At 62.0% G+C, this 81,649-nt stretch carries 78 protein-coding genes, 2 tRNA genes, 1 rRNA gene and 2 pseudogenes (1 of these 83 running past the window's edge); 49 read left to right on the forward strand and 34 right to left on the reverse strand.

What is annotated here, in order from left to right:
- Window positions 1-4,877, forward strand: partial view of a TcdA/TcdB pore-forming domain-containing protein gene (locus tag ACL9RJ_RS10300; protein WP_422765196.1) — the 3' portion only. It extends 1,612 nt beyond the left edge of the window; 4,877 of the gene's 6,489 nt are visible here — the last part of the coding sequence; its start codon lies off the left edge, out of view; its stop codon occupies window positions 4,875-4,877.
- Window positions 4,878-4,897: 20 nt separating this feature from the next.
- On the opposite strand, the gene ACL9RJ_RS10305 is transcribed toward ACL9RJ_RS10300, so the two are convergent.
- From ACL9RJ_RS10305 to hemA, 6 genes are all read right to left on the reverse strand, one after another.
- Window positions 4,898-5,416 carry an acyloxyacyl hydrolase gene (locus tag ACL9RJ_RS10305; RefSeq protein ID WP_017126574.1) on the reverse strand — a complete coding sequence of 173 codons (519 nt, stop codon included), beginning with the start codon at window positions 5,414-5,416 and terminating at the stop codon, window positions 4,898-4,900.
- Between the two features lie 117 nt (window positions 5,417-5,533).
- Window positions 5,534-6,325 (reverse strand): glutamate racemase, encoded by a 792-nt coding sequence (gene murI / locus ACL9RJ_RS10310; RefSeq protein ID WP_017126575.1) that lies wholly within the window; start codon window positions 6,323-6,325, stop codon window positions 5,534-5,536.
- Window positions 6,318-7,073, reverse strand: a complete 756-nt coding sequence (locus ACL9RJ_RS10315) for a molybdopterin-synthase adenylyltransferase MoeB (RefSeq protein WP_178992087.1) — start codon at window positions 7,071-7,073, stop codon at window positions 6,318-6,320. The genes murI and ACL9RJ_RS10315 overlap by 8 nt, the downstream gene beginning before the upstream one ends.
- Complete coding sequence (gene prmC / locus ACL9RJ_RS10320) at window positions 7,067-7,897, reverse strand: peptide chain release factor N(5)-glutamine methyltransferase (RefSeq protein ID WP_177128404.1); 831 nt, start codon at window positions 7,895-7,897, stop codon at window positions 7,067-7,069. Before prmC ends, ACL9RJ_RS10315 begins: the two co-directional genes overlap by 7 nt.
- The gene (prfA, locus tag ACL9RJ_RS10325; protein ID WP_017129004.1) at window positions 7,898-8,980 is read right to left on the reverse strand and encodes a peptide chain release factor 1; all 1,083 of its coding nucleotides are present in this window, start codon (window positions 8,978-8,980) and stop codon (window positions 7,898-7,900) included.
- Complete coding sequence (gene hemA / locus ACL9RJ_RS10330; RefSeq protein ID WP_017129003.1) at window positions 8,977-10,266, reverse strand: glutamyl-tRNA reductase; 1,290 nt, start codon at window positions 10,264-10,266, stop codon at window positions 8,977-8,979. Before hemA ends, prfA begins: the two co-directional genes overlap by 4 nt.
- A gap of 185 nt (window positions 10,267-10,451) precedes the next feature.
- Here hemA and ACL9RJ_RS10335 point away from each other — a divergent pair, with 185 nt between their 5' ends.
- The 8 genes from ACL9RJ_RS10335 (at window position 10,452) to ychF (ending at window position 17,363) form a co-directional block, all read left to right on the forward strand.
- The gene (locus tag ACL9RJ_RS10335; RefSeq protein WP_042936789.1) at window positions 10,452-12,176 is read left to right on the forward strand and encodes a tetratricopeptide repeat protein; all 1,725 of its coding nucleotides are present in this window, start codon (window positions 10,452-10,454) and stop codon (window positions 12,174-12,176) included.
- Between the two features lie 4 nt (window positions 12,177-12,180).
- Entirely contained in the window at window positions 12,181-12,798 is a 618-nt protein-coding gene (gene lolB / locus ACL9RJ_RS10340) for a lipoprotein insertase outer membrane protein LolB (RefSeq protein ID WP_017129001.1), read from the forward strand.
- A 1-nt stretch (window position 12,799) separates the two neighbouring features.
- Window positions 12,800-13,651, forward strand: a complete 852-nt coding sequence (gene ispE / locus ACL9RJ_RS10345; RefSeq protein ID WP_017129000.1) for a 4-(cytidine 5'-diphospho)-2-C-methyl-D-erythritol kinase — start codon at window positions 12,800-12,802, stop codon at window positions 13,649-13,651.
- 35 nt (window positions 13,652-13,686) lie between these two features.
- Window positions 13,687-13,761 (forward strand) — tRNA-Gln (locus ACL9RJ_RS10350).
- A 46-nt stretch (window positions 13,762-13,807) separates the two neighbouring features.
- Window positions 13,808-14,749 (forward strand): ribose-phosphate pyrophosphokinase, encoded by a 942-nt coding sequence (locus ACL9RJ_RS10355; RefSeq protein WP_003171603.1) that lies wholly within the window; start codon window positions 13,808-13,810, stop codon window positions 14,747-14,749.
- Between the two features lie 137 nt (window positions 14,750-14,886).
- Entirely contained in the window at window positions 14,887-15,483 is a 597-nt protein-coding gene (locus tag ACL9RJ_RS10360) for a 50S ribosomal protein L25/general stress protein Ctc (RefSeq protein ID WP_017123775.1), read from the forward strand.
- Between the two features lie 171 nt (window positions 15,484-15,654).
- Entirely contained in the window at window positions 15,655-16,239 is a 585-nt protein-coding gene (gene pth / locus ACL9RJ_RS10365; protein WP_017123776.1) for an aminoacyl-tRNA hydrolase, read from the forward strand.
- A gap of 23 nt (window positions 16,240-16,262) precedes the next feature.
- The gene (gene ychF, locus ACL9RJ_RS10370; RefSeq protein WP_017123777.1) at window positions 16,263-17,363 is read left to right on the forward strand and encodes a redox-regulated ATPase YchF; all 1,101 of its coding nucleotides are present in this window, start codon (window positions 16,263-16,265) and stop codon (window positions 17,361-17,363) included.
- A gap of 76 nt (window positions 17,364-17,439) precedes the next feature.
- On the opposite strand, the gene ACL9RJ_RS10375 is transcribed toward ychF, so the two are convergent.
- The 4 genes and pseudogenes from ACL9RJ_RS10375 to ACL9RJ_RS10390 all read right to left on the reverse strand — a co-directional run.
- On the reverse strand, window positions 17,440-18,027 hold the full coding sequence (locus ACL9RJ_RS10375; RefSeq protein ID WP_017123778.1) for a hypothetical protein: 588 nt from the start codon (window positions 18,025-18,027) through the stop codon (window positions 17,440-17,442).
- 4 nt (window positions 18,028-18,031) lie between these two features.
- A complete protein-coding gene (locus tag ACL9RJ_RS10380) occupies window positions 18,032-18,466 on the reverse strand; it encodes a DUF3592 domain-containing protein (RefSeq protein ID WP_017123779.1) in 435 nt (144 codons plus the stop codon).
- Window positions 18,467-18,618: 152 nt separating this feature from the next.
- Window positions 18,619-19,386, reverse strand: a complete 768-nt coding sequence (locus ACL9RJ_RS10385; protein ID WP_420902238.1) for a methyl-accepting chemotaxis protein — start codon at window positions 19,384-19,386, stop codon at window positions 18,619-18,621.
- Between the two features lie 87 nt (window positions 19,387-19,473).
- A pseudogene (locus ACL9RJ_RS10390) lies at window positions 19,474-20,361 on the reverse strand (cache domain-containing protein); the annotation flags it as partial.
- Here ACL9RJ_RS10390 and ACL9RJ_RS10395 point away from each other — a divergent pair.
- A complete protein-coding gene (locus tag ACL9RJ_RS10395; protein ID WP_245222829.1) occupies window positions 20,362-20,586 on the forward strand; it encodes a hypothetical protein in 225 nt (74 codons plus the stop codon). It abuts the pseudogene before it with no gap.
- A gap of 223 nt (window positions 20,587-20,809) precedes the next feature.
- Here the strand turns inward: ACL9RJ_RS10395 and ACL9RJ_RS10400 are convergent, their stop codons facing one another.
- Window positions 20,810-22,027 (reverse strand): MFS transporter, encoded by a 1,218-nt coding sequence (locus ACL9RJ_RS10400; RefSeq protein WP_017123781.1) that lies wholly within the window; start codon window positions 22,025-22,027, stop codon window positions 20,810-20,812.
- A gap of 1,182 nt (window positions 22,028-23,209) precedes the next feature.
- Between ACL9RJ_RS10400 and ACL9RJ_RS10405 the strand changes: the two genes are divergently transcribed.
- From ACL9RJ_RS10405 to ACL9RJ_RS10495, 19 genes are all read left to right on the forward strand, one after another.
- Window positions 23,210-24,421 carry a methyl-accepting chemotaxis protein gene (locus tag ACL9RJ_RS10405; RefSeq protein WP_422765224.1) on the forward strand — a complete coding sequence of 404 codons (1,212 nt, stop codon included), beginning with the start codon at window positions 23,210-23,212 and terminating at the stop codon, window positions 24,419-24,421.
- Between the two features lie 115 nt (window positions 24,422-24,536).
- Window positions 24,537-24,613 (forward strand) — tRNA-Met (locus tag ACL9RJ_RS10410).
- A gap of 170 nt (window positions 24,614-24,783) precedes the next feature.
- Complete coding sequence (locus tag ACL9RJ_RS10415; RefSeq protein ID WP_422765197.1) at window positions 24,784-26,025, forward strand: tyrosine-type recombinase/integrase; 1,242 nt, start codon at window positions 24,784-24,786, stop codon at window positions 26,023-26,025.
- A gap of 168 nt (window positions 26,026-26,193) precedes the next feature.
- Window positions 26,194-27,138 (forward strand): hypothetical protein, encoded by a 945-nt coding sequence (locus ACL9RJ_RS10420; RefSeq protein WP_422765198.1) that lies wholly within the window; start codon window positions 26,194-26,196, stop codon window positions 27,136-27,138.
- An 84-nt stretch (window positions 27,139-27,222) separates the two neighbouring features.
- The gene (locus ACL9RJ_RS10425; RefSeq protein WP_422765199.1) at window positions 27,223-27,492 is read left to right on the forward strand and encodes a helix-turn-helix transcriptional regulator; all 270 of its coding nucleotides are present in this window, start codon (window positions 27,223-27,225) and stop codon (window positions 27,490-27,492) included.
- Window positions 27,493-27,861 (forward strand): hypothetical protein, encoded by a 369-nt coding sequence (locus ACL9RJ_RS10430; RefSeq protein WP_422765200.1) that lies wholly within the window; start codon window positions 27,493-27,495, stop codon window positions 27,859-27,861.
- Window positions 27,858-28,337: a hypothetical protein gene (locus ACL9RJ_RS10435; RefSeq protein WP_422765201.1), complete on the forward strand. Its 480-nt coding sequence runs from the start codon at window positions 27,858-27,860 to the stop codon at window positions 28,335-28,337. Before ACL9RJ_RS10430 ends, ACL9RJ_RS10435 begins: the two co-directional genes overlap by 4 nt.
- The gene (locus ACL9RJ_RS10440) at window positions 28,334-28,813 is read left to right on the forward strand and encodes a hypothetical protein (RefSeq protein ID WP_422765202.1); all 480 of its coding nucleotides are present in this window, start codon (window positions 28,334-28,336) and stop codon (window positions 28,811-28,813) included. The genes ACL9RJ_RS10435 and ACL9RJ_RS10440 overlap by 4 nt, the downstream gene beginning before the upstream one ends.
- Window positions 28,810-29,169 carry a hypothetical protein gene (locus ACL9RJ_RS10445; protein ID WP_422765203.1) on the forward strand — a complete coding sequence of 120 codons (360 nt, stop codon included), beginning with the start codon at window positions 28,810-28,812 and terminating at the stop codon, window positions 29,167-29,169. Before ACL9RJ_RS10440 ends, ACL9RJ_RS10445 begins: the two co-directional genes overlap by 4 nt.
- Window positions 29,166-29,477, forward strand: a complete 312-nt coding sequence (locus ACL9RJ_RS10450; RefSeq protein ID WP_422765204.1) for a hypothetical protein — start codon at window positions 29,166-29,168, stop codon at window positions 29,475-29,477. The genes ACL9RJ_RS10445 and ACL9RJ_RS10450 overlap by 4 nt, the downstream gene beginning before the upstream one ends.
- On the forward strand, window positions 29,464-29,772 hold the full coding sequence (locus ACL9RJ_RS10455; RefSeq protein ID WP_422765205.1) for a hypothetical protein: 309 nt from the start codon (window positions 29,464-29,466) through the stop codon (window positions 29,770-29,772). Before ACL9RJ_RS10450 ends, ACL9RJ_RS10455 begins: the two co-directional genes overlap by 14 nt.
- A gap of 74 nt (window positions 29,773-29,846) precedes the next feature.
- The gene (locus ACL9RJ_RS10460; RefSeq protein WP_422765206.1) at window positions 29,847-30,134 is read left to right on the forward strand and encodes a hypothetical protein; all 288 of its coding nucleotides are present in this window, start codon (window positions 29,847-29,849) and stop codon (window positions 30,132-30,134) included.
- A complete protein-coding gene (locus tag ACL9RJ_RS10465) occupies window positions 30,127-30,354 on the forward strand; it encodes a hypothetical protein (RefSeq protein ID WP_090292727.1) in 228 nt (75 codons plus the stop codon). Before ACL9RJ_RS10460 ends, ACL9RJ_RS10465 begins: the two co-directional genes overlap by 8 nt.
- Window positions 30,351-31,232, forward strand: a complete 882-nt coding sequence (locus ACL9RJ_RS10470) for a toprim domain-containing protein (RefSeq protein ID WP_422765207.1) — start codon at window positions 30,351-30,353, stop codon at window positions 31,230-31,232. The genes ACL9RJ_RS10465 and ACL9RJ_RS10470 overlap by 4 nt, the downstream gene beginning before the upstream one ends.
- Window positions 31,219-33,021 (forward strand): DUF927 domain-containing protein, encoded by a 1,803-nt coding sequence (locus ACL9RJ_RS10475; protein ID WP_422765208.1) that lies wholly within the window; start codon window positions 31,219-31,221, stop codon window positions 33,019-33,021. Before ACL9RJ_RS10470 ends, ACL9RJ_RS10475 begins: the two co-directional genes overlap by 14 nt.
- A gap of 647 nt (window positions 33,022-33,668) precedes the next feature.
- Window positions 33,669-34,277 (forward strand): hypothetical protein, encoded by a 609-nt coding sequence (locus ACL9RJ_RS10480; RefSeq protein ID WP_422765209.1) that lies wholly within the window; start codon window positions 33,669-33,671, stop codon window positions 34,275-34,277.
- 112 nt (window positions 34,278-34,389) lie between these two features.
- Window positions 34,390-34,728 carry a hypothetical protein gene (locus ACL9RJ_RS10485; RefSeq protein ID WP_422765210.1) on the forward strand — a complete coding sequence of 113 codons (339 nt, stop codon included), beginning with the start codon at window positions 34,390-34,392 and terminating at the stop codon, window positions 34,726-34,728.
- A 13-nt stretch (window positions 34,729-34,741) separates the two neighbouring features.
- Window positions 34,742-35,320, forward strand: a complete 579-nt coding sequence (locus ACL9RJ_RS10490; RefSeq protein WP_422765211.1) for a tail assembly protein — start codon at window positions 34,742-34,744, stop codon at window positions 35,318-35,320.
- A 229-nt stretch (window positions 35,321-35,549) separates the two neighbouring features.
- Window positions 35,550-35,798 carry a hypothetical protein gene (locus ACL9RJ_RS10495; protein ID WP_422765212.1) on the forward strand — a complete coding sequence of 83 codons (249 nt, stop codon included), beginning with the start codon at window positions 35,550-35,552 and terminating at the stop codon, window positions 35,796-35,798.
- Between the two features lie 124 nt (window positions 35,799-35,922).
- Here the strand turns inward: ACL9RJ_RS10495 and ACL9RJ_RS10500 are convergent, their stop codons facing one another.
- On the reverse strand, window positions 35,923-36,924 hold the full coding sequence (locus ACL9RJ_RS10500) for a DUF5677 domain-containing protein (RefSeq protein ID WP_422765213.1): 1,002 nt from the start codon (window positions 36,922-36,924) through the stop codon (window positions 35,923-35,925).
- 848 nt (window positions 36,925-37,772) lie between these two features.
- Here ACL9RJ_RS10500 and ACL9RJ_RS10505 point away from each other — a divergent pair.
- The 3 genes from ACL9RJ_RS10505 (at window position 37,773) to ACL9RJ_RS10515 (ending at window position 40,572) form a co-directional block, all read left to right on the forward strand.
- On the forward strand, window positions 37,773-37,997 hold the full coding sequence (locus ACL9RJ_RS10505) for a hypothetical protein (RefSeq protein WP_422765214.1): 225 nt from the start codon (window positions 37,773-37,775) through the stop codon (window positions 37,995-37,997).
- A 780-nt stretch (window positions 37,998-38,777) separates the two neighbouring features.
- Window positions 38,778-38,978, forward strand: a complete 201-nt coding sequence (locus ACL9RJ_RS10510; protein WP_177038082.1) for a hypothetical protein — start codon at window positions 38,778-38,780, stop codon at window positions 38,976-38,978.
- 154 nt (window positions 38,979-39,132) lie between these two features.
- Complete coding sequence (locus ACL9RJ_RS10515) at window positions 39,133-40,572, forward strand: hypothetical protein (protein ID WP_422765215.1); 1,440 nt, start codon at window positions 39,133-39,135, stop codon at window positions 40,570-40,572.
- A gap of 974 nt (window positions 40,573-41,546) precedes the next feature.
- Here ACL9RJ_RS10515 and ACL9RJ_RS10520 read toward each other — a convergent pair.
- From ACL9RJ_RS10520 to ACL9RJ_RS10535, 4 genes are all read right to left on the reverse strand, one after another.
- Window positions 41,547-42,455 (reverse strand): LysR family transcriptional regulator, encoded by a 909-nt coding sequence (locus ACL9RJ_RS10520; RefSeq protein ID WP_177119246.1) that lies wholly within the window; start codon window positions 42,453-42,455, stop codon window positions 41,547-41,549.
- 33 nt (window positions 42,456-42,488) lie between these two features.
- The gene (locus ACL9RJ_RS10525; RefSeq protein ID WP_177119245.1) at window positions 42,489-43,697 is read right to left on the reverse strand and encodes an MFS transporter; all 1,209 of its coding nucleotides are present in this window, start codon (window positions 43,695-43,697) and stop codon (window positions 42,489-42,491) included.
- A 139-nt stretch (window positions 43,698-43,836) separates the two neighbouring features.
- Entirely contained in the window at window positions 43,837-44,436 is a 600-nt protein-coding gene (locus ACL9RJ_RS10530; RefSeq protein ID WP_212810564.1) for a TetR/AcrR family transcriptional regulator, read from the reverse strand.
- A gap of 77 nt (window positions 44,437-44,513) precedes the next feature.
- On the reverse strand, window positions 44,514-45,509 hold the full coding sequence (locus ACL9RJ_RS10535) for an aldo/keto reductase (protein ID WP_042934433.1): 996 nt from the start codon (window positions 45,507-45,509) through the stop codon (window positions 44,514-44,516).
- A gap of 227 nt (window positions 45,510-45,736) precedes the next feature.
- Here ACL9RJ_RS10535 and ACL9RJ_RS10540 point away from each other — a divergent pair, with 227 nt between their 5' ends.
- The gene (locus ACL9RJ_RS10540; RefSeq protein WP_017123742.1) at window positions 45,737-46,129 is read left to right on the forward strand and encodes a tautomerase family protein; all 393 of its coding nucleotides are present in this window, start codon (window positions 45,737-45,739) and stop codon (window positions 46,127-46,129) included.
- Between the two features lie 32 nt (window positions 46,130-46,161).
- Here ACL9RJ_RS10540 and ACL9RJ_RS10545 read toward each other — a convergent pair whose 3' ends face one another.
- Window positions 46,162-47,202 (reverse strand): EamA family transporter, encoded by a 1,041-nt coding sequence (locus tag ACL9RJ_RS10545; RefSeq protein ID WP_422765216.1) that lies wholly within the window; start codon window positions 47,200-47,202, stop codon window positions 46,162-46,164.
- A 73-nt stretch (window positions 47,203-47,275) separates the two neighbouring features.
- Complete coding sequence (gene ddlA, locus ACL9RJ_RS10550) at window positions 47,276-48,370, reverse strand: D-alanine--D-alanine ligase (RefSeq protein ID WP_042934434.1); 1,095 nt, start codon at window positions 48,368-48,370, stop codon at window positions 47,276-47,278.
- Window positions 48,371-48,513: 143 nt separating this feature from the next.
- Between ddlA and ACL9RJ_RS10555 the strand changes: the two genes are divergently transcribed.
- On the forward strand, window positions 48,514-49,236 hold the full coding sequence (locus ACL9RJ_RS10555) for a polyphenol oxidase family protein (protein ID WP_369684097.1): 723 nt from the start codon (window positions 48,514-48,516) through the stop codon (window positions 49,234-49,236).
- A gap of 36 nt (window positions 49,237-49,272) precedes the next feature.
- Here ACL9RJ_RS10555 and ACL9RJ_RS10560 read toward each other — a convergent pair whose 3' ends face one another.
- Together ACL9RJ_RS10560 and ACL9RJ_RS10565 are read right to left on the reverse strand one after the other, a co-directional pair.
- A complete protein-coding gene (locus ACL9RJ_RS10560; RefSeq protein ID WP_422765217.1) occupies window positions 49,273-49,731 on the reverse strand; it encodes a carboxypeptidase regulatory-like domain-containing protein in 459 nt (152 codons plus the stop codon).
- 251 nt (window positions 49,732-49,982) lie between these two features.
- A complete protein-coding gene (locus tag ACL9RJ_RS10565; protein ID WP_177107341.1) occupies window positions 49,983-50,870 on the reverse strand; it encodes a Dyp-type peroxidase in 888 nt (295 codons plus the stop codon).
- A 168-nt stretch (window positions 50,871-51,038) separates the two neighbouring features.
- Here ACL9RJ_RS10565 and ACL9RJ_RS10570 point away from each other — a divergent pair, with 168 nt between their 5' ends.
- The 3 genes from ACL9RJ_RS10570 (at window position 51,039) to ACL9RJ_RS10580 (ending at window position 52,253) form a co-directional block, all read left to right on the forward strand.
- Complete coding sequence (locus ACL9RJ_RS10570) at window positions 51,039-51,383, forward strand: toxin (RefSeq protein WP_177085445.1); 345 nt, start codon at window positions 51,039-51,041, stop codon at window positions 51,381-51,383.
- Window positions 51,380-51,694, forward strand: coding sequence for a helix-turn-helix domain-containing protein (locus ACL9RJ_RS10575; RefSeq protein WP_017123749.1), 315 nt, complete (start codon window positions 51,380-51,382; stop codon window positions 51,692-51,694). Before ACL9RJ_RS10570 ends, ACL9RJ_RS10575 begins: the two co-directional genes overlap by 4 nt.
- A 76-nt stretch (window positions 51,695-51,770) precedes the next feature.
- Complete coding sequence (locus tag ACL9RJ_RS10580) at window positions 51,771-52,253, forward strand: RidA family protein (protein WP_017123750.1); 483 nt, start codon at window positions 51,771-51,773, stop codon at window positions 52,251-52,253.
- A gap of 88 nt (window positions 52,254-52,341) precedes the next feature.
- Here the strand turns inward: ACL9RJ_RS10580 and ACL9RJ_RS10585 are convergent, their stop codons facing one another.
- Window positions 52,342-52,773, reverse strand: a complete 432-nt coding sequence (locus ACL9RJ_RS10585; protein ID WP_422765225.1) for a methyl-accepting chemotaxis protein — start codon at window positions 52,771-52,773, stop codon at window positions 52,342-52,344.
- Between the two features lie 108 nt (window positions 52,774-52,881).
- A pseudogene (locus ACL9RJ_RS10590) lies at window positions 52,882-53,937 on the reverse strand (PAS domain-containing protein); the annotation flags it as partial.
- Here ACL9RJ_RS10590 and ACL9RJ_RS10595 point away from each other — a divergent pair.
- On the forward strand, window positions 53,836-54,060 hold the full coding sequence (locus ACL9RJ_RS10595; RefSeq protein WP_017123752.1) for a DUF6555 family protein: 225 nt from the start codon (window positions 53,836-53,838) through the stop codon (window positions 54,058-54,060). The pseudogene ACL9RJ_RS10590 and the gene ACL9RJ_RS10595 sit on opposite strands and share 102 nt — an antisense overlap.
- 10 nt (window positions 54,061-54,070) lie before the next feature.
- Here ACL9RJ_RS10595 and ACL9RJ_RS10600 read toward each other — a convergent pair whose 3' ends face one another.
- On the reverse strand, window positions 54,071-54,748 hold the full coding sequence (locus tag ACL9RJ_RS10600) for a metallophosphoesterase (protein WP_177119241.1): 678 nt from the start codon (window positions 54,746-54,748) through the stop codon (window positions 54,071-54,073).
- A gap of 85 nt (window positions 54,749-54,833) precedes the next feature.
- Window positions 54,834-56,036: an ROK family transcriptional regulator gene (locus ACL9RJ_RS10605; protein WP_422765218.1), complete on the reverse strand. Its 1,203-nt coding sequence runs from the start codon at window positions 56,034-56,036 to the stop codon at window positions 54,834-54,836.
- Window positions 56,037-56,243: 207 nt separating this feature from the next.
- On the opposite strand from ACL9RJ_RS10605, the gene ACL9RJ_RS10610 reads away from it, so the two are divergent.
- The 3 genes from ACL9RJ_RS10610 to ACL9RJ_RS10620 are packed head-to-tail and all read left to right on the forward strand — an operon-like array spanning window position 56,244 to window position 59,706.
- Window positions 56,244-57,647 carry an APC family permease gene (locus ACL9RJ_RS10610; RefSeq protein WP_017123755.1) on the forward strand — a complete coding sequence of 468 codons (1,404 nt, stop codon included), beginning with the start codon at window positions 56,244-56,246 and terminating at the stop codon, window positions 57,645-57,647.
- Window positions 57,648-57,655: 8 nt separating this feature from the next.
- Window positions 57,656-58,657, forward strand: coding sequence for an ROK family protein (locus ACL9RJ_RS10615; protein ID WP_017123756.1), 1,002 nt, complete (start codon window positions 57,656-57,658; stop codon window positions 58,655-58,657).
- Window positions 58,658-58,677: 20 nt separating this feature from the next.
- Complete coding sequence (locus ACL9RJ_RS10620; RefSeq protein ID WP_017123757.1) at window positions 58,678-59,706, forward strand: SIS domain-containing protein; 1,029 nt, start codon at window positions 58,678-58,680, stop codon at window positions 59,704-59,706.
- 6 nt (window positions 59,707-59,712) lie between these two features.
- Here the strand turns inward: ACL9RJ_RS10620 and ACL9RJ_RS10625 are convergent, their stop codons facing one another.
- Together ACL9RJ_RS10625 and ACL9RJ_RS10630 are read right to left on the reverse strand one after the other, a co-directional pair.
- Window positions 59,713-60,057, reverse strand: a complete 345-nt coding sequence (locus ACL9RJ_RS10625) for a hypothetical protein (RefSeq protein ID WP_212810558.1) — start codon at window positions 60,055-60,057, stop codon at window positions 59,713-59,715.
- A 117-nt stretch (window positions 60,058-60,174) separates the two neighbouring features.
- The gene (locus tag ACL9RJ_RS10630) at window positions 60,175-61,488 is read right to left on the reverse strand and encodes an MFS transporter (protein WP_212810557.1); all 1,314 of its coding nucleotides are present in this window, start codon (window positions 61,486-61,488) and stop codon (window positions 60,175-60,177) included.
- Between the two features lie 330 nt (window positions 61,489-61,818).
- Between ACL9RJ_RS10630 and ACL9RJ_RS10635 the strand changes: the two genes are divergently transcribed.
- The gene (locus tag ACL9RJ_RS10635; RefSeq protein ID WP_017123760.1) at window positions 61,819-63,237 is read left to right on the forward strand and encodes a short-chain fatty acid transporter; all 1,419 of its coding nucleotides are present in this window, start codon (window positions 61,819-61,821) and stop codon (window positions 63,235-63,237) included.
- A gap of 159 nt (window positions 63,238-63,396) precedes the next feature.
- Here ACL9RJ_RS10635 and ACL9RJ_RS10640 read toward each other — a convergent pair whose 3' ends face one another.
- Complete coding sequence (locus ACL9RJ_RS10640) at window positions 63,397-63,687, reverse strand: nucleotidyltransferase family protein (protein ID WP_212810556.1); 291 nt, start codon at window positions 63,685-63,687, stop codon at window positions 63,397-63,399.
- Between the two features lie 235 nt (window positions 63,688-63,922).
- Between ACL9RJ_RS10640 and ACL9RJ_RS10645 the strand changes: the two genes are divergently transcribed.
- The 4 genes from ACL9RJ_RS10645 (at window position 63,923) to ACL9RJ_RS10660 (ending at window position 70,257) form a co-directional block, all read left to right on the forward strand.
- On the forward strand, window positions 63,923-65,623 hold the full coding sequence (locus ACL9RJ_RS10645) for an acid phosphatase (RefSeq protein ID WP_017123761.1): 1,701 nt from the start codon (window positions 63,923-63,925) through the stop codon (window positions 65,621-65,623).
- Between the two features lie 270 nt (window positions 65,624-65,893).
- On the forward strand, window positions 65,894-67,591 hold the full coding sequence (locus ACL9RJ_RS10650) for a molecular chaperone HscC (RefSeq protein ID WP_017123762.1): 1,698 nt from the start codon (window positions 65,894-65,896) through the stop codon (window positions 67,589-67,591).
- A 12-nt stretch (window positions 67,592-67,603) separates the two neighbouring features.
- Window positions 67,604-68,986, forward strand: coding sequence for a J domain-containing protein (locus ACL9RJ_RS10655; RefSeq protein ID WP_212810554.1), 1,383 nt, complete (start codon window positions 67,604-67,606; stop codon window positions 68,984-68,986).
- 95 nt (window positions 68,987-69,081) lie between these two features.
- Entirely contained in the window at window positions 69,082-70,257 is a 1,176-nt protein-coding gene (locus tag ACL9RJ_RS10660; RefSeq protein ID WP_177085429.1) for a hypothetical protein, read from the forward strand.
- A gap of 261 nt (window positions 70,258-70,518) precedes the next feature.
- On the opposite strand, the gene can is transcribed toward ACL9RJ_RS10660, so the two are convergent.
- From can to ACL9RJ_RS10675, 3 genes are all read right to left on the reverse strand, one after another.
- Complete coding sequence (can, locus tag ACL9RJ_RS10665) at window positions 70,519-71,163, reverse strand: carbonate dehydratase (RefSeq protein WP_017123766.1); 645 nt, start codon at window positions 71,161-71,163, stop codon at window positions 70,519-70,521.
- A 92-nt stretch (window positions 71,164-71,255) separates the two neighbouring features.
- The gene (gene rimI, locus ACL9RJ_RS10670) at window positions 71,256-71,708 is read right to left on the reverse strand and encodes a ribosomal protein S18-alanine N-acetyltransferase (RefSeq protein WP_017123767.1); all 453 of its coding nucleotides are present in this window, start codon (window positions 71,706-71,708) and stop codon (window positions 71,256-71,258) included.
- A complete protein-coding gene (locus ACL9RJ_RS10675) occupies window positions 71,701-72,480 on the reverse strand; it encodes an energy transducer TonB (RefSeq protein WP_422765219.1) in 780 nt (259 codons plus the stop codon). Before ACL9RJ_RS10675 ends, rimI begins: the two co-directional genes overlap by 8 nt.
- Window positions 72,481-72,648: 168 nt before the next feature.
- Here ACL9RJ_RS10675 and mksB point away from each other — a divergent pair, with 168 nt between their 5' ends.
- Genes mksB through mksF form a run of 3 tightly spaced genes read left to right on the forward strand, consistent with a single transcriptional unit; the run spans window position 72,649 to window position 77,469 of the window.
- On the forward strand, window positions 72,649-73,929 hold the full coding sequence (gene mksB / locus ACL9RJ_RS10680; RefSeq protein ID WP_017123769.1) for an Mks condensin complex protein MksB: 1,281 nt from the start codon (window positions 72,649-72,651) through the stop codon (window positions 73,927-73,929).
- Complete coding sequence (gene mksE / locus ACL9RJ_RS10685; RefSeq protein WP_017123770.1) at window positions 73,919-74,632, forward strand: Mks condensin complex protein MksE; 714 nt, start codon at window positions 73,919-73,921, stop codon at window positions 74,630-74,632. The genes mksB and mksE overlap by 11 nt, the downstream gene beginning before the upstream one ends.
- Window positions 74,629-77,469 carry an Mks condensin complex protein MksF gene (gene mksF, locus ACL9RJ_RS10690; protein WP_177119623.1) on the forward strand — a complete coding sequence of 947 codons (2,841 nt, stop codon included), beginning with the start codon at window positions 74,629-74,631 and terminating at the stop codon, window positions 77,467-77,469. Before mksE ends, mksF begins: the two co-directional genes overlap by 4 nt.
- Before the next feature lie 118 nt (window positions 77,470-77,587).
- On the opposite strand, the gene ACL9RJ_RS10695 is transcribed toward mksF, so the two are convergent.
- The 4 genes from ACL9RJ_RS10695 to rrf form a co-directional block, all read right to left on the reverse strand.
- Window positions 77,588-79,891: an MlaD family protein gene (locus ACL9RJ_RS10695; protein WP_422765220.1), complete on the reverse strand. Its 2,304-nt coding sequence runs from the start codon at window positions 79,889-79,891 to the stop codon at window positions 77,588-77,590.
- Window positions 79,884-80,507, reverse strand: a complete 624-nt coding sequence (locus ACL9RJ_RS10700) for a paraquat-inducible protein A (RefSeq protein WP_177119625.1) — start codon at window positions 80,505-80,507, stop codon at window positions 79,884-79,886. The genes ACL9RJ_RS10695 and ACL9RJ_RS10700 overlap by 8 nt, the downstream gene beginning before the upstream one ends.
- A complete protein-coding gene (locus tag ACL9RJ_RS10705; protein ID WP_017123774.1) occupies window positions 80,494-81,153 on the reverse strand; it encodes a paraquat-inducible protein A in 660 nt (219 codons plus the stop codon). The genes ACL9RJ_RS10700 and ACL9RJ_RS10705 overlap by 14 nt, the downstream gene beginning before the upstream one ends.
- 151 nt (window positions 81,154-81,304) lie before the next feature.
- Window positions 81,305-81,420, reverse strand: a 5S ribosomal RNA gene (gene rrf / locus ACL9RJ_RS10710).
- Window positions 81,421-81,649: the final 229 nt, after the last annotated feature.

The following is an 81,649-nucleotide window of genomic DNA, read 5'->3' on the forward strand; positions in this document are numbered from 1 at the left end:
ACGTGCAACTGATCCCGATACCGGGCGATGTGCAGCTGGGCCTCTACACCATACGGCGCGACGCACTGCTGGAGCAGGCGCGCCAGAGTGATCCCGGCGCCACGACCACTGATCGCCGGTCACTCATCGATCAGTGGGCGCTGGGCAATGTGGTCGGCCAGAAGAGCGCCGGCCTGATCGGCACGTTCCTGCCCGGAAAAAACGCCCTGGCACGGATCAGGGCGACCGGCCAACCCGAGCTTGCCGAGCTTGCCGCGCTGCCGGCGACAGAGCGCCAGGGCCCGGCCAGCAGCGGCGCCACGCCACCCGGCACGGTGCGGCTAAGGCTGCTGGGCGGCGCGCCGATCGATCCGCCGCCGGCCCTGCCACCCCGTGTGTCCGCCATAGCCGGTCTGATCCGCCTGGGCTCCTGGAACGCGCGGGTCATGGATATCGTCGCGCCCCTCATGCCCAGCCTGTCGGACTGGCCATCGCACGGCAGCCTGGTGATCATCGACTGCCAGGGCCCCGGACCCGGCTGGTCGGTACGCTACCGGCAGGGACTGCACGAAGACGCCTATGGCTTTCGGGTGAACCCGGATATGTTCGTTGCCCGCCAGGACGTGGTGCTGTACCGGTCCGCTCCCGATCACTACAGCGCCTGGCTCCATGGCAACAGGGTGGATGCCCCCGCCGGTGAAGACAGCTTCTTTCATGCCTTGGCCCTGGCGCTGAACCTGGGTCGCGACAGCGACACGTTCACGGTCGAGAGACTGCGCGATGCCACCGCCGGGCATATCGAACGCCATCCGGAGATCGCCCCCTTCGTGACCGCCGAGCACCTGCCGCTCTATGCCCAGGCACTCGAACATTGCGCGGAACTGAATATCTGGCTGGGCAGCGAGGTCTATCAGGAGCTGACCGCCATCCTCAAGGGTTTCCCCAATCCGTACGGGCTCTTCCAGCCGGTCATCCGTTACCTGGAGACGACCCTGCCGTCGCGCTCACCGAGGCTGAGCCGCGTGGTCGATGCCGCGTTCGATGCCGTGCATCAACGCCATGCCCTGCGTCCGCTGCCCGCGGAAATACGCCAGATCATCGATCGCTATATTGACGCCCCGCCCCGTCCGGTACTGTCCCTGCTGGCCGCCGGGCCCAGTCGCAGGAGGCTGCTGGAAACGCTGTTGCTCGGGCCGTCAGAGGCGGCAGACATCGATTTCCTGGAGCAGCGCATCTTCATTTTTGACGACAGCATTCGCCACATCCTGCTGGAATACGGCGCGACGGCCGCCCAGTTGCGCGGGTATGCACTCCAGTACATAGGCAACCAGATCACCGCCCGGCGCGACTTGCTGCGCGCCACGCTCCAGCGCGTCCCGGCGCTGCTCGAACGGCTCGATATCATTTTCAGCTCGCCCACCCTGACCCCGCCCATGGCCGAGGGGATCAACATCGGTCAGATCGCCCACCTGCTCCACGATCCGCACATCTCCACCACCAGGTTGCGCCTGATCAGCCGCTGCGCGGATGCCGGCATCCTCAATATCAACCTGCTGGAGAACGCCGACGGGATCAGGCCGCTGACGGACGAGGTGCTGTCGCGACTCCTCGAACATCAACAGGAACTGCTGGGGCTGGCCAGGCAAATGGGCTTCCAGGACATCGCCCCACTGCTTTTCCCCTTCAGGGCCGACCCCATCGCCTGGACCCCACATCAATTCCACTCGGCCCCTCTCGCGAATGCCAGGCTCAACCTGCTGCTCGATACGCCCGGACTGTTCAGCATGCTCAGGCAACGATCGAACCGCGTAGTCGAAAAGATGTGGACCCAACTGACCAGCGCCACCCATGACAACGCCAGGGTTCGCCATGCACTGGCCTCTCCACGGGAAACCCTGAGCAGCCTGGCCCAACTGGACAGGGCATTGAACGCGCCACTGCCGAACACACGGCAGGCAGGTCCGTCGACGGGCTCGCAACCGACTTACCTGAGGGGATACGAGGTACACGGCAGATCGACGGCGCAGCTGTCGGGACCGGATGCGCGCGGCCTGTATCACGCGGCAAACGGCAGGACCTACATCCGCCATGACGGCCTGCGCTACGAAGTCCGCGCCTTCGGCAATCGCGTGCGGATCATCCATGCCATCGACGGTTTCCGGCGTCCGACCTATGAGGTGCAACGGCGTCCCGATGGTTCCTGGCAGCTTATCGACACCCCCGGCCTCGGGGGAGACAGGCGCCGGTCCTATCCGGCCATCGCCGAACAATCGCGCACGCAACGCGAGGCATTCGCCACGCTGGGCCAGGCCGCGCAACAGGAGTGGCAACGGCTCGCCGCCGATACGACGGTGTCCGGCCGGGTCCCCGACCTGCACAGCCTGCAATCCACGACCGCTGGCTACACCCTGGAACTGATCGACGCGGACGGCGCCCCACGCCGGCAGTTGGCACTGGCGAAAACCAGCGCACTGGCCACACTCTCGAACCGTATCCGCAGCACCGTGGACACCCTCCACCAGCACTTCCAGTTCCGGGACGGCCAACTGCTGCCGCGCCCGGGCGTCACCCATCATGAGGTGGTCCATGCCCTTGCCCAGCTCGATGGCCTGAACAGCCTGAATACCGGCTTCGCCCTGTTGCTGCTCGGCAGCGGCAAGCCTCATGCCCTGTCGGCGGACCTGACCCGCGCGGTCCAGGTGCAGTTCTACACGCAACTGGCCCTGGTGGTGATGGGCATCGCCAACGAGGGCGCACTGCTCGCCCAGACGCTTTACCTCGGCCTGAAGGACGCCGGACACCTGGGCGCCGAAAGCATCCGCCTGCTGGACAAGGCCGGCCAGGGGATCCGCCTGGCCGGCAAGACCCTGACCCTGGGCGGACTGCTGGCCGCCGGCAATGCCTTGCTGGTCCTCACCAGCCTGGGGGTCGACAGCTACCTGCTGGCCCATGCCGAGAGCGCCGAGGAAACAGCCACCTACGGCACCCATGTCGGGCTCGATAGCCTCGCGTTGGGCACGGTGCTGGCCGGGTTCGCCGAGGGTGCCGAGTTCCTCGGGCCGCTGTCGATACCGCTGGCCGGCCTGGGCCTGGGCGCCAGCAGCCTGGTGGCGGTGTTCTTTGCCAAGGCCCACAAGGTCCTCGCCACGGGCGAGCAATTCAACCGGGAGATCCAGGCCTATCGCAGCGGTTATATCGAGGATCCGCACAGCCACGGGCTGCGCCTGGACGGTCCGGTGGTGGCGAGCCATGTGGATCAGCGCAATGGCCGGGTCCACCTGGGCAGCCCGAAGATCTATGCCGTGGACACTTCGCGTTCGGGCGATCCGCGGGTGATCCTCGACGAGCGCCAGGCCATCGATGTCGGCCTGGTCCTGGGGCTTCCCGGAGAAATGCCGTTGCCGGTTTCAGACAGTGCCCGCTTCCTGCATCTGCCGATCACGCCCGAGCACACCTATCTGCCGCAATACGGCTGGCTGCTGGGCGCCACCCAGCGCAATGACGCCGAGCTGCAGCTGTTCAAGGCCCTCGAACAGAAGACCCGGGGCAAGTTCATCGAGGCCAAGTGGGTCGCGGTGTTCCAGAAGATCGTCGAACAGCTGGAGCCACGCTACCACGCCACGCGTATCCGGGTCAGCCTCGGCCTGGCGGCGCCGATGCTGATCATGGACGATCCCGGCGAAGGCGGTCGTTACCTGAGCCATGCCATCGAAGGCCAGGGCAGCCAATATGACATTTACCTGAGCGACGGCACGACCCTCGATCTGTCCAGTTGCGAAACATCGCGCCCCTCCACCTGGGTGCTGCACACCGATCAGTTGAGTCGCCCGGACGATATCCGCCTCGAGCCCGGCCGGCTGACGGTGGGGGGCGTCGTGGTGCGGGTGCAGGACAAGGAGACCCTGTATCTGGTCAACAAGCTCGACGAGGCCTACCGGCTGGACCTGGCCGGCGGCCGCTACACGCTGGCGACACTGAGCGCGCGCGACCATGAGGATGTGAATGAGCTGGAGCAACGCCTGCAAGCCCTGCAGGGCTTGCAGCGACTGACCGCCCCGGTACCTGTCGAAGACCTGTCGGCACCCGACTGGCCGGGCCGGGGCATCTATTATCGGCCCGCCGACGGCGACTTCGCCGCCATTCCCACGAACGGCGAGGACCACGGCGACGAGCTGTACCAGATCCCCGTGACCGCTGAAATGCTGTTGATCGCCTCCAGCCCCCAGCGCGAGAAAGTCAGGCAGGCGGTCGAGACACTGGCCGCGCTGACGCGCCACCTGGACGAGCAGTACCGCAAGTTCGGCGGGCGTTCGGCGGGTTTCTGGAGCGCCCACCCCGCTGCCGGCCAGCCCCGCAACGAGCAGTGCTATGGCGACTTTCTGCGGGCGCAATATCGCCTGGAGGTACAGCGCGCCCGGCTGCAAGGCCGGTATTCGGACACCGCCGGCCAGATGCTCCTGCAACTGCTGCCACGCCACGAACGCGAGCCGTCGAGCCAGGGGCCGCGCCAGGTGCTGGTGCATCGCTTGAGTATCAACGGCTATCCGGCCGATGACATCCTGGTCATCGGCGATCCGGAGCAGGGCACGCTGCTGTTGTATGTACCGGCGTCAAGCCCGGCATTGAGCGAGTTCTGTGGCGCCAGCGGGCTCAAGGCCCATGTGCAGCAACTGGCCGCCGCCGACGCAACGCTCCGGGAGCTGCAGGAACATTTCCCGCGACGCTATCGCGCCAGCAACTACAGTGCCCTCTGGGGCTACACCGGAACGGACGAGGCGCTGGAAAATCTCGGCGACAACGGCGACTGGAGCCTGATCCAGCTCGACCGTGGCCGCGTCGATGGCGACGATGTATTTGCCGTCCTGGCCAGCCTCAAGCGCCAGGGCGAAGGAGGCTGACCCCGGCAGCGAATGCTCCGCTACAACGGCATCGTGTAGTGCAAGGCGTAACTCTCGATGCCGTCGTTGGGCGTGCGGATCCCCGCGTTGGAATAGTGGGTCGCGCGGATCCCCAGCTCATGCCCGCCGGCAAAGCGCAGGCCGAAGCCGATGCGGTCCTCGAACTGGAAGGCCGAGCCGAGCTTGTTGTCTTCCACTTCGGTATGGGCAAACACCGCGACGCCTATCCCGGCCTCGATGTAGGGTTTGATCGAGGCTCCGGAAAACTCGTACACGAACACCGGCGAGAACGACAGGCTGTGGTTGCTGGCCGCCTTGTCGCCATCCCAGTAGGTGTAGGCGCCGCTCCAGTAGCCGGTCAGGCGACCGACATCGCTTTGCAGCCAGCTCTTGTCCCAATCCAATTGCAGGCCCAGGCGATAGGTCTGGGTCGAATCGCTGGTCTGGCCGACCGCGAACTCAAGACCGGCCGCGTGTGCCGCAAGACCATACCCCAGTGTGGCGGCTGCAAGCGCAGCCAGGCAGAACAGTCGCTTCATGAGAAACATCCTATTTCCAACGTATGTTCGGGATTGTTGTACAGCTCAACAGGCCTTCAATAGAAATCTGGCGTTAAGCAGAAGTTCACGGATTTGCGCGGTTTTTCACAGACTTTCCTACTCTGTGAAGCTTTGCACAACGCCAGACTTATTCCATAGCATCGGAAGGATTTTTCTGAGGTGATGCGGATCAGCACTGGTCCAGAATTGCGCCTCGCGTGCCGTTCCCGCGGACAGCAGGTCGCGGGCTTGCAGCAGGCGCTGGAGTTGCCGGGCCACCGCGGCACCGGTATCGATCAGACTGATGGACGCCGGAATCATCTCCAGCAGCAGCGGCTTGAGGAAGGGATAGTGGGTGCAGCCGAGGATAATGGTGTCGCAGCCCGCGGCCAAAAGCGGCTCGACATAGCTGGCGAGCAACTGGCGCAGGGCCGGGCTGTGCAGATCGCCATCTTCGATCATTTCCACCAGGCCGGGACAGGGCTGGGTGACCACCCGCACATCGCTGGCAAAGCGGTCGAGCAAGGCGGCGAACTTGGCGCTTTGCAAGGTGCCGGTGGTGGCGAGCACGCCGACCACACCACTGCGGGTCGCCGCCGCCGCCGGCTTGACCGCCGGTTCCATGCCCACCAGCGGCCAGTCCGGGTAACGCTGGCGCAGATCGGCGACACCGGCCACCGTCGCGGTATTGCAGGCAATCACCAAGGCCTTGGCGCCCTGCTCGCGAAGAAACCCGGCAATCGCTTCACAGCGCTGGCGGATATAGGCCGGGCTTTTTTCCCCGTAGGGAATATGTCCGCAATCGGCGACATAGAGCAGCGATTCGCCGGGCAACAGCGCGCTGATTTCATTGAGCACCGACAGCCCGCCGATACCGGAGTCGAACACCCCGATCGGCGCCTCACGCATCGCGGCTACCGCAGACGCTGCAGTGCGGATCGCGCTTGACCCGCAACTCACGGAATTTCGTGCCCAGGGCATCGATCAGCAACAGCCGGCCCACCAGCGGCTCGCCGAAACCGGCGAGCAGTTTCAGCGCCTCCAGTGCCTGCAGGCTGCCCACCAGACCGACCAGCGGACCGATCACCCCGGCTTCGCTGCAGGTCAGTTCGGCCTCGCTGCCGTGGCCGTAGAGGCAGTGGTAGCACGGACTCTCGGCACGCCGGGGGTCGAACACCGACAACTGGCCTTCGAGACGGATCGCCGCGCCACTGACCAGCGGCTTGCCGGCGGCCACGCAGGCGACGTTGACCGCCTCGCGGGTGGCAAAGTTGTCACAGCAGTCGAGCACCAGGTCGACGGCGGCCACCACGGCACTCAAGGAATCTTCATCCAGGGCCTGGCGATGGGCAATCAGGCTGACCTGCGGATTGATTGCCGTCAGCCGACGCAGCGCCGAGTCGACCTTGGTCGAACCGACGCTATCGGTGTCGTGGATGATCTGGCGTTGCAGGTTGGTCAGGTCGACGCTGTCGAAATCCGCCAGGTGCAATTCGCCGACACCGGCGGCGGCCAGGTACAAGGCCACCGGCGCGCCCAGGCCACCCAGGCCGACAATCAGTACCCGGCTGTTTTTCAGGCGCAACTGGCCGTCGATATCCACCTGTTGCAACAGGATCTGCCGGCTATAGCGCAACAGCTCCTGGTCGTTCAGCACGATATGCGCCCCAGGCTGATGCGCTGGTGACCGCCCAGGTCGGTGCGACTGTGGACTTCGCCGAAACCCTGTGCCGAGAGCAGTTCGCGGACGGCTTCAGCCTGGTCGTAGCCGTGTTCGAGCATCAACCAGCCACCGGCCTCCAGATGGGCCGGGGCCTGGGCGATGATCAGGCGCAGGTCGTCCAGGCCATCGGCGCCGGCCACCAGCGCACTGGCGGGTTCGAAGCGCACATCGCCCTGGCCCAGGTGCGGGTCGGCGGCGGCAATATAGGGCGGGTTGCTGATGATCAATTGAAAGCGCTGGCCTTCCAGGGCGCTGAACCAATGGCTGCTCAGCACCGTGGCGTTGTCCAGGCCCAGGCGCTGGCGGTTGCGCTCGGCCAGGGCCACGGCCTCCAGCACCCGGTCCACCGCGGTGACCCGCCAGGCCGGACGCTCGCTGGCCAGGGCCAGGGCAATCGCGCCGCTGCCGGTGCCGAGGTCGAGCACAGTGGCCGGGGTCGCCGGCAGCAGCTCGAGGGCGGCTTCCACCAGCAATTCGGTGTCGGGACGCGGGATCAGGGTATGCGGCGCGACTTCCAGGTCGAGCTTCCAGAACCCCTGCTGGCCGAGGATATAGGCCACCGGCTCGCCACCGCGGCGGCGTTGCAGGAAACCGGAAAAGGCCAGCGCGGCTTCGCTGCTGACGATCTTTTCCGGCCAGGTGTGCAGGTAACTGCGGGATTTGCCCAGGGCAGCCGCCAACAGCAACTCGGCGTCCAGGCGCGCGGTCGGTGAGTCGGGCAGTTCGGCGGCGCGCAGCAGGCTGGCGATAATAGTCATTTAATCACCCAAGGCCGCCAGTTGATCGGCCTGGTATTCGGCCAGCAACGGTTCGATCACCGCCTCGACACCACCTGCCAGGACTTCGTCCAGGGAGTACAGGGTCAGGTTGACACGGTGGTCGGTGACCCGGCCTTGTGGAAAGTTGTAGGTACGGATGCGTTCGGAGCGGTCGCCCGAGCCCACCAGCAGCTTGCGCTCGCTGGCGATGGCGCTGGCGGCGGCGCTGGTCTGCTGGTCGTTGAGCTTGGCCGACAGCCACGACATGGCCCGCGCGCGGTTCTTGTGCTGGGAGCGCTCTTCCTGGCACTCGACCACGATCCCGGATGGAATGTGGGTAATGCGGATCGCCGAGTCGGTCTTGTTCACGTGCTGGCCGCCCGCGCCCGAGGAGCGGTAGGTGTCGACGCGCAGGTCGGCCGGGTTGATCTCGATGGCTTCCTGTTCATCCGGCTCGGGCAGCACCGCCACGGTACAGGCCGAGGTGTGGATGCGGCCCTGGGATTCGGTGGCCGGCACCCGCTGCACGCGGTGCGCACCGGATTCGAACTTCAGCTTGCCGTAGACATTGTCGCCCTCGACCCGGGCGATGACTTCCTTGTAGCCGCCGTGCTCACCTTCGTTTTCCGAAAGGATCTCCACCCGCCAGCCGCGTTTCTCGGCATAACGCGAGTACATGCGGAACAGGTCGCCGGAGAAGATCGCCGCCTCGTCGCCGCCGGTGCCGGCACGGATTTCGAGAAAGACGTTGCGCCCGTCGTTGGGGTCCTTGGGCAACAGCATGCGTTGCAGGGAGGACTCCAGCTCGACCAGTTGCTCCCTGGCTTCGCGGACTTCCTCGACCGCCATTTCGCGCATGTCCGGGTCGCTGTCCTTGAGCAGCGCCTGGGCACCGTCCAGGTCCGCCTGCACTTTCAGCACCTGGTTGTAGGCCGCGACGATCGGCTCGACCTCGGCGTACTCCTTGGAGTAGGCGCGAAACTTGTTCTGGTCGGAAATGACTTCGCCATCGCCAAGCAGGGCGGTCAGTTCCTCGAAACGGTCCTGGAGGATGTCCAGCTTATTGAGCAGTGACGCTTTCATTGCGGTTTCTTATCCGAAAAGCTATCCGATGGGCCCTCACCGAGGGCAAAGAGTTCCTGGGCCATGGCCAGCGCGTCGAGGCGGCCTTCGGCGGACAACTTTTTCAGTTGCACGCTGGGCGCATGCATCAACTTGTTGGTCAGGCCCCGCGCCAGTTGCATCAGCACGTCTTCGGCACTGCTGCCATTGGCCAGCAGACGCTGGGCCTTTTGCAATTCTTCGTCACGCAGGCGCTCGCTCTGCTGACGGTAGGCCTTGAGCACATCCACCGCCGCCAGTTCGCGCAGGCGGATCATGAACTCATCGACCCCGCTGCTCACCAGTTCCTCGGCGGCCTGGGCGGCGCCCTGGCGGCTCTTGAGGTTCTCGGCGACCACTTCGTGGAGATCGTCGACGCTATAGAGGTAAACGTCGTCCAACTCGCCGACTTCCGGTTCGATATCCCGGGGAACGGCGATATCCACCATGAAGATCGGCTTGTGCTTGCGCAGCTTCAAGGCACTTTCCACCGCGCCCTTGCCGAGGATCGGCAACTGGCTGGCGGTGGAACTGATGACGATATCGCTGTGCACCAGTTCCTGGGGAATATCGGCCAGCAACACCGCATGGGCACCGAATTCCTCGGCGAGGATCTTGGCCCGCTCCAGGGTGCGGTTGGCGACCACGATACGCTTCACGCCCTGCTCGTGCAGATGGCGGGCGACCAGGGTGATGGTCTCGCCGGCGCCGATCAGCAAGGCGGTACTGCGCTGCAGGTCGCTGAAAATCTGTTTCGCCAGGCTGACGGCGGCGAACGCCACCGACACCGGGTTTTCACCGATGGCCGTGTCGGTACGTACCTGCTTGGCGGCGCTGAACGTGGCCTGGAACAGGCGCCCGAGCAAGGGGCCGATGGTCCCGGCTTCCCGCGCCACCGCGTAGGCGGACTTCATCTGGCCGAGGATCTGCGGCTCGCCGAGCACCAGCGAGTCCAGGCCGGAGGCGACACGCATCATGTGACGAACGGCCGCATCGTCTTCGTGCACATAGGCACTGGCGCGCAGTTCTTCGAGGCTCAGATGGTGATAATCGGCCAGCCAGCGCAGCACCGTGTCCGCCGCCAGGTGATCCTGCTCTATATACAGTTCACTGCGGTTGCAGGTGGAAAGGATCGCGGCTTCCCGGCTTTCGGTCAGGCGGCAGAGCTGCTGCAGGGCCTCTACCAACTGCTCGGGAGTAAATGCCACGCGCTCGCGCACGTCTACGGAGGCCGTCTTGTGGTTGATGCCGAGTGCGAGGAAGGCCATTCAAGGTCGCTGATGATGTCGAGAAGCCGACAATTGTCCTACTTCACCCGGTTCAGAACAACCATTGCCGACTATTGTCCTAATGGAACATCGCTATAAGTGCCCCGGTGAGCGGTCACGGGTATGGTTCTGCCCACCGCTTGTGTCATGATGCCCCGACCGCAGGTAAGTTGCCCTTCTCTTATATGAATAGATCCTCCGCGTTGCTTCTCGCTTTTGTCTTCCTCAGCGGCTGCCAGGCCTTGGCTCCCGTATCGCCGGGCAATACGCCACCGGCCGAGGACACCACTGCGGCCCCGGAAAAGCCCAAGGTCTACAGCTCCTTCAGCGAAGACACGGTCTTCAGCCTGCTGAGTGCGGAACTGGCCGGGCAGCGAAATCGCTTCGATATCGCGCTGGATAACTACGTCACCCAGGCGATCAATACCCAGGACCCCGGTATTTCCGAGCGGGCCTTCCGTATTGCCGAATACCTGGGCGCCGACCAGGCAGCCCTGGATACCTCGCTGATCTGGGCGAAAAACGCCCCGGACGATCTTGAAGCGCAACGCGCGGCAGCGATCCAGCTGGCGCGCAGCGGGCGTTATGACGACTCCATGGTCTATATGGAGAAAGTCCTGCAGGGCAAGGGCGACACCCACTTCGACTTCCTCGCGCTGTCGGCCGCCGACACCGACCAGGACACCCGCAACGGTCTGATGAAGAGTTTCGACCGCCTGCTGGTCAAGCACCCGAAGAACAGCCAGCTGATTTTCGGCAAGGCCCTGTTGCTGCAACAGAATGGCGACAACCAGGGCGCCCTGACGCTGCTGGAGAACAACCCGCCGGAAGACGGCGAAGTCGCCCCGCTGCTGCTGCGCGCGCGCCTGCTGCAAACCATGAATCGCGGCAAGGAAGCGATTCCGCTGCTGGAAAAAAGCATCAAGAAGTACCCGGACGACAAGCGCCTGCGCCTGACCTATGCGCGCATGTTGGTCGAACAGGACCGCATGACCGATGCCAAGGTGCAGTTCTCCAGCCTGGTCCAGCAGTATCCGGAAGATGACGAACTGCGCTTCTCCCTGGCGCTGGTCTGCCTGGAGGCCAAGGCCTGGGACGAGGCCAAGGGCTACCTGGAAGAGCTGATCGCCCGCGACAGTCACGTCGATTCCGCCCATCTGAACCTGGGTCGCATCGCCGAAGAGAAAAACGACCCGCAGGGCGCCCTGGAAGAATACGAACAGGTCGGCCCGGGCAATGACTACCTGCCGGCCCAACTGCGCCAGACCGATATCCTGGTGACCAGCGGGCGTGGCGCAGAGGCCTCGAAGAAGCTCGCCGCCGCCCGTGACGAGCAGCCGGACTACGCGATCCAGCTGTACCTGATCGAGGCCGAGATCCTTTCCGCCAACAATCATGGCGACCAGGCCTGGAAAGTCCTGCAACAGGCCCTGCTGCAGTACCCGGACGATCTGAACCTGCTGTATACCCGCGCCATGCAGGCGGAAAAACGCAACGACCTGGCGCAGATGGAAAAAGACTTGCGGGCGATCCTCAAGCGCGAGCCGGACAACGCCATGGCCCTGAACGCCCTGGGCTACACCCTGTCGGACCGCACCACGCGCTACGCCGAAGCCAAGGAACTGATCGAGAAAGCCCATCAGTTGAATCCGGAAGATCCGGCCGTGCTCGACAGCCTCGGCTGGGTGAACTTCCGCCTGGGCAACCTCGACGAAGCCGAGCGCCTGCTGCGCCAGGCCCTGGAGCGTTTCCCCGACCAGGAAGTCGCCGCCCACCTGGGCGAAGTCCTGTGGGCCAACGGCAAACAGGGCGAAGCCCGGAAAATCTGGGGCAAGTTCCTCAAGGATCAGCCCGACAGCCCAATCCTGCGCAGCACCATCAAGCGCCTGACCGGTTCCGAGACTCTTTAAGCTTATGTTTTTGCGCCACCTCGTTGTTTTCAGCCTGATCGCCCTGCTCGCCGGTTGCGCGGGCTTTGGCGCCCGTGAGTCCGTCGAGGGCCACGGCGACCCGGCCCAGTGGGCCAAGCACAAACAGCAATTGAGCAGCCTCGATGGCTGGCAGATCAATGGCAAGGTCGGAATCCGCGCGCCGAAGGACTCCGGCAGCGGCACCCTGTATTGGCTGCAACGCCAGGACTACTACGATATCCGCCTGTCCGGCCCGCTGGGCCGTGGCGCGGCGCGCCTGACCGGTCGCCCCGGCCAGGTGTCGCTGGAAGTCGCCAACCAGGGCCGCTATGAAGCCGCGACGCCCGAGGCCCTGCTCGAAGAGCAGATGGGCTGGAGCCTGCCGGTGTCACACCTGGTCTGGTGGGTGCGCGGCCTGCCCGCGCCCGACAGCAAGAGCCGCCTGAGCCTGGACAACGACAGCCGCCTCGCCACCCTCGAACAGGACGACTGGCAGGTCGAGTACCTCAGCTACACCGAGCAGAACGGCTACTGGCTGCCCGAGCGCATCAAGCTGCACGGTCGCGACCTCGACGTGACCCTGGTGATCAAGGACTGGCAGCCGCGCCAGCTGGGCCAGTGACATGCCGGCCAGCCGCCTGACCCTGCCCGCCCCCGCCAAGCTGAACCTGATGCTGCACATCATCGGTCGCCGCGCCGACGGTTATCACGAGCTGCAGACGCTGTTCCAGTTTCTCGATTACGGCGACGAACTGAGTTTCGCCGTGCGCGACGACGGCGTGATCCGCCTGCACACCGAATTCGACGATGTGCCCCACGACAGCAACCTGATCGTGCGCGCGGCGAAAAAACTCCAGGAACAATCCGGCTGCGCCCTCGGCATGGACATCTGGATCGACAAGATCCTGCCCATGGGCGGAGGCATCGGTGGCGGCAGCTCGAATGCCGCGACCACCCTGCTCGCCCTGAACCACCTCTGGCAACTGGCCTGGGATGAAGATCGCCTGGCCACCCTGGGCCTGACCCTGGGTGCCGACGTCCCGGTTTTCGTCCGCGGCCACGCGGCTTTTGCCGAAGGCGTGGGGGAAAAACTCACCCCGGTGGACCCCGAAGAACCGTGGTACGTCGTGCTTGTTCCGCAAGTATCTGTAAGTACAGCAGAAATTTTTTCCGATCCGCTGTTGACACGTGACTCCGCGCCCATTAAAGTGCGCCCCGTTCCCAAGGGAAACAGTCGAAATGACTGCTTGCCGGTTGTCGCAAGACGTTATCCAGAAGTACGTAACGCCTTGAATTTGCTAGGTAAATTTACCGAAGCAAAATTAACCGGAACTGGAAGTTGTGTGTTTGGGGCCTTCCCAAGCAAAGCTGAAGCTGATAAAGTCTCGGCCCTTCTTACAGAGACCCACACAGGGTTTGTGGCAAAGGGAAGCAACATCTCGATGTTGCATCGCAAGTTGCAAAGTCTGCTCTAGGAATTCGGGTACTGGGTACTCGTTGCAACAGATACAGGGGCGTCGCCAAGCGGTAAGGCAGCAGGTTTTGATCCTGCCATGCGTTGGTTCGAATCCAGCCGCCCCTGCCATTTTCTAATACTCATCCAGGTTACCCTCAGCCTCTAGGTACTGCGCGTGTCCAAGATGATGGTCTTTACGGGGAACGCTAACCCCGATCTGGCTCGACGTGTCGTACGTCAGCTGCATATCCCTCTCGGTGACATTTCTGTCGGCAAGTTTTCCGACGGCGAGATTACCGCTGAGATCAATGAAAACGTCCGCGGTAAAGACGTCTTCATTATTCAGCCGACCTGCGCTCCGACCAACGATAACCTGATGGAACTCGTCGTGATGGCTGATGCCTTCCGCCGTTCCTCAGCGACTCGAATCACTGCGGTGATCCCTTACTTTGGTTACGCCCGTCAGGATCGCCGTCCGCGTTCCGCACGCGTGGCTATCAGCGCGAAAGTCGTGGCTGACATGCTCACCGTGGTAGGCATCGACCGTGTTCTCACGGTTGACCTGCACGCTGACCAGATCCAGGGTTTCTTCGATATTCCGGTAGATAACATCTACGGCTCCCCCGTCCTGGTGGATGACATCGAAGACCAACGCTTCGAAAACCTGATGATCGTGTCTCCGGACATTGGTGGCGTCGTGCGTGCACGGGCTGTCGCCAAGTCGCTGGGCGTGGATCTTGGCATCATCGACAAACGTCGTGAGAAGGCCAACCACTCCGAAGTGATGCACATCATCGGTGACGTCGAAGGCCGCACCTGCATTCTCGTCGATGACATGGTCGACACCGCCGGCACCCTGTGCCACGCGGCGAAAGCCCTCAAGGAACATGGCGCTGCCAAGGTCTTTGCCTACTGCACACACCCTGTGCTGTCGGGTCGGGCGATCGAGAACATTGAAAATTCCGTGCTGGACGAGCTGGTGGTGACCAACACCATCCCGCTGTCCGCCGCCGCACAAGCCTGTGCGCGTATCCGCCAACTGGATATCGCACCGGTAGTCGCCGAAGCGGTTCGCCGCATCAGCAACGAAGAATCGATCAGCGCGATGTTCCGCTAAGGGCCCTGCCCGGCAGACACCTCGTTGACGTAAAGCGCCCCGCCCCAACACTCATGTTGGGGCGGGGCTTTTTTGCCCATGCCGCTTTGACGTCGGTCGCAGGCGTCACCCGGACATGGCTATTTTGGAGATACAAAATGACTGATTTCATCCTGAACGCCGAAGCGCGTACCGACCTGGGGAAAGGTGCGAGCCGCCGCCTGCGTCGTCTCGCCAGCCAGGTTCCTGCCGTTGTCTACGGTGGCGACAAGGCTCCTGAGTCCATCATGATGCTGGCTAAAGAAGTTGCCAAGCTGTTCGAAGACGAGGCTGCTTTCAGCCACGTCATCCAACTGAACATCGGCGGCGTCAAGCAAGACGTGATCGTTAAAGCGATGCAGCGTCACCCGGCCAAGCAGTTCATCATGCACGCCGACTTCGTTCGCGTTGTCGCTGGCAAGAAACTGACCGCTGTTGTTCCTGTGCACTTCATCAACGAAGCTGCTCCAGTGAAGAAAGGCGGCGAGATCTCCCACGTTGTCAACGAGATCGAAGTTTCCTGCGAAGCCAAGGACCTGCCTGAGTTCATCGAAGTCGACCTGGCTGACGCCGAAGTCGGTTCGATCATTCACCTGTCCGACCTCAAGGCTCCTAAAGGCGTTGAGTTTGTTGCTCTGGCACACGGTGACGACAAGGCTGTTGCCAACGTTCACGCTCCACGTGTTGCTCCAGAAGCAGAAGGCGCTGCAGAGTAATTTCACTCTGACGCCGGAGTGACTGGAAACATCGCGGACTGGAACGTAGCGAGAAAGCGGGCGAGAATGCGAAGTTTACGTCATGGTAAATGAGCGTTTTTCGTCCACTTTTTTCGCCATCCCCAAGCATTGCGGCGATGTTATCCACCACTCCACAGAAGGGCCCCTGTCGTGACTGCCATCAAACTGATCGTTGGCCTGGGAAATCCAGGCACCGAATACGAACAGACCCGGCATAACGCGGGGGCCCTTTTTGTTGAACGCGTAGCCTCGGCACAAGGCATCAATCTCGTCGCCGACCGCAAATATTTCGGCCTGACCGGGCGCTTCAGTCACCAGGGTCAGGATGTTCGCCTGCTGATTCCCACCACCTACATGAACCGTAGCGGCCAGGCCGTCTCGGCATTGGCTGGATTCTTCCGCATCACGCCCGAAGAAATCCTGGTGGCGCATGACGAACTCGACCTGCCACCCGGCGTTGCCAAGCTCAAGCAAGGCGGCGGCCATGGCGGTCACAACGGCCTGCGGGACATCATCGCGCAGCTCGGCAACCAGAATACCTTTCACCGCCTGCGACTCGGCATTGGCCACCCAGGCGTTGCAAGTATGGTTTCAAACTTCGTCCTGGGTCGTGCGCCACGCGCCGAACAGGAAAAACTCGATGCCAGCATCGACTTTGCCCTCGGCGTGCTGCCGGATATCCTCGCCGGTGAATGGAACCGCGCGATGAAAAACCTGCACACCCAGAAGGCCTGACTCTAACTCCTAGGGGAAACACCATGGGATTCAACTGCGGCATCGTCGGCCTTCCCAACGTCGGCAAATCCACCCTGTTCAACGCCCTGACCAAATCCGGCATCGCGGCGGAGAACTTCCCCTTCTGCACCATCGAGCCGAACAGCGGCATCGTGCCGATGCCCGATCCACGCCTGCAGGCCCTGGCCGAGATCGTCAATCCCAAGCGCATCCTGCCGACCACCATGGAATTCGTCGATATCGCGGGCCTGGTGGCCGGTGCGTCGAAAGGTGAAGGCCTGGGCAACAAGTTCCTGGCCAACATCCGTGAAACCGATGCCATCGCCCACGTGGTCCGCTGCTTCGAAGACGAGAACGTGATTCACGTCTCTAACAGCGTCGACCCGAAACGCGATATCGAGATCATCGACCTGGAACTGATCTTCGCCGACCTCGACAGCTGCGAGAAGCAACTGCAGAAAGTCGCGCGCAACGCCAAGGGCGGCGACAAGGACGCGGTGGTGCAGAAGGGCCTGCTGGAACAACTGATCGCCCACTTCACCGAAGGCAAGCCGGCGCGCAGCCTGATGAAGAACATGGGCACCGACGAAAAGGCGGTGATCAAGGGCTTCCACCTGCTGACCACCAAGCCGGTGATGTACATCGCCAACGTGGCTGAAGACGGCTTCGAGAACAACCCGCACCTGGATGTGGTCAAGGCCATCGCCGAGGAAGAAGGCGCGGTCGTGGTCCCGGTGTGCAACAAGATCGAAGCGGAAATCGCCGAACTCGACGACGGTGAAGAGAAAGACATGTTCCTCGAGGCCCTGGGCCTTGAAGAACCTGGCCTGAACCGCGTGATCCGTGCCGGTTACGAAATGCTTCACCTGCAGACCTATTTCACCGCCGGTGTCGAAGAAGTCCGGGCCTGGACCGTCAAGGTCGGCGCCACTGCCCCACAGGCAGCCGGCGTGATCCACACCGACTTCGAAAAAGGCTTTATCCGCGCCGAAGTGATCGCCTACAACGACTTCATCCAGTACAAGGGTGAAGCCGGGACCAAGGAAGCCGGCAAATGGCGCCTGGAAGGCAAGGACTACATCGTCAAGGACGGTGACGTGATGCACTTCCGCTTCAACGTGTAAGCGTTGCCGGAAACAAAAAAGCCGCGTTGATTCGCGGCTTTTTCATGGGTGCGTGGTATCGACCCGTCAGTCGCGACTAGAACAGATAGCCCATGTAGATCGCGGCGGCGCCACCGGCCTGCACACCCGCGTTCATGCCCGCCATGACCACCGCCCCCCGGGCCGACTGCAATAACTGCCGGTTGACCGTGGCAGAGGCAATGACCGAGGTCGCCGGATTGGAGCTGACTGCCGCCGCCAACGCCAGCAGCTTGGGATCAAGGCCGAACAACAGGGCCGTGGCTGAACCGCCGACCACCAGTCCCAGGCCCACTTCGGTATACAGGCAAGGTCCGGTGATGTCGTCGCTGGTCAGGTCACGACTGACCAGGGCGTCGCTGACAAACACCTTGCCGGTACTGGGAAAGGCCTCCGCCGCACCAACCCCGCCCACGCTCTTGCCCTTGACCTGGATATTGATCTTGCCGAAACGCGGCAACCGCGCGCCAAATCCGACACCCACCCCGACGCCGCCGTAGCGGTAGCTGACGTTCTCGCCCTGGGGCGAACGCAAGATGATCGAACCGCCACTGCCCGCCAGCAAAGCCACACTCAAACCGCCTCCGCTGGCAGTCTGATACTGCCAGTGACTTTCATTGACCGGGATAGGGATGTTGTAGCTCATACGTTCATAGTCCTTTGAGTGAATGAACCGCACCGCGACCGATGCCCCTTGCCAGACCGGCAATGAAGAACACCAGACCGATAAGCCCCAGTACGCCGGGAGTGGCCCACAGTGCGGCCAGGTCATCGACGATGGCGCTGACGGCCGGCTGCTCGGGCAGGTAATGGACTCGTACCGGCTGATCCTTCTGATAACCGAAGATAAAGCCGCCCTGGGGGTAGGAAATCTGCTCGCCGCTGCGGGTGGTGAAGGCAATCTCGGGATGCGAACCGCCGGCATTCAAGTGGCTGACGACGCCATCGGCGGTCTGCGCGCGAGCGAGGAATTCGCGTCGATCAAGCGTGAGGTTGACGGCAATGCCCAGCAGGCCGATGCCAATCAGGGCAAAAAGCAGCCCCTGGAGTATCTTCCCGAGGCGTGACGGGGTCTGGTTAGCCATGGCCTGTCTCGATATTCGTCCATGAAAGAGGGCGATCAGGATAGCAAGAAACCTCCGGCAAGTGCTTTGTGCGGCGCAGTGGATGAAACAGACCTGGTTGATTTCCTACAGTGAGTGATTCCCCCCCCCGCGACAACCGACAACCACTCTTCCTACGACCTGAAACGCCCCACCAACCCGCTCAGTTCATCCGAAAGGTGCGAAAGCCGGCCCGAGTCTTCCTGCGCGGAGTTGGCCAGGCTTTCCACCAGCTGCGCCTCATCGTAGATCTGCCGGATATGCCGATTGATCTCTTCGGCCACGCTGTGCTGCTCTTCCGCCGCCGCCGAGATCTGCAGGTTCTGGTCCCTGATTTCATTGACCGACAACTGGATACCTTCAAAGCTGTCCCGTGCACTCTCGATCGAGGACACACTGGCCCGCGACAGGTCCAGGCAGCTTTCCATCTTCTGTGACACTTCCTGGGTCTTGCTGCCGAGGGCGTTGAGCAACTGGTCGATTTCCCCGGTGGAGTCGGACGTGCGCTTGGCCAGGGCCCTCACCTCATCCGCGACCACGGCAAAACCGCGCCCCTGGTCACCCGCCCTGGCCGCTTCGATCGCCGCGTTCAGCGCCAGCAGGTTGGTCTGCTCGGCGATAGCACGGATGGTGCCGAGGATCTGGTTGATGTTGCGACTGCCCTCCTCCAGTTCGACCATGGCCTGGGAAGACTCGGTCAAGCGACGCCCCAGGCGACCGACGTTCTGGGTGGTCAGCTCGATCTGCTGCTTGCCCTCGGCCACCCGGTGGTGCCCGCTCTCGGCGGAGTCGGCGGCCGCGCTACAGGAACGCGCGACCTCGTTGGCGGTCGCGACCATTTCGTTGAAGGCCGTGGACACCAGTTCCACCGCTTCACGCTGGCGACCGGCCGCCTGGTTCATGTTGCTGGCCACCTCGCTGTTGACCCGCGAGGCGTCCTGCAGATTGGTGGATGCCGCGCCAATCCGCTGGATCAGCTGGCGTATCGCCGCGAGAAACTTGTTGAACCAGCCTGCCAACTCAGCGGTTTCATCCCTGCCCTGCACCTCGAGATCACGGCGCAGATCGCCCTCGCCCTCGGCGATCGATTGCAAGCCGGTGCTGACCTGGCCGATCGGCTTGACGATGACCCTGGCGAACGCCGCGGCAAGCAGCGCGAAGAGCAGCACCAGCACGACCACGATCACCCCTGTCACGTAGGTCATGTGCGTGGCCGTGCCCATGACTTCGTCGTACCTGATCAGACCGACATAGCGCCAGCCCAGGCCGGGCGAGGTCCAGATATTGGCCATGTAGCGGACCCCGTCGATTTGCACTTCGGTGGAGCCTTGCGGCGTGGCCGCCAGTTTGGCGTAGGGCTCACCCAGGTCCTTGAGCGGCTTGAAGCTGTGGCCGACGTCACGAGGATCGACCAGCACGGTGCCATCCTCGATCAGCATCACGTAGCCGCTTTCACCGAGCTTGATGCTCTTGACCAGCTCGGTGAGGTTTTTCAGCGAAACACTGACGACGAAGACCCCCTTGGCCTTGCCCGTGTCATCCAGCATTGCCCTGGCACTGCCGACCAGCGCCACGGCGTCCTTGTCATAGTAATAGGCGGGAGTTCGTACCGCCTTGCCGGGGCTGGCCATGGCGGCCTTGTACCAGGGACGCGTACGCGGATCGTAGCTCGACAGTTGCGGGTCATCCGGCCATTTCGCGTAGCTGCCGTCTTCCAGGCCGATGGAGAGGATGGCCGCGGCCGGGTGGGTCGCGCCATAACGGGCGAATCTATCGATGACCTGACGGGCCTCTGCCGGCAACGGCTTGCTGGCCGCATCGGCAGCCTCGTAGTGCTTGAGACTGCTCACCGATGTGTATACAGAATCGGTCGCCATTTGATCGACGTTTTGCTGAGTGCCATCGAAAAACTGTCGAATGTTGCCGTCGATCTGGCGTATTTCGCGGGTACTGCCATCGATGAACTGATCGACCGCCTGAGCTCGTATATTCAGCACCGATATCGCTGCCACAAGGCTTACCGGGATGAAGGCGACCAGGACAAAGGCCAGGACAAGCTTGTTTTTTATTTTCATTGTAGCGATCGCCATTCGAAGAAATGAGCTGCGAATGGCCAGACTACACGGACAAATAGCGATTTGCCACCACGCCCGGATCGATTTGGCAAGAGGCATGTTCGCCATATTTTTGTATACAAAAATATCAACGAGCGTTCGACCTCGCTTCAGCCGCTACCGCTTTGCCGAGCGGCTTCCCGCATCAGCTCGAATCAGCGGGCTACCGCGCTGATCTGAGCCGGGAGGGATCGAACCTGCTCCTGAAGTCTCAGGCCTTTTTCGTCTTCGGCAACAACACCGCCAACACCCCGAACAACGGCAGGAACGAGCACATCGTGTACACGTACTCGATACCGTGGATATCCGCCAGGTGCCCCAGCAGCGCCGCGCCGATACCGCCGAAACCGAACATCAGGCCGAAGAACACCCCGGCGATCATGCCGACATTGCCCGGCACCAGCTCCTGGGCAAACACCACGATGGCCGAGAAGGCCGACGCCAGGATGAAGCCGATCACCACGCTGAGCACCGTGGTCCAGAACAGATCCACATAGGGCAGCATCAGGGTGAAGGGCGCCACACCGAGGATCGAGAACCAGATCACCGCCTTGCGCCCGATCTTGTCGCCGATCGGTCCACCGGCAAAGGTCCCCGCCGCCACCGCGCCGAGAAACAGGAACAGGTGCAGTTGCGAACTGGCCACCGACAGCTGGAATTTCTCGATCAGGTAGAAGGTGAAGTAGCTGGTGAAACTGGCCATGTAGAAGTACTTGGAGAACACCAGCAGGCCGAGCACCACCAACGCCCCCAGCACGCGATTCTTCGACAGCCCGTGGGTGGCCTTCTGGCCCTGCTTGAGCTTGAACAGGTTCAGGTGCGCGCGATACCAGCGGCTGATGCCATAGAGCACGCCCAGGGCGAACAAGGCGAACAGCCCGAACCAGGCGACATGACCCTGGCCGAACGGAATGATGATTGCCGCCGCCAGCAGCGGACCAAAGGCCGAGCCGGCGTTACCGCCCACCTGGAAACTCGACTGCGCCAGACCGTAACGACCACCCGAGGCCAGCCGCGCCACGCGCGAGGCTTCCGGGTGGAACGTCGAGGAGCCCACGCCGATCAGGGCAGAGGCCAGCAGGATCAGCGGGAAACTGCCGACCTGGGACAACATCAGGATACCGATCAGGGTGCAGATCATGCCTGCCGGTAACAGCAGCGGTTTCGGATGGCGGTCGGTGTAGAAACCCACCCATGGCTGCAACAGCGACGCGGTGACCTGGAAGGTCAGGGTGATCAGCCCGACCTGGGTAAAGGTCAGCCCGTAGTTGGCCTTGAGCATCGGGTAGATCGACGGCAGGACCGACTGGATCAGATCGTTGATCAGGTGCGCCAGCGCTACCGCGCCGATGATGCGCATCACCAGGGGGCTGGATTGCGGTGTCGTCGATGCGACGGTCGCGCCAGCGGACGTTTCAGTGAGAGCCATGAGGGAATTCCGTCACACGGATGGGTGCATGATTGCAGGTGCGTCAATGTGCCATTTTTTAGTGCGGCAATACCAGATGCTTGATGAGCTAACGATCCATCCAAGTGCAAAGAAATGCCTGATAGCTCTTTGCTACTGGTCTGAATCTTGCCTACCTTAGCTCCTACAGCGCGGCCCCTTACAAAGGGGCCCGAGAATGGGAAGTTTCGCTACAGCGGCCGGCCAACAACGCCCTCACTGGCGACTCTTCCGAGGTCTTTAACGATGGCATCCGTCATGACCAACCCGTCATGACCGCACTCAAACAGTGCTGGATGCCTTGAGGAGTGGTCAGGCATGCACGCTTTTTTATCACCAGGGATGCGACTGTTGGGGCGATTCGGTTTCGCCCGTAAATTTCAGGTGCTGTTCCTGCTGTTCATCGTGCCGCTGATGGGTAGCCTGTACATGATCGGCCAGGATTACCGCAGCAAACTGGCGCTGATCTCCGAGGAACGTGCCGGTGTCCGCCAATTGCTGGCCCTGGACTCCCTCGACAGCCTGCTGGCCGCCCAACGCGACCGCGCCGCGCGCTGGCGCGCCACGGAAACCAACCGCCAACCGACACCCGCCACCCTCGCCGCCATGGCCGTGCTCGACAAGGCCCAGCCCGAGGTCAAGCAGGCTATCGAGCAACTGGGCCAGGCCCTGCAAAACGAAGGCGCCAACGGCGAGACCATGAAGCGTTACCAGGTCCTGCAAGCCACCCTCGAAGGCCTCGACTCGGGCAGCCTGAGCAAGGTCGGCTGGTGGCCGGACGGCTATGACCGCTTCACCTCCGCCCTCAGTGCCCTGCAAGGCCTGCGGGAACAGATCGCCATGGACAGCCGACTGATCCTCGCGCCCTGGATGGAAACCTACCTGCTGACGCAGATTTCCACCCAGCACGCTCCCGACCTGATCGAACGTGTCGGCCGTCTCGCCAGCGTCGGCCAGGCCTCGGTGGTGTCGGGCCAGTTCAGCCTGCAGAGCCGCCTGCAACTCAAGGACCTGCGCAGCCGCATCGGTGATGCCCGCGACCAGCTGACCAAGACCGGCGCGCAACTGGAAACCCGCCTGCCGGCGGAACTGCAGAACTGGGCCGGACGTTACCGGGAAAGCCTGAATCACCTGGACGAGGGCCTCAAGGCGCTGGACGACGGCATGTTCGGCGGCAGCATCACCCTCAAGCCCGAAGGTTTCGAGAAAGCCCTCGACACCTTACTCGACCAGTTGGCCGGCTTGCGCCAGGACTCCCTGACCACCCTCGACAGCCGCCTGGACTACTACCACGCCCAGGCCATCCGCCAGTTCACCCTGGTCGCGGTGATCTTCGGCTGCCTGCTGCTGGCGGCGCTGTACCTGTTCATCTGCCTGCAGGCCTCGATCCGACGCAGCGCCAGCGGCATCACCCTGCTGGCCGAATCCCTGCGTGACGGCAACCTGTGCCTGCAGGTACCGGTGGAAGGCCGCGACGAACTGGCGGCCATCAGTACCGCGCTGAACGTCGCCGTGGTGCAACTGCGCACCAGCCTGCAGGGCGTGGACCACGAGACCCTGCAGTTGAGCGACGCCGTGCGCACGCTCAACAACCATTCCAGCGGCGCCCTCAACGAGGTCGAGGCGCAGCAGCAACAGATCAGCCAGATCGCCGCGGCGGCCACGCAACTGGCGGCCACGTCCCTGGGGGTCGCGCAGAGCTGCGAACAGGCCTCCGGCAGTGCCCAGAACACCCAGCGCATTGCCTCGGACAGCAGCCGCGACAGCCAGCGCACCACCGCCAGCATCCAGCAGCTCAACCAGCGCCTGAACGAAACCGCTGCCGCGCTGGGCCGGGTCAGCGAGCAGGGTCAGCAGATTCAATCGGTGGTCGACACCATTCGGGGGGTCGCCGAACAGACCAACCTGCTCGCCCTCAACGCCGCCATCGAAGCGGCACGGGCCGGTGAACAGGGCCGTGGCTTTGCCGTGGTGGCGGACGAAGTACGCAGCCTGTCGCAGCGCACCCAGAGTTCCACCGCGCAGATCGCCAGCACCGTCGACAGCCTGCGCGCCACCGTCAGCCAGGCGGTGGCACTGATGGAAGCGGCCTGCGGCCAGGCGGAAACCGACGCGCAATCGGTGACCGGGCTGGGCGAGCGCCTGGTGGAAATCGCCAGCGCGGTGCAGAGCGTGACCGATACCCTGGCGCAGATCGCCACGGCGGTGGATGAACAGGCGAGCACCGCGGACGAGGTCAGCGGCAATATCCAGCAGGTCGACCAGGCGGCGGTCCGGCTGCTCGAAGGGGCTCGCGCGGTGAACCGCGCGGCGGACACCCTGAGCGAAGGCAGCAGGGCCCTGAGCGACAATACCGGGCGATTCCGCCTGAGTTGAAACGGCCAAGGCCCGCGGATTCCGCCGTCGGGCCTTAAGCTTTTGATAGCGTAGAGAAAATTTTCAGATATTTGCTTGACACAACATCGTTCCAAGCGAATAATGCGCGCCACTTGGCTACATAGCTCAGTTGGTTAGAGCATAGCATTCATAATGCTGGGGTCCGGGGTTCAAGTCCCTGTGTAGCCACCAAGTACCTGTTTACAGATGTCTCCATGAGTCTCTAAACAACCTCAAGAAGCCCGCCTAGTGCGGGCTTTCTTGTTTCTGGCTATCTCTCCTTGTATCCCCCTATACCTTCCCTCCGTGTATCCCCCTGTGTATCCTCGACAAATAATTGAACCGAGGGGATACAAGCCCAAATGAAGCGATCCGAGATAAAACGCCGCCCCCTTTCCGATACCGCATTGGCCGGCCTGGAGCCTGATGCCAACGAGTATCGCGAGCTGGACGGGAGCGGCCTTTATTTCCGCGTGAAGCCTGATGGCCAAAAGTCCTGGCAGCTTCGTTACAAGAAGCCCGACGGCAAATGGTCATGGCTTGGGCTTGGCGGTTACCCCGAGGTGAGCGGATCAGTCGCCAGGCAGAAAGCGGGCGAATTGCGCACCGACGCCGCCGACGGCAAAAACCCGATCGTTACCAAGCAAGCCCGCAAGAAAGCAGAAAGGGATGTCGCCGGCGAGACATTCGAGCCACTGGCGCGAGAGTGGTACGCCTCTCGCCTCACCAACTGGGACGCGGGCACCGCCAAGCGAATCATCGGCGCCCTGGAACGTCACGTCTTCCCGGTGTTCGGCAAGCGCCCCTACGCTGACATCACACCGCTTGAGTGGATGGAGTTTTTGCGCGGCATGGAGCAGCAGGGAATCCTTGAGCAAATGAGCCGGGTGCGCTCGTACTGCAGAGACGCCTACGACCTGGCCCGGGTAACTGGCCGGGCGACCCATAACCCGCTTGAGGGGCTGCAAAAATACCTCCAGTCAGGCAAGGCCGAGAACTACGCCCACGTCTCACCCGATGAGCTTCCCGGCCTGATCCGCGCCATCGCTGCCTATCCGCACGCCCACGATGTGCGCCTCGGCCTGCGCCTGCTGAGCCTGTTCGCCGTGCGCCCCAGCGAGCTGCGCGAGGCGCAGTGGTCGGAGTTCGATTTCGCCAAGAAGGTCTGGACGATCCCAGTCGAGCGCAAAGGCCGCAAAAAGGGACTTGAGCACCTGGTGCCGCTTTCGTCTCAGGCGATCGAGGCGCTGGAGGAGCTGCGCCAGTACACCGGCAGCTATCCCCTTCTGTTCCCGGGCCGCAGCGACCACACCAAACCACGCAGTGACACCGTGTTTCTGATGGCGCTGCGCCGTATGGGATATGAGGGCCGACAAACCGGTCACGGATTCCGGCATATCGCGTCGACAGTGCTCAACGAGAACGGGTTCGAAGAGAATCACATCGAGGCCCAGTTATCACACAAAAAGCCTGGCGTTGCCGGCGTCTACAACAAAGCCCAATACCTGCCGCAGCGTAAAACGATGATGCAATGGTATGCGAACTACCTTGATGGCCTCGCCGGTGGCGTTGTTATCCAAGGCGACTTCGGCAAGCGTGCCTGATTGCATCCCTAGCAGGCGTAGACAGATATAGATTTAAGGCATTTACTGTTCAGATAACCAGTATCATAGCGGTATCAGCGTTTTGGCCAGCCTAGCCCGACGGGGCGAAAAGCGGACACTCATCCACCAGGCTGGCCAATCTAATGAGTAATGCCGGAGGGCATTTAAGTGGCAGGAATTCCAACTGCGGACCAATTTTACAAACTGTCCCTTGTAGCAGATCGGTACGAAGACCTCGGTTCGAAGGCGATCTCCTTCGAGCTGGATGCGCTGGCTTTCTACGGTTATCGCGACGAGGATGTCCCGGCGGTCGCCACGACTTGCGCAAAGCTGCTCAAGGAAAAGCATGACGAAGCCCTCGGCGATGACTGCAAAGCAACGCGTGATTGGATCGAGGCCGAACCTGCTTTTGCCATGGCCTTTAAGTCGCTCGGGTACATCACGGTTGGGGACGATCACTGGGACGGTCCTATACAGCGTGAATTGGAGCGATGGGTGCCTAGATTGCGGGATGACAAAGACGCGTCCTCGCGCTACCTCTCTACGACCATAGCCCGCATTCCAAACCATTATCTGAAATACATATCGCGGCTCGCTGGAGCTTGTTACAGATACATAAGCGGGGTCGGTCATCGCACCGTAATCGAAGGGCCTTCGACCATACGCCGCCTAAAAGACCTGATTGCCGAATTTGATGAAGTGCTCAACACAGAGTGGTTACCGGACAGCCTTAGGACAAGTCTCGCTTATAGCCTTAGGACAAAATCGGTGCTGGAAGCGCTCGAACACCACGGAGACATTGCTTCTCCAGCAAGTCGAAGGAATGACGTGGACCTTCCAACGCGGCTTTTCGCCACCGACCTGCTGAGGGTCAATCAAGATATGTTTCGATCCTTCCACAAGAAATCCGTATTCCACTTAATGGGGCTGTCTTTCGTGGATAGACCTCTGGAGATGAGAACTATTGAACGGCTCGCAAAGAGCGAAGTTGATGCTCATCGAGAAATTGCCGCCAAGCGTATCTCCGACAAAAGAGGGCTGGATTACGACTATGTTCTGGCGACACTAAAAGCGAATAAAAGCTTCACCTTCCCGCGCGAGAACACAGGCTGAAATGATGGCGCTTTGTCGTGCCCAAAGCGCCAGCGAATTGCGAATCTGTCTCCCGTCATCTCCAGCTATTACGGGAATCGCATCATGCAAACGGTCCACACGCCCCACCAGCCATCCCCAGCCGCCGCGCAGAACTTCGACCCGGCGATCACCCTAATCCGTATGCCGGATCTCGAAGCCATCACCGGCCTCGCTCGCCCCACCGTCTACAAGCGCCTCAAAGACGACCCGACCTTCCCCCGCCCTGTGCCGCTGAGCAACAGCAAATCGCGTGGTTCGCCAGTTGGCTTTGTGCTGGCCGAGGTCCATGCCTGGGTACGCCAGCGCATCGCCTTGCGAGGGGAGGCGGCATAAATGACCGACCAAAAAAAAGGCCAACCCATAAAGGCCAGCCCAGAAAAAACTCACGCCGATAGTACCACCAGCACAGGGAAAGCGCCGACGAAGATCAGCCGCGTCCTGGCGTATCTGCTCCAGGACCGCAGCCTCAATCGCTTCGAGGCCGAGCGCTTGGGCGATCACTGCCTACACAGCACAATCAGCAGCTTGACCCACGGTTACGGCCTGAAGTTCGCCCGCAAGTCCGAGCGAGTGCCGAACCACTGGGGGCTGCCTTGCCTTGTGACTCGCTACAGCTTGCCGCCCACCGAATACAAGCGCGCCAAGAGCGTGCTGGCTATGCTCAAAGGGACAAATGCCCCTCATCGCCCGGTGGCAGCATGAATGTCGTACTCATGATCGGCGATGAACGGTCGATAACTTTGGTTGCAAGCAATCACGCCCGCCGGTATGGTTCTCCCCGTCACATTGCTGACAACGACCTTGGCGGGTCGAATGATTTCAGGCGCAACAGCGCCCCCATTACGATTGCAGGCGCTTTTTTTGTGCCCGCATTCTCGTTTTATGGCGGGTTGCGCAGGAGCACCCTCGGGTGCGCCGGGTTCCTGAATCACCGGTCCGCCAATCCTGTGCAACTCGCCACCCTTCTCTGCTTGGCGGCAGGCCGTGGTGGTTCCCATGATTCGGGAGCTACATCCATGAAACACACCCTAAATCCGTTCGCGATTCGCGCATTTGCTCACCGCCGCATGGCCCTGAGCGCCCTCCGCGCAAACTCATCACTTTCCGTTCGTCTCACACGCTACAACGCCCACATGGTCATGGCTCGTACCCTGGAGTCTGCCGGGGGTGCTGAATGAATACTCCCGCCCGCACCATCCATCAGATCGCCCACGACGCACTTGAAGATCTAGGCAGCGCACAGGTCGTCCTGGGTAAGCTTGAATCCCTGCTGTATGCCGCACTTGCAGACAAGGGCACGAGCCAGCACATCCGCAACCTGGTGGATATTGCGTGGAACCTGGCCGCTGATGGCGCCAACACTGCCGATTGCGATCACGAGGCGATTACTCACGCATTGAATAGTTGCGAGGCAATTGGTCTCGGTTCACCCATGACCTTTTTCACCTTCGCGGACAACCCGGCAGTGACGCCAGCCTCTTACCAGGACTGCGTCTTGTACAACCCGTGTGAGGGCTACTTCGTTGCTACCTACAAGGAAGTTGATGGTCAGCAGGGTTTTTACAAGTTTGGCGAATATGAAGCTCTGTGCCACACGCTAATTCACCGCTGGGCGCCTCTCCCTGACTTCCAGGCTGCTGGGGGTGACCAGTGAAAACGTCAATCAAAACCCGCGACGACCTCAGCTTCACCAGGCGCGACGATGTGGGCCGACTCATCAACTGGCCCTTGGGCAACCCCGGCGTGGCTGCCGACTGGGAAAAGGGAATGGCTTTCTTCAACGACGAGATCGTCGAGCTTGCCGCGCACGACGAGCATGAGGCGCTTTGGGCCATCAAGTCAGCATTGGGCGCAATGTGTGGCCGCTTTACGTGCCTTGAGATCGGCTTCGTGGATCGCATCGCTATTGCCGCGGTGAATGGTTTGCGCGCAAAACGCAATGGCGTTGCCTGGGTTGAGGATAAAGACCTCGAAGACATCGAGGATGAATCTCGGGGGGGTTCGGCATGAAAACCCTAACCAACGGCGACTCGCCCCGCACCGGCGTGGTGATCAGCACCTCCGCTCTTACCCCAAGCGAACAGCGAGGCATGCGTATCGCTCGTGAATTGTTCGACGAGCTCCGGACGATCTACACCCAGGCGATCGCACCCTCCCTCGGCGGTAGCAGCCGACCGATCAATATCCGCATGCGCGATCTGATGGCCGAGATCCATCTGCATTCGCACGGCTTTATGTCGAACCACTGGAAAACTGATCAAGAGATCGAAGACGCCAAACCGATCAACCACCGGGAGATATTCAATGTCGACCGATAACCACGCCCACGACGTACGCCAAGCCTATTGGTTCGTCTACACGCCCGCCGTTGAGAAGAACGGCCTGCTGTACTCGCGAATGATCGCCCCTTTTGAATCCGAGGAGGAGGCGGTGAACGGAATGGAGCTACTCAATACACGCTTTCCTGGTCCAGCCAAGGCGGCTGTCGGTCAACTCACCTATCAAGGTGTGCGTTCGGTCGAAGACATGGAGCAAGCATTCCGAATTGCCCGCGGCGATCTGGCTGATGAGTTGGCCGGGCCAGATCCACGCCGGCCGGTAGATCGTAAATGACCACCACCCGATTCCAAGGCGGCAATGCCGTCATGTTCAGACTCGATCTAGCGACCTGACCTAAGAGGTTAAGCATGAAAATTCAAAATGGCGCAACTGCGTCGACGGGATCGGCTTGCCTGAAAAAAGCCACCGAGCTGTTTTACGTCACGCACCCGAAGGTGCCCAAGGCATTGCTGGGACCGTTCTTGACCGAGGCCGACGCGGAGTGCGGGCGCGTCGTTATGCGTAGTGCTGGCGCCCAGGTGACGGCCTGTCTGGTTGACTCAATCGACGACATCACCCACTGGCACGGTTTGAACAACGGTCAAGTTTGCCAGGCCTTTGCTGGCGCTGATCGCCGGGAGGTCGGCCATGGGTAACGTGACCCCAATCAAACGCAAGGGCAGTGGCGGCCCACCCGCTGCTGGCGCTCATATCGACAGCGCCAGCTATGTGCTGCTGGTGGAAACCCTGGTCGGCTTCCTGGAGCTGCGTATCTCGGAAGGCGACCAAGGCCGCCATTGTGATGAGCTGGAGCGCCTGACTCAGAAACTGGAGAGCTTGGCCAAGCGGTTTACCCCGCCGAAGGGGGCCGCATGACTGACGCAACGATCCTATTCCGTGATGCGCTCCAGGCCGTCTATGGCCCTCTCGACTGGCTGCCAGAGCCCGACGGCGCAATCCACCGATTCCGTGTGCCGGAGGACAAGCCAGGCTCGCTCAACGGCTGGTATGTGCTGTACCTGGACGGCATCGCGTCCGGCGCTTTCGGCAGTTGGAAAGCCGGTGGCGCCAGCACCTGGTGTAGTCGCGAGCCAGTGGACGCCCGCGAAGCCGCACAAATCCGCGAGCGGGTTGATCTAGCACGGCGCCAGCGCGAAGCCGAGCAACACCAGCGCCAGCAGCAGGCCGCCGAGAAGGCCAACCACTGGTGGCGCAATGCGCGCCGCGCCTCACCCGACCACCCGTATCTGGTAGGCAAGGCGGTTCGCTCCTACGGCCTGCGCCAGCGTGGCGCTGACCTGCTGATCCCGCTGTACCTGGATGGGCGCTTGGTCAACCTGCAAAGGATCGGGCCGGACGGCGACAAGCGCTTCCTGTTCGGCGGCCGGATCAAGGGCACCTATTCGCCGCTGGGCATCATCGAGCCAGGTTCTGTGCTTTGCATCTGCGAAGGGTGGGCGACGGCCGCCAGCCTCCACCAGCACGGCGGCTACGTTGTTGCCGCGGCCATGAACGCGGGCAACTTGATCCCGGCGGCGATGGCCCTTCGCGCTCGATACCCGGGCCAACCAATCGTCATCGCCGGCGACGACGACCGGCTCACCGATGGCAACCCGGGGCGCGCAGCGGCAAACGCCGCGGCGGCAGCCGTGGGTGGTCAAGTGGCATTCCCCGAGTGGCCAGAGGGCGCGCCCGATGACCTCACCGACTTCAACGACCTCGCCAACTGGAAACTCGCCCATGTCCAAGCCTGACACTAACGTCATCAACCTTCGGCCGGACGCCGCGACTATTGCGCCAGATCGCCCCTGCTGGGCGGTATATGAGCATTGGGTGATCAATGAGAAGGGCCGCAAGCTGCGTCCAGGCGTCTACTGGCACAGTTTCAAGCGCGCCGCCGCTGACCAAGACGATGACGAAGGCGATACCGGCGACCGGCCTATCACTGATGAGTGGATCTCCAGCCCCGTCACCGTCGTCGCCCGCACCACCAACAGCGACGATGGCAGCGAAGGTCGGTTGCTGCGCCTGATCACTGAGGGCGGCATCAAAGAATGGATCATGGCCATGGAGGTGTTCGGCGGCAGCGGCGAGGACGCCCGGCGAGCGTTGTTCGGGATGGGCGTAATCATTGCCCTCAAGAAGCGCGGCACGTTCATGGAGTACCTGCTCGACCAGCATCCTGCAGAAGTGTTTGCCACCACCAGCCGGCCGGGTTGGCATGAGTCGGGCGCGTTCGTGCTGCCTGGGCGGACCATTGGCAGCGCCAATGTGCGGTACCAGGCCAGTAACAAAGCTCAGGTACTTTTCAGCCGGCGCGGCGAGCTGGCGCTGTGGCAGTCGGAGGTAGCCGCCAAGTGCGCGGGCAACCCGGTGCTGACACTCGCGATCGGCTGCTCGCTGGCTGGCCCACTGCTGAGTTTGGTCGGCGTGCTAGGTGGCGGTGTTCACCTGGTGGGCGATAGCTCGAGCGGTAAGTCGCTGGCGCAACTGATCGGATCGTCGGTATGGGGCGACCCGGGCGTGTTCGCCGCAAGTTGGGACATGACCAAGGGCGGCCTGGAGATCGAAGCGTCGAGCCGCAATGACACCATCCTGCCCTTGGATGAGATCAAGCGCGCCGACCCCAAGCGCGTACAGGAAATGGCCTACTCCCTCGCCAACGGCCAGGGCAAAGGCACCATGACCCGCGAGCGCGAAGGCCGCGCCAAATTGAGCTGGCGCCTGCTGACACTCTCCAGCGGCGAGCGCTCGCTCTCTGAACACGCGGCCATATCCGGCAATGCCGCCCACGCTGGCGCCGAGTTGCGCATGGTCGACGTGAACGCCGGTACCCGCACACACCGGGCCTTCGACGAATTGCACGGGCTTGAGGGAGCGGACTTTCACCGGCAGCTCACCGTAGCGGTCGGCGCCCACCACGGCCACCTTGGACCAGCGTTTGTGGAGCACCTGGTCGCCGCCGACGATAAGCCCGGGCTGCTCAGTGACTTTGACGGCATCCGCGCCCAATTCGTCGAGGACAACGCCCAGGCCGGCCGCGTGGCTGACCGGTTCGCCGTGATCGCGCTGGCGGGCGAGATGGCCATCGCCTACGGCCTGTTGCCATGGGAGCCGGGCACCGCCCTCTCCGACTGCCGCTTGCTCTACGGGGAATGGCTCTCCCGTGTCGGCGGGGGCAACGCAGAAGACCGCCAGATCCTGGCCGGCATCATCGATTTTATCGACAAGCACGGCAGCAGCCGATTCTCCGATGTCGACGCAGCGGAGGTGGACGCCAAGGTATTCAACCGCGCCGGATACTGGGAGCTGGTGGCCGGCAAGCGGCTCTATCTGTTCAACAAGTCCGCGCTGATCGAGGCCGCCCATGGGTTCGGCCTCACCCGCGTGGTCAAGGCACTGGAGGTTGGCGAGGCCCTGGCCAAACGCGACACCGACCGCGATAGCCGCAAAACCAAAAAGTACCGCATCCCCGCCGGCGGATCGGCGCGGCTGTACGTGATCGACCCAGAAGCCATGGACAGCGAAGGGGCCGGCGCATGACCACCAAATCCACCAAGTACGAATGCCCGAGTTCACAGGAACCTATAAACGTGGGGAACAGGGGGAACGGGGGAACAGCCAGTAAAACCGTGGGCTGTGGCCGTTCCCCCTTATTGAATGTATGGGGAACAGGGGGAACACAAACATGTTTTTGAATATAAGCATGTCTGCGTTTTCCAGAATTTGGTTATCACCGTTCCCCACAAAAAAACGTGGGGAACAGAAACCCCCTCTGAAAGCCCCGGAAACATTGGCTCTTCCCACTGTTCCCCCGTTCCCCCTATTTTTTTCTAGAGACACATATGGGCAATGGAGCAATCAGGCCGAGGTGACGCCATGAGTCTCCTTTCCGGCCTGCTCGATCACATGCCCCCAGCCATTGCCGGTACCGACTCCGCAATTTTGCGGAGTCGCCATGAACCTCGCCCGCGCATGGTGCTGGCCAACCCAGTCGAGCGCACTCCCCGACTCATCACAAGCCCACACGCAAGCGCCGCCACTGCCACGCCCGAATGGCGACAGGCCCGTGACCAGTATCTCAACCACATCATGGTTTGTCGGAGCTGCTACGCGCCCACCGGGCGCCATTGCACGGCTGGCGCCCAACTGCGCACCAGCTACGACACCACACCTATGGAGGCGCACCAATGACGCCCATCCTCATCACCCGCTTGTGCAACATCGCTTTGAAGCCTGGCGTCAGCGCCACCACGCAGCTCATCACCACCCGGCGAATCTGTCGCGCCATTGCTGACCAGCTCGACGTTATCCGCAGTGAACGGCGAGCCCTACGCCGGCAGGCGGGCAAATTGAAAGCATTCCTCCCCTTCACCCGGCAAGCCATTGCTGAATTGGAGGAGCGAGCCCAGGAACACCAAGAGGCTGTCCGCAGTGGAGCGTGGAGCGCACTTGCTGGGTTTGGCCAATCACTGATGTTCGACCGTGAGGGGCTGGCGCAGGCGTTGGGCTTCGACCGGATGTGCGACCTGCTCAGCGTCAACCCAGTACATCGCCATCGGGCCAGCGCAGACGGTGACACCAGCCTTCGCGGAGTGGCCTACCTATCCCAACTGGAGGACAGCGCCGACCACAAGAGCGACGAATGGGGCGCTGGTGGCCCGCTGTATCAAGCCTGCCACGCCGCCATGATCCGGTTCATCAGGGAATGCCCAGAAGATCAACTACCCGACCCATTCGCCCCTGGTGCGCCGTTCGGCCCAAAGCTGCCGCCAGCCCTGAGCATCGTCGGCAACTGACCAATTTCCGCGCCACGTTTTGCGAATCCCGAAAACGTGGCGCGGCACAGAGCAACACCATCGGGCACAAGCCCAAGGCCAGCGCCAGCGCCAGCGGCGCATAGAGGAAAACATGACAGACCAAAACAACAACACAACGGACCAGGTGCCCACGCACCTGGAGCGCTTCGCGGAGGCGTGCAAAAGAGAAAGCCTCGAGAGACATCCGTCAGCAGCAGTCCACACGGCCTACACGGCAAACATCACAAGCGGCGGCCAAAGGCATTGTGTAGATGGCCCCTTCTTCACGCATGAGGAGGCCGCCATCTCGGCGGAGATCCTGCGCAAGTCTTGCAGAAATGCCAGGGCAACCAGCGCCTTCTACCAAGATCACCCGGCCATCACCCCGCAACTAACCAAGGACTGCCAGGCCAACCGTGCCGGTCTGGCCAAACAACTCAACATCGCCTAAGGAGCACCAGTTCATGACGCCTTATACCGAAAAAATGCAGACAGTCATCGTGACCGATCAACTCGCCAAGATCACCGGCAAAGCCAAACACCGATTTACAACCGGCAATGGGCTGAGGGATGTAATGGGTTACTTCAAGCAGTTCCCCGGATTTGAGCGGTTCATGATGGAGGCCGAGAGCAAAGGCTTGCGGTTCGCCGTGTTCATCGGCAAGGACAACATTGGCGAGAATGACCTCGGTAAGCCGACGGGGAAAAAGGTCATTCGGATATCACCAATCATCACAGGATCAAAGCGAGCAGGCTTGCTCCAGACAATTGTTGGTGTAGTGCTAATCGCGCTTTCCCCCTTCACAAACGGCGCAACATTGGCGCCGGGGATAGCTCTCGTTGCTGGCGGTGTAATCCAAATGCTGAGCCCTCAAGCAAAAGGCCTTGGCACCCAGGACAGCCCGAACAACCGAGCCAGCTACAGCTTCAACGGCCCGGTCAACACCAGCGTCCAGGGCAACCCGGTGCCTCTGCTCTACGGCCGGATGATCGTCGGCAGCGCAGTTATCAGCGCCGGAATCTATTCCGAAGATCAGATGTAGCGGACTTGGTGTAAAGTCAGCGACTTAGAAAAGAGGATGAATCATGCACAGGATTTTGCTCGGGACTGTCACCGCAGCCCTTCTCGCAGGTTGCTCAAGTACGCCGGTAGAGTCGGGGTCGGCCACAATAGTGCCTATGAATAGAACGTTCGCCTATCAAGCCGACGTTCCTGGTGGGGCAATACTGGTAGTGAGTCGCGACAATGGCTTTTGGGCATCAGGGGGCTGCTTGGCCACCGTGATGATCGACGGGAAAAAGGTCGCCCGCATCGACACCGGCGAAATTGTGAAATTCAAGGTCAAGCCAGGTCGGCACATCGTCGGAATTGCCGGCGATGACAAAGGTAACGGCCTCTGTGCAATGCAGATCGGTCAGCCCGTGAAGGAAACGGCAACCGAAGTCAGCTCAGGAGAAACCCAAAAATTCAGGATTTCGGGTACTCAGAATGGAACGGACATACGCCCAAGTTCCATTTAGCTGACTGGTCGAAACAGACGATATGGTCTCACTCAGACCAAATCGTCTGTTTCACCGTCCTGCTGGTATCCACTCTGGTATCCACGGTTTGGAAGGTATCAATTAGCGATGAACTGAGGCGCGTTTAATCGCCTTCGGGTTCTCCGTTCTGGGCGGCTGGTCCCGTTGCAGCCAAACCCTCTAATGCCTCCAGCGTCTCCCTATGCAGGCTTTCCAGCCATTTCCAAGCTGTTGCTTGAAATAGATCGCGTTGATTCTGAGGGTATTCATTAGCGATAACAGAAAGAGACCCAACCAAACTGAGCCCGCAGAACATTAGGGGTTGTGCCAGCCCCTCATTAGACGGGCCAGTAAGAAGTATGTTTTTCCGGCTGAGATACAGCCCCATTTTGTTATCCAGGCTATCCGCACCTGTGTGAACGTATTGGCTCGCAAGCTTGTATTGCGGCCTTAGAGACTGATACCCCGAAAGCTCCTCCAATATGGAGAAAGTGATTTTCTTGGTGTCAGGAAGAAGGACTTTTGCCCATCCGTTTTCACGGTCAAAATCGGAGCCATGTTTCTGAATTGCGCGATCAAATGCCTCCTGAAGCTCCGTCATTACCTCGGCTGAGATCGGCGGCTCACCAGTAACCTTGCTGTGTGCATTAAAAAACTCAGCTGCTCGTAAACCTAGAACTGACTGGAAATCTTTAAAACGCTCTGAAAGCGAGTTATCTGCATTACCCAACAGAGAGAGCACTACGCATGTCTCATGCATAGCCCGCCAGCGGCTGAACCCGCCTTCTGAGTATCCGCCTGAAAGAGAGTTATGGATTTCTCCAGATAGCTGAACAGAACGCGAAAATAAACGAGTCAACACATTAAATTTTACGTCGGATGGCAACTGTCCGTTACGTTGCTCCTCTATCAGCTCAGACAGAATTTCTTGGCACATCAACGTGAGACTTCTAAGTCTGCCTAGCGGTTTTCCCCAGGTTATGGACAGTCTTTCGCGGAAACCGGAGAAATCTGAATGGTCTCCGGATAGCGTCTCCTCGAGCCGCCCCTCCAATCTCTGTTTGAGATTTTCCGCTTCGCGCTGGAGAACGGTGTCTGCGTCAGCGGATGATTTCTTTAGCGTCATGTGCCTTCAGCTCTTTAATGAATGGGTTGGCCGCTTTCGACATCCTGAGCGGATGGTCCCATTTTTTAATCGCTGTTAACACCGCCCCATGTCCTGGCGACAACAACTTGCCGCAGCATGAACACACAGTAAGTACGCAGCTCAGTTCGCACGGCTGGTACACATTCGGGTGCGTACGGGCAGCAGGTTCGCACTTCTGGTTCGCACCCTTTTACGCGTACCTGGTGCGAACCAGGCCGCCAGCCAGTTATCAAAATTTATGGTTGCCAGGCGTTGGTTTCCACTGTGGTTTCCAGGGTTTTGCAGTGGTTTCCACTGGCAACCTGGCCAAGCCCAGACCAAACCCGCGCCGCGGGGTCGACTGGCCGGCGCGCACGATCCGCGCCAGCATTGAGTGTTGAATTCAACTCACCGTGTAGATCGCAATACGCTGGCGCCGGCATTTACTTTGACCACACTTTGACGGAATGCGAGACAGGCATCAGACCAAAACCACGCCGGGTGGGCGTCTGAGGCTTATCGCGTGGCCAGCCCGTCAAACAAGCGCACCGCGGCCGCTGATACCCCAGACAGACCCCAGACGAATACGGCGCTTTCGGCCCACCTACTTTTACCTGACCTTTACCGAATCGCTGGCGAATGTGAGACAGGCATGAGACGGATTCGGTGAGCGTGGCTGCCTGAGAACCAGCAGCGGCCCCTGCGGGCGGGGCTCACGCATTAGATGCGGGGAAATCCCGTATCACATCGCCAGGCCACTTTGCCGCCGGCAGACGCAAACCACGTAAAGGTGATTCCAGGCATTCGCGGCGCCGGTGCTACGCTCTCTCGAAACACGGAGAACCACCATGACGGATACCAAGCTAATTGCCAGCCTGTTCGACCGCCTCAATCAAAACCAGCTCGCCCTGGGCGCCGCGGTAGAGGAGCTTTCCAACTGGGTCGAACGGCGCGGATCGGCAGACATTGCCAATAACGTGCGCGGCGCGCTGGAAACGCTGGATGAGAACCTGGTGTTCATTCGTCAGGGCATTGCTGAGCTGGCCGTCGCCGGCAGCCTTGGGCAGTCGTGACACAAGCTAGGATTCTGGACAGGCTCTGGACGGCTGGAGTGGCTGCAGTTCATCCAGGTCGGCCCTCGGGCCAAATTCAGCAAAGGCTGGCGGCAGATCGGGCATGCCGCCGGATAGCTACCTCGTCCAGAAACAGGGGGCAAGCCGCGGCAGTCACTTGCGGGACAAGTAGCACACGATCGAACCCCGGCAAACGCGGCCATAATCCTTGACCAGCCTTGACGAAATTCTTGACAGGTCTTGACGGATTTATCTGGAGCCACCGGCAGCGGGATCGCTTAAAGCCACACAGAGCAAAGCTTTGCGGGCATTCGCGCATCTTGGCCAGCACCAGCCTCGTCAAGAATTTAAGAGGTGGCGGTCAAGGCTGCTGTGCAATGTATATCCAGGCCCACGATGGCCGGATGGGGTGGCGAAATACCGCGCCAGACAAATCCTTAGCGCGCCAGGCAATACTAGACAGGCCCTAGACGGATTTCCGCCGACAGACCACGGCCAAGTTGCCCGCAGCACAAACAATACGACGCTGACAGCCTGATAGGTGGTGTGCTGGCCCTGATGCTCGTCAAGTATTTGCCGGGACTTCCAGCGGCCTGACAGCAGGTCGGAGCAGGTGGTGAACGAGTCATTCACCCTGGAGCGGAAACCGGTCGGCCTGCCAGCTTGGCCAGCCCCCGGAATCCAGGTAGCTGCTCACGTTCCGCTGGTAACATCTGCAGGTCATTTGCTGGCCCCGCCTCATTCCGGCGCCAGCATCAACCGCGCACCGAGGATAGAGCCGTGTCCGTTATTGACTGTGATTATCTATCCGCCGACAAGGTGGTGTTTCCGCCGGAGCTGGCGCTGCTGATCGTCAGGAAGGCCAGCGCAATGGCGGCAGCATTTGAGGAGCAAGCGCTCGACCAGCTCACCAAGGATGCCAGACGAGCACTCTCCCAGGGCGTCGATCCTCGGCGAGTCATCAGGGAAATGCGCTTGTAGGCGAATCGCTCGAACTACCTGAATCTCGTTAATATTCCAGCACCCGCCCTACCGAAATGGGATGTCAGGCCGCGCTGTTAACACAATTGCTCACATCAGAAATTACGGTTGGAGTGAGCTGTTACCCACGATCGCAAGTACAAGGAACGAAGTGATGCTTTTCTGGGAATGGGAACGATTGGAATCATATGTAGAAAACAACCTGTTCAGTGTCTCTGATCCGGGCAAGCTATTGTCCCCAGTGCGCTCGGTGAGGGTCTGGAGAGACCACGATCTGCGCATCCTAATGGAAGCAAGATCCGCCCAGCATTCTGCGGCCCTCATGGAGCAGGGGTACCCTCCTGGCACCATGCGCATGAATGAAGATACTGTTGAACTTGTCAGTCCTGGTGGGGCAACAGCTCGTGCCTTCGGAGTAGATATCAGGAAGGCAAATACCCACTCAAACCATCGGCTCGGTACACGAGAAACCGTTCAGACTTGCTCTCTCCATCATTTTGAGACTACTACTACTCAACAGGGATCAACAACTTATACTTTTGATTGGTTAGCCAATATTGAGCGTGGATACTATATATGGCCGGACGGCATAAAAGACTCCACACAGGAAATATCGAATAGATCATTCGGAGATGGCGCCGACCTTCTAACACTTACAGCGACATCAGCAAATGATAGTGGATCAAGAAACTGCGTAGACATCACTATTGGTGGTTTCCGAGTAATATTGGGCGCTACAAAACTAGAAACAGAAATGAACAATACAAAGCCAGGTTACATTCTTTATATTGGTGATCCAGACGACGATACCCGAAAACGCATAAGGGATAGCTTGTCATTCGCACTTGGGTTTCCTATCGTGTATCTGGGATATGCGCAATACAACGAAAGACAAGAGTTACTCTATTTTAAAGCTGTGAATGGCTACTCAATGAGTGGTAAAGCTTTCAGTGTGCCAGTGATGGCCCCTGCGCCTATCTGCGCTCCACCTGGTAGCAACTTACTGAATAAAGGCATGCTGGCGCAGGTGGCAAACTCCTTTTTCACTAGCTACAACAGCTATAGTCTTAGTTCCCTAAACTGGGTTTACTGGCACGCTGTTACCGCACCAGTACATATGGCGGCCGCCTATTTCGGAGCAGCAATAGAAACAATTCAAAAGAGATACATTGATAGCGAAGGCGAACGCTTCAACAACATCATAATACCGAAAAGCAAATATAAGGCTCTGAGAAAAATCATTCTTGAAGCCCTGAAGGATTTCGATCTCACTCCGGAAGATGAAAGGACGTTCCGAGCGAAACTTGATAACGGAAACGTAATATCCTTGAAGGTTAGATCACAACGGTTTTTTGAGCATTTGAGCCTAGACATGGGTAGCGCGGAAATGAATGCTTGGCAAAGGCGGAACGATGCGGCCCACGGTAATGAGTTGGCCGATGGAGATTACATATCCCTAATTAGAGACACAAAATTACTCAAGCTCATCCTTCACAGAATCGTACTCAAGATCACAGGTGCTAGCGACGAATATAATGATTACTACACCATTAACTTCCCCATAAGAAATATAAAATCCGGCGTGTCCGATTGAAACATCCGGAATGAGGTCAGGGCTGCGATCGCCAAAAACTCATAGCCCTAGAACTCAAGGCCCATCCCTGAGAAATCCGAAGCCGCCGCGAGCTCTAGATCATTGGCCGTGCAACGTAGGTTGCGGAACACCTATCGCGAAGGAAGAGACCGGGCGACGTGAGCCTACAACTCGAGCTAGGTAGTTCGTAGGGCAGAAATTCTTAGCGTACGCTTGCGAAAACGTAACCCCATGAACGACCACTACCCTGATCCGGGGTGGTGCTGGCGCAGGGAAATGGCAAGAACGCGTCAGTGTGGTGGAACTGCCACACGGCGCCAGCACCATCGCCGCAAAAGTGTGGCGATGGCCCCTCAAAAGTGAGGAACGAGATAATCGGCCACTTTGGACTGATCCGCCAAAGGAGTGGTGGTGATGACCATACCTTTGCACTGGCGGCTATCACGATGACGATACCGTTCGTCGGGGGCGGAGCAACGAACCTCGACGGCTTTTTAAGTCAGCGTGAAACGGGCCAGAAACACCCTAGCAGACAGCGCCGTGTATCCCCTGGTGTATCCCTTGAAAAAACGAACTCACAAATAACCAATAAAAACAGCAACTTAAATATCCAGTTCAAATGTCTGTGTACACCAAGTACTAAAAACGGCTTACCGCAAGGTAAGCCGTTTTTTTATGCCTCGAGAAAAGTACCGAAGCGGCCGGCAACAAAGGCTTTCGTTTTCGCCCGTGACTGGCAGCGGCCAGCAAGACGATAGCCATTGACGAATCGCCGGGCAGGCATGAGACAAGGCCGGCGTCCTGATGACGATCAGTTCAGCCTGAAATACAGACCTTGTGGGAGCTGGCTTGCCGGCGATGAGGCCCTTGGGTCTTGTCGCGCCCGTCCAGACGCCTTCGCTAGCCAGCCAGCTCCCACAGGGATGGGGTGTTTTCCGGCCAGGCCGATCGGCATCGGAGCCACTGCCCTCTGCTCAGGACTGCACTGTCGAAGGCAGATCGTTCAGAACACCCTCCATATGCGCGATAAATGCCCGCGCCTTGGCACTGGCCATTCTTCCCGTCGGTGTCACCGCCCATAACTCTCGGGGCGGCAGTTGCCAGTCGTTCAGCACCGCCTTGATCTCGCCCGTGGCCAACTCCGGCATGAACATCCATTCGGCGGTCATCGCCAGGCCGTGATGGGCGAGGACACCGGCGCGTATGCCTTCCGAGGAACTGACCCGCAGGCGCCCGTGGGCGACGATGGGTTGTTGTCGCCCGCCCTGGGTGAAGGTCCATTGCGTGCTTTCCCCCAGGCTATAGATCACGGCCTGGTGGCGCAGGATGTCCAAGGGTGTTTTCGGCTCACCGAAACGCTCGAAATAAGCGGGAGTGCCGAACACCCGGCTGGGGCTTTGGCCGATCCGGCGGGCGGTGAGAGCGGAGTCGCCCAGTTTGCCGTTGCCGATGCGCAGGGCCACGTCGATGCCGGCCTCCATCAGGTTGAGAATGCGGTCGTCGAGTACGACGTCGACATTCAGGCCCGGGTGTCGCTCAAGAAAAGGGCCGAGATGGGGAATGATGTACATCCGGGCAAAGGTCACGCCGGCGCTGACGCGCAGGTTGCCCGACAGGCCCGCGCCGGCACCGCGGGCGGCATCCTCGGCTTCGTTGGCATGGTCGATGGCGTGCCTGGCCTGTTCGTAGAATGCCAGGCCCGCCTCGGTGGGGGTCAGGCCCCGGGTGGAGCGCAATACCAGGCGCACATTCAGGTGAGCCTCCAGTTGCGCAACACTTTTCGATACCGCGGGCTGACCGATGCCCAGGCGTCTGGCAGCCGCCGAGAACGAGCCGGTTTCCACGACGTGGACGAAGGTTTCCATGGCGGTGAGACGGTCCATCGGGAGTCCTTTGGGTTTGCCGGGCGAACGGCCTCAAGGGGCCTGGCTATCGAGTGTAATCCCGGTGGTCTGCCTGGGCACACGCAAGAACCGCAACAATGCCACCAGCGGCAGTGCGCTGCCCACCAGCATCACCCCCAGCCAGCCGCCGCGTTCGTACACGCTGCTGGCGATCGCCGAACCAAAGGCGCCGCCGACGAAAATGCTGGTCATGTACAACGCGTTCAACCGGCCGCGACTGTTGGCGTCGAGGGCGTAGATCGCCCGTTGGCCGAGGACCATGTTCATCTGCACGCAGAAATCCAGGACCACACCGCTCACCGCCAGGCCGATCACACTGTACAACGGGTGTAACAGGGCCGGAAGGAAACTCAACGCGGCAAAAATCATCGCCAGCAGCGAAGCCCTGTGCGTGTGGCCCGCATCCGCCAGGCGTCCGGCGATGGGAGCGGCCACCGCGCCGATGGCGCCGACCAGGGCAAAAATCGCGATCTGGGTCTGGCTCAGGCCATGGTTGCGGATCAGCTCCAGCGGCACGGCGGTCCAGAACAGACTGAAGGTGGCAAACATGCAGCCGTGATAGAACGCGCGCTGGCGCAGCACCGGCTGCCGACGCAGCAGCGTGCCCAGGGAACACAGCAACTGGCCATAGCTGGCCGAGTGATCCGGCTGGCGCCTGGCGATGGTCTGCCACAGCACCAGGCTGATAACGATCATCAGCGCCGCGGCCGCCATGAACATCGCGCGCCAGCCGAAGTGGTCGGCCACCACGCTGGACACCGGCCGCGCCAGCAGGATGCCCAGCAGCAGGCCGCTCATGATGCTGCCGAGCACACGACCGCGGGACTCGGCAGGCGCCAGGTGCGCCGCCAGCGGGATCAGGATCTGCACGGCAACCGAACTGAAACCGATCAGCAACGACATCAGCAGGAACAGGTTTGGCTGCTCGGTGAATGCCGCCCCCAGCAGGCTGAGGATGGCCACCAGGTTGGTAACGATCATCAGGCGGCGGTTTTCCAGCAGGTCGCCCAGCGGCACCAGGAAGAACAGACCCAGGGCGTAGCCGATCTGGGTCAGGGACACGATCAGGCTGGCCAGGGCCGCAGTCAAGCCGACGTCCGGGGCGATCAGGTCGATGATCGGTTGCGTGTAGTAGATGTTGGCGACGATGGCGCCGCAGCAGAACGCGAACAGCATCACCCTGCCCCGGGTCATGCCTGTTGCTTGTGGAATGGCGCTCATGGCTTTCTCACAAAAGCGAAGAAGGGGACGAGCGAGAGTAATGACAAGCCAGGTGTGGGAGTAGAGAGCTGGCGGTGATATCACCCATGCCGAACATGCATGGCGGAGTGCCTCCGGCAGCCAGGTCGACCAGCCGTGCTCAAGACGCCTTGCGCAGAAACGCTCTCACCGCGGCGAGCACTTCCGCCGACAGAGGCGCCTCGCCGGCGGCCCGGGCCATGGTCATCGCTCCGACCATCAGCGCGTACTCCACCAACGCGGTTTGCCGGCCGGCGGCTTCGCTTTCGGCGGAGCCATCACCCTCGACCGCAGTGGCGTAAGTCGAGATCAGCGCCTCCAGCCCGCGCAGAAAGGTCTGGTGAACCGCGGACCGCGAATCTTCATGGGCCATCTCCGCGGAAAACGCGACCACCGGACAAGTGTCCTGATGCTGCTCGAGCTTGCTGTCCGCCAGGTAATGGTCGATCAGGCTCTGGCGGGCCTGGTGCTTTTGCGGGTGCGCGGCCATCTTCTCGCGCCAGCCATTGACCGACTGCTCGAATGCCTGGGCACAGGCCTCATTGGCCAAGGCCTCCTTCGAAGCGAAGTGACCATAGAAGCCGCCATGGGTCAGCCCTGATTCATGCATCACTTCAGACAGGCTGACACTCTGGAAACCACGCTCGCGGAACAACCGCGTCGCCGTCTGCGTGATCTTGATCCGGTTGAGCTCGGACTGGGCACGGGAAACTCTGGGCATGGCGACCTCTCTGAAATCAATGTCCACCTTCATGATTCAGGAAAGAGAGAGGCCGCCGCGACCTCTCCCCTCTCGACTCACTTTTCGGCAGGCGTGGGTGCATTCGCGCAAATAAAGCCTTGTGCCTTCATCGCCTGCCAGAACTGCGGCGCGATCACGGCTTCGATGGCCCGCGCATCCTCGGCAATCCGCGAAGGGCGGCTGGCCCCGGGAATGACCGCGGCCACCAACGGGTTGGCCAATACGAACTGCAACGCCGCCGCCTTGATGTCGACGTCGTACTGTCGGGCGAGCTCATGGATGCGCCGGACCTTCTCCAGCATCTCGGCAGACGCCGGCTGATACTCGAAGTGCGTACCGCCCACCAGCACGCCCGAACTGTAGGGGCCGCCGCTGATGAACTCGGCGCCTTTGGCGCTGGCCTTGGCAAACAGCCGCTGCAGAGGTTGTTCGTGATCGAGCAGGGTATAACGACCGGCCAGCAGGAAACCGTCCGGACGGAACTCGTCGAGATCCAGGGTCAGTTCGCAGGGTTCGACACGGTTCACACCCAGTCCCCAGGCCTTGATGACGCCTTGTTCCTTGAGGCTGGCGAGCACGCGGAATGCCCCCGTGCGGGCAATATTGAAGTGCTCGATCCATTGGTCGCCATGGGCATCCTGCGCGACATCGTGGACAAACACGATATCCAGGCGATCAGTGCCGAGCCGTTGCAGGCTGCCCTCGATCGAACGCAGGGTCGCATCCGCGGAATAGTCCGTGAGCATCTTGTTGGGATTGCCCAGGCTGAACGGCCCCGAACGGGACGCGTCATGGACTTCGTCGGAGATCGGCCGCCCCACCTTTGTGCTCAGGGTGTACTCGTCGCGTGCGTAGTGGGCCAGGGCACTGCCGAGGCGGCTTTCGGACAGGCCGGCGCCGTACAGCGGCGCGGTGTCGAAAAAGCGGATGCCATGGCTCCAGGCGGCTTCGACGGTGGCCGCGGCCTCCTCCTCGCTGATCGCGCGAAACATGTTGCCCAGCGGCGCGGTGCCAAAGCCCAACTGGCCGATGATCTTGTCTTTGAGACTCATGAAAAACTCCGGCTTCACATGGATGGTCAGGATCTGCTGATCAGGTATTCGCCTCGAACAATACATGATGAAAAACATCTATTCAATAAATGTTAATTAACATCTATTATGCAGAAACCGGGTCCGGGGTTTCGCAAGACGCTTGATGAGCAAAACCCCGGCCTGGTTTCCGGGTGCGCGCCCTTGAATGCCGGGCGCTCCCTTACCTACGCGAAAAGGATCGAACCATGCCGTTAGTCAGAATCGATGTTGCTGCCGACACCACCCCTGAGACCGTTGCGGCCATCAGCGATGTGGTCTACCAGGCCATGCTGCAGACCGCCAATGTCCCCGAGCACGACAAATTCCAGATCATCAATCGCCATGCCGGCGATGAACTGGTCTATCCCGCGGCCGGCTATCTCGGCGTGACCTACACGCCGAACATCGTCTTTATCCAGGTGACCTGGAATGCCGGCCGCACGATCGAGGTCAAGAAGGCCTTTTACAAGGCGATCGCCGAGGGCATTCACGCCAGGACCGGACTGCGCAAGGAGGACGTGTGGATCAGCCTGGTCGACGTGAAACGCGAGGACTGGTCGTTTGGCAACGGCGAGATGCAATACGCGCCGACGGAATAAGCTGACGCGCCCGCCACGGGCGCGTGCTTCTCTCAGTGGCTGTGCCGGTGGTGGATATCCGGGAAATGCGCATGGCTGTGGCGGATCGGCGCATGTTCATGGGCATGACTGTGGGGCTCCCCGGCCTCCCACGCAAAGTCATGGGTGTGCTGGTGGTGCTCGTCATGCACATGACGATGGCTGTGCTGGAGCGGATCGTGCTGATGCTCGTGGACATGGTTCTCCATCAGGTGGATCCAGACGCCCACGGCCATCAGCAGCGCCGCAATCCAGAACAGCAGCGACACCGACTCGCCCAGCAGCACGATGGCGATCAGCGCCCCCAGAAACGGCGCCGTGGAAAAGTACGCCCCGGTGCGAGCACTGCCAAGCCCGCGCAATGCCAGCACAAACAGCACCAGACTGACACCATAGCCGAGAAAGCCCAGCAACAAGGTCGGCGCCAGTACCGGCAACGCTGGCAACTGCGCCCCGATGACCAGGGCCAGGGCACAGTTGACGCCGCCCGCCGCCAGGCCCTTGAGCCCGGCGATGAACAGCGCATCCGAGGCCGAGACTTTACGGGTCAGGTTATTGTCGATGGCCCAGCACAGGCAGGCGAACGCCACGGCCAGCGGTCCCGTCCAGTCCTGGACGGTCGCGGCCTGCTGCGGCCATGACAGGACCAGGCTACCCGAGACAATGGCAATCATGCCGATCACGATCCGCCGGTCCGCGTTCTCCCTGAACACGACCCAGGCCAGCACGGCAGTGAGCACCGACTCCAGGTTGAGCATCAGGGAAGCGGTCGCCCCGCTGGTATGGCCCAGGCCGAACATCAACGCCACCGGCCCCAGCACGCCGCCAAAGGCAATGGCGCTGATCAACCATGGCCACTCCCCGCGGGTCAGCCCGCTCTTCTGCCAGCCGCTATCCCGGACAACACGGACAACGGCCAGGCCGAGGCCGCTGCCGAGGTACAAGAGTCCCGCCAGCAGGACGGGTGACATGCCCACTCCCAGCCACTTGGCGAGCGGAGTACTGGCGCCGAACAGGGCGGCGGCGGCCAATGCGTAGAGCATGCTCGGTTTCATCGGAAAGGACCTTTGTCGTAATGGGGATAATCATGGTGCCGGCGGCACCTGATCAATCGAGTCGTCGCACCGTTCAGCGGCTGTTCTTCAATCCGCGCCGTGCCTCGTGGCGCTCCAGCGCCAGCTCGATCAATCGGCTGACCAGCTCGCTGTAGCTCATTCCCGCCGCCTGCCACAACTTGGGGTACATGCTGATGCGGGTGAACCCCGGCAGCGAGTTGACCTCGTTGATCAGCACTTCGCCGCTGTCGGTCAGGAACACGTCGACACGCGCCAGCCCGGAACAGCCGAGCACCTGGAACGCCTCGATCGCCCGCGCGCGGATCCGCTCGCTGGCCTCCTCGCTGATCGCCGCCGGCACCACCACTTCGGCGGCCTGGGCGTCGATGTATTTGCTGTCATAGGAATAGAAACCGCTGCGCACGACGATCTCGCCGCAGCCGCTGGCCACCGGCTGATCGTTGCCCAGGATCGCGCACTCGATTTCCCGGCCGCTGACCGCCGACTCGACCAGGACCTTCTCATCGAAACCCAGGGCCAGTGCCAGCGCCTCCTGGTACTCGCTGGCGGTCTCGACCTTGCTCACACCCACCGAGGACCCCTGGTTCGCCGGCTTGACGAACATCGGCAGGCCCAGCGTCGCCTGCGCCTTCTCGAAGTCCAGCCGCGCGGCCGTGACCCGGTTCACCGTGATAAACGGGGTCACCGCCAGGCCGGCATCGCGCAGCAGGCGCTTGCTGACATCCTTGTCCATGCACACCGCAGAACCGAGTACGTCGGAGCCGACAAAGGGCAGGTCCGCCATGCGCAACAGGCCTTGCAGGCAGCCGTCTTCACCGAGGGTGCCGTGGACAATCGGGAAGATCACATCGACCTGTTCCAGCAGGGCCTGGCTGCCGGTCTCGACCAGTTGTCCGCCGGCCTTGCCCGGCACCACCGCCAGTTCCCGATTGGATTGGTTGAGGGCAATCAGCGCCGGGTTCTGCGCGTTGAGCAGGTAGTTGGAGCTGTCGTTGAGATGCCAGCCGCCCTGCTTGTCGATACCGATCAGGATCGGTTCGAAGCGCTCGCGATCCAGCGCGTCGACCACATTTTTTGCCGATTGCAGCGACACCTCGTGCTCCGCGCCCAGCCCACCGAAAATAATCCCGACTCGCAACTTGCCCATCATCCGGCCTCGTGTCCAAAGTGTGTTTCCGGGAGCCATCTCCCTCTGTGCGCAGCCTATGCGCAAGGCACCGATTACGCATCCCCAAAATCATCAATCCGGGTATGCTGCTGGCGATTCGAGCGACGGATGGAGCAGCCATAGTGAGTGAATACGCCAGCAACCTCAGTCAGATCGCCGGTATCCGCCACGCTTTCCTGACCCTGGGCAACGCCGGCCTGCCCGCCGAGGTGTTCACCTGCAAGCAGATTCACAGCGCGACGCTGATCGAGGCGCCGGACAATCTGCCGGCCGGATCACTGCAAGGCGATGCGGTATACACCGACGGCGAACGACCGATCGCGGTGATCACCGCCGATTGCCTGCCGTTGCTGGTGGCCGCCACGGACGGCTCGCTGGTGGCGGCGCTCCATGGCGGTTGGAAAGGCCTGCAGGGTGGCATCATCGGCAATGCCATCGCGCGCTTCGAGGCGCTGGAGATTCCCCGGCAGACGCTGCGCATCGCCATCGGCCCGTCGATCAAGCCGTGCTGCTATGAAGTCAGCGAGCAGTTCGTGAATGAGTTGCAGGCGGCCCAGGGGCATCTCTGGCAAACCGCTGTCGCCCCCTGGACGCGCGAGCAGCCGACACCGCTTTCATCGCCCGCCATCGCACCTCCCGCGGCGAGACAATCGGGCAGCTACTGGTTCGACCTGCAGGCCTATGCACTGCTGCTCCTGCGCGCAGCAGGCATCACGGACGCACAGGTCGAAGTCAGTCCGGTCTGTACCTATTGCTCGTCACCGGCGTTTGGCAGCTACCGCCGCCGAACCCACGAGGCAGACGAGAAAAAGGCCTTCCAGTACTCCTGGATCCAGCGGATCTGAGCCTGCCCGCGGCAACCCGATTCATGTGCCCTGGAATCAGTAGCCATCATTCCAGTGAACATTCACCGTCTGCGTGCCCTTGCCGTCGACCACGATACTTTGCCGGTTCTCGTGCCCTTCACGGCTGCTGACAATCTGGTATTTGCCCGCCGGCAGCTTGACGTAGACCATCGGCCCGACCTGAATCAGGCTCAACACCGGCTCACCGCCGGCCTTGTTGATGGTGATGTTCACATTGGGCAGGTACTCGTCCTTGGGCCCGGTGGAAGAAACGATATGCAGGTTGTAGCCGCGGGTCTGGATCAACGCCTGGGACTCGTCCTGGCCAATCCCCCCCGTCAGGTACTCCACGCCATTTTGCTGTTGCGGCGCCAGTTGCACCGCCTCCATGTTGATCGGTTCGTTGACGACGGGCGCAGCCAGCACCCTCGCAATGGTCACGGCCAACAGGACACCGGCCAGCACCGTGAGCCGGCAGTAACGAACAGAGATCATGACAGACACTCCCCGGCCCTTTTAGAGCCCGAGTCTCACCCTTGGACAAGGGCAAACCGGCGCCTGGAGGAATACCGCCTGCTTTTGCCGCGGCCGCCTACGCAGCCCTGCCGGCGGGCCAAGGGTGCGAGTGCGCCACCAACGGGATGCAGCTGCGTGAGTGCTACGTCTTGAGTTTAGTTTCTGTCATGAAAAAAACGCCCGATGCAGGACATCGGGCGTTTTTTCCGCAGAACTGGAAATGTTTTCGTTTAGCCGGCCAGTAGCGCACTCAGGTCCAGGTGACCGTCCTTCAATGGCGGGCACCAGTAGTAACCGCCGGTGATCGGCCGGCTGAAGCGATAGAGGGCATCGGCGATGCCGTCATCCAGCCCGCTCATGCGCCGCAGTTGGGCCTCGAAGGCATCGAAGCTGCAACCGAACGCCAGGAACATCAGACCGGCGCCCTGCTCGTTCGACCAGGGCATGGAACGGCGCACGACAAACGCCTCCGGGGCGAAGCTTTCCTGAGCCGTGCGCTTGACGTGGGCCGACTCCGGCGCGTCGTCCAGCTCTTCGTTATCGCTCTTGCGGCGCCCCATGATGTTGTCCTGCTCATGGGACGGCATGGCGGCAAAACCGTCCAGGTCGTGCTGCCATTGCTGGATCGCGGCAAAACTGCCACCGTGCAGGCCGGCGACATCACCCGCGGCGATACCCGCCTCGACGGCAGCCTGGTCCACCGGGTTCTCGGTGCCGTCTTCGTAGCCGGTCAGGTCATGGCCGGTCTTGTAGCGGAAAGCTTCGGTCATCTGCACCAGCCTCAACGCCGGCGCCAGGGCGGCTTCCAGTTCGCGACTGCGGTGCAGCAACTCGCCACGGTCGTCACCATGCAACCAGCACCACAGCGCGTGCTGGGTCGACGGGTTATCCACACCCGCGCCACTGATGGCCGGGAATACCCGCAGGCCTTCCACCCGAGCACCCAGCGCCTGCACCAGCGACTCGCCGAAGCCGACCACGGCGTTTTTCCCATCCACCAGCCGGGAAAGATTGTCGAGCGCTGCCGGCAATGCTTCGGCCGATTCCAGGGCGAAAAACAGGTGGCGTGCCTGCAAGGGCACAGGCTTGGCGAGGATGCCGGGCTGGTAGTGACTCATGGGAACTCCTTTGTGAAAGGCGGGAGTTTACCTGTGTTGCGACGCGAGTGCTGCAGGGAGCCGGTGATAGGGTGATGATCCCTCCTACAAAAAACCGAGAAATACGCCAGCTTTTGCGAGAAAACGCCCGCTTCATAAAACATAGGCAAATCACCTATGTTTTTCATCATGAAATCCGTATTCTTCGAAACATCACAGTTCACTGCCACGGTGAGTCATTACCTTACCGATGACGAATATCGACAACTCCAACTCGAGATGCAGGCCAATCCTCATGCAGGAGATGTCATGCCTCGCACAGGAGGTTTTCGCAAAATACGCTGGCCCGATGTTCGAAGAGGCAAGGGCAAGCGTGGTGGCTTGCGGATCATCTATTACTGGCTGCTGGAGTGTGGCCAGTTCTGGATGTTCGCTATCTATGACAAAGGCGAGCTGGAAAACCTGACACCACACCAGGAAAACATGCTGAAAACGGCGATTGATGCCGAATTGAAGCGACGAGGTAAAACATGAAAAAGCGCGATCTGTTTGCCGAACTGATGCAAGGCGTCACAGAAATGGCCGAACATCGCGAAGGTAAAATCACCCTTCGTCACTGTGAGCTGGAAGAGCTACCGCCCCCAGTTGTCACAGCGCAGGAAATTGTCGCTTTGCGAGAAAAGCTGCACATGTCACAACCGGTTTTTGCCCACCGGATTCGAACCAGTCCCGATACGCTCAAGAACTGGGAGCAAGCCAAATCCCGGCCCAACGCTCAGGCAGCGCTGCTGATCAAACTCGTGGAGCGCTTTCCCGACATGATTGAGCGTCTGAGAGCCGTGTGATTTGATGCACTGCCGGGACCCGGCCTGAATGGCAGTCCCCCGATCTCCAGCGCCCTCAATTATCAGGAAGAGAACGATGCCGCAGTCCAGAAACGAACAGTTCGCCCATATTGCCCAGCAGCTTGGCTACAACTTCGATGGTGAAATGAAGATCGGCGGCAATTACGTACCGGCGGTGCAGAACGATCTCGAAATCTATGTCAGCGGGCAGATCCCGCGTGTCGACAATACCGTGATGGTGACCGGTCGCGTCGGCGCCGAAACCACCCTGGAACAGGCTCGGCACGGGGCGCAGATCAGCACCATGCGCGCGCTGGCGATTCTGCGGCAGATGCTCGAAGGCGACCTGGGACGGATCAAGAAAGTGTTGCGCATCAACGTGTATGTGCAAAGCGCTTCGGACTTCACGCAACAGAGCGAAGTCGCCGATGGCGCCTCAGAAGTGCTCTACACGGTGTTCGGCGAGGCCGGGGTGCACACCCGTACATCGGTGGGTGTGTTCCAGCTGCCGAAGAATGCTTCGGTCGAAGTCGACGTGGTGGTGGCGCTCAAACCGTAGGAGCCGGCTTGCTGGCGATGGCCGCGACGGGCTCCCGGCCCTGCCCGCACTGCCGCCAGCAAACCACCCTCTACAGGGAGCGATCGACTCAACTGGTCAGTTGGTTGGCGAACTGCCCGACCGCACTGACCACGCGCTGCGCACCGTCCTGGATCTCGACGATCACCGTCCCCGCCTCAGCCGCCAGCGCCAGGCCTTCCTCGGCCTGGGTCTTGCCGCTGCTCATCAGCGACACCGCATCGCGCGCCATGTCCTGGTTCTGGCGCACCACCAGGACGATCTCATCGGTCGCCTGGCTGGTGCGCGAAGCCAGTTGCCGGACCTCGTCGGCCACCACCGCGAAACCGCGCCCCTGCTCACCGGCACGCGCCGCTTCGATGGCTGCGTTCAACGCCAGCAGGTTGGTCTGTTCGGCAATGCCGCTGATGGTCTTGACGATGGTGCCAATCACCTGGGACTGGGCATTGAGCGCCTCGATCCCGTCACCGGCATGCTGCATGTGCTGGGCCAGGTCACGCATCACTTCGACCGCCTGGGTCACCACGGTGGTACCGCGCTGGGCACTGGCATCGGTTTGCAGCGAGGTGCTGTAGGCGATGTTCGCCGCCTCGGCCACGGCCTGCTCCTGATTCACCTGCTCGGTGATCACAGTGGCGAACTTCACCACCTTGTAGAGGCGCTCGTTGGCATCAAGGACAGGGTTATAGGAAGCCTCCAGCCAGACCACACGACCATGGCTGTCCACACGCTTGAAACGCCCGGCGATGAACTCACCGGCGTTCAGGCGCTTCCAGAATGCCTGGTAGTCCGCGCTGCCGGCTTCCGCCGCATCGCAGAAGATACGGTGATGCTTGCCCTTGATCTGCGCCAGGCTATAGCCCATGCCATCGAGGAAACGATCATTGGCGGTCAATACCTCGCCGGCCAGGTTGAACTCGATCACCGCCGTGGAACGCAACAGCGCGCCGATCAGGTTCTCATGCTCGCGGGAACTCTCGATGGTCCGGGTCAGGTCGTTGGAGTAGATCGAAAAATGCTTGATGCGACCGTCGGAGCTGCGCACCGGCTGCACGATCGAACGCAGCCAGGCTTCCTGGCCGTTGCCCCGCAGCAGGCGTACCGCGCCGCTGAAGTGCTCGCCACGGGTCAGGGCGTTCTTGAAGCGCTGGTGAAAATCCGAGTTCTTCAGGTAGGCAGGGACGAATTCGTCGATATGACGACCCACCAGGGCGCTGCTCTGGTAGAGCATTTCCTGGATGAAATTCTGGTTGACTGACTCGATACGGCCATCGGGGTCCAGATTGAGCACCAGCATCTCCAGTTCAAGGCTTTCCTTGACTTGCTGGAGGCTGGACAGTTCCTCGCGAAGAGCCGACAGCTCCTGCTTCAAGCGTTTGTTGAACATGGTGGGCACCGATGGGCAAAAGGGAAATGCGGCGATCTGCCATTGGCATCGGCTACCGATATATTTTCTGAAGGACATTTCCGAGTTATTTGTTACAGCCAACCGTCTGGCTGTTCGACGGAATTTTTCCGCTGCCCGGGGATCACCTCTACAACAACAGGGAGGAGTTTCAGATCCATGAGTACGGCAAAACTTTTCGTTATCGACTACACCCTTCACGGCAGTCCCAAGTCCTTCATCATTCGCTCCGAGCACATGGATAATGCCGAAGCCTGGCATTGGGCAAGCTGCGATGCCGGCGTCGGCCGCATCGGCAAGTTCGGTCGCGAACGGGTGAAAAAGACCAGCAAGCCCATGGCCGAGAAATTCGGTATCGAGGCGGTGAGCTGGCGCCAGGCCTGAAAGAGCGGGACTAGCTCAAGGTGTCCAGCTCCATCAGGGTGAAATGACCGCTGCCCCAGCCTGCCGTATCGATGTGATAGACATTGCCCAATACGGTGGGCTGGTGCTGCGGCGTATGCCCGACCATCACCGCCCGCACCTCGCGAATGCCACTGGTGTCACGGTTTTTCAGGCGCATACGTGACCACTGGCAGACCTCTTCGACAGCGATCCGCACCTGGGAATGGCCCAGCAGATAGTCACGCAAGGCACTCCAGGTGGCGAAAGGACTGTCGGCATGCACCAGCCCCACCAGGCCGAGTCGGGTCTCGACTTCCAGGGCAATCGGCATTTGCGCAAAGCGCGTGGCGAACAATCGTTGCTTCTGAGCGCTGCTGTCGAGAAACCAGCCACCACCGCTGGCACGATACATCCCGTAGTCCAGGGGCAGGCCCTCGACATGCTGGATCGCCAGAGCTTCGTGATTGCCCTGCACCGCCGCGAACCAGGAACGCTCCAGCCACTCCAGCGCCTCTTCGCTCTGGGGGCCGCGGTCGACCAGGTCTCCGACGCTGAACAGCCGGTCACACTCCGGATCGAACCCGAGCCGATCCAGCGCTGCCTGCAAGCGGCTGAAATGACCATGGATATCGCCGACGGCGAAATCCCGGCCCCGGGTATTGAGAGGGTAGTGAACAAACCGCGCCATGACCCGTTACTCCCGTGTCAGCAGGGCAGCGCCGGAATCGGCGAGTCCTGACACCCTCCATAGAGTAAAGCCGATATAAACCCTCTCACTCCGGCTTGAGCAACGCTTCATAGTCCGGGCTGATCTCCGCGAGGATCATCAGCGCCGCCGCCCCCAGGGCCACCGCATCGTGCCCGGCGGTGCCGAGCTGGATACGTGGATACTCGCGATCCGAGCGACTGCTGATGGAGCGGTGCAAGGGCTCCAACCGCGCCACCAGGCGGGCCAGGATCGCCTCGGGGAGGAAACCGCTGATCAGGATGGTCTGCGGATCGAGCAGCGATTCGAGGATGTTGATCGCCTGGCGCAATGCCGGTGCGGCTTCGTCCAGCCAGGACTCGACGCCGGTCTTGAAGCGCGGATCGTCGAGATTCCAGGCGGCCAGGTCCTGATCGCCGGATTGCCCCAGGTGCTCCAGCAGCGCGGCAATGGAAATATAGCGCTCCAGGCAGCCCCGGTTGCCGCAATGGCAGCTCTTGCCCCCGGGCACTACCGTCATGTGGCCGATCTCCCCGGCGTTGTGCCAGTGCCCGGAATACAAGCGGTTGCCCAGGTACAGGCCGGCCCCGAGGCCGCTGCCGATAAACAGGTGGACGAAGTTGTGCAGGTCGCTGGCGATGCCGTATAGCCGCTCGCCCATGGTCGCCGCCGTGGCATCGTTCTCGATCAGCACCGGCAGGCCGACGGCCTGGTGCAGGCGCGCTGGAATCTGCGGGTCATCCCAGCCGGACATCGCCGTCGGCCCCACCGAAGTCATGCCTTCGACACTGAACGGGCCCGGCAGCGCCACCCCGACCCCGAGAAAACGCCCCTCGGGCCGGAGCGCACGAAACTGCCCAACGGTGTCGAGCAGCAGCGGCAGCGCGTCGTCGAAGCTCGGGTAGCTGGCCGCCAGGGTGACCTGGGCCTGGGCGTCCCCGAGCAGGTCGAGCAACACGCCGATGATCGAATGCTGCTCGACATGAAAACCGATGGAATAGCCCCCTTGCGGGTTGATCGACAACGGCACCGGCGGCTGGCCGCGCCCGATCTTCTCCGCCGCATGAGCCAATAGCACGCCCTCTTCCTGCAGCTCGGTGACGATGTTCGAGACCGTCTGCGCCGTCAGCGAAGTCAGGCGCGTGAGGTCGGCGCGGGTCAGGCGCCCGCCCAGGCGGATGGCCTCGAGAATCACCCGGCGGTTGTGCAGGCGGGCATGTTCGGCGTTGGTGCCGGTGGTTACCGTACGGGTGTGCTGGGGATTTTTCATGCGCCGATGATCGTCGTCGCCGATTAATTAAATCAAGTTGAATTAATAGTCGTGACGTGTTTTTCTACACCTCGGTCGCAGTAGCTCCTCGGGCGACCGCAACCCATAACAATAACGATACCGAGTCGATGGAAGCCCTCGCCGGCGCGCAGCACCCTTGCCACCTGCCCTCCACCTTCCGTCACTCGCACAAGAGGTCGTCACAGCATGAGCACAAGCATCCCCACCGGGCAGGGTTCGTCCGGCATCAAGCGAAAAATCGGTCTGTTTCCCGCCACGGCCCTGAACATGAGCCAGATGTGCGGCGTGGGTCCCTTTATCACCATTCCCACCATGATCGTCATCATGGGCGGCCCGCAGGCTTATCTTGGCTGGATCCTCGGCGCGCTGCTGGCGCTGTGCGATGGCCTGGTCTGGGCCGAACTCGGCGCCTCGCTGCCCGGTGCGGGCGGGACCTACGTGTACCTGCGCGAAGCCTTCGGCAAGCGCACCGGCAAGCTGCTGCCCTTCCTGTTCGTGTGGACCGCGATGCTGTTCATCCCGCTGATCATGTCCACCGGGATCATCGGCTTCGTGCAATACCTGACCTGGTTCTGGCCGGACATGAGCCAGACCGCCGGCAACCTGATCGGCCTGGTCCTGATCTGGGCCATCACCTTCATGCTCTGGCGCAAGATCGAGTCGATCGCCAAACTGACCATCGTGCTCTGGGTGATCATGCTGATCAGTATCGGCGCATTGATTGTCGCCGCCCTGAGCAACTTCCACGCCGACCTGGCCTTCAGTTTTCCGGAAGGCGCCTTCAACCTCGGTGACAGCAGTTTCTGGCTCGGCATGGCCGGCGGCCTGACCATCGGCATCTACGACTACCTGGGCTACAACACCTCGGCCTACCTGGCCGGTGAAGTGGAACAGCCGGGCCGGGTGATTCCCAAATCCATCGTGCTGTCGATCGTCGGCATTCTCGCGGTCTACCTGCTGATGCAGGTCGGCGTGCTGGGCGTGGTGGACTGGCACCGCATGCTCGACCCGGAATCGGCGGCCTACAAGTCCGTCGCCTCGGTGGTGCTGAGCGAAACCTGGGGCAATACGGCAGCGGGCGTGGTCACCGTGCTGATCCTGATCACCGCCGTGGCTTCGGTGTTCGCCGGCTTGCTGGGCGGTTCGCGGGTGCCGTTCGAAGCGGCGAAGGACAAGGTGTTTTTCAATGCTTTCAGCGTCACCCATCCCAAGCATGACTTCCCCGTCTACGGCATCCTCAGCATGGGTGTGCTGACCTCGGTCGGCTTCATGATCGGGCGCCTCACCGACCTCACCACGCTGATCCAGCTGCTGACCACGGTGATGATCCTGGTGCAGTCGGTGGCCCAGATCATTTCGCTGTTCGTGCTGCGCAAGACCAAGCCGCACCTGGAGCGTCCCTACAAGATGTGGCTGTATCCGGTCCCGGCCGTCATCGCACTGGTAGGCTGGATCTATATCTACTTCGCTTCCAACCACAACGCCCCCGGCGCCTATCCGATCCAGTGGTCGCTGGTGTGGGTCGCGGCGGGTTGCGTGGCCTATCTGTTCTGGGCCCGGGCACACCGGCTCTGGCCTTTCAATAAGTGATAGCAACGATGTTCGAGCCGTTGAATACCCCGGGCGCCACGGCGCCCACCCAAGGTGTGCTGCTGGCGATCGATGTCGGCGGGACCAAGACCCAGGTCGCCTGTTATGACCCGGCGAGCCAGCACCTGAGCACCCGCAGGCTGGCGACCCATGCCGACGGCCTGCGCGGCGAGCCGGCGCTGGAGCGCATCCTCCAGGCCGCCCGGGCCTGCGTCGCCGACTTTGGCGACGTGCCGGTGGCCAGCGTGGCCGCCGTGTTTCCCGGCGTGGTGCGCGGCAGCCGGCTGTTGATGGCGCCAAATACGCCGGGCTTCGAAGACCTCGACCTGCCGGCCCTGCTCGGCAGCGGCCTGGGCACCGAGGCGGTGATGCTCGACAACGATGTCAAGGCCGGGGCCCTGGCGGAAGCACGCTGGGGCTCGCTGGTGGGCATCGATGACGCGATCTACCTCAACCTCGGCACCGGGCTCGCCGCCGCCGCCATCGCCAACGGTCGCCTGATTCGCGGCCGTAACGGTGCGGCCATGGAGATCGGCTATATGCTGGAACCCTTTCTCGATCCGCTGCGCGCCGACCAGTGGCGAACCCACGAAAAAGGCGCGGCGCCCCTGGAGGAGTTCTTCTCGGGCACCGCCCTGACCCAGCTGGCGAACGAAATGCTCGGCCACGGCCACCGCGCCCTGGACCTGTTCGCCAGTGACGACCGCGCCGTGCGCGAGGCCCTGGAACAACGTATCGCCGGCATGGCGGTGCAGGTGGCCAACCTCGCGGTGGCGCTGGACGTCGGTCGGATCGCGATTGGTGGCGGCCTGTTCCACCAGGCATCGACCCTGGCCCCGGTGATCGAGCAGTTGATCCGCCAGGTGGTGCCGTTTCCACCGCAGATCGTCGCCGCCCATTTCACTCACGATGCGCCGCTCTGGGGCGCGTTGAGCATGGCCATGGACGCCGCCGGACTGAGTTTTATCCCCGGCGACCTTCTTTCCCTACCCGACAGCCCGCGTGGCTGAAGCACCCAGGTAACCCTGTTATGTCGCTGATGCGCCAAGAAACCCTGTCGATCCCCGCCATCGTGCAGCACATGCTCGACGACGATACCGCGATCAACGCACTGGCGGACCGCTTGGCCGCCGACCTGCCGGAACTGATCATCAGTGTCGCCCGTGGCAGTTCGGATCACGCCGCCGCTTTCTTCGGCTACGCGATGATGAGCCAGCTGGGAATTCCCTGGCTGTCGATCCCACTGTCGCTGGTCAGCCTGCAACAACCACCGCTGCGCTTGAAGAAATGCTGGGTGGCGGCGCTGTCCCAGTCGGGCAAGAGCCCGGACCTGATCGCCAGCGTGGCCTATCTCAAGCAGTTGGGCGCCAGCGTCGCGGCCTTCGTCAACACCGCCGGTTCGCCGCTGGCCGCCGCCAGCGATGCCGAGGTGCTGTTGCCGGCCGGGCTGGAACAGAGCGTGGCGGCGACCAAGAGTTATGTCGCGATGCTGATGGCCGGTGTCCAGACCGTCGCTGCTCTGGGCGCCCGGCGAGGCCACGACAGCGGTTTGCGCGCCGCCCTGCACAGCCTGCCCGGGGCCCTGGCCGCAGTGGCCAATGAAGAATGGTCACTGGCGCTGAAGGTGTTGCAGACCGCCGACAAGATGATAGTCATCGGGCGCGGCCCGGCGCTGCCGATTGCCCAGGAAGCGGCGCTGAAACTCAAGGAGACCTCGGGCATCCAGGCCGAAGCCTTTTCCAGCGCCGAAGTGCGCCATGGTCCGATGGAAATCATCGAGGCCGGTTATCCGGTGCTGGTGTTCGCCCCCTCCGGACCGGAACAGGCCGGGACCCTGGCATTCGCCGAGGATATGCGCCTGCGCGGGGCCCAGGTCATGGTCGTGGCACCGCCTGGCACGCCCGGCGTGGAGTTGCCCAGCGTTGCCACCGTCCATCCGCTGCTGGAGCCCTTCACCATGATCCAGGGGTTCTATCTGATGGCGGCGAAACTGGCCGAGTTGCGTGGGCGCAATCCCGATCAGCCGCGCTTTCTCAAGAAAGTCACGGAAACCCGTTGATCCGGCTCAGAACACCCACACTGGCAAATGCTCCTTCAGTGGCAGTTCATCGATATGGCCACTGAATCGCACGCCTTCGGCCTGCCGGTTGGCTTCGGTCCGCGGGTTATGGAGCACGCTGCGAAACACCGCATTTTTCAGCGAAGAAGACTGCCGCACGAACGCTGCCTGGACAATGGGACTGACACAGTGCGGCGTTTGCGCCTGTGGACAAGGGGGCAAGACCGGCGAACGCCATGCCCCAGGCAACAGGTGTCCGGGAAACGGCCCGCCGGCTGATCCTGCCAACGGTGCCGCCAAGGAAGTGCCGAGGGCGATGCCCACGGCCAGCAGCAGTACACGAAAATCCATTTCGAAATGCCTCTTGCGGGAAAATGCCTGAACCGACGCCGCCACTCCGTGCGTTGTCCTGTCCAGAATGTCAGAACGTCAACCTCCTCGAAAAAACCGGATTCCACCGGTTGATCTTCAATGCCCGGTGCAAGGCTGCGAATCGGCACTCATGGCGATCCGTCCACCAAAAAACAGCGCCGTCAGGACCCCGACCGTGCCCATCACCAGGCAATACCCCACGCAGACCCAGGGGCTCCAGGGCATCAGGCCGATCAGCAGCAACGGCGTGGTGCTCGCCCAGAGAGCGTAGGCAATATTGTAGGTAAACGAAATGCCGGACACGCGGATCCGGCTCGGAAACAACCCCACCATCACCGACGGGACCGCCCCCACCACGCCACAGGCCAGTCCGGCCAGGGCATAGGCCAGGTTGATCCAGGCACCGCCACTGATCAGGCAGGCGTACAGCAGTGCCACGCCCACCGGCAGCAGCAGGCTGTAGAACAGCACCGCGCGCCAGGCGCCGATACGGTCCACCAGCAGACCGGCGAGGACACAACCGATATTCAGGAACACGATACCCAGGCTGCTCAGGGCAAAGGTGTGGCTGGCGCTCATGCCGAAGGTTTTCTGCATGACGGTCGGAGTGATCACCACCAGCACCACCACCGCCGAAGTCAGCACGCAGGTCAGCAGCATCGCCGGGAAGATCGAACGACGATGATCGCGCAGCACCGCCCGCAACGGCAGTTCGCCGCCGGCCGCACGCTGGGCCTGCAGGGCCATGAATACCGGAGTCTCGCTGAGCCAGCGGCGCAACCAGACGCCGATCACCCCGAACACACCGCCGAGCAGGAAGGGCAGGCGCCAGGCGAAATCGAGAATCTCCGCAGGGCTGTAGACCCGCGCCAGCAAGGTGGCCGTCAGCGCGCCGAGCAGATAACCGAAGGTCAGCCCAGCCTGCAGCACGCCAAGGGCATAACCGCGATGTCCCGGCGGTGCATGCTCGGCCACGAAGACCCAGGCGCTGGGTACCTCGCCGCCCACCGCCGCGCCTTGCAGCACCCGCAGGAACAACAGCAACAGCGGTGCCCAGTAACCGATCTGGGCATAGGTCGGCATCACCCCGATCAACAGGCAGGGCAAGGCCATCATCAGGATGCTCAGGCTGAACACGCGCTTGCGCCCCAGGCGGTCGGCAAAGTGCGCCATCAGGATGCCGCCCAGCGGCCGGGCCAGGTAACCGGTGACAAAGATCCCGAAGCTTTGCAGCAGTCGCAGCCACTCGGGCATTTCCGGCGGGAAGAACAACTGACTGAGGGTCAGGGCGAAAAACACGAAGATGATGAAATCGTAGATTTCCAGCGCACCGCCCAGCGCGGCCAGGCCCAGGGTCTTGTAGTCGGACCGGGAAAAGCGGCGATTTCGCGGATAAGAATCAACGGTCATAAAAGGACTCTGGATACCGTATTCGGAAGCAGCACTACCGGCTGTCCGGGACTGTACGAAAAACACTCAGGCAAGCCCGTTATTACGCGGCTCGCGACCGGCCAAGGTTAGTGCAGTTGCCTGCAACCACAACCTCAAACCTGCCTGCGGGTCACTTTTTAGCAGAAAACTGCGTGCCCGGTTCCGTTTTTCGACAACCGAAACCAACGGGTACCGGAACCTGTACCGCTTTGCAGCGGGCCCCGATTGACGCATTCTTGCGCAGTTCTCGAGTGCCTCCACCTGGAGCGCTCGACCTCCTGACAACCATAAAAAAAACGAGGTACTTCCGTGGCCGCTGTCATTGATGAAAGCCGCTATGCCCGCTTTGCCCTGCGCTGCTCGAACTGGGCCGAGCGCTGGTTTCCCGACTCCTGGGTGTTCGCCGCGCTGGCGGTGATCATCGTCGCCCTCGGCACCCTGGCCATGGGCGCCAAGCCGACCGATGCCGCCATGGCCTTCGGCGACGGTTTCTGGAGCCTGATCCCGTTCACCATGCAGATGGCCTTCGTGGTCATCGGCGGTTATGTGGTCGCCAGTTCGCCGCCCGCGGTGAAACTGATCGACCGCCTGGCGCGGATCCCGAAGAACGGTCGTTCCGCCGTGGCCTGGGTGGCGCTGATTTCCATGGTCGCCTCGCTGCTGAACTGGGGCCTGTCGCTGGTGTTCGGCGGCCTGCTGGTACGTGCCCTCGCCCGCCGTACCGACCTGCGCATGGACTACCGCGCCGCCGGCGCCGCCGCCTACCTCGGTCTCGGTGCGGTATGGGCCCTGGGCCTGTCGTCGTCCGCCGCGCAGTTGCAGGCCAACCCGGCCAGCCTGCCGCCGTCGATCCTGTCGATCACCGGGGTGATTCCGTTCACCCAGACCATTTTCCTCTGGCAGTCCGGGGCCCTGTTGCTGGCCCTGATCGTGGTCTCGCTGGCCGTCGCCTACGCCACCGCCCCCGGCCCGAATTCGGCCCGCGATGCCAAGGCCTGCGGGGTCGATCCGAGCTTCAACCTGCCGCCGCTGAGCCCGCGCACACGTCCCGGCGAGTGGCTGGAACACAGTCCGTTGCTGACCATCCTGCTGGCCTTGCTGGCCGCCGGTTGGCTGTTCCATGAGTTCTCGACCAAGCCGGCGATCAGCGCCATCTCGGGCCTGAACACCTACAACTTCCTGTTCCTGATGGTCGGTGCCCTGCTGCACTGGCGGCCGCGCAGCTTCCTCGACGCGGTGTCGCGGGCGGTGCCGACCACCACCGGGGTACTGATCCAGTTCCCGCTGTACGGCTCGATCGCGGCGCTGATGACCACGGTCAAGGGGGCCGACGCCCAGACCCTGGCCCATCACATCTCGACCTTCTTCACCCAGATCGCGTCCCACGATACCTACGCCCTGCTGATGGGCGTGTACTCGGCGGTACTGGGCTTCTTCATCCCGTCCGGCGGTGGCAAGTGGATCATCGAGGCGCCGTATGTGATGCAGGTCGCCAACGAACTGAAGTATCACCTGGGCTGGGCGGTGCAGATCTACAACGCGGCCGAAGCCCTGCCGAACCTGATCAACCCGTTCTACATGCTGCCGCTGCTGGGCGTGCTGGGCTTGAAGGCGCGGGACCTGATCGGCTTCTCGTTCGTGCAGTTGCTGGTGCATGCGCCGCTGGTGCTGTTCCTGCTCTGGGCGCTGGGGACGACCCTGGCCTATAGCGGGCCGGTAATGCCTTAGCTGAAACCTTCTGGAGGGCTGATCATTGCTGCTCGGAACAGCAACGATCAGCCTGGGTTCTCAGACTCATTCGGCAGGCACTTCAATAATTGCGGTAATGCGGTTTGTCCACACTCGCTTGCCGCATGTGCTCAAGATAATCGCCCAATCGATTATCGGTCATACCGGGCAAGCCTGAGCCAAAACCTGCTCGCGGAACCTCACCGGAAGATCGGCTGGGGTCAGCAAATCGACGGACACCCCAAGTAAATCCTCCAATTCGATCTGCAAGCCGCCCAAGTCGAACAAGGTCGCCCCTGGCAACGCGTCCACCAATAAGTCGAGGTCACTGCCCTCTTTATCGGTGCCACTCAGGACCGAACCAAAAACCCTGGGATTGGCAGTATGAAAGCGACCGACAACTTCACGCACAGCGACTCGTTTAAGCTCCAGCGCGGCAGAAGGTTTCATGAGGTGCATTCTCGAAAGAGGCCAGACAGGTTTCAGTCTAACAGCGGGCTGGAGCAAGAGCACGACTGCCGATCGACACGTTGAGCCCTACGAGGCATAACGCCACGACTGCCCTCCCCCCACCGCAATCGGCATACTGGCCGGCTGGACGGCCATCGCCGTTCTGTCACATTGCGTTGCTAGCGTGCGATGCGAAATATTTTGTTACGTCTAACCCAGCCAGCAGGAACCCAGGATGAGTGACGAGAAAGACCTCGAGCAGTCGCAGACCGACGCCGCCGATACCCCCACCGATACCAGTCGCCGCCGCTTTCTCGGCGGTGTCGCCGTGCTGGGCGTGGGCGCGACCCTGAGTGCCTGCGGCTCGTCGAGTGATCCGGGCAAGCAGCCGCCGGCCGAGGAGTTGTCGGGCGCGGCGCTGGACAAGGCCCTGCAGGACCAGGTGAAGACCGTGGTGGTGATCTATGCCGAGAACCGCAGCTTCAACAACCTGTTCGGTGATTTTCCGGGTGTCGAGAAGCCTCTCTCATCCCTCAAGCCCGCGGACTATCAGCAATACGACCGCGACGGCAGCCTGCTGCAGACCTTGCCGCCGGCCTGGGGTGGCGTGGTCCAGGTCGGCCCGCAAAGCCTCGATGGCGTGACCTACCCGGTGGAAACCCAGTACCAGGAAAACCTGCCCAACGCGCCTTACGCGCTCAAGGGCCCGAGCGGCGAAGACCTGCCCCTGGGGGTGGTGACCCGCGACCTGTGGCACGTGTTTTACCAGAACCAGATGCAGATCAATGGTGGCAAGAACGACCGTTTCGTCGCCTGGGCCGACTCCGGTGGCCTGACCATGGGTTACTACGCCCAGACCCGCTATTCGTTGCGCCTGTGGGACGTGGCGAAGGAGTTCGTGCTCTGCGACAACTTCTTCCAGGGAGCCTTTGGCGGTTCGTTCCTCAACCACCAGTACCTGATCAGCGCCAAGGTGCCGTTCTATCCAGACGCCGCCAATTCGGTAGCCAAGCCACAGATCGCCAAGGTACAGAGCGACGATCCGACCGACCCGCGCCTGATGCCGCTGGAAAAATCCCCCGCCAGCGCCATGAGCGGCCCGCCGCAATTCGGGCCGAGCGCGCTGACACCCGATGGTTATGCGGTGAACACCATGGCTCCGCCGTACTGGCCGACCTGGATCCGCGACCCCGAGCGCCCGGACTACGCCAAGCCGGACCTGCCGACCGTACTGGTGCCGCAGACCCACGACCATATCGGCGACAAGCTGTCGAAGAAGAATATCGACTGGGCCTGGTACGCCGGTGCCTGGCAGGTGACCCTGGAGCAATTCAAGGACTCGGGCGGCATTCCGAAGATCCCGAACTTCCAGTATCACCACCAGCCGTTCAACTACTTCACCCGCCAGGGCCCGGAAAATCCGGGCGAGCGGGCCAGGCGCCTGCGCGATGGCGGTCTGGGCGACGAGACCAGCACCAACAAGTTTCTCGCCGACGCCGCGGCGGGCAAACTGCCAGCGGTGACCTTCTACAAGCCCCAGGGCAACCTGAACATGCACGCCGGTTATGCCGACGTGGCGGCCGGTGACCGGCATATCGTGCGGGCCCTGAAAGTGCTGCGCGAAAGCCCGCAATGGAAAAACATGGTGGTGGTGGTCACGGTCGACGAGAACGGCGGCTGGTGGGACCACGTGGCACCGCCGCAAGGCGATCGCTGGGGCCCGGGCACCCGGGTTCCGGCCCTGGTGGTGTCGCCGTTCGCCCGCAAGGGCACGGTGGACCATACGGTGTATGACACCGCCTCGATCCTGCGCCTGATCACCCGGGTCTTCCAGCTGGAAAAACTCGATGGCCTCAAGGAGCGGGACGCGGCGATGACTGCCCGTGGCCAGAAACCGATGGGCGACCTGACCAACGCGTTGCGCTTTACCGCCTGACGCAAGCGCCTGGCCCGATGATCGTTCCCACGCTCCGCGTGGGAATGCCTCATTGGACGCTCCGCGTCCGCGGTCGTGACGCTCTGCATCACGGCTGCAGGCCCACGCAAAGCGTGGGAACGATCACCCACCGACAGCAACGCTTCCCATCTCGTCGCAAATAATGGCCTTGCGCCACTATCTCCTTTACCCCTTCATCACTCCGGTAATATCCTGACTGGATATTATTCTGTTTCCGCTTTTTACCGACCGTAAAGGGAGTTCGCCGCAATGATCGTAGGGATTGACCTGGGGACCACCAACAGCCTCGTCGCCGTCTGGCGCGGGGAAGCCAGTGAGTTGGTGCCCAATGCCCTCGGCCAGTTCCTGACCCCGAGCGTGGTCGGTCTCGATGATGAAGGCCGGGTGCTGGTCGGCCAGGCGGCAAAGGAGCGCCTGCACACCCATGCGCGCAGCACCACCGCGTTGTTCAAGCGGCATATGGGCAGCGCCCAGGAAGTGCGCCTGGGTGATCGTCTGTTCCGCCCGGAAGAGCTTTCCGCACTGGTGCTCAAGAGCCTCAAGGAAGACGTCGAACGCGCCTACGGCGAGACCGTGCACGAAGCGGTGATCAGTGTTCCGGCCTACTTCAGCGATGCCCAGCGCAAGGCCACGCGGATCGCCGGCGAACTGGCCGGGCTGAAAGTCGAAAAGCTGATCAACGAACCCACCGCCGCCGCCCTCGCCTACGGCCTGCACCAGCGGGACAAGGAAACCTCGTTCCTGGTCTTCGACCTCGGCGGCGGGACCTTCGACGTCTCGATCCTCGAACTGTTCGACGGCGTCATGGAAGTTCGCGCCAGCGCCGGTGACAACTTTCTCGGCGGCGAGGATTTCGACGCGGTCCTGCTCGAACGCTTTGTCGACAGCCAGCGCAGCGCAGCGGACTTCCCGGAACGGACCAGCGTGCTCCAGCCGCTGCGCCGTGAAGCCGAACGGGTGCGCAAGGCCCTGGGCCAGGACGCCAGCGCCGAGTTCACCCTGCGGGTGGATGGCCGGCAGTGGAGCCATACCTTCACCCAGCCGCAGTTGGCCGATCTCTACGCACCGCTGCTGGAACGCCTGCGCGGCCCGATCGAGCGGGCCCTGCGCGATGCCCGGATCCGTGTCAGCGACCTCGATGAAATCCTCCTGGTCGGCGGCACCACGCGCATGCCGCTGGTGCGCAAGCTGGCGGCCGGACTGTTCGGACGCTTCCCGTCCATCAGCCTCAACCCCGACGAAGTGGTGGCCCATGGCGCGGCGATCCAGGCCGCGCTCAAGGCCCGCTCGGCGGCCCTGGAAGAGGTGGTGCTGACCGATGTCTGCTCCTACACCCTGGGTATCGAGACGTCCCAGCAATACGGCCAGCAGATCGAAAGCGGGCACTATCTGCCGATCATCGAGCGCAACAGCATTGTCCCGGTCAGCCGGGTCAAGAGCGTGTACACCCTGCACGACAACCAGGAAGTGGTGAAGCTGAAGATCTACCAGGGCGAAAGCCGCCTGGTGCGCGACAACGTGTTCCTTGGCGAGCTGGAAATGCCGGTGCCCAAGCGCAAGGCCGGCGATGTCGCCCTGGACGTGCGTTTCACCTATGACAACAACGGTCTGCTCGAAGCCCAGGTCAGTGTCCCGCTGACCGGCGAACAGCATTCGCTGATCATCGAGAACAACCCCGGGGTACTCACGCCGGAGGAAATCCAGCAGCGACTGCAGGCCCTCGCCCTGCTCAAGGTGCACCCACGCGATCAGCAAGTGAACACTGTGCTGACCGCACGCCTGGAGCGGCTCTACCAGGAAAGCCTGGGCGAGTTGCGCGAGCGTATCGGCCAGTGGGCCGGGCACTTCCAGCAGGTACTCGAGACCCAGGACGAACGACGGATCCGCGAGGCCCGCAGCGAGCTGAGCGAACACCTGGACCGACTCGACAACGGCATCTGGCATTGAGGGGACGGTGACATGGACTGTTGGTCGATACTGCAACTGCCCGACGACGCCGATCAGCGCAGCATCAAGCGCAGCTATGCGCGGCTGCTGAAAACCACCCGGCCGGATGATGACGCCGAAGGTTTCCAGCGCTTGCGCGAAGCGTACGAAGACGCCTTGGAAATTGTCCGCTGGCGGGATGACGACGAAGACGTTGCCGAGCTGTCGGTGGCGGCGCCCGTCGCTGTCAGCGAAGTATCCCGCCACGACACCTTGCCCACCGAGGTCGTGCAGCAGCAGGAATGGCTGACGCCCGGGCAGGCGGCGAGACTGATGCAGGAATACCGCCAGGTGCTCCAGGATCACCTGCAAGCCGGGCGCGAGCGTGAATTCGTCAATCAGCTGAAACTCTACAGCGGGCTACCCTGGCTGCAGGTCTTCGACCACCGGCAGGAGTGGCAACACCTCATCCTGCAACTGCTCCACGAAACCCGCTGGAGCCTGCCGCTGTTCGAACGGGTCTGTCAGCTGTTCGGCTGGGATGAGCGCACGGGCGTCACGCCGGAGCCGGCCTGGGTCTGGCGCGCGCTGATCCAGCGCTGCGAACAGGAAGGTTTTTATCAACAGCTCCTGGCCAAGGCACAGAACCCACAACCCTGGAACGCCAACCAGTTGGCCGCGCACCTGCTGCTGATGCCCCTGACCCGCGCCCAGCAGATGGCGCTGTACCAACGTTTCGAGGCGGCGGAATGGCAAGCCTGCCAGCAACTGGCCGAAACCCTGGCCTACCAGTACCCGGCGCTGCTCGAACGCCTGCCCGACCCGGACGTGTTCTTCTGGCGCGAGTTCACCCCGCGGCCCGTGCCGGGCAATAGCTGGAGCTGGCTGTGGGCGGCCTCGGCGCTGGCCCTGCTCCTGCATTTCCTGCCCCTGCTGGCGCAGAAAGTCCTCCACGGCGAGTCGAGCTGGGTCACGCTGATGCTGGCTGGCACCTGGGCGCTGATTCCGGTCTGGGTCGGACGGTTCCTGATGCCGCGCTGGTTGACCCTGAGTTCGAGGTTCATCGTCCAGGATGTGCAATTGAGCCAGCGCCTGCTGCCCCGGCGGATCAACCCGAACGGCTACTGGCTGGTGCTGCGCCACGGCGTGCCGCAGGCGGTCCTGGCCCTCTGTTTCTGGGCCGCGCTGGGCGCCCTGGGGCTCGGGACCTTTGTCGGCGTCGGCCTGATCGGTCTGTTCGATCACTCACGGCGTGGTGCCGAACGACCGGCATCGGGCTGGCAGCGGCCCCTGCAGGCCGTCCTGCACTGGACCCAGTGGAGCCCGGCGCAACTGGGCTTCTTCCTGATCATGCTGGGCGTGACGGTGACCTGCATCTTCATCTACCCCGGTTTTCCGCTGACCCGCCCGAGCTAGTGCCGGGTCGGGACGGCAAAAGAGGCATCCAGGACAAATCTGTACCAGTATGTACCTACCCCCACCATGGGGCTCACGCTGAAAAGGATCTGAGCATGTCGAAACTCGCAGTACTGTCGTCCACCCTCGCCGCGCTGACCCTGGGCATGGCCAGCGCCCACGCCGATGTCGACCTGAAGCTGGGCAGCACCGAACGGGTCACCCAACTGTTCGCCTACCCCAACAACTGCAACGTCATCTGCTACCGCAACTGGACCCTGGAGCAGACCGCCGAGCACTACCTGAACCAGAGCGTGCAACGCGACGGCTACAAGGACGCCAAGGTGACGGTGAAAACTGACAACGGCCAGTTGTACGCCCACTTCAGCGGCGTTCCGAACGGCTACGACAAACCGCTGGCGGCCCTGCTGGATGCCGGTGACCTGGCCTACAAGGGCGCCTCGAAACTCAATGCCGACGGCAAGTGGGAATACAGCTGGTACCTGTTCCTGCCGTTGGGCATGGCCCTGGACAACCGCAAGAGCGTCGAACTGCTGCATTTCCCGCCGGATTACTCGCTGACCCAGGCCCAGGACTACCTGGAGTCGAAAACCACCGACCGCTGGGCCGAGCTGCTGACCGACAACGGCATCCCCGCCGACCAGACACCGGCTTACCAGACCATCGTCGACATCGCGCCGATTGCCGCGCCGTCCAACGCCGGCAGTACCCTGGAAGGGGTCTACGGGTATTTCACCGACTACCAGACCACCATGGTCAAGGAAGTCAGCGTGACCGCCAAGGGCACCGCGCTACCGATGGTGGCCTTCGGCGCACCGGTACGGAACTGGATCAAGCAGCAGTATGGCGCGACGGTCGCGGTGCTCGGCCTGGCCGAGATCAGCCCGAGCGCCGGCGTCAAGGTGCCGGTCCTGGGCTCCAACCATCCGAGCTATATCTGGTATGCGGCGGATCCGGCCAGCTATGGCGGCGACCAGGCCAAGGCCGATGCCGCGGGCCTGAAGGTCATGGGCCAGGACCTGAGCGCCGCCTGCTGGCAGGCGGGAATGGGCCAGAAGCCGGGCAGCGATCCATCGGCCCAGCTCAAGAGCTGTACCGAGAACTGGCAGGTGACCAACAAGGAAAAAACCTGTGAGCTGTTCTATGTCTCGGTGCGCAACCTGAGCGAAGCCGACGCCGAGAAGAAATGCGCGACGCCGTCGATCAAGACCGAGCTCCAGCAACTGCGGGCACCGGCGCCAACGCCGATGACCGCGGTGCCGCATATCTGAGCAAAGCAAGCAACGCCGGGTCCTGCGGGAGATTACCCTGTGGGAGCCGGCTTCCAGGGAAGCCGCATCGCAGCGAAAGCGGCGGCGCGGCTTGCACCGCTATCGCTGGCAAGCCAGGCTCCTACAAGGTCCCAGGCTTGCCGATAGTCCGTGGCCAGACCCCGTCCTGTGTAGGAGCTGGCTTGCCGGCGATGGTATCGACGCGGTGTTCTGTCAGACCACGTCGCCTGCATCGCCCGCAAGCCGGCTCCTGCGATCAGCCTAGGGCGCGTCGACAGGCCGCAGCCGATACTGCGGCGGCAATTGCTCGAAGCCGCTGATGGTGGTGTCCAGGCTCTTCCAGCGACCATCCTTGATCCCGTAGATGCAACCGTGCACCGACAGGCTCTGCCCGCGATGCCAGGCGTTCTGGACAATGCTGGTGTGGGCGACGTTGGCCACCTGCTGGATGACGTTCAGCTCGCACAGGCGGTCGACCTGCTCTTCCTCGGTCGGCAACTGCGCCAGCGCCTTGCGATTCTCGTAATAAAGATCGCGAATCGAGCGCAGCCAGCCATCGATCAGGCCGAACTGGCGGTCCTGCATCGACGCGCGCACACCGCCACAACCGTAGTGGCCGGTGACCAGGATATGCTTGACCTTGAGTACATCCACCGCGTACTGGATCACCGACAGGCAATTGAGGTCGGTGTGCAGCACCACGTTGGCCACGTTGCGGTGGACAAACAGGTCGCCCGGCAACATGCCGACGATTTCGTTGGCCGGCACCCGCGCGTCGGAACAGCCGATCCAGAGGAACTCCGGAGTCTGTTGGCGTGCCAGCTTGGCGAAGAACTCCGGGTCCTCTTCCTTGATCGCAGCGGCCCAGCGCTCGTTGTTATCAATCAGGTCTTGTAGTTCGTTCATGCTGTAAGGCCTCGAGAATGATGCACAGCTGTGACAACCGACCGTCGGTCGGGGTCACGCCCGCGATCGCGACAAATGCCATTCGACCGGGCTCAGTCGACCAGGGTGGCGGCCATGACCAATGCATCCTCGCGCCCACCGACCGCCGGGTAATAGTCGCGCCGTCGCCCGACTTCATTGAAACCGTAGCGCTCGTACAGACGATACGCCGTCTGGTTGCTGTCGCGAACCTCCAGGAAGCATTCGCGGGCCCCCATGTCATAGGCCTGCTTCATCAGCTCTTCGAGCAGTCGCAGCCCCAGGCCACGGCCCTGGCTTTCCGGCTTGACGGTGATATTGAGCAGATGCGCCTCGTCGATGATCACCTGGATCACCCCGTGCCCCACCTGCTGGCTGCCTTCGAACATCAGCCAGACCTTGTAGGACTTGAGGGCGTCGGTAAAGATGCCACGGGTCCAGGGATGACTGAACGCCGCATATTCGACCTTGAGGATCGCCTCCAGGTCGGCCTCGGTGGCCAGGCGAAAACTGATTGCATCACTCATCAACGCTTTTCCAACGCGCCATCAGCCGACGCATGGCTTGCCAGACATCAGCCTTACGCTGTGGCTCTTCCATTAATAATTCCAGGCCGGGCAGCGCCCAGGCCGAACCCAGGCCTTCGACCTGGAGTTCGCGGTTGTACGATTCGGCGTTGGCCTCCCCGGCAAAACGCACCGCCGGCAGGCCGATCAGCCACAGGCAGGCGCATTCGCCTTCTTCCAGGCGCGCCTGGACAAAGCCCTGGACGAACTCTCGGGCACGGTCCGGGCCCTGGTCGAGGTTGCCGCGCGCCAGCAACGGCCAGCGCACCGGCTCGCCGATGATCTGCGGCACATCCGGCAGGCCCGCGGCGCGCAACATGTCCTTGAGCAACAGGTAGGACGGATCGCGGCTCTGGAAGGCCTGGCCGGTCACCAGCTCCACCAGCAGCAGGCAACGCCCCGCCCGCAGCAATTGCAGGGAGAAACGCGGTGGCGGGAGCTGGGCCACCTTGGCCGGTGCCGGTGCCTCTTCGGCAACGACCGCCGGCTTGCTTTCCGCCCGGTTGGCCGGTGATGGCCGCGGCACCTCGATTTTCGGCCGTTCGGCCGGCCTGGCCGCGGGTTCGGCGACGGTTCGCACCTCCGGCACCGCCGGCGGCGCCTCGACCAACGGCTCCGGCTCGACAAACAGCTCCGGGCGCGACGGCGCGGCGAACGGCAGTTCGGTACGGGGCAGCCAATGGACCACCTGCATGGCGGTCAGATAAGCGCGGCGGCGGGACTCGATAAGCAAGGGGCGGCCATCTGTGGATAAGTTGAAGACCGGGATTCTACCGTTCTTCGGCGAAGATCGCCCGCTGTTGATCGCAACAACACCTGTCCTCTGATCACCTGGGGATAAATCGGGCGCGTCATGCAGTACAATCGCTCCTTTTAATTTGCCAACCAGCCGGCCTCTCCCATGATCGAACCCAAGCGCGTCTTGCGCGCCCTCGCCGAGCACTGGGCCCTTCTGGAGCCCCTGTGCGAACACTTCGACCAAGGCACCCTGAGCCTCGGTGAGCTGCGTCAACAATTGGCCGCCCAGCAACTGGACAGCACGCCCCAGGACATCACCAGCCTGCTGGACGTATGGATTCGCCTCGACATCCTGGTCCCGGTGGCGAAAAGCCCGAACCGTTTCGAGCTGAATGCGCAGATCCATGACTTCCTGGCCTACCTGCGCCGCGAGCACCGCCTGGGCCTGTGCCTGGAGATCGAAGCGTACCTGCGCCACCTCGAGCGCCTGGCCGGGTATATCCAGGACGCCTTCGATATCCGCGACGGCAACGACCTGGCCCGCCAGCTGCGCCTGCTCGACATGCGCGTGCGCGACGTCCTGAAAAAACTCGCCAACGACGAACAGGCCCTGGTGGCCGTCGCCGAGCGGGCCAAGACCAGCGACCGGCAGATCCCGCTGCGCCAGCGCTACGCCGAGGTCCTGGCGACCTGGGACGAATACGTCGAGCCGATGATCCAGCTGGTGAATGCCGACGGCGCCTTCGAACAGGGCGTGCGCAAGGTCGAGAACGTCCTGCTGCGCATGCTCAGCGAACAGCAGCGCCTCGGCCACCTGGTGGACGACGACATGCTGCTGCGCACCCACGCGCGGATCCTGGAGATGCAGACCAGCGCCCAGCTGACCCTGCGTCATGCCCGCGAACTGCTGCTGCCGCTGCGTGAAGAAGCGCGTCGGCACAATGCCGTGACCCGTGGCGCGGCCCTGGCGCTGTCGGTGATCCGCCGCAAGGGCCTGGACGCCGTGCCGCAAGCGGCCATGCCGATGTTCACCCGGCCGCAGAGCACCTTTCTCGGCAGCTCCGGGCAGGTCGAAGCCTATGTCTACGCCCTCGCCCGCTTCGAGGCCAAGCCGTCGCGCTTCCCCAAGGCACACAAGTCGTCCAAGGGCGGCGAGTCGCCACGGGCACCGCGCACGGTCAAGGAAATGCTCGAACGCTGCACCGACGCCCTGCCGATGCCGGACCTGATGAGCTGGCTGCTGGAACAGGAGCCGGACGGCGCCACCGACGAATTGCTGTACTGGTTCTCGCGCCTGTCGCGGGAAAAGCGTTTCCAGCGCGAACGTCTCGAACGCCGCGACTACTACACACAGGAGCATCAGGTCAGCCTGCGCTCCTTCGCCCTGCTCTCGCGTGTTGAAGAAACCGCCGAGAATTCCGCGAGCACACCCCATGCATCTTGATCTTTCCGAACTGTCCCAGCTGGCGCCGATCTTTCGCGAGCTGTTCAAGGGTTACCACGTCAGCCGCCGCGACCCGGAGCTGTACGCGCAACTGTCGAACTTCCAGGACCAGTACCGCACGCTGTTCAAGGCCCTGGGCTTCGAACTGGTCTGCGATACCCGTGGTTTCTACTACTTCGTCCCGGACAATGCCGCCGCCCAGGTGAACAAGACCGCCCAGCGCCTGGCACTGTTCACCTTCATCCTGGTGGAACACCTGGCTGACCAGGGTCGCGACCCGATCGCCGTGCTCGACGGTGGCAGCCTCGGTCGTGACGAACTGCCATCGCTGCTGGACAAGTACCGCGACCTGTTCGTCCAGGCCGAAGTCACCACCCAGGACGAGCTGGAAGAAAAGATCATGCGCCGCATGACCCAGCTCGGTTTTGCCCTCGAAGAGCCCGGCCTGTACCGCTTCCTGCCGCCGATGCACCGTTTCCTCGATGTCTGCCTGTCGGTCCAGCAGGACCGCGACATGGCCGCCAGCCTGCACAGCGTGCTGCCGTTGCCGACGCCGGTACTGGTGGATGACGACAGCGACGAGAAGCTGCTGGAAACCGATGATCCGCTGGACCTCAGCGAATTCGCCGAACCGCAGGAAGAAAGTGAAGAGCAGGCGCTGGCCCGTGCCATCGCCGCCGAGCAACAGGAGATGGACGCATGAGCCAGGAACGCTACGGTATTCGCCGCTTCGCCCTGCTGAACACGGCCGGCTACAGCCTCGGGCTGTTTCCCCTCGAACACCCGCTGTCGGTCTACGGGGCGAACAACCTCGGCAAATCGGCTTCGATCAACGCCTTGCAGTTCCCGATCCTGGCCCGCATGTCGGACATGAGCTTCGGCAAATACAGCCTGGAACAGTCGCGCCGTTTCTACTTCGCCAGCGACACCAGCTACATCCTCGTGGAAGTCGCCCTGCCCCACGGCCCGCACGTGATCGGCGTGGTCGGCCGCGGTCCGGGCGGTGGCTTCGGTCACCAGTTCTTCGCCTATGCCGGACAACTGGACCTGGCCCACTACCAGAAAGACGACACCTGCCTGCGCCAGAAAGAGCTGTTCAACAACCTTGAGCGCAACGGCCTGAAAGCCTACGAACTCAAGCCTGATGAACTGCGCCGCCTGCTGGTCGGCGGGCACACGTCGATCCCGCTGGACCTGACCCTGATCCCGCTGCGCTCCACCAGCGAACAGAGCCTGAAGACCTTCCGCGCCCTGTTCATCAACCTGTTGCACATGCGCGAAATCACCGCGGCCAAGCTCAAGCAGCTGTTCCTCGATGCCTTCGAGCACAGCCTGCGTTCCGGCAGCGTCGACTATATCGCCGCCTGCGAAGAGGCCTTCCGCGATGTGCGGCGCATGGAGCAGGACTACAACTCGCTGGTGGCCGCCGGCCCGCTGGTCGAGGCCCTGGCCGCCGGGGTGCGTTCGCGTGATGTCCTGCGCGGCAAGCTGCATCGGATCTCGCCGTTGCTGGACTCGTTGCTGGGCACCTGGTCGGACTACGCCAGTGCGCGCAAGGAAGAGCTGCTGATCCAGTCCGAGCATTACCGCAACGAGCAGGACGCGCTACAGAACGACCAGCGCGGCAGTACCCAGGAGCTGATGCGCCTGGAGCGGGAAATCAGCGGTATCCAGCGCTGGCTCGGCGAGTTGTCGGTGCTCAGGCATCGCTTTGCCCTGGTCGACGACGTGAAGGTCCTGGAACAGCAACTGCTGGCCGCCAAGGATGCCCACGACGAACTGGCCGGTGCCCTGGCCCAGTCCCGGCAGTTCAGTGCCGAGGATCTGGAAGAGCGCCTGCGCGATCTGGAAAAACGCCTGAAGTCGGTCAAGCAGCAGCTCGACCACGCGGACAACAACAGCTACGCACGCTTGCGCGAAGAGTTCTCGCAGCAGGATGTCGAGCGCCTGATGCGCCTGTTCAACAGCGCCCTGTTCAGCCTGCCGCTGGGCGAGCACGGCATTGCGCTGGACGACGACGGCGAGTGGGTCAAGTCGCTGGAACTGATCCTCGACGGTTTCAAGGGCGAGCGCTTCGAAGTGCCGGGCCTGTCCATCGACCTGTCGCATATCGAGCCGCCGGCGCTCCAGGCCCTGGCGGATCGCGCCGCGTTGCGCGATCAGAAGGAGCGCCTGGACAAGGAGCTCAAGCAACTGAAGACCCAGCAGGCCGTGGCCGCCGACCGCGCGGCGAGCAAGACGCAGACCGAAGCGCTGTACCAGCAGGTGCTGGATGCGCAGAAGGCCCTGGAAGACTTCCGTCGCGCCGAAACCCTCGGGGCCGAGGAAGGCGACAAGCTGGAACAGCTGGCACAGATGGAAGCCGCCCAGGACGAACTGAAGCGCTCCAGCGACGCCTTTACCGAGCGCGTCCAGCAGCTCTCGGCCAAGCTGCAACTGGTCGGCCGGCAGATCGGCGACATGGAGGCCAAGCAACGCACCCTCGACGATGCCCTGCGCCGTCGCCAGTTGCTGCCGGCGGACCTGCCGTTCGGTACGCCGTTCATGGACCCGGTCGACGACTCCATGGACAACCTGCTGCCGCTGCTCAACGACTATCAGGACAGCTGGCAGGGCCTGCAGCGGGTCGACGGGCAGATTGAAGCGCTGTATGCCCAGGTCCGCCTCAAGGGCGTGGCCAAGTTCGACAGCGAAGACGATGTCGAGCGGCGCCTGCAACTGCTGATCAACGCCTATGACCACCGCACCGACGAAGCCCTGACCCTGGGCAAGGCCCGCCGCGCGGCGGTAACCGACATCGCCCGGACCCTGCGCAATATCCGCAGCGACTACGACAGCCTCGAGCACCAGTTGGCGTTGTTCAACCGCGAGATCAACAAGCGCCAGGTCTCCAACCTGCAGAGTTTCCGCATCGTCCTGGCCCCGAACAAGGAAGCGCTCAAGCATATCGACCAGATCATCCACAGCGCCGGCCAGTACGAAGAAGGCGAGACGCTGTCGGTGTTCGACCTGAGCCAGAGCGCCGAGCAGGACAACAAGAACGAAGAGGCCAAGGAATACCTGGCGCGGCTGGTGGCGGCCAACCACAACCAGCTGGGCCTGAAGGACCTGTTCGAACTGGCGTTCGAGATCACCAAGGTACATGGCCAGCCGGTGATCCACACCGATATCGACGGCGCCGCTTCCAACGGCACCACCATGACCATCAAGGCGCTGACCAACATGTACCTGTTGCTGCACCTGATGGACCGCGACCAGGCCGGGCGCGTGCGCTTGCCGTACTACCTCGACGAGGCCGCGGATATCGACGAGAAGAACCAGGCGGCGCTGCTGGAAACCAGCCTGCAACTGGGCTTCGTGCCGATCCTGGCGAGCGTCAAGCCGCAGGTCTCGGCCCATGTGGCCATCGACCTGGAAGGCGGCAGCGGACCCAACGGGATCTATATCGACGAGGCGGACTGGAAGTACATCCGTCGCCACGATCAGGTCAGGGCGACCCTGCAGAGCGAAGCCTCGGAGCCGGAACTGGACGAGGCCTGATTCCGCAGGCCTTCGTCTCTGCTGTGGGAGCGGGCTTGCCCGCGAAGAACGATGACGCGGTTTGCCAGATAGCACCGCGTTGCCTGCTTCGCGGGCAAGCCCGCTCCCACAGGCGGTGTTATTTACCGAGAGTGATCTTCGGCGCCCAGGTCAGCCACTCGTCCTCGAACTTGTCGAACAACGGGAAGGTCTGCTGCGGTCGCGCCGCGCTGCCCATCCGCTCGCCGTCCGGCGTGGCGAAGGCAATCCCGCCCTGGATCAGCGTCTCCAGCGACTCGGTACGCACCGTCACGCCCTTGAACAGGCCGAAATCGGCACCGAACCCACTGGTATTCCAGAACCGGCTGCCAGTGCGCACCAGCGGCGCATAACGCGGCTCGATCAGGATATGGATCAGCACCCGGTCCGCCGTGGCGCCCAGTTCGTACCCCGTGACCTTGCCCACGGTCACTTCGCGATAGGTCACCGGCACGCCTTCCTTCAGCGAGCCGCGGCGGGCGGCACTCAGGGTCAGGCTCAGGCCGGCTTCCGCGGCTACCGTCTCCGGGGCCTGCTTCAGCGCAACGAAGTCCTTCTGCGGGCCCTGCTTCCTGGCCGCCGGCTGCACTTCAATGTATTGCCCGCTCACCAGGGTTTCGAGATTGGCGGTCTTGATCAGCCCCAGTTCCGGCTTGACCACCCAGAACTGGCTACCGACCCGGGCGATCCTGTCCGGCACTTCGGTAATCCGTGCCGACAGCAGCACCGATTGCAGATCGTCGCTGAGGCCGACGCTTTCGATCTTGCCCACATCCAGCCCCTTGAAGCGGACCGGCGTGCCACTGCGCAGGCCGTCGGCACGATCGACCCGGATGGTGATCACGGTGCCTTGCTGCTGGGCGTCGTCATGGTTGGCGAACAGGCGGAAACGCGGGATGCGTCTCTTCAGCGGTGCTTTCTCCTGCGGCGTCTCGAAGGCGATGCCCCCGGCGATCAGAGTCTGCAATGACTCGCTTTTCACCTGGATGCCGCCGGTCAGGCCACCGGTGAGGGTGATGCCACTGACGTTCCAGAAACGGGTCGAGGCGTTGACCAGGCCCTCGTACTCTTTCTCGATATGCACGCCGATGACCACCTGCTTGCGGTCACGGGAGAACTGGTAGCTCTGCACCGAACCGACCTTGACCTGCTTGTAGAGGATCGGGCTGCCGACCTCCAGGGAGCTGAGGTTGTCGGTGAACAGCACCAGGTGCAGGCCGGGGGAACGCAGGTCCAGCGGCGGCGCCTTGGCCCGGGCCTCGAACTCCCGCTGTGGATGGCCGCCCTTGTCGCCGGGGCGAATGGCGATGTAGTTACCCTTGACCAGGGCCTCCAGGCCGGTGATGCCGGCCAGGGAAATCGACGGCTTGACCACCCAGAACTGGGTGCCATCCACCAGGTAGTCCTCGGCCAGGGGATCGAGGGTCAATTCGGCGTTGGCGCTGGTCAGGTCGGGATCGATCTTCAGGGTCTTCAGGCTACCGACCTGGATCCCCTTGTACATGACCGGGGTGCGCCCGGCCTGCAAGCCTTCGAAGTCACTGAGCTTCACTTTCACGCGGATCCCGGCCTGGGCGGCGTCGAAGTCCTCGTAGAGACGGAACGGCAGGCTCGGATCGGTGGGCGGGCTGTCCTTGCGGTTCTCCGGGGTGGCGAAGGCGATACCTCCGGCAACGATACTGGCCAGCGATTCGCTACGGACCTTCACGCCGGACAGGTTGGCGTCGATGCTGATGCCGCTGGCATTCCAGAAACGCGTGTGTTTACGCACCAGGTTGGCGTAGGCGGGCTCGATGAAGACCTTGAGCTCAACCATGTTCTGGTCCGGGGACAACGCGAAGCTCTTGATCTGGCCAACCTGGATCTGCTTGTAGAACACCGGGCTGCCACGGTTCAGCGAGCCCAGGCGTTCGGCCTTGATGGTGATGTGCAGGCCTGGCTTGAGATCCGACAGCGGCGGCTCCTGGGACAGGGCCTTGAACTTGCGCGAGGGCTCGCCATCGCCGGGGCTGACGGCGATGTAGTTACCGGAGACCAGGGTTTCCAGGCCGGTGATACCGGCCAGGGTGACGCTCGGCTTCACCAGCCAGAAGCGGGTATTGGTGCGCAGGGACGATTCGACATCCTTGTTCATCTCGACGGTGGCCACTACGCCTTTGGTGGAGCCTTCGGCGTCCAGGGTCAGCGCCTTGACCTTGCCGATCGGCATGCCCTTGTAGACGATTTCGGTCTTGTTGGCCTGGATGCCTTCACCACTCTCGAAACGAACCTGGATTTCGATACCGGTCTGGTTATAGGCCCGCCAGCCGAGCCAGCCGCCAATGATCAGGGCGATCAGCGGCAGGACCCAGATGGCCGACCAGTTCGAGGCCGGACGGGTTTTGGCTTTTGGCAAATCACTCATGGTCGTCGTCCGACTCCGTGTTGTCCCAAATCAGTCGGGGATCAAAAGTTACTGCAGCAAGCATCGTCAACACCACCACACTGGCAAAGGCCACCGCGCCGAGATTGGCCTCGACGCTGGCAATTCTTCCGAAGTTCACGACCGCCACCAGGATGGCGATCACGAAAATATCCAACATTGACCAACGGCCAATGAATTCGATGAAACGGTACATGATGATCCGCTGCCGGGCCGACAGCGGCTGATGGCGCTGCACCGAGAACAATAGCAGGGCAATGCCCACCAGTTTGAACGTGGGTACCAGAATACTGGCGACAAACACCACGGCGGCGATCGGGAACATGCCGTGCTGCACCAGGACGATGACACCGGCCATGATGGTACTGGGATCGCCTTTGCCCAGGGAACTGATGGTCATGATCGGCAGCATATTGGCCGGGATATAGAGAATGGCCGAGGTCAGCAGTAGTGCCCAGGTGCGCATCAGGCTGTTCGGGCGGCGCGGGTGTACCAGCGCACCGCAACGGGTGCAGACCTGTTCGTCGGCGTCCGGCTCCTGCCGGTTCAGCTCGTGGCATTCCGTACAGATCAGGATGCCCGCATCAATCGCCCGCATGTTCATCTTCTCCCGACAACGCCTGCCAGATCTGATGAGGTGACATCACCACCTCCAGCAGTACCTGGACCAACAACAGACTGACAAAACAGGCCAGGCCAAGGCCCAGGCTCAACTCCGCGAGATCCGCCAGCTTGACGATGGCGACCAGCACACCCATGAGATAGACCTCGAGCATGCCCCAATCACGCAGATGGTGATAAATGCGATAAAGCAGCAGGCCGTAGCTGCGCCCGATGTCCCAGCGGATGCTCAGCAACACCGCCAGCTGGCACAGCAACTTGAGCAGCGGAATGCCCATGCTGCACAGGAACACCACGACGGCGATGCCGGTCATGCCGGTGTTATGCAGGCCCAGCACGCCGCTCCACACCGTGTCCTCGGAAGAGCGTCCCAGAAGATTGAGTTGCATGATCGGCAGAAAGTTCGCGGGGACGTACAGCAACAGGGCCGCGATCACCAGGGCCAGGCTGCGCTCGACGACATTGTGGCGGTGGGCGTACAGCTCATAACCACAGCGCGGGCATTGGGCTTTTTCACCCAGTCCGAGCTGGGGCTTGCGCATCAGCAGGTCACATTCGTGACAAGCCACCAGCTCCTCCAGGGGCAGTTCAGACACCTGGGGAGTGTCAACCGGATCCGGCATAAATAGAGGCTCAGGCTCTGTAAAAGATTGAGCCTATTCTAGTGGGCCGGCTCGAAAATAACTGTGCAAATTTGTCGGGCTGCCACAGGACCGTTCGGCAGCGCAAAAACAAAACCCCAACTGCTTTCGCAATTGGGGTTTCGGAATTTAATCTTGACGATGACCTACTCTCACATGGGGAAACCCCACACTACCATCGGCGATGCATCGTTTCACTGCTGAGTTCGGGATGGGATCAGGTGGTTCCAATGCTCTATGGTCGTCAAGAAATTCGGGTACCGAGTCGTGGCCAGGGGCCGCGCTTCAGCAAATCGGGTATGTGATCGATATTCGGTGCTTTGTGAGCCGCAAACTTTCGGTTCGTTTCGTCTTCATACACCGCAATCTGGTCTCTTTCGCCTTTCAGCTTGGAGTAGCAAATTGCTTGGGTGTTATATGGTCAAGCCTCACGGGCAATTAGTACAGGTTAGCTCAACGCCTCACAGCGCTTACACAC

The organism is Pseudomonas sp. Mn2068 (assembly GCF_049319725.1).
In the GTDB taxonomy this organism is placed as follows: Bacteria; Pseudomonadota; Gammaproteobacteria; order Pseudomonadales; family Pseudomonadaceae; genus Aquipseudomonas; species Aquipseudomonas gingeri.

What these genes read in the sequence shown, in the direction of transcription:
- ACL9RJ_RS10605 (WP_422765218.1), bottom strand. Translation starts at nt 56,036, where the DNA reads ATGAAAAATCCCCAGCACACCCGTACGGTAACCACCGGCACCAACGCC.
- ACL9RJ_RS10360 (WP_017123775.1), top strand. Translation starts at nt 14,887, where the DNA reads ATGACTGATTTCATCCTGAACGCCGAAGCGCGTACCGACCTGGGGAAA.
- ACL9RJ_RS10530 (WP_212810564.1), bottom strand. Translation starts at nt 44,436, where the DNA reads ATGCCCAGAGTTTCCCGTGCCCAGTCCGAGCTCAACCGGATCAAGATC.
- ACL9RJ_RS10540 (WP_017123742.1), top strand. Translation starts at nt 45,737, where the DNA reads ATGCCGTTAGTCAGAATCGATGTTGCTGCCGACACCACCCCTGAGACC.
- ACL9RJ_RS10385 (WP_420902238.1), bottom strand. Translation starts at nt 19,386, where the DNA reads ATGAACCAGGCGGCCGGTCGCCAGCGTGAAGCGGTGGAACTGGTGTCC.
- ACL9RJ_RS10645 (WP_017123761.1), top strand. Translation starts at nt 63,923, where the DNA reads ATGAGTGACGAGAAAGACCTCGAGCAGTCGCAGACCGACGCCGCCGAT.
- ACL9RJ_RS10535 (WP_042934433.1), bottom strand. Translation starts at nt 45,509, where the DNA reads ATGAGTCTCAAAGACAAGATCATCGGCCAGTTGGGCTTTGGCACCGCG.
- ACL9RJ_RS10375 (WP_017123778.1), bottom strand. Translation starts at nt 18,027, where the DNA reads ATGAGCTACAACATCCCTATCCCGGTCAATGAAAGTCACTGGCAGTAT.
- ACL9RJ_RS10305 (WP_017126574.1), bottom strand. Translation starts at nt 5,416, where the DNA reads ATGAAGCGACTGTTCTGCCTGGCTGCGCTTGCAGCCGCCACACTGGGG.
- ACL9RJ_RS10425 (WP_422765199.1), top strand. Translation starts at nt 27,223, where the DNA reads ATGCAAACGGTCCACACGCCCCACCAGCCATCCCCAGCCGCCGCGCAG.
- ACL9RJ_RS10490 (WP_422765211.1), top strand. Translation starts at nt 34,742, where the DNA reads ATGACGCCTTATACCGAAAAAATGCAGACAGTCATCGTGACCGATCAA.
- murI (WP_017126575.1), bottom strand. Translation starts at nt 6,325, where the DNA reads ATGCGTGAGGCGCCGATCGGGGTGTTCGACTCCGGTATCGGCGGGCTG.
- ACL9RJ_RS10435 (WP_422765201.1), top strand. Translation starts at nt 27,858, where the DNA reads ATGAATGTCGTACTCATGATCGGCGATGAACGGTCGATAACTTTGGTT.
- rimI (WP_017123767.1), bottom strand. Translation starts at nt 71,708, where the DNA reads ATGAGTGATGCAATCAGTTTTCGCCTGGCCACCGAGGCCGACCTGGAG.
- ACL9RJ_RS10565 (WP_177107341.1), bottom strand. Translation starts at nt 50,870, where the DNA reads ATGAGTCACTACCAGCCCGGCATCCTCGCCAAGCCTGTGCCCTTGCAG.
- ddlA (WP_042934434.1), bottom strand. Translation starts at nt 48,370, where the DNA reads ATGGGCAAGTTGCGAGTCGGGATTATTTTCGGTGGGCTGGGCGCGGAG.
- ACL9RJ_RS10575 (WP_017123749.1), top strand. Translation starts at nt 51,380, where the DNA reads ATGAAAAAGCGCGATCTGTTTGCCGAACTGATGCAAGGCGTCACAGAA.
- ACL9RJ_RS10470 (WP_422765207.1), top strand. Translation starts at nt 30,351, where the DNA reads ATGACTGACGCAACGATCCTATTCCGTGATGCGCTCCAGGCCGTCTAT.
- ACL9RJ_RS10650 (WP_017123762.1), top strand. Translation starts at nt 65,894, where the DNA reads ATGATCGTAGGGATTGACCTGGGGACCACCAACAGCCTCGTCGCCGTC.
- ACL9RJ_RS10405 (WP_422765224.1), top strand. Translation starts at nt 23,210, where the DNA reads ATGTTCGGCGGCAGCATCACCCTCAAGCCCGAAGGTTTCGAGAAAGCC.
- ACL9RJ_RS10475 (WP_422765208.1), top strand. Translation starts at nt 31,219, where the DNA reads ATGTCCAAGCCTGACACTAACGTCATCAACCTTCGGCCGGACGCCGCG.
- ACL9RJ_RS10500 (WP_422765213.1), bottom strand. Translation starts at nt 36,924, where the DNA reads ATGACGCTAAAGAAATCATCCGCTGACGCAGACACCGTTCTCCAGCGC.
- ACL9RJ_RS10455 (WP_422765205.1), top strand. Translation starts at nt 29,464, where the DNA reads ATGTCGACCGATAACCACGCCCACGACGTACGCCAAGCCTATTGGTTC.
- ACL9RJ_RS10440 (WP_422765202.1), top strand. Translation starts at nt 28,334, where the DNA reads ATGAATACTCCCGCCCGCACCATCCATCAGATCGCCCACGACGCACTT.
- ACL9RJ_RS10695 (WP_422765220.1), bottom strand. Translation starts at nt 79,891, where the DNA reads ATGAGTGATTTGCCAAAAGCCAAAACCCGTCCGGCCTCGAACTGGTCG.
- ACL9RJ_RS10660 (WP_177085429.1), top strand. Translation starts at nt 69,082, where the DNA reads ATGTCGAAACTCGCAGTACTGTCGTCCACCCTCGCCGCGCTGACCCTG.
- ACL9RJ_RS10380 (WP_017123779.1), bottom strand. Translation starts at nt 18,466, where the DNA reads ATGGCTAACCAGACCCCGTCACGCCTCGGGAAGATACTCCAGGGGCTG.
- can (WP_017123766.1), bottom strand. Translation starts at nt 71,163, where the DNA reads ATGAACGAACTACAAGACCTGATTGATAACAACGAGCGCTGGGCCGCT.
- mksB (WP_017123769.1), top strand. Translation starts at nt 72,649, where the DNA reads ATGATCGAACCCAAGCGCGTCTTGCGCGCCCTCGCCGAGCACTGGGCC.
- ACL9RJ_RS10515 (WP_422765215.1), top strand. Translation starts at nt 39,133, where the DNA reads ATGCTTTTCTGGGAATGGGAACGATTGGAATCATATGTAGAAAACAAC.
- ACL9RJ_RS10655 (WP_212810554.1), top strand. Translation starts at nt 67,604, where the DNA reads ATGGACTGTTGGTCGATACTGCAACTGCCCGACGACGCCGATCAGCGC.
- ACL9RJ_RS10580 (WP_017123750.1), top strand. Translation starts at nt 51,771, where the DNA reads ATGCCGCAGTCCAGAAACGAACAGTTCGCCCATATTGCCCAGCAGCTT.
- ACL9RJ_RS10625 (WP_212810558.1), bottom strand. Translation starts at nt 60,057, where the DNA reads ATGGATTTTCGTGTACTGCTGCTGGCCGTGGGCATCGCCCTCGGCACT.
- mksE (WP_017123770.1), top strand. Translation starts at nt 73,919, where the DNA reads ATGCATCTTGATCTTTCCGAACTGTCCCAGCTGGCGCCGATCTTTCGC.
- ACL9RJ_RS10705 (WP_017123774.1), bottom strand. Translation starts at nt 81,153, where the DNA reads ATGCCGGATCCGGTTGACACTCCCCAGGTGTCTGAACTGCCCCTGGAG.
- ACL9RJ_RS10615 (WP_017123756.1), top strand. Translation starts at nt 57,656, where the DNA reads ATGTTCGAGCCGTTGAATACCCCGGGCGCCACGGCGCCCACCCAAGGT.
- ACL9RJ_RS10465 (WP_090292727.1), top strand. Translation starts at nt 30,127, where the DNA reads ATGGGTAACGTGACCCCAATCAAACGCAAGGGCAGTGGCGGCCCACCC.
- hemA (WP_017129003.1), bottom strand. Translation starts at nt 10,266, where the DNA reads ATGGCCTTCCTCGCACTCGGCATCAACCACAAGACGGCCTCCGTAGAC.
- ACL9RJ_RS10595 (WP_017123752.1), top strand. Translation starts at nt 53,836, where the DNA reads ATGAGTACGGCAAAACTTTTCGTTATCGACTACACCCTTCACGGCAGT.
- ACL9RJ_RS10505 (WP_422765214.1), top strand. Translation starts at nt 37,773, where the DNA reads ATGACGGATACCAAGCTAATTGCCAGCCTGTTCGACCGCCTCAATCAA.
- prmC (WP_177128404.1), bottom strand. Translation starts at nt 7,897, where the DNA reads ATGACTATTATCGCCAGCCTGCTGCGCGCCGCCGAACTGCCCGACTCA.
- ACL9RJ_RS10620 (WP_017123757.1), top strand. Translation starts at nt 58,678, where the DNA reads ATGTCGCTGATGCGCCAAGAAACCCTGTCGATCCCCGCCATCGTGCAG.
- ACL9RJ_RS10585 (WP_422765225.1), bottom strand. Translation starts at nt 52,773, where the DNA reads ATGCGTGACCTGGCCCAGCACATGCAGCATGCCGGTGACGGGATCGAG.
- ACL9RJ_RS10630 (WP_212810557.1), bottom strand. Translation starts at nt 61,488, where the DNA reads ATGACCGTTGATTCTTATCCGCGAAATCGCCGCTTTTCCCGGTCCGAC.
- ACL9RJ_RS10485 (WP_422765210.1), top strand. Translation starts at nt 34,390, where the DNA reads ATGACAGACCAAAACAACAACACAACGGACCAGGTGCCCACGCACCTG.
- ACL9RJ_RS10560 (WP_422765217.1), bottom strand. Translation starts at nt 49,731, where the DNA reads ATGATCTCTGTTCGTTACTGCCGGCTCACGGTGCTGGCCGGTGTCCTG.
- lolB (WP_017129001.1), top strand. Translation starts at nt 12,181, where the DNA reads ATGTTTTTGCGCCACCTCGTTGTTTTCAGCCTGATCGCCCTGCTCGCC.
- ACL9RJ_RS10460 (WP_422765206.1), top strand. Translation starts at nt 29,847, where the DNA reads ATGAAAATTCAAAATGGCGCAACTGCGTCGACGGGATCGGCTTGCCTG.
- ACL9RJ_RS10600 (WP_177119241.1), bottom strand. Translation starts at nt 54,748, where the DNA reads ATGGCGCGGTTTGTTCACTACCCTCTCAATACCCGGGGCCGGGATTTC.
- ychF (WP_017123777.1), top strand. Translation starts at nt 16,263, where the DNA reads ATGGGATTCAACTGCGGCATCGTCGGCCTTCCCAACGTCGGCAAATCC.
- ACL9RJ_RS10525 (WP_177119245.1), bottom strand. Translation starts at nt 43,697, where the DNA reads ATGAGCGCCATTCCACAAGCAACAGGCATGACCCGGGGCAGGGTGATG.
- ACL9RJ_RS10430 (WP_422765200.1), top strand. Translation starts at nt 27,493, where the DNA reads ATGACCGACCAAAAAAAAGGCCAACCCATAAAGGCCAGCCCAGAAAAA.
- ACL9RJ_RS10610 (WP_017123755.1), top strand. Translation starts at nt 56,244, where the DNA reads ATGAGCACAAGCATCCCCACCGGGCAGGGTTCGTCCGGCATCAAGCGA.
- ACL9RJ_RS10570 (WP_177085445.1), top strand. Translation starts at nt 51,039, where the DNA reads ATGAAATCCGTATTCTTCGAAACATCACAGTTCACTGCCACGGTGAGT.
- ACL9RJ_RS10520 (WP_177119246.1), bottom strand. Translation starts at nt 42,455, where the DNA reads ATGGACCGTCTCACCGCCATGGAAACCTTCGTCCACGTCGTGGAAACC.
- prfA (WP_017129004.1), bottom strand. Translation starts at nt 8,980, where the DNA reads ATGAAAGCGTCACTGCTCAATAAGCTGGACATCCTCCAGGACCGTTTC.
- ACL9RJ_RS10640 (WP_212810556.1), bottom strand. Translation starts at nt 63,687, where the DNA reads ATGAAACCTTCTGCCGCGCTGGAGCTTAAACGAGTCGCTGTGCGTGAA.
- ACL9RJ_RS10415 (WP_422765197.1), top strand. Translation starts at nt 24,784, where the DNA reads ATGAAGCGATCCGAGATAAAACGCCGCCCCCTTTCCGATACCGCATTG.
- ACL9RJ_RS10545 (WP_422765216.1), bottom strand. Translation starts at nt 47,202, where the DNA reads ATGAAACCGAGCATGCTCTACGCATTGGCCGCCGCCGCCCTGTTCGGC.
- ACL9RJ_RS10700 (WP_177119625.1), bottom strand. Translation starts at nt 80,507, where the DNA reads ATGCGGGCGATTGATGCGGGCATCCTGATCTGTACGGAATGCCACGAG.
- mksF (WP_177119623.1), top strand. Translation starts at nt 74,629, where the DNA reads ATGAGCCAGGAACGCTACGGTATTCGCCGCTTCGCCCTGCTGAACACG.
- ACL9RJ_RS10450 (WP_422765204.1), top strand. Translation starts at nt 29,166, where the DNA reads ATGAAAACCCTAACCAACGGCGACTCGCCCCGCACCGGCGTGGTGATC.
- ACL9RJ_RS10335 (WP_042936789.1), top strand. Translation starts at nt 10,452, where the DNA reads ATGAATAGATCCTCCGCGTTGCTTCTCGCTTTTGTCTTCCTCAGCGGC.
- ispE (WP_017129000.1), top strand. Translation starts at nt 12,800, where the DNA reads ATGCCGGCCAGCCGCCTGACCCTGCCCGCCCCCGCCAAGCTGAACCTG.
- ACL9RJ_RS10480 (WP_422765209.1), top strand. Translation starts at nt 33,669, where the DNA reads ATGACGCCCATCCTCATCACCCGCTTGTGCAACATCGCTTTGAAGCCT.
- ACL9RJ_RS10400 (WP_017123781.1), bottom strand. Translation starts at nt 22,027, where the DNA reads ATGGCTCTCACTGAAACGTCCGCTGGCGCGACCGTCGCATCGACGACA.